The following is a 97,875-nucleotide window of genomic DNA, read 5'->3' on the forward strand; positions in this document are numbered from 1 at the left end:
CGATCCCTGTGAGCGACCACAATTGTTCCGACATCTCCCGCACGAACTCGTTCCAATAAGGCAAGGAACTTTGGTCTTTTGAAGTCGAGACCGCCTCCAATCTCTCCGACCACTTCGGCTCCAGGGTAGAGGTCAACCAGCCTTGCAATCTGCCTCTCCAAGTCTGGTTTCTGTCCTCGGCTGCTGACTCGGGCGTACAAGACGACCCGCTTGTCTTTCTTTGGCACTTTGATGTAGCTGTCGAGGTCATACCTTCTTGCTCTACCAGATGGCGTACGTATTGCATTGATCCAGCCTTTCTGTTCCCATCGCCTCAAGGTGTGGAGACACACCCCAAAATAATCCGCCGCTTCTCTCGGTTTTACATATCTGGCCATACCAAGCAGCCATACTGAACATACTGTACATTATTTTCAGTATAGTCCAGCGTATCATTGACTAGAGTCATGCTCCGCCAACCCAGCGCACCGCGGAAACGGACTGCTTGGCGGGATCCACTGGGATCCCACGGGCAGCGTAATCTTTGCGCTTGTCTTGATAATCGTGTTTTTCATTGTCTACTCCGGGGGAAACGACTTCCACCACCAACAGCGGCAGGGGCATGTGCAGGCAAGGATTCCGCAACCGTTTCCCAGCAAGCTCACATAGCGGGATGCAAAGCCATCACCTCTGGATTGCGCAACCGAGCCTTGGCTGCGGGCACTTCGACCTCAACTTGGCCCAAGCTCAGGCGTTGGATGGGCAAAAACTTGGGCAATTCCGCAACCAGAAACAGCTCAATGAGGGTGTTCATACGCTCCTCGGCTTCCCGAATGGACCCGTCTTCAGGTTCAACCCGTCCTTCATAAAGCCCGTCCGTGAGGCGTAGGTACTCCCCCACCGTCAAAGGCTGTACGGGAACTTGAACCATCGACGGATCCCTCTGCTTCAGTTTTTGGCTGTTGCCAACTTCGGCAAGACTTTGGAACTGGTCAGCACCTGATCGATGAGGCCGTAGGCTTTGGCTTCCTCTGGTGTCATGAAAAATAGCCGCTCCGTGTCCTTCTTGATGCGCTCCATAGGCTGGCCCGTGCTGCGGGACAGTTGCTCCAGCATCATGTTGCGCAAAGTCAGAATCTCGCGGGTGCGAATTTCGATGTCGCTGGCCTGTCCACGGGTGCCCCCATAGGGCTGGTGGAGCACGATCGTGGCATTGGGCAGACTGGCCCGAAATCCTTTGGCTCCTGCTGCCAATAACATGGCCGCCATCCCAATGGCATTGCCGATGCAGATAGTATGCACAGGCGGCTTGATGTAGTTCATGGTGTCCAGAATGGCAAAGGCCGCTGTGTCGTAGTTATAGGTGCCCGTCGAGTTGATGTACATCTTGATCGGCTTTTCCCGATCCTCGTACTGCAGATACAGCAGTTGCTCGATGATCAGCTTGGTGACGTTGGCATTCGACTCCTCTGCAAGGGGCAAGCCCAGGTAGACAATGCGCTCCTGCAGCAGCAGCGAAGCCAAATCTGGGGGTGGGGTACGAACCGGAGCGCCGCCATAGTAGTAGTAGGTCGATTGCACCATGCCAGAGATCTCCTACGCCTGGGTCTGTTCAACTGAAAAACAACACTTGAGGACCACAAGGGATCCGCAGCATCCCAACGGATCCCTTGCAGTCTGAGGACCTCTCAAAGCCAGCTTTACTCCGCCCCTTGAGGCAAGAGAACCCGCTCCGGCTCCGTGACCAGCACCTTGGGCTTGCGCTCCTCATCCACATCGATGAGCACCTCCGATCCCTCCCGGACATGCCCAGTCAGGATCTCTTCCGCCAGGATGTCTTCCAGCAGGCGTTGGATGGCGCGGCGCAGCGGGCGTGCCCCGTAGCTGGGGTTATACCCCTCCTCCACCACCAAGTCTTTGAAGCGGTCGCTGACCGTAAGGCGGATTTTCTTCTCCGTCATGCGGTCAAACACTTCCTTGAGCAGGATGTCGGCAATCTGCTTCACCTCATCCTTGGTCAGTTGCCGGAAGACGATGATCTCGTCCACGCGGTTGAGGAACTCCGGACGGAAGTACTGCTTCAGCTCCTCATTCACCAGGTTGCGGATGCGGTTGTAGTTGGCATCCTCGTCGTTGGTGTTGAACTCGAAGCCGAGGCTGCCGCCGCCCTTCTCGATGACCTTCGAGCCGATGTTAGAGGTCATCACGATCAGGGTGTTCTTGAAGTCCACCGTGCGGCCTTTGGCATCGGTCAGGCGGCCATCCTCCAGGATTTGCAGCAATAGGTTAAACACATCCGGGTGCGCCTTCTCGATCTCATCGAAAAGCACCACCGTGTAGGGGCGACGCCGCACCGCTTCTGTGAGCTGACCCCCCTCGTTGTAGCCCACATAGCCCGGCGGGGATCCGATCAGCTTGCTGACCGTGTGCCGCTCCATGTATTCCGACATGTCGAGGCGGATCATGGCTGACTCGGAGCCGAAGAAGTAGGCTGCCAAAGCCTTGGTCAGCTCGGTTTTGCCCACCCCTGTTGGGCCGGAGAAGATGAAGCTGGCGATGGGGCGGTTGGGATTTTTCAGCCCCACCCGAGCGCGGCGGATGGCCCGGGAGATGGCCCGCACCGCTTCGTCTTGGCCGATGATGCGCTGGTGCAGGGTTTCTTCCATGTTCAGCAGCTTCACTGACTCGCTCTCGGTCAGCTTGGCCACCGGCACCCCCGTCCAGGCGCTGACCACTTGGGCCACGTCCTCTTCGGTTACTTCGGGCATCTCGCTGCGGCTGCTTTCTTCCGCCTTCTTAGCAGCGGCAATGGCGCGGATCTGCTGCTTGATCTCCATCTCCCGATCCCGCAGCTCACCGGCTTTGTCGAAGTTCTGGGCCCGCACCGCAGCGTCTTTCTCCTTGAGCACTCGCCGCAGCTCTTGATCCAGCTCCCGGGCCGCCGGGGGCAGTTGAGAGTTGATCAGGCGCACCCGCGAAGCAGCCTCGTCGATCAAATCGATGGCCTTATCCGGCAGGAAGCGGTCGGAGATGTACTGGTCGGCCAGCTTGGCGGCTGCATCCAAGGCGGCATCGGAGATCTTCAGCTTGTGGTGCTGCTCGTAGCGCTCCCGCAAGCCAAACAGGATCTCGATGGTCTCGGAGACCGTCGGCTCGCCCACCATAATGGGCTGGAAGCGACGCTCCAGAGCAGCATCCCGCTCGATGTGCTTGCGGTACTCATCCAGGGTGGTGGCGCCGATGCACTGCAGCTCGCCACGGGCCAAGGCAGGCTTGAGGATGTTGGCGGCATCAATCGCCCCTTCCGCAGCCCCGGCCCCGATCAGGGTATGTACCTCGTCGATGACCAGGATGATGTTGCCGGCATTGCGGATCTCATCCATGATTTTCTTGAGGCGCTCTTCAAACTCGCCGCGGTACTTGGTGCCGGCCACCAGCAAGCCAATATCCAGGCTGATCACCCGCTTGTCGGCCAAAATATCGGGCACATCCCCCTGCACAATGCGCTGGGCCAAACCCTCGGCGATGGCGGTTTTGCCTACCCCCGGCTCGCCAATGAGGACGGGGTTGTTCTTGGTGCGGCGGCCCAGGATCTGGATCACCCGCTCGATCTCCCGCGTCCGACCGACCACCGGATCCAGCTTGCCCTCCTGGGCCAGTTGGGTGAGGTTGGAGCCGAATTCGTCCAGGGTGGGCGTTTTGGTGCGACTGGAGGATCCCCCCCCTGCCGTCACTTCGGCAGTCTCGCCCAACATGCGGATCACCTGGGTGCGCACCTTGGACAGATCCACCCCCAGGTTTTCCAAGACGCGGGCCGCTACTCCCTCCCCTTCTCGGATCAGGCCCAGGAGCAGGTGCTCAGTGCCAATGTAGTTGTGGCCGAGCTGGCGGGCCTCTTCTAGGGAGAGTTCCAGCACTCGCTTGGCGCGGGGAGTGAAAGGGATCTCGACGGCCACAAAACCGGATCCCCGACCGATAATTTTCTCGACTTCAATGCGGGCGTCCTTCAAGTTCACTCCCATGGACTTGAGAACTTTGGCGGCGACCCCAGTGCCCTCGCCGATTAACCCCAACAAAATTTGCTCGGTGCCAACGAAATTGTGACCTAACCGTCTGGCTTCTTCTTGGGCCAGCATGATCACCTTGATGGCTTTTTCTGTAAAGCGTTCAAACATGATCCTCGGGCTCCCTACGCCTGCATCAAGGCGGACTTGATAGGGGTAATCCTAGCACAAGTTCAGGCGAAACCAAGGGACGGTAAATACCCCAGACGGAAGCTGTCTGGGGCCAAAACGCGCCTGGAGAGATTTGAACTCCCGACACCGTGGTCCGTAGCCACGTGCTCTAGTCCACTGAGCTACAGGCGCAAGAGGGGCGGGCCAACCACGGTTGAATGTCTGTCCATACTATCTGTCCATAGTTACTCAGATACTATCCAGAGACAGAGATGGACATCTATCAATGTGGCTTAGGCATTCTAGCACAAGAGCGTTCTTTGGAAAGTCCAGCGGGGGTGTAGATATCCGCCAGCGTTAACATTGCCCTTGCCAAGGTTGCCGGACTTCTCCCCCCACTTCCAGGCCGGCTTGGGAGCTGGTGGCCGTGAGCACCGGCGTCCAGACTTGGCCGTTGCGCTTCCAAAGCTGTAGGTGCAGATGTCCTGCCAGGGTATCCCGACAGTTGCGCTGCATCCCTTCTGGGCCAGGGGCGAATACAGTTTGGCCAGGCCGCCGCGTGTGCCCTTCCAGCTGAATACACCAGAGGGCACTTTCTCCCCAGATTCGCCAGGATCCCCAGGGATCCACTTGCCAAGTCAGATGAGCTTGCCCAGGCCGCCATTCCAAAAAGGGCTGGGATCCCCATCCATGCAGGCTGATCAGGGCCACTTCTTCGGGGCGGGTGAGCACCTGCCGCTCAGCTCCGGCACAGGTGAGGCTGAGACCGGGATGCTGGGGAAAGGCGTTGCACTGGATCCAAAACCAGCGGCGAGGAAAGCTTTGGCCCCAATTTTTTTCGGCATAGGCAGGAGCCTGCTGAAATTCATAGCGCCTGCCTCTCCACTCCACCCAGCCGGTGGCCAAGCCGTGGCTCATGAGAATCTGCCAGCCCGGCTCAAAGATGGGCAGATAAGACCAGGCTCCCATGGTGGTTCGGGGTGGGATCCCATAGGCAAAACGAGGTTGAATGCGGTAAAGCCAGCGAATAGGCTCAGAGACCAAGGGATCCGGCAAAATCCCCTGGTTGAGGTGGGCGGTGTATTGGTAGCCACTGGCGGTGCGCTGGAAGAAGGTGAAGGGATCCTGAAGGCCGCGACAGCCAGGGCCTGGGATCCCTGAGTGCCCCAAGGCCAGATGGGTTGAGCTGGCCCAAAAGCGGCGGGGATTGGGGAAGGTGCGCCAATGCAACTCCTCCTCCGGCCCCAACACCTGAGCCATGCCCCCACGCTTGGGATCGATGGCGTACATGAAGGCAAAGCTAATGGGCGGATCCCCGGGCAACGTTACCCGGCTATACCAACCCTCAAAAAACCGCTCTGTGCAGCCATCCCAGTGGTAGCCGGCATGGGGCAGGGATCCCCAATCTGTTGAGTTGTTTTGCCCAGAGCAAGCCGCCGTTGGAGGAAACGCCATTGAGACCTAAGCCATCGCAACAATGATAAACGGAAGTCTATGCTTACCAAAATAATAATTGTATTGTTTCTATATTTATTTGCCCTTAGGATATCAACCAAGCTGAGATTTAAGGATTTCTTGAGATTTCACGAAGGAAATCCGTGGGTCAGGCGACTTGAACTGGAAAGCTTCCTTCTTGCCTTCACATATCCTTTCGATGAGGTGAGCATGACGTCACGTCGTAACTTTTTGCTGTCTGCGGGTGCGGCCACCGTGGGTGGACTCGTGAGTGGCAGCTTAGCACGGGCCAGCACAGGCTACTGGGTTGCCCAGGCCAGCGGCCCAGAAACCCCCAATCTCAGGTTAGGCTTTATACCGATTGTGGAGTCTGCCCCCCTGATCATCGCCAAGGAAAAGGGCTTTTTCGACAAGCATGGCATGACCGGTGTAGAGGTGTTAAAGCAGGCCAGTTGGCCGGCAGCCCGTGACAACGTGGTCATCGGCTCAGCGGGTGGGGGAATCGACGGTGGCCAGTGGCAGATGCCGATGCCTCACATGATCCACATTGGCGCCATCACCAACAATCAGCCGGTGCGCATGGCAGTTCTGTGTCAGTTGATCACCCAAGGCAACGGAATTGCCATTGCCGGAATGCATGTTGGCAAGGGTTTGGGGCTGGATATCTCGGGAGCCGCGGATTACATCAAAAATTTCAGCGCCAGCAACGGGCGCAAGTTCAAAGCTGCCTACACGTTTCCCAATGCCAATCAAGATTTTTGGATCCGCTACTGGCTTGCCGCCGGGGGGGTGGATCCGGATCAAGACATTGACCTCCTGACGGTGCCCTCTGCCGAAACGGTGCAGGGAATGCGCAATGGCACCATGGATGCTTTTAGCACCGGGGATCCCTGGCCCTACCGAATTGTGGCCGATGGGATCGGGTTTATAGCGGCCCTTACCCAACAGATTTGGCCCTTTCACCCCGAAGAATACTTGGCCATTCGCGCCGATTGGGTAGAGCAAAACCCCAGGGCCACACAAGCCACTTTGATGGCGGTGATGGAAGCGCAGCAATGGTGCGACGATCCGGCCAACCGAGAAGAACTGACACGCATTCTCTCAGGGCGTGCCTACCTGAATGTGCCGGTTGAAGTTCTCACCCCTCCCTTTCAAGGCAACTACGAATTGGGAGACGGCAAGCCAGCTGTTCAAGATTTCAATGCCGGGCCCTTGTACTGGGAAGATGGCCGGGGCAGCGTCTCTTACCCCTATAAGAGCCATGACCTTTGGTTCCTGACGGAATCCCTGCGTTGGGGCTTTCACGCTCGCTTCCTTCCCGATCTGGATACTGCCCGTCGTCTGGTGGATGAAGTGAACCGTGAAGATCTCTGGCGTGAGGCCGCCCAGGCTCTGGGGGTGAAGAACATCCCCAACAACACCTCGCGGGGAACAGAGCGTTTCTTTGACGGTGTGGTGTTTGACCTACAGGATCCGCAGGCTTACCTGAACAGCCTGAAAATCAAAAGGGTCTAGCTGAATAGCTTGATTGGGCCAAGTTCCTCACCTTCTTTCGCAGGAAGTCCATGGCTTACCGTTTCCTTGTTCGAATCTCTCGCGCGACAGGGATCCTGCCTACCTGTGGGATCCCACGAGGTCGAAAAAAGCGGTGCCGAGCTTTCTGCCCAAACGATGGAAAGTTGATGGATGCTATGAGCCTCGCACTTTTTGAATAACTTTAAATGCCATGTTGAGGATCGGCTATGTTGGCTCTACTTCACGTTCCGCGCGAACTCTTCAGGGATCCTCCTTTTGAGAGGCCGGCCCGGCCTCGCTGGGACAAGCTCATCCTTTCAATAGCCGTAGGAATCCTGAGTTTTCTGATTGTCGTGAGAGTTTTGTTGAGTTTGCAATCCCTGTGTTTGCCCATCCAAAGAAAAGGCAAGGCCAATCCCAGTTCATGCTCTGTTTCCAACACGTTGTAGAACCCTGCGGTTGGAATGTTCTGAGAGCGCGACAACAGAGAACCTTGTAAAACCCTATCCTCTCCAGGAGCTATGACGACGACACTTTCTTCTGCGGCAAAGTCTTCGGCAGCGAAGCTCGATTTGGCGAAGTACCGAGATCAGATTCTCCCCCCTGTGGTGGGTATTGTTGGATTCCTGCTCATCTGGCAGATCTTGGCCAGTGCCAACCTTATTCGGCTGCCGGGGCCCTGGGATGTGTGGATGGATGAGCGCAGCCGATATCTGATCCTGCATCCTTTGTATCGCAACAGCGACCTCGACCAAGGGCTGCTGCGCCAAACCTTGGCCAGCTTACAAAGGGTGGCCATCGGCTATTGCAGTGCCGCTTTGGTGGGCATCACGTTGGGCATTTTGGTGGGAAGCAGTGTGTGGATCAACCGAGCTTTGGATCCCATTTTCCAATTTTTGCGCATGGTAGCTCCCTTGGCTTGGGTGCCCATATCTTTGGCTGCTTTGCAACGCAATGAGCCGGCTGCCCTGTTCGTTATTTTTATTACCTCAATTTGGCCCATTCTCATCAACACGGCTGTGGGGGTGAGACAGATCCCGGAAGACTACATCAACGTCTCCAAAGTGCTCAAGCTCTCCAAAGTGGACTTCTTTTTTAAGGTGTTGCTGCCCTCAGCCCTGCCCTACATGTTCACAGGTCTGCGCATCGGCATCGGCCTGTCTTGGCTGGCCATTATTGCCGCAGAGATTGTGATGTCGGGTGTGCCGGGGATCGGCTTTTTCATCTGGGATGCCTACCAGCAGAACTACGTTACGGAGATCATCGTTGCCGTCATCTACATCGGAGCGGTGGGATTGCTTTTGGATCGCCTGATGTCTGTTTTGCAAAACAAGATAGCCAACCAATGATGTGTTGGATGTGTTGTCAGTATGTGGTTGGTTTGAGGCTAGACGGGTGATAGGTTGGGAGGTTTTCTGTGTCTGTATTGGTCAGTGTGGAGCAGGTGGAAAAATCTTTTGCTCTGCCCGGAGGGCAGGAATACCTTGCTCTGAAAGGGATCGATCTGCAAATCCATCGAGGGGAGTTTGTCTCCTTAATCGGCCACTCCGGCTGTGGCAAATCCACCCTATTGAACATGGTGGCGGGGCTGTCTTTGCCTACGGGGGGGATCGTAGCTTTGGATGGACATACCATTACGGCTCCCGGCCCCGATCGCATGGTGGTGTTTCAGCATTACTCGCTTTTGCCTTGGCTAACGGTTCGGCAAAACATTGCGCTGGCGGTGAATGCCGTTCTTAAAAACCATTCTCCGGCGGAGCGTCAGCAGATCGTGGAAGAGCACATTGATCTGGTGGGTTTGCGCCATGCCGCAGATAAGCCCCCAGCCCAATTGTCCGGGGGGATGAAGCAGCGGGTGGCCATTGCCCGTGCCCTGGCTTTGCGGCCCAAAGTGTTGTTGTTGGATGAGCCGTTTGGCGCTTTGGATGCGCTCACGCGCGGGAACTTGCAAGAGCAGTTAATGCGCATCTGTGAAGAACATCAGATGACCACCCTCATGGTCACCCACGATGTGGACGAAGCGGTTCTTCTGTCAGATCGTGTGGTCATGCTCACCAATGGGCCGGGATCCCGAATTGGGAACATTTTAACCATTGATATTCCTCGGCCCCGCCGTCGGCTGGAGGTGGTCAACCATCCCAGCTACTACAGCTACCGCAGCGAGATCATCTACTTTTTGAACCAACAAAAACGGATTAAGCAATGGCGTGCTCGCCGCAGCACTGTGGTGGCCAGGCATGGCTTGGAAAAGATCAACTTGGAGATCGGCTTTGTGCCCCTCACTGCCTGTGCTCCCTTGGCTGTGGCCAAAGAAAAAGGGTTTTTTGCCAAACACGGCTTGGAAGAAGTGAATTTGGTGCGGGAAACCAGTTGGCGAGGGATCCAAGACGGCATTCAGGGAGGTTATCTGGATGCGGCCCAAATGCCCGCCGGTATGCCGGTGTGGATGTCTTTGGGCGGAGGGGATAACCCGCCTCAGCCGGTGGTTACGGCCCTCACCTTGACCCGCAACGGCAATGCCATCACCTTGCATAAGCGGTTCTACGAGCAAGGGATCCACACCCTCAGCCAGTTGAAGGCTTACATTCTGGATAGTCCCAGCCGTCGGCTTACCTTTGGGGTGGTGCATCCCAGCTCTATGCACAATTTGCTGTTGCGCTACTGGCTGGCAGCCGGCGGGATCCACCCGGATCACGATGTGGTACTGAAAACGCTGCCTCCGGCCCAGATGGTGGCCAACCTGACAGCCGGCAACATCGATGGGTACTGTGTGGGAGAGCCCTGGAATTTGCGGGCAGCCTTAGAGGGCAGTGGCTTTACGGTGGCTACAGACCTGGAGATTTGGCTGGGCCATCCCGGCAAAGTGTTGGGGGTGCGAGAAGATTGGGCCAGAGCCTACCCCAACACCCACATTGCCTTGGTCAAAGCGCTGTTGGAAGCCTGCCGCTACTGTGAAGACCCGGCCCATCACGACGAGATTCGCGAGCTGCTCAGCCGCCGCGCCTACCTGAGCACCGACCCCTCCTACATTCATCTGGGGGATCCCCAGCGCCTAATCTGTGACTTGGACAGGCCGATGCGGGAATATGCCCACCACCGCTTCTTTCTGGGAGCCGGCAACCGTCCCAGCCGCACCGAGCATCTGTGGATGATGACCCAAATGGCCCGCTGGGGGGAGCTGCCCTTTCCCCGCAACTGGGTGGAGATCGTGGAGCGGGTATGTCAGGTGGGGGTGTTCAGCACGGCAGCCCGCGAGCTGGGACTGGATGTCTCCTACCAAAGGCAGCCCATTCAGTTGTTCGACGGGATCCCCTTTAATGGTGAGGATCCCCTGGCCTACCTCAACAGTTTGGCGATTAAGCACGATATTTATGTAGCCGAGGTTGCCTTAGATCGTCGTCCTGTGTTGCTCTAGATACCCACTTGGGCGCCCTTGCAAAAGCACATTCCCCGTTGTGAGAAAATCATGAGTTGGAGCACCCTACGATGACTGCCCTCTTGACAACCTCTACCCCAGCGAACGTAGCCGCAGAACCCTACCTAAGCCTTGAGAATGTCAGCAAGACCTACTCAACTCCCAAGGGGGATTATCCCGTCTTGCGAGATATCAACCTCAGTGTGAACGAGGGAGAGTTTGTCTGCTTGGTTGGGCATTCCGGCTGTGGCAAAACCACCCTGCTGAATATGGTTTCCGGATTTGCCCAGCCCACCAGTGGCTCGGTGAAGCTGAAAGGGCAGCCGATTACAGCTCCTGGCCCGGAGCGCATGGTGGTGTTTCAAGGGTATGCCCTGTTGCCCTGGCTCACAGTTTATGAAAACGTCTATTTGGCCGTTCGGTCGGTATTTCCCCACAAGAGCCAGTCGGAAAAGCATCGAATTGTGGAAGAACATTTGGATTTGGTGGGGCTGGGGGAAGCTGCTCAGAAATATCCCTCGCAAATTTCGGGAGGGATGAAACAGCGGGTAGCCATTGCTCGTGCGTTGGCCATCCGTCCAGAAGTGCTGATTTTGGATGAACCCTTCGGGGCCTTGGATGCCATTACCAAAGAGGAGCTTCAAGAGGAGCTGTTGCGCATTTGGGATGAACATCGCTGCACGGTTTTGATGATTACCCACGACATTGATGAGGCGCTGTTTTTGGCCGACCGCTTGGTACTGATGACCAATGGCCCTGCAGCCACCATCGGGCAGATCGTGACCATCCCCTTCCCGCGCCCTCGGGATCGCGAGCGGATTCTTGAAGATCCGCAGTACTACCGCCTGCGCAACTCGGTTCTCAGCTATCTCTACGGCCATGAAGCCAACCCAGAGGCGGCTTACCGGTAAATCCAACCTGGAGCAGTTGACGGAGCGAGAGGGCGACAAGGCAACCCAAAACCCAAAAACCACACACCTTGGCCATCAGGTGCAGCCCCTGGTCAGGCGATCCGCAAACCTCTCTTGGAACTCGCACACAACGCCGTGCAACCGCTCGTCCAAAACGGCCAGCGTCTGGGATGCGATCTCGTCCGGCACGCCGCCGAAAAACGCCTCCGCAATGCCCCCGGCAATGCAGGCCATGGTGTCTGCGTCTCCACCAAGGGAGATGGCGTTGCGCACCGCGTCTTCAAAACCGTCTGCCTCTAGGAACGCGATGATCGACTGGGGCACCGAGCCCTGACAGGAGACATCGAAGCAGTAGTGCTCCCGGATATCGTCCAGCCGCTCGGATAGGCAGTATCCGAACTCTTGCTCGATGTACGTCTTGATGTCGGCCTTGGTGTACCCTGACCGGGCGAGAAACACGGCGGCTGCCGTAGCCTGAGCGCCGCGGATGCCCTCCGGGTGGTTGTGGGTTACCTCGGCACTGGCCCGCGCCTGGGCCAGCACTTCTTCCAGCGTGTTGCAGGCGATGCCAATGGGGCTAACCCGCATGGCGGCTCCGTTGCCCCAACTGTAGTACGGCTCACGGCAGCGATGCTCGGCCCAGTGGATGAAGCTGCTCCCGTACCCAGCCTCTGGGTAGGCGTGGAAGTACTCATGGTACCAATCGACGTAGCTACCGCCCCGCAGCAGCCGCTCGGCCACAGCGACCGTCAGAACCGTGTCATCGGTAAATTGGCTGGCCTCGACGAACAGCGGAAAGTTCTTCGTTTTGGTGCCCGAGTGCTCATGGACAGAGCCGATAACATCCCCGGCAATGGCTCCCAGCATCAGTACCCTCTCCTTTTTCTTTTCCCAGTTCTCAATCTCCCGGTTCTCAATCTCGCCGTTTCCGAAAAGGCTCGCCCGCCCATCCAATTCTGAATCCGCACCCCTAGGCAATCAAGCGGCGCACCGCCCGCAGCAGCTCCGCGGGGGGAGGAGAGTTGGGATCCCAGCGAATTTCCAACTCAGGTGAGTCTTTGAGCACTTGAGGAGGGCCGGGCGAGGTGTGCAGGATGGCCACACAGCGCAAATTGCCCCGGTCTCGACAAAACTCGTGCCAGAGAGGGATAGCCTCGGGATCCCGGCTGACCACCAGGTAGTGGGAGCAGGCTTCCAGGATCGGCTGCTTTTGCGGATCCACCTTGCCGCCCACATCCACAATCACCAAACTCTTTTGCCGGCGCAAAGCCAGAATGGCCTGGGCATGGAAGCCAAAAAACTCAGGGGTTGAACGGCCCCGGTACCGCTGCTTGAGGGCTTCGGCCTGTTCTAGGGGTAAGTCCAGAGTCCAATTGCCTTCCCCATCCCAATGGGCCCGTTGCAGATAAATATCAGGATGCTCCGGCAGCAGAGCTTCGAAGAGGGCGCGGGCAAGACGGCTTTTGCCACTGTCGGGGGGGCCCACCACCATCACCGCCGCTGCCAATTCTGAACCCGGCCTTCCCTGCACCCAGGGGATGACCTGGCCCACCCGCACTTCCGGGGTATGGCTGGAGACCACCACTGCGCCCAAGCGTGGGTCATAGCAGGCCACCCAGCGGGTGAAGTGGCACTCGTGCACCAGCCAGCCATACAGCCAAATGGGGGCCCGCCCCGTCAGAACCACACCCAGCCGGGCATCGATCCCTGCAGGCAGCCGAAGCTGAGCCAGATCCTCTGGAAAAACCAGGCGATCCGGTCGGGTCAGCTCGATTTCAAGGATTTGAAAAGACAGTTCTGCAGAGTGGGGTTTCTGCGGGTCTTCGGCCAGATAGCCGGAAAGCAAATGCAGTGCCACAGCAGCCATGGGCAGATTTGACGAGACAGGTTGACTTCAGTATGGAAGAGATTGGAAGTGGAAGGTTCCAACTCATGTCAGAGTGGTCAGGCTCTCACTTGCGCCTTGCTCCAAGAAAACCCCTGGCCTGGAGTGCCATCAACTGGTTGACCTAAGAACCGAGGGAACTGTCGGATGAGCGGATTTGAGCTGCCTTTGACGGTGGAAGTGTTGCGTTGGTTAGCGGGCGGTCAGTTGGCCGAGCGCCTGGAGCGGGCCGTGCGCCTGTGGGTGCTGCTCCACTGCCTCTATGGCAAAAACCGCTGGCCAGACCTGCCGGAAACCTTTGGCTACACCCACATCCGGGATCGCTTGCTCTCACCACGGCACCCCAAGCAGGATCTGGCACAAGGGATCCCTTCACCCTGTCCTGATGTTGACTGCATTTGCTGGAAACCCTTGAGGTTTTGGCTGAAGGATCCCAACCTATTGGCCGCCTTAAAAGCAGAAGTTCCGGATCTGGAAGCGCTGCTATCTGCTCAACCCTTTCACAAGACCCATCGCACACTGCGCAAAGAGCTGGATTACCTGGCTGCCCGGGGTTGGCTGCAACAAATTCAGGCCAACTCTAGGCGGAGAGATAATTTTCGCTGCCGTGCGCCGGGGGATCGTCCCCAACTGCCCGTATCTTCATCGGCTTTGACCTTATCGGGCCATCAACTGGAACAGATCTATCACATCCTCAGCGATGTGGCCTTTGTACATCCAGATGTGCAGGTTTTGCTGGATGAAATCTGGGAAAATCAAAGGACTCCGTCCCGCTGGCGCGAAAGGACTCCGTCCCGCTGGCGCGATCAGCACTCGCAGCGGCGGCTGTTTGTGTGGTTTGAGTACATCCTCTCAGACGAACAGCAAGAACGGGTGGATGAATATCAAAGCCAGCTAGAAGCCCTTTGGGCCAACCCAGAAGCAGGGGTGATCGGTTTTGACTACGCCACCCGCCAACATGGGATCCGACACGTTCTCACTTACCCAGTCTGTTTGTTCTATGCCCGCCGCGCCAAGTATTTGGCAGCCTTTGGCCAGCTTCCCACCCCCGAAGGATCCCTGGGCTGGCACAATTTTCGGCTGGATCGGATCCAGTCTGAGCGCCTGGCGGTGATTCCCTGGGACGCTCCTTCCATTCCGCCAGAGCTGGCAACCCGCAAACGGCAGAGGAAGCTGCCCAGCCCAGAGGAAGTCCAAGCAGCATGGGAAGAAGCCTGGGGATCCGATTTTTACCTGCCCAAGGCATTGTTGATCCTTCGATTTTCCCCGGAGTTTGCCCGTCGCTATGTGGAAAGCACAGTGCGACATCCCACCTTCCAGCCCATTGCCTACGAGCGGATCCCGGCTTTGGTGCAGCAGGCAGTGGCGGATGTGCGGGAACGCCAACAGATTTTGAACATTCTCCGGCAAAGGCCGGCCAGCGACCGCTATTTTCGGGCCTGGGTACGGGTGGGAGATACCAATTTCACCATGCGCCTGCGGGATTGGCGGCCCAACGGCGAGGTCATCGCTCCCCCGGCCTACCGGGAACAGATGGCTCGGGAAGCCCAGGCAGAGCTGCAGTTTTATCGCCCCGACCTGAAGCTTTCTTGACCTTCCTGCCCATGACCACCCTCTACCTAACCGAGCCGGGGACTGTGGTTCACTGCCAAAACCAAACCCTGCTCATTCGCCGCCGTGGTCAAGAGCAGCTTTGCCGCCTGGCAGAGGTGAAGCTGGTGGTGGTGTTGCCCGGGATCCAATTGACCAGCGCAGCTTTGGCCCAACTGCTGGATCGAGGCATCGAAACCATTTTTTTGCGTGCGGATGGCGGTTTTCGCGGTCGCCTGCAGGGATCCTTCTCCACCAACTCTGAGATCCGTCTGGCCCAGTATCAGCGGGCCTACTCCCCCTGGGGGCTGAGGTGGGCCAAGGTGATTGTGCGCGGCAAGATTCGCAACCAACGGGCAATTCTACAACTGCACAACCGGGCTACCCGCGGCCAAATTGCCCCCTTACAGGAGGGTATTGATGTTATCGCCGCCTACCTGCAACAGTTGGATCGCTCCACCACTCCTCCGGATCGAGAAGCGCTGATGGGCCTGGAGGGCATTTGCGCCCGCACCTACTACCAATCCCTGCAACATTGCTTTCCGCCTGAGTGGAACTTCACTGGCCGCAACCGACAGCCGCCGCTCGACCCGATTAACGCGCTCCTCAGTTGGGGCTACGGGGTGCTGCTGGCAAGAGTGTTCTCGGCGGCCGTGATGGCCGGCTTGGATCCCTACCTGGGCTTTTTCCACGCCAATTTGCCCTATCGCCCCAACCTGGTGCTGGATTTGATGGAAGAGTTTCGGCCCTTGGTGGTGGATTGGGCCGTGCTCCAACTCATCAAGGCCGGCTTGCTCACCCCGGAAGACTTTGAGCCGTCGCCGGATGGAACAGGCGTATGGCTGGGATCCCTGGCCAAAAAGTTGTTTTTGGGTGAGCTGGAGCGCCGCTTCCGCGAGCCGTTGCTCTATCCTCCCCAGTCGCGTCGCCTGGCTCTGAGCCAAATCGTGCTGGAGCAAGCCCGCTGGCTGGGCCGTTGCCTGGTGAGCGGCAACCTGGAGTACGAAGCAATGGAGCTGCGCTGATGCTGTGGTTGGTTTGCTACGACGTGGTGGACGATAAGCGCCGACACCAGTTGGCCAAACGCCTGGAGCAGTGCTGCCAGCGAGTGCAATACTCCGTTTTTGAATGCCCACTGGACACTGCAGAGTTGGAAAACAAGCTGGAACAGTCGTGGTTGCCCCTGCTGAATCTCAAGGAAGACAGTCTGCGGGCCTACCCTTTGGATGCCGCGGCCAAGAAGCAGGCCAAAGTCTTCGGGGGGCCTCCCCCCTATGAGCCGCCGGACTACCTGATCTTCTGAGGCTCTCCACCGGGCCGAAATTGTAAAGTTTTGTGCGCGATCTGTCGGGGCGAGCCATCACCAGCCTGACTCTGCCGGCACAAGATTTTAAGGGAAACTTTAGATCTTTTGCCCCGATTGGCCCAAAAACGTGACATAATGGCCGTAGCAAGCTCAATTTCCCCGCTTGCGCTTGGCCGCGAGGACAATGTTAATATCTGTGTCGAGGAATCTCCGTACTCCCTCGCGAACGCACCTTGAAAACCTCATGAATTCAGGCTTTTCCGAGGGTAGGGTTGATCCCTACCTTTTCCCCGCAAGGGGACGGAAACTGCGTCTAACACGACGCTGCCCGTACTTGACCTAATGTTGATCCCTACCTTTTCCCCGCAAGGGGACGGAAACCCTAGCGGAAGCCAACCTTGAGCCAACTGGATTTGTTGTTGATCCCTACCTTTTCCCCGCAAGGGGACGGAAACATACAGCCCTTTGTCAGGGTTGTAGTACAAGGGAGTGTGGGTGTTGATCCCTACCTTTTCCCCGCAAGGGGACGGAAACGACGGGACTACCATTACTCTAGAGGAGGTAGAACTACCGTTGATCCCTACCTTTTCCCCGCAAGGGGACGGAAACAGGCCTCAGCTGCAGGCCAGTACTCCTCAGGCAGGAGCCTGATGAGTTGATCCCTACCTTTTCCCCGCAAGGGGACGGAAACACTCAACCCCTCCACAGTAGATTCACCCCCAACCCTACTCGTTGATCCCTACCTTTTCCCCGCAAGGGGACGGAAACGAAGATCGGAGCTTTTCGCACTGCAAAGCTGCTCTTACGGTTGATCCCTACCTTTTCCCCGCAAGGGGACGGAAACGTGAACAACTATCCTACCTAAAATAAAAAGGCTGCCACTGTTGATCCCTACCTTTTCCCCGCAAGGGGACGGAAACTCAATTAGCTCTACAATGACCTCAGGATGCTCTTTAAGCTCGACGTTGATCCCTACCTTTTCCCCGCAAGGGGACGGAAACATTGAATAAAATTCATTCGATCTACTAATACCGGATCGTTGTTGATCCCTACCTTTTCCCCGCAAGGGGACGGAAACCGTTCGATGTCGGCTACGGCGTCTCCGGCCACAACCCCGGCCGTTGATCCCTACCTTTTCCCCGCAAGGGGACGGAAACCTCGATATACTGCCGGCCACGAGTTGTGATCATGATAGCCACAGTGTTGATCCCTACCTTTTCCCCGCAAGGGGACGGAAACAAAGCCTCATTGGGGCCAAAGCGAAAGCGCGTAATGCTGAGGTTGATCCCTACCTTTTCCCCGCAAGGGGACGGAAACGTAGCCACCCCCGGCTCTCCAGGCCCTTCTAGGCCAATTTGTTGATCCCTACCTTTTCCCCGCAAGGGGACGGAAACATGCGTAATAGTGAACGATAGACATTGTAACCTCCAACTGGGTTGATCCCTACCTTTTCCCCGCAAGGGGACGGAAACATCATACTCTAACCCCTCAACAAAGGCTGCCTTAATGGCGTTGATCCCTACCTTTTCCCCGCAAGGGGACGGAAACCCTGGGTGTTCTTTTATCCCTGAAAAGGGAGGAGTACATATGAGTTGATCCCTACCTTTTCCCCGCAAGGGGACGGAAACTAGGGCGTACTTGAATCCGCCCTTACAGGTTACCTCCACTATGTTGATCCCTACCTTTTCCCCGCAAGGGGACGGAAACTCCTTTCGGAGCGGAGGGTGCCATTAGCGTACTGGCTCCACGTTGATCCCTACCTTTTCCCCGCAAGGGGACGGAAACCCGTGCAGTCTTTGATGTACGCGTTGAAGTCCGTGTATATGAAGTTGATCCCTACCTTTTCCCCGCAAGGGGACGGAAACAAGATCTTCGTTGGAGATATCAGGATTGGCTGCCTTTATCTCCCGTTGATCCCTACCTTTTCCCCGCAAGGGGACGGAAACCCTCTGGGGTTGAATAAAGCTTTTCCCAGCCGGTTTCGGTGGTCGTTGATCCCTACCTTTTCCCCGCAAGGGGACGGAAACGATGACTTAATCTTGGTCGAGAGGTAACCGAGTTTGAGTGTTGATCCCTACCTTTTCCCCGCAAGGGGACGGAAACACATTTATGGTAGTAAGCGCCTGTACCTGCGCCACTGCTTCATAAGTTGATCCCTACCTTTTCCCCGCAAGGGGACGGAAACTGAGAGCTGAGTACTCACTAATACAGCAAATAGTGAGCGTTGATCCCTACCTTTTCCCCGCAAGGGGACGGAAACGGGAGTTCTTCGCTACCTTGCTGTTGAGCTCGATCTAGGTTGATCCCTACCTTTTCCCCGCAAGGGGACGGAAACTTTGTGACGAGCCTTGCCCTGACAAACCGTATGTTGATCCCTACCTTTTCCCCGCAAGGGGACGGAAACACCTCAACCCTGAAGACGTACGTCAGATGGGTGGTGACTATGTTGATCCCTACCTTTTCCCCGCAAGGGGACGGAAACAGGCCACTTTTGGCCTCTAGGTATAGCCTTAACTAAGGCTGTTGATCCCTACCTTTTCCCCGCAAGGGGACGGAAACCCTTCTTCACCTTACGGTTGAATTTTTGCCGCTTGCGCGTTGATCCCTACCTTTTCCCCGCAAGGGGACGGAAACCATTCTTAACTGGTCCTAGAGCAGTGTCTTGCCAGAGTTGATCCCTACCTTTTCCCCGCAAGGGGACGGAAACCCAATCTGGCAGCCTTTAGTGGGTTAGTTAGAGGTTAGGCCGTTGATCCCTACCTTTTCCCCGCAAGGGGACGGAAACCTCTTGTCCTTATTTACATAATTCAACTTGTGTATTACTGTTGATCCCTACCTTTTCCCCGCAAGGGGACGGAAACAAAAGAGTTGGACATAACAACCTCCCTTACATGGGAAGAAACAGTTGATCCCTACCTTTTCCCCGCAAGGGGACGGAAACAATTTCAGAGCGATTTGAAGCTCGTTTGGCCAAGACGACGTTGATCATAGTTAACCTCCTATCGGCAGGGAATACTAAACCTGCCGCGATTTGAAGCTCGTTTGGCCAAGACGACGTTGATCCCTACCTTTTCCCCGCAAGGGGACGGAAACGGAGTCGACTCTCCCAACATACCTTGGGTACATTAATGAGTTGATCCCTACCTTTTCCCCGCAAGGGGACGGAAACATTCGACTCAGCACCACAGTTGCAGTGGACAAGGTTTTGGACGTTGATCCCTACCTTTTCCCCGCAAGGGGACGGAAACGCTTTGGGCGCACTTCTCAGGAGCCTCCATGCCTCCATTGCGTTGATCCCTACCTTTTCCCCGCAAGGGGACGGAAACAAGGCCATTAGGGCCAGAGGCCCATCAGTGACTAGGCGGAGTTGATCCCTACCTTTTCCCCGCAAGGGGACGGAAACGTGGATGGATACTCGGTCACCGTCATAGTCGCCACCCATTTGTTGATCCCTACCTTTTCCCCGCAAGGGGACGGAAACAGCCACAGGACCGCTTACGATTAGGCGTAACAGGGCTGGTTGATCCCTACCTTTTCCCCGCAAGGGGACGGAAACTGAATGTGTACATAATGTTGTGCTACAGAGCTACTTTGTTGATCCCTACCTTTTCCCCGCAAGGGGACGGAAACAGTTCCTTTGGCTGTTATTAACCCAGCCTCAGAAACGTTGATCCCTACCTTTTCCCCGCAAGGGGACGGAAACAGTGAGGAGACTAGTTAGTAGATTCCGACTACCTCCATGTTGATCCCTACCTTTTCCCCGCAAGGGGACGGAAACTCGTGAATTAGTTCGCGAAAGTCGGTTAGAAGCACTCGTTGATCCCTACCTTTTCCCCGCAAGGGGACGGAAACTACGCTAACCAGGGTTCCGGTAGTCCATCCCGAGTAGCGTTGATCCCTACAGTTTCAATCTTCTGAACCGTTCCAGACATGAGGTAATAAGGTTCCGGTAGTCCATCCCGAGTAGCGTTGATCCCTACCTTTTCCCCGCAAGGGGACGGAAACACACCCAGGTTGTTTATACACCTGGGTGTTCTTTATGTTGATCCCTACCTTTTCCCCGCAAGGGGACGGAAACCTAATAGGATTGGCTCAGGTTTACTATTGAGCAGACGTTGATCCCTACCTTTTCCCCGCAAGGGGACGGAAACCTCCCTCCCAACAAACACACCCAGGATTTCTCCGTTGATCCCTACCTTTTCCCCGCAAGGGGACGGAAACAGGAGCAAATCCTGAGGTCCTCTCGTTGCGAATTTATTCGTTGATCCCTACCTTTTCCCCGCAAGGGGACGGAAATGCAAGCCACCGCCCACGAAAGGGTTCTTAAACCCCGTTAAAAGTTGATCCCTACCTTTTCCCCGCAAGGGGACGGAAACCCGACTCGCCCACCTCTCGCGGCTGGAAAGTGCGCAGTTGATCCCTACCTTTTCCCCGCAAGGGGACGGAAACAGGCCACGGATTTGGCCAAACAGAGGGCAGCTAGCCCGTTGATCCCTACCTTTTCCCCGCAAGGGGACGGAAACCCCAGAATTTCTTCTGGGACCTCCCGCTCAGAATCTACGTTGATCCCTACCTTTTCCCCGCAAGGGGACGGAAACTAGAGAGAAGCGAGTAATGAGCAAAGAGAAGTGAGGTTGATCTCTACCTTCTCCCTGCAAGAGCATGCCTCTAACCCCCAAAACCCTGAACTTTGCTGAATTTACTGAGCTTTAGGCGGTTTGGCAAAAGTCATTGAGAGGGATATAGTAGACCAAGTTTCCCCCTGATCCTTGAGTCCACCGCAACGGTTGCCGGGAAGTGAAGGGGGAAAGCGCTCGGGGGGTATTCCTCAGGGCTTTGCGGGATACCGCCTTCCTGCTTGGACTCCGTCCCGCTGACGCGAACAGAGATAGGCAGGATGCGATCGCTTCTTTCCTGAACCATGTTCAGGAGAGTTCAGCGTGAATGTATCAGGCTCAACAAAGTACCTCAAGTCATCTAGGGAAGACTGCTCGACGAGTAGTCCTGGGATCCAGACTGGAGAGAGCGGCGGGCCAGCTTGGCATAGGTCTTCACCGTCTCGTAGGGCATCTCCAAATCAGCGGCGATCTGTTGTAAGCTCTCTCCACCTTCGCGGCGGGCCAGGATCGTCGCCCACAGTTGGGCAGTTTTTTCGGCGCGGGATCCCCCTTGTCGTTGCCGCTGGCTGAGAAAGAGGGCGCTCAGCTCCTCGATCCGCTGGGCCACCTGCTCTTCCCGGGAAGGGACAGGGGAGGCGGGTAGCTCTTCGGCCAACCAACCCAGGCGGGTTTGCCCTAGCCCAAAGGGGGTTTTGTGGCCGGTGCCGCAGTAGGGGGCAAGGTGGATCAGGGCTTGGAGCTGCTGCTGCAACAGCTCAGGCGCACGGGAGGAGACAGCCAACTGCACACAGCCGATGAATCCCGTCACGGATCCCTGGCGACCTGCGGTGGTTTTGACCGATTCCAGACGGTGCCGCTGGATGATCACTTCCCCATCCACCCAATCCAGAAAAGGCTCCGCCTCGATGGGCAGACCGGAAAAATCGTTCCAACGGCGCAGATAGCTGTGGAACAGGTTGCGAGGGATCGGCAGCGGCAGATGGTGGCCCCGGTGGCGAAAGCTGGTGGGCGAGACGAAGGAAAGGCTCCAGGAGCGGGGGGAAAGAGGCTGCTCCAACAGTTGACGATAGGTGCGCGGGGGGATCGAGATCTGCCATCCCAGGATCTGCAGCGGGGATCCCCGCAATTCCAGCCAGGTGGGCAGCCGTTGGCACCACCCTCGCAGCCACTCCACCACCGGCGGGTTGAGGCCGGTGATCCACCAGCGGAAGGGGAGATGAGGCGCGATCAGCGGTCGCCCCCCCTGCTCGCGGAACGGCCCCATCAGCCGGGAGAGGGTAAAAGGTTTCTCCGATTCTCCATCGTGCAAATAGGCCGATAGCTGCGGGTCTGTCTCTTGCACCTGGCTCAAGAACCAGGCGTGCAGCCCTTTGGCATAGTGGGGATCCAGCAGGTAAGACCGAGGAGCCTGAACTTCCAAGGTGATCCCCACCAACTCGGATCCCGTCGGCCACTTGCCGTTCGCTTCTCTATCAGCAGATGGCTCTGAGAAACTCAGCATAGGCACAGCCCATTCCCAGTCCACAGCAACAATCAACACAAAACCCAACTTTCCATTGAGAAAATTTTAGAAGGGATCCCTTCTTATTGGGTTTACTCTCGAATTGCCCGTTGTACAGGCAGAAAAAATCTCACAATCTGAAGAAAGCCTTGCAATCGTCTGCAACCCATCGCACTCGATCTATACTGCTAGCAAGCTAGAGGACTGAAAACCATGAGGCGAGAGCGTTTATCGGATATGGCTGAAACAATCGGTAACCTCAATGGCATCTCTCGGCTTGATTCGATTGGTTACCCACCCAACCGGCAAACCCTTTTTTGAAGGGCTTTGGTCTTCCGCGAAGGATTAAAAATCGAGGCCAATTGCCCCCAGCCTTTAGGGATCTGTCCGTCGCAGCCGATGGAAGCCCTGTCCAAGACTTGTCTTCCTTTTTCGCATTTCGCAGGTGCTGCTCATGACCCCTACTTCTGCTCCCTCTCCCGTTCCTGTTGCCTTGGCCTGGTGCCTGGCGTGGGGAGAACAGCGGGATCCCCAGTTTGCCCTGGAGACCTTGCAGCAGATGCGGGCCGCCGTTCGCGCCGACAACGAGGCCGGGATCCCAGAAGAGCTACGGCCCATTTTGGCTCAGGTGCGCCAATTTCAGGAGAGCATGGCGGCGAAGACCTTTCCCAGAACCCCGGCGGAGCTGCAATCCCGCTACCCGGAGCTGTGGCAGCAGACAACCCGCATCGGCTTGGTTTACGGGGGGGCCACCAAGATCAAGAGCTATGTCTTCGAGTCGGCCAAGCTGTCGGAAATCCGCGGGGCCTCCGCTTTGTTGGATCGCATTAACCTGGTGGATCTGCCCGCCTTTTTCGGGGATCCCGAGCAAACCTACCTGGGATGGGAAGGTTTGGGGAAAGAGTCTCAAGCAGAGCTGAGGGCCTATGTGGCCGAGCAGATCCGGCCTTGGCTGCAGCAGCACTACCCGGCTTTGGCGCAAGCCCTGATCCCGGAGCTCATCATCTACTCCACCGGGGGCAATCTCCTGGCCTTTTGCCCGGCGGCCCATGTGGACGATCTCTGTGAGGCCATCGAGCGGCGCTACACCGAAGAAACCCTCACCGCTAACGCCTGCGCCGTGGGATCCGCCTTTCGGCTGCTGGAACTGCGCTACGGCCTGTTGCGGGATCCCATCGAACGCACCCCCTGGCTGGATTGGCTGGCGCAACACAAAACCCATCCCCTGGTGAGAGCCTATTTTGGGGATGGCAGCGAAGCCAGATTTCAAGACCGCAAAAGTTTCAACGAGTTGGTGGGTTACCTGGCCGCCCGCTTCAACCACCGCCGCAACGGCAATCCGGATCCCGGTCGCCCCAGCCGCGCCCATCCCGCCTTTTTTGAAACCCATCCCTACCTGCGCCGCGACAGCACCGACCGTCGCCCTGCCATCGCCAAAGCCGACCTGGTCGATCAGCCCTGGCTCTCGGAAGCCACCGCTCGCAAAGCCCTGGTGGGTCGCCAGGCCAAGCGCATTGAAACAGGCAAGCAAGGGTGGTTCCGCAAGTTCCCCACCTGGGATCCCGGCTTTGTGGAAAGCTGGGTAACGCGATTTGCCCGCTTTCTCAACTCTCCCGTCGGCGAGCCCTACCGGGAGCGCTATTTGCAGCCCCATCAGGGATCTGTCCAGGGGATCGGCGAGGCCCAATCTCTACGGGAAGTGGCCAACGCCAGCCTGGGCAGCCAGGGCTTTGTGGCTTACCTTTACGCCGATGGCAACGACATGGGGGGCTATGTGCAGCAGATCCAAACCCCAGAAGCCTACCGACAATTTAGCCGGGATGTTTCCGAGGCAACGGAAAAAGCCGTTTACCACGCCCTCGCCCAGCACCTGCAGGCCCATCGGCTGCACGGCCTATCCCCAGATCCGGAAACCGGCAGAGACCGCAACGGCGAGTGGATCCACCCCTTCGAGATCCTGACCATCGGCGGAGACGATGTGTTGGTGGTGGTGCCTGCCCACAAAGCCCTGGAAATTGCCGCCACCTTCTGTGAGCAGTTTGAGCAGCTCCTGCTGGACACCTCGGCAACCTATGCAGCTCAATCTTCCGGCAAGGTGCCTCACCGCTACCCGGCGGCAGATCGGAAGCTCTGTCGGCTCTCCGCCTCGGTGGGGGTGCTGATCGCCTCGGAAGACACCCCCATTTACTACGCCGAAAAGCTCACCGAACAACTGTTGAAATCCGCCAAGAGCTACGCGAAAAAGCTGAAGCCCAAAGACAAGGACTGCTCTGTGGCCACCATCGACTTTCTCTCGTTGAAGTCGGTCGCCCTGGTTGTCTCCAGCATCCAGGATTTTCGTCGGGAAGCTCTGGAGATCCGCCAGAACAGCCACACCCTCAAGCTCTACGCCAGCCCCTATACCGTCCCGGAAATCCACGGGTTGCTGAGAACGGTACAAGCCCTGCAGGAGGCCAATTTTCCTCGCTCCCAGCTTTATCAGATTCGCAGCTTCTTGGAAAAAGGCAAACGCACCGCCACCCTCAACTATCTCTATTTCCGCAGCCGCCTGGGCAAAAAGGGGCAGCCGCTGATGGAGGCTTTTGAGCGCACCTGGTGCAAGGCCAAAACCAACGACGGCCACCTTCCCCCCTGGATGTATGTTGAGCCACAGGTATCCTCGTCAACGCCAACCTATGAAACCATCTGGCGGGATCTGGTGGATTTGTACGCCTTTGTGCAAAAACAGCCCCAGGCCGAGGGTCGGCCCGTTCTGGCGGAGGTGGAGTGATGGTGAGACTGGCAGAGCTGCCCCAAGCGGGGCGAACGATCACCTCTATCCCTTTGAGGGCCACCCTCGCCTCTGCCCTGGCGGTGGGAGCCGGCGGCTCCAGCGGCTCCCTGGCGGATAAGCCCCTGCTCAAAGATGCCTTTGGCAGGCTGATCATTCCCGGCTCCCAACTGAAGGGGCGGCTGCGCCACGAGTGCGAGAAACTGGCCCGTGGCCTGGGCTGGGCCATTTGCCGCTCTCCCGACCCAGAGCGCATGTGTCCGCAGCGGGAGGGCAGCGCAGGAAATTTCCACCGCCCCGAATACCAGGTGGAGGGCTACGCCGGATCCCATTGTCTGGTCTGCCAGATATTCGGCAATCCGGCCCTGCCTGCCCGCCTGTGGGTGGAGGATCTCGTCTGCGAGGTGCCGCCAGCAGCTCTGGAACCAACCCTTCGCCCTGGGGTCACCCTCAACCGCCGCCGCCGCACCGCCGAGGATCAGCGGCTCTACCTCATTGAGACCTCTCCCGCGGCTGAGCTGACTTTTTCCGGATCCCTGCAGCTTTTGCCCGATTGCCCTTCCTGGGGCAAAACTCTCCTGTTGGCGGCCCTGCACCACCTGATCGCGCTGGGGGGCAGCAAATCCGCAGGTTTGGGCTGGCTGCACTGGGATCCTGGATCCCTGCAGGCTCTCCAGCCCACCGCAGCCGATTGGGCTTTCTTGGCCCAGGGAGAGAGCTGATGGAAGCCATTCAACTCACCCTAACGGCTCAGTCTCCCTTGGCCATCGGTCGGCAAAAGCCGGGCGGCTCCATCAGCGAGGCCCAGGATTACATTCCCGGCAGCGTGATTCGCGGTGCTCTGGCCGACCTCATGCTCAGCCAAACCCAACATCGCCCTGCCGAGGCGCTGGAAGGAGATTTGGCCGCCCTGTTTACGGCAGCTCGGCCTGCTGTGTTTACCCACGCCTATCCGGGATCCGGCAGCAAGGTCTTGCCGGCCACGGCCTTCAGCTCGAAAAACAATCCCGGCTTCCGCTCAGAGGCGGGCAAAACGGGGGTGTTCGACACGCTCCTGGATCGCTTCTGCTCACAGCGGCTGGGGATCCCGTTCGATCCCACAGAGCCGGACGGTTCCGGGGGAAGAGTGGAGCCCTTCGGGGGGTTCTACAGCCAGCAGGAGTCTGACCTGGGGCCCCGCTACGAACGAGCTGCTGTGTCCAAACGCCTGCTCACGCGGGTGGGGATCAACCGTCGCCGCGCCACTGCTGCCGACCAAATCCTCTACAGCCTAGAGGTGATGAACGAGGGCAAAGCCCGCCCCAATGGGCATCTGGAGCGCTCCCTTTTCAGCGGCTACATCTACCTGCGGGATCCCAAGCTGGCCGAGACCCTCACCCGCTACCTCAACGCCCACGCCCACCTGCTGCGCTTGGGAGGAGGGGTGTCGCGGGGATTGGGCCGGGTCAACGTCACGGCTCGGTGTCTGGCTGCTCCCCGGCCTTCCCTGGCCCAGCGGGTGGAAGCCTTCAACCAAAAGCTGCGGCAGCGCTGGCAACAATGGCAGGTGTTCGGGGATCCCTGGCAGCCCTTGCCGCCGGAGCGGCAGTATTTCTCCATTGGGCTGCAGTCGGGGGCCATTCTCAAAGAGCGCTGGCAACGCACCACCGTGCTCACCCCCCAGATGCTCCAGGAAGAGGCCAACTGCGAAGATGGATCCCTGGCTTTGGAGCTGGCCTTCAGCAGCTACGCCTATGTCTCCGGCTGGAACGCTGCCTGGGGTCTGTTCAAAGATGTAGAATTGGTAACCACGCAGGGCAGCCTCTTTCTGCTGAGCACCACGCAACTGGAGCGTTGGATCCCGATTTTGGCGGAGATGGAATACTGGGGGATTGGCGAACGCACTGCTGAAGGATTCGGCCAAATCGAAGTTTGCAGTCCGTTCCATCATCATTTCTGGGAGAACCCGCTATGACCTTCGCCACCGGCGAGATCACATCGGAACAAGAGCTCAAGATCCAACGGCAAATCCGGCTGGCCGAAGATGAGCTGGTTGCCAGAATCCAAACCGCCTTGGATAACTTTAAAGGTCTGAGCAAATTGGAAGAGGCCCAGTACCGCAACTTGTTGCATGTGGCAGCTTCCACCGAAAGCTCAGAGGTAATCAAGAACTTCTTGCGCTACCAGATGGGGCGAGATGAAAAGTGGGGTCGGGGCAAGAACTCCTTGGCAGAAGCCATCATCCAAGACATCGACAACTGGATCCATCAAAAGGCCCTCGCCATTGCCCAAAAGGCCGGCGTTGAAGAAAGATCCCCCAAAGTCAACGAGATCAAAATTGACTTGATCCGGCGTTACCTGGGCTATGGGGCGCGCTATCTCAAGTACAAGCGAGAGGGAGGAGGATCCTAGACCGTGACCTACAGCAGTTTTACCCTTGAGAGAGCCATTTCGACCTTTCAGCTCAGGTCAAGAATCATCCATGGCCTGTTTGCAGAGGTTCCACCGACTGAGTGCTCCGATTACTTGAAAATAACCCTAGATCGCTATCTCGGCTTGGCCACCTCGGTCAACAGCGAAAAAGCCCGCTCCGAGTTTATCATCGCCCCTGTGCTGGGAGAGGTGAAGTACCTATGTCGGGATCAAATCTCGCTGTTTTCCGGCAAGGAATTCAACGTGGATCCCGAGAGGGGGTTGGTGGGCCTATGCGACTACATCATTTGCCTATCCCCTCTCCAACTCTACATTCAAGATCCGGTGGTGATTATCGTTGAGGCTAAAAAAGAAGACTTGATCGGGGGTCTGGGCCAGTGCGTTGCCGGTATGGTGGGGGCACAGGTCTTTAACAAGAACTCCAATTCTCAAGTAGACAGTGTCTATGGAGCAGTAACCTCAGGAACCAACTGGCGATTTGCAAAACTCGAGGGTGACCAACTCTTTATCGATGACAGGGAGTACTTTATCTCAGAAATTGCTCAGATCCTAGGGATCCTCTTGAGTTTTATTAAGGGCTCCGTCTCGCTTCGGGAATGGCAAACCTCTGCAGTACAAGCCTTAACTTGAGCAGCCATTTGAGGGAACAATGTTCGACGTTTTCAAAAACCGCTTGGAAATCACCGGCACCCTCACCACCGTGACCGCTCTGCACATCGGGGTGGGCCGCTCCACCGAACCCATCGGCTCGGATTTGCCGGTTCTCAAGGATGCGCTGGGCCGTCCGCTCATTCCCGGCTCCAGTTTGAAGGGGGCGATGCGCTCTCGCCTGGAAAGTTTCTTGCGGGGCATCAACCCAGAGCTGGCCAGGGATCCCGGCGAATTGACCAGCAGCGAGCAATTTCAGATCATCAACCAAATTAAAAATGACTACAAAGGGGACGATGCGGCTCTGACTCAAAAGCTCATTGAGGCCACCGACTGGGTCTCGCAGGTGTTTGGATCCCCTTGGTTGGCCGGCAAGGTGCAGATCCGAGATTTGCCCGTGGTGCCGGAAGCCTGGTTTGGCCAGTACCAAGAGCGGGATGGCGTGGCCATCGATCGGGATACGGAAACGGCGGCAGATGGCAAGCTGTACGACTTGCAAGTGGTGCCTGCCAGCACCCCCTTCCGGTTTCATGCCGTCGTCGAAAATGCCGAGGAATGGGAACTGGGCCTCTTGGCCATTGGCCTGCACCAATTGGAAACGGAACAGATCCCCCTGGGAGGGGGGCGCTCCCGTGGCTTGGGGGTTGTCCGCCTGCAGATCTCGGCAATCTATTGGTTCGACTCGGAAGGGGATCCAAGACGGCTGCTGGCCTACCTTCAAGAGCTGGTGGCCGGATCCCGACAGCCGCTCAGCCCGGAGCAGGCTGCCGCTTTGCGCCAAGACTGGGTGGAAGCCCTGGTTGCCAAATTAACAACGGCCTCTCAACGGCAATCGGTCGGCCCCCGCCGCTAGCCCTATTTCATGTCAGGAGGGATCCCGATGGTCTTCATGGACTCTACAACGGTTGGCGATACGGTCAGCGTTTTCCACCCCTATCGGTTGACAAACTGGACAGACTGCTTGCCGCCCCAAGCCCCTCAACCAAAAGCTCCTGTTCTGGTGTGAAGGATCCCAGGCTATGCACAAACGCTACGTTAACCATTGCACCCTCTGCCTCACCCTCAAGCCCGATGGCCCTGTTCTCATCAAGGCGGGCAAAGGAGGGGCTGACCCGACGAAGCCGGATATGGAGTTCGTCGAAACCTATCACGGCGGCGGGCGAACGGTCTATTTTCCCGGCAGCTCCCTCAAAGGGGCAATTCGCGCCCATGCGGAGCGCATCGTCCGAACGGTGGGCAGCGACAGACGTCCTGAGGGGGGAGGCTTCAAACTCTGGGCCAGCGATCCCCTCGACCAAAAGGCCAATCAATGGCTGGAAAAAATTGAAGAGCCCCACCAGGTTTACGCCCTTTCTTCCTTTACGGATCAGATGTTCGGCAACACAGCCATCGCCAGCCGGGTCCGCATCGAAGATGCCTATCCCAAGCCGGGAACCCCTCTGCGCCTGGAGGAACGTAATGGGGTGGCCATCGACCGCGTCTTCGGCTCAGTGGAGGTGGGGCCGTTCAGCTATCAAGTGTGCGTAGAGGGATCCTTTCAAACCAAGATCCACCTGAAAAACTTTACCCTGGCCCAACTGGGTCTGCTGGGACTGGCGTTGCGGGATCTGGATGAAGGCTGGTTTGGCATCGGCTTTGCCAAGTCCCGCGGCATGGGCACCGTTCGGGTTGAGTACGAGTGGGCAGTGGTGGACTATCCGGGCTGCCTAGTGGATGAGGCAAACAAGCAGATTCGACTGCTGGGATCCCCCCTGACCTGGCCACAGGGATCCCTGTTGGGGGCGGGCGAATTTTTAACCCCCGAAGAGGCAGGCAAATACGGCTTCCCCAAACCCGATTGCCAAGCGGTGCCGGTGGGAGCGGAGCCAATGCCTTTGGGATTTGGGGCGCGGCTGACCTGGGATCAGACGTCTGAGGCCAAGGTGGAACATCTGCTCGCCACCGCCGTAAACAGTTGGGCCAAACTCCTGCAAGCGGAGGCCAAAGCCGTATGAAACCAGCCTACGTCGCCTCCCTCAAGATTCAAGATGGGGCAGAGTCCTCGCTTTCCCAAGTGCTCTCGGCTTGTTTTTCCACTTCTGAAAAAACCTACTCCTTTCTGCGCTGGCCCCATCGAGTCAGCGGCATTCAGGTGGGGATCCCGGCGGATCCCGTCTGTCCAGAGGGGCAAGTTTTCTCCCAACAAGGGGAACTGCGCTGGAAAAGCACCCCCCACGGCTGGGATCTGCTGTATCTGGGGATCCAAGCTCCCCCGGACTCCTTTATCCCTCTGCCGGGAGAGTGGCGGTGGGAGGATCACGCAGCCGACCTGTACGGATCCCAAAATCGAGAAACCCGCTTTCCCAAGCCCCTCAGCCATCCCAAAGATCTCAGGGTGGGCCAGCGCTACTTCCGAGATGAGCGAACTGCCCGCGTTCACTTTATTGCCCTGATTCCGAGGTGACCATGACCCCCCAAGGCCCTCGCCCATTGCCCAACCAGGCTGCCTCTGCAAGATCCTCTGCCGGCAACAGCAGTCGAGGTGGAGGTAACCCAACCGTGTCTCCCAAACCCTATGAGCTGATCCCGTTTCCCACCCAGCCCCCCAAGCTGGAGCGGCCCGCCGGCCACGCCAAGTTCCATCCCGACAAGTTGCACGGCACCCTCTTTCTCACCCTGACGGTGCAGACTGCCGTCCACATCTCCACCGGCCACCTGGCCTTGGGCAGCGATGTTGGAGTCAAAGGGATCCCGGTGCTCAAAACCATGACCACCACCCCCAATGGAAGGCTCAAAATCCAGGGCAGCTCCCTCAAGGGGGCCATCCGGGCCATGTATGAGGCGATCACCAACAGCACCCTGGCGGTGATGATGAGCCAGTACCGAAATCGGATCCCCCCAGAGCGGCACCCCTGCCGCAACAAGGAGCAGCTTTGTCCGGCCAGCCGCGTTTTCGGTGCCCTGAACTGGCAGGGATTGGTGGAGTTCAGGGATGCCATTGCCACCGGCACCGGATCGGGTGTCGGATCCCTGCCCCCGCTGTACCGTCCTCGCCCGGATCAGTGCAAAGCTTACTTTAAAAAGGAAAACGGCAAAGTCATTGGACGCAAGTTCTACTACACCCACAAAAAAGCTTTGCAGGGCAGTTCAAGGGGAACACCCACCCAGCAAGCGATGCAAAACACGGTTTTCAAAACCCAAATCCACTTCAAAAACCTCACCCCTGCCGAGCTGGGCACCTTGCTCACGGTTTTGGGGCAGGATCCCAACCATCCCATGCTGCTGAAGGTGGGGGGCGGTAAGCCCGTGGGCCTGGGATCCCTGCAGGTCACCCTCGACAAGATCGAGCGGCCCGGCAACCTAAAAGATCGCTACAGCCGCTACGATCCCCCAGAAGCCGATACCCTGGAAGGAGGACGCCTCCAAGCTTTTGTGCAAGAGCAAATTCGAGCTGCCCAGGGCTACATCTTGCCCGAACAGCTCAAGCGATTGGCCGCCATCCTGAGTCCCACTGCTCTGCGCGAGCCGCCCACCGGAGTGTACTGAGGGTTCCCCCATGCTGTCAGACACTGTCGATCTCAGCCCCCAATCTTGGGATCTCGCCCACGGCATCGCCATGACCTTGGCCAAAGAAAGGGTGGATGTCGACGAGTTGAGCAAGTGCATCGCCTATCTGCGCTCGGTCGCCCACCACCCCGACGCGGGATCCCGCTTTTTCCGATTCACCGGCGAGCTGGTGCGGGAAACTGGCCTATGCCGTACCCAACAAACCAGAAGATACTATCAGCTTATTGACGAAACCTGCAAAAGGTACTTGCAACCTCTGCAGGACAGGCCGGCAGAGATGCTGCAGATCCTGGGCTGGGCAGCCCGGCTGGCCTGCTACTACAAAGATGGGGGAATGCCCATTGGCGAGATTCCACCACCTCAGGGATCCCGACCCAACGACAACTCCGGTAGCAAGGACTCCGTTCCCCAAGGGGCGGGAAACAAATCCCAGGACGACAGACAACAACAAAACCATCAACACCAACAAGACCCAGCTCAACCTCAAGCCCGCAAAACCCATTGCCAGATCGGGCAAAAACTGAAGGCCACCATCACCAGCATCAAGGGCAACAAAGTCACCTTCCAGATTCTGGACACAGACACCAAGCTCACCCAGAAGGAGCCCAGCCGGGCGGGATCCCTCTCGGTGGGGCAAGAGGTGCAGGTGGAAGTTCTGGATCTAAAGGAAGATGGCAGAATCCGCAAGGCCAAGCTGCTCTGAGCACAAAGCGGAACAGAGCCCTCGAAAAGTTTGAGTTAACCAGCCATCCATGCAGACCATCATCATGACGGTGGGCACCTCCCTGCTCACCAACCCTGACAAAGATCTCCAACCGCAGCGTCCCTGGGTAGGACAAAAAAACATCGGGGATCCCCAGCGTGCTCTGGCTTGGATGAAAAAAGTAGACCTGGAATTGATCAGTGCCGAAACCAACACCTACTTGCGACTGGATCCCACCTCGAATGATGCTTTGATTTTGCTGCACTCAGAAACCCCCGACGGATTGGAGTGCGCCCAGATTTTGAAGCTCTTTTTCGAGCAAGAGCTGGGTCAGCAGCAGGTCTCTTTGGTTCCCCTTCCCGGCATCAACTACGAGCTAGAGGGATCCTCACTGGAGCGGATGGCCGAGCTGTTGAAACAGTTGGCAGAGAGCGCCAAGGGGCTCGTCACCTTTGCCGCTACCGGCGGGTTTAAAGCCCAAGCCATGATCATGGCTGTGGTGGGCAGCCAATTGGGGATCCCAGTTTGCTACATCCATGAGCAATACAAATCCCTGGTCTACTTGCCCTACCTACAGCCGCAAGTTCAGCCCCGGATCCCACGGGCAGATCTCCCCGATTCAGGCCGAGATCGCTCCCAGATCATCCAAATCCGAAGCGATGCCAGCCATCACCGACCCCGCAGTTGGGCCAAAGTGGAAAGACTCCTGCGAGACATTCCCTGGGTGGATCTGGTTCGATACGATCCACACGCCTACGCTGCCCCCAAAAACAGCGTCAAAGCCTCAAACCGCAAAACCGAAGATGGCCGCCACATTCTGTGGATCCACCTCCACGAGAGCCAGGACACCCACCTCGCTGTCAGAGTAGAAACCACCGGCTACACCCCCGAGCACCTAGAGCTGGCTGCCACCGAATTGCGGCAACGCTTGGGCCGTCTGCTTTGAGTGTTTCCATTAATTCCACTTCCCCGAAGGGAAGCGACTGCCAGAGCTCAGCCCAGCGGGCCTGCTTGACGTAGTTTCCATTAATTCCACTTCCCCGAAGGGAAGCGACAGCTAGGGAGGAAATAATCGAGGAATTCGCCAAGAAAGTTTCCATTAATTCCACTTCCCCGAAGGGAAGCGACTCCCCCCCATTATAACCCTTACCCAGAGCGGGATCCAGGGGCCTAGATCGACAGGGTCTCGTTTAAGGACTCCGTCCCGCTGGCGCGAAAGGACTCCGTCCCGCTGGCGCGAACGGCTGCAATTTCCCCTTGTTTTTCCCCGCCGAGGGGCCTGAAACCCTTGCCCAGAGCGGGATCGACCGGGTCAACGGAAGAATCAGGGTTTGAGGCTTGTCGCCGACCCTGTCGCTGAGACTGTTAATGTAGGGCCTCATAGGGATCCTTTCGCCTCCGCCTGAACAGGTAGGGATCCGCCGGGGGCTCTGGGTCTGACCTAAACCACTGGTAGCAGATGAGCTGCACATCCTCTTGGGTGAAAAATGTCGGGCTCCGGTGGCGGGAAGAGGACCCCTTATACAATCCCTCATCGATGAACAACTCATCCAACGAGTGAATTAGATTGGCAACATCCCGATTCTTCTGATAGTTTTTCCAGAATTCCTTACAGTCTCTCTCGTAAGTGCGAATGCTTTTAGTATGTATAACCAAATCAAGAACCCGTTGTCGGGCCTCTTCAGTCACCGCATCAAGTTCAATAGCATCCTCTACCTCAGTGAGGACGAGATAGATTCGTCTCAACCATTGAGGCAAACTAGGTTGCAATAAAGAGCTACCCTGGCTTCGATTCAGCAGATTCAACAGATTTTGGATCGCAGGTTGTAACACCTCGAAGATCTCACCATCAAAAGGCGCAGGCGGTAGATCATCGGGCTTTGGAAAATCCTCTGGCCGGCAATAGAGAAGCTGAAAGATCGATCCCCAATCGCTTTGGAGATGATTGACATCTACAGAAATTCGGCCTCCTATTCGAGGGTAGAAATGCCAGAAGTGCCGATCTTTGACTTGAAAAGCTAAAAATAGTCCATCCTGCGGAGCTTGGTAGCGTGTGCTGTGGATCCCAAGTGGGATCTCCTCGACCGCTTGCAACCCCGATTGCTGGATAAACTCCAACAACGGAAACCGCATTTCATCCATAGAGACTAAGTCAACTTTCTTCTCCAGAGCCTGCAGTATCTCACTCTGAGCACTGGGAGTTTGAGCTTCCTTCAGGAGTCGGATCTCCTCTAATGAACGCTCCGAGATTACCTCTCCCAGCACACTGGCATCCAGACCCACCTGCTGATCGATCAGGGCAATCCGCTGTTGCAACTTGCGCACCAATCCCAACAGCAGTTCCAGTCCTTGCTCGGGAAAGCCATTAACGATCGTCAACTCCTCGAATGGGGATCCCAGTCGATCGATGCGGCCTGCCCGTTGGATCATTCGCACCGGATTCCAATGCAGATCGTAATTCACAAGGACTGCTGCTTCTTGAAGATTTTGTCCTTCAGACAACACATCGGTGCAGATAAGCAGATCGATTTGCTCTTCAGGCGAACACCCGACTTCCTGATAATCCTCTCCACAACCCGAAGGATTACTAAATGGCCGATTGACCCGTGGCGCGAATCTTCTCACCAGCATTTCCCGTTCCCGGCTTGGGGTTTTTCCGGTTAATAACCCCACCCGCAAACCTGAGGAGAAATTGCGATATCTGCTCCGCTTCTCAGCCATTGCCTCAAGCCATTGTTTATCTTCCAGCAACTGCTGGTATAAGTATTCGGCTGTGTCTTTAAAGTAGGTGAAGACAAGCACCTTGTCCTGTTCCAAGCTGAGCATCATTCGTTTAAAAGCCATCAGCTTAAGATCAGAGTCTTCTCCTGACTGCACCCTTGCCTGGATACGGGTGAGATCTTGAATAATCTGAGCCAGTGTTTTTTGATCGGCCTGGATTGCCTGGGTCAGCTTGTCCAAATCATAGTCTTCAGGGTTGACCTCAGGCAGAGATACCAGCACCTGCTCCACTGAATCCTCTTGCTCCTCAGCTTCCAGAGCCATCAGGCGTCGATAGCTGGATCCATCTAACAAGTGACCCTGCTGCAGCAAGTCCAAAAATCGTCCCTGGAAGTCAGATTGCCAGCAGATGCTGACCTCAAAAGCCTTGATTGAACTCTCTAGCCGCTTGAGATAGAGGGTTTTCATCAAGCTGCCGATCACTTCATTGCGTAACTGACGGTCGGTTAGCTTATCATTCTTCTGGCGCACATAGTTTTCCAGGTTATAGGGAGCCAGGTTCGGATTCTCAATGTAGGCAACCCAACGGCTATAGAGACCTTGGAAGCTACTCTCGAAGTTATAGGTAAATTGCTTCAAAATCCTGCGCGGAAAGCGGATCTCTTGGCCACCGATGATAATCTTCTCTCCTGCCTGTTGACGTTTCAGCACATCCAGGCGGGATCGACGCACCATGGTCTGAAACAACAACTCGGTGATCTGCCCCTCACCTTTGTCCAGCTTCTTAAACAGCGCGGATAGATTAGGGATCCCCCAGCTACTGTAGTAGTGATCATCGTTGCGGGTGAGCAGCAGCACCTGATGATAGAGGTCAAAAATTGTGTTGTTGATGGGAGTAGCCGTGAGCAGCACCACCCATTTGTTGCGGCGTCCCCCACAGATCAGGCGTTGCAAGTTGGCATATCGAGCGGTTAAGTTATTCCGGAAATTGTGGGATTCGTCCACAAGGACAATGTCGCAGTGGCTGTAGCGTCGGCTGTTGAAGTCAGTGTCCTGGGTGTCTCATCCCATTCGCTCTGTCTTGTCTGCGTCGAGTTCCCTCTGGGCCGCCTCTTGCTGGTTGCTTCTGTATCGCTGCAACTGTTCCTCGGCCAGTTTGGCGTGCTGCTCAGCCAATTCTGGGGGAGTCAGGATCTGAACGTTGCCCATGAACCGGTTGACCCAGCGCATGAATTCCCCATGAGAACGGGGGGGAAGCCGGACTTGGTAGTCCAAGTACTGACCCTGTCTAGAGGGGGTCAAGATCTTCTGGCTGGGGTGACGGTAGCCTCCCTCGCGGATGAACGGAATGGTGTCGCCGTAGAAGCGGACGGTAATCTCCGTGAAGGGAAGTTGACCAGATAGCTCCTGGCGTTGTTCTTCTGGTTCGCCCAGGAAAAGACCCCAGCCCTGATTCAGGAGCTCATGGACTTGTTTAAGTCGTTTCAGTTGTTGAGAGCGGCTGCGGGGCGGGTGAGAGAGAACCTGGCACTGATCATCGAAGCGATCCAAGCGGCCGATCACCAAATGCTGGGTATCAGATTGCTCGTAGGCTAGATACCAGGCAATGTCGTAGTGAATCAATTGCAGAGGCCAGATGGATTTGGATCCCTGTTGACCCTGCTGGTAAGGATCTGAGGAACGGCAAATCTGAATCGCCTGCCCCTGGAGAATGGCAGCTTCTAGGGTGTCGAGGGCGCTGTAGAGGGTGCGGACAGCCGATCCCTTGCGGCTGACTCGGGTGGGATCTGTGGGGATGATGGAGCGGTTGAGCTGGGCTCTGACCGGGTAAAAACTCTCTGAACTGTGGCTTTTGCCCCAGCGGCGGCGGACAATAGCCTGAAAGGCCTCTTGGGCTTTGGGATCCCGTTGGTAGGTGGCCTGGGAGTGGAGGGCGCTAAGGGCGGTGTTGAACTCCAGTTCGGTCATGGCGCTGGAGCCGAGATAGTAGCCCCAACGATACGTCTGATCTCCGAGAATGCCGTAGTATCTCAGGGTTTGCAGATCTTTGTGCAGAGTGTGGGGAGAACAAGGAGGAAGAGCGATCTGTTGCTGGGCAGCGACAGCGTGCAGGTACGAGAGAAGTTCTTGCAGGCGGGGGGGAGCCTGCTCATCGCGACCTGGAAGATTTGACGCGTTGAGATGGCCGACGCCGGGATATTGAGCCAGGGTGGCGATCAGGCAGAGCAGACGATCAAAGCTTTGGGGATGGGCGTAGGCTTGCGAGGGGTGGAAAGTCATGGGGAGGGATCCTTTCGTCAGGAGCACACCGTCACGAACGGATCCCGTACCAGAAGCCTTGCTCTGCTTTTTCGCCATTCGCATCTTTCCTTACAGCATTCTTGGGCCTGACTTTTAACTTGAAGAAGGCTCCATCCTGCTTCCACTTCAGCTTCAATTTTAGGCTTCTGGGAGTGGCCTTATGGGCAGAACACTTTATGTGTCCCAACAAGATTGCTACCTCAGCCTCGACCAGGAACGACTGGTTGTCAAACGAGCTGGAGTTGTTCTTCAACAGGCTCAATTGCCCCACCTGGATCAGATCTTGAATCTTGGGCCACGCCCAAGTCACAACCCAACTGATCCAGAGTTGCCTAGAGCGCAACATCCCCATCGCCTATCTTTCCCAGATGGGGTACTGTTATGGTCGCCTGCAGCCCGTTCAGCGGGGGAGTCGTTTTCTTCAGGAAAAACAGATTCTGCTGACCCCTTTTCAAAAATTGGAGGCCGCCAGACAGATCCTCAAAGCCAAGCTGCACAACTGCCGCGTACTTCTTCTGCGGCAACGCCGCCGCAAATCTCAGGTCAGCAGCGAGAAAATTGCTCAGCTCCAGCAACTCATTCAGGCTATGGATGAAGCTACAACTCCAGAGCAGCTCATGGGCCTTGAAGGAGCTGCCGCTGCCGTCTACTACCCAGCGCTGGGGGAGTGCCTCACCTCTCCTGGCTTTGAACTGGTGACGCGCACTCGTCGTCCCCCCCGGGATCCTGTCAATGCCATGCTCAGCTTTGGCTACCAGCTCTTGTGGAACCACATTCTGCTCCTGATTGAGCTGCAGGGCTTGGATCCCTACCAGGGATGTCTGCACACCGGTCACCACAATCACCCCTGCCTGGCCTCGGATTTGGTGGAAGAGTTTCGTGCCCCAGTGATTGATTCTCTCGTGCTGTGGCTGATCAACAGCGGCGTCATGGATCCGATTGAAGACTTCACAGATGAAATCGAGGGGTGCATGCTCACCCAAGAGGGCCGAACCAAAGTTCTGCGGGCCTTTATCCAGCGGATGGAGGACACGGTGCAGCCGGAAGATCCCGTCAAGGGTGCGCGGGAAGAAGAGATCCCTCGCTGGGCCGTCATCAACCGGCAGGTGCAGACCTACAAGCAGTTTGTAAATGATCAGATCCCTGTTTACTTGCCGTTCCTCATCCGCTGAAGAGATCTCACATGCAGCTCTACGTCATCACCTACGACATCCCCGACAACAAACGACGCAAGAAAGTCTCTGACTTGCTTGAAGGCTATGGCCGGCGGGTTCAGTACAGCGTCTTTGAATGCCGGCTGGAGCAGCATCAGTACCAAGACTTGAAACGCCGACTTCAACCTCGTCTCTATTTGCCGGAAGACCATATTCGTTTCTATCCCCTCACCGACCACACCCTGGCCAAGGCGGAAAGTTGGGGTGGGCCAGAGGTGCTCTCCCCGCCAGGATCCCTTGTTGTTTAGCAATATGAACTATTTTGCCGTTCGCGTTACCGGTGGCAGCAGGATATAGGTACCCATTTATGCTGTTGTTCAAGTGTTCAGGAGGAAGTGGAACTAATGGAAAAATCGGTGGAAACAACAGCCTATTTTCGTCGAAAACTGTTTGCTCTGCTACATGATCCCCAGCTCAAGTCTTTGTATCAGTACAAAAACGGCAAAGGCCCTTGGCAGCAGGTGGCGGAGTTGTATCATCACGGGGCGGAGTTGGAGGAGTGGTGGCAGTCTCATCAGGGGGTGATTTCGGATCATATTGCTGCTGCCTCAGATCGATTGACCATCAGAAACGTCTATAAAGATGCGGAGCAACTGGGCGGGCTTACCCAAGTGGAAGTGCGTCACCCTCTGTCTGGAGAAAAGCAGGATATCCAGATTTGGAATCAGCTAACCGAAGCACAACTGGAAGAGATTCAAAATCGGATCATCCCCTATGAGCAGGTGCGCCATGCAGATCCGGAAAAAGCCTTCTGGTGGTTCTGGCGGTTTTATCCCCAGTTGGTGGTTCAAGAAACTGGGATCAGCACTCCTGCTGCTCTTTTGTTGCCTGCCGACACCCGCATTCCAGACTGTCCCATCCACGATCACAACAGTATTGTCTCGGCGCTGGCCGGAGCCCTATTCCCGCGCGGGTGGAAACCCTCAAATTCGGTTTCTCATGCCGATCTCTTGTTGTTCACCTTCTCGCCGGTGCAGGAGTTTATCAAATCCTCTAGGAAGCTGTTGGATTTTTGGTCGGGATCCTATCTGCTGCACTACCTGAGTGCCCGCCTCTGCTGGTTCATTGCTGAGCGCTACGGGCCGGATGCCGTGATTACCCCTTCTCTGTGGGGTCAAGAGATCATCGATGCCTGGATCCTGAAGAAGTTCCCGGAGTTTGAGTGCTATTTCCGAGAGATTGACCGGCTTGATAACTGCCATGGAGATGCCCAGGGATCCACTCCTATAAGTCGATTCAACGATCACGTGTCCACCAGCCTGAGCACTGCCGGGTTTCCCAATGTGATCACAGCTCTGCTGCCCAGAAAAGAATCCAAAGCCTTTGCAGAGGAACTGGCCCAGGAGATGCGCAAGATCTGGAAAGAGATCGGAACTAAAGTCCGGGATCATATCCGCGAGAGATGTATCCAAACCCTCAATGATAGAGGCTCGGAGATCTGGAAAAAGATTGCCCCAACGATGGGTACGACTGAAGGCTCCCACATCAACTACCAGAGAGAATTCGAGAAGTGGAAGCACCCATCCAATTGGGAATGGAACAAGCTCTGGAATGCTCAACTGGATCACACTTGGGAAAGCTACTGGACTTCGGTCCCCCTAGGGGATCCCGACAAGCCGTTGCAGGCAAATACCAAAGATCCCGGCTACACGTTATGGAAAGAATCTCAGCAAACCCTAGCTCAAAGCCGATTTGAATTGCCGACCAACCCTGAAGGTCTCACTCTGGCAAACGAGCAAAGCTGACCCCTCGGTAGTAGTAGGCCAAAATTTGGCGGTAAGTCCAGCCTCGGCGGGCCAATTCTTGGGCGCCCCACTGGCTCATGCCAATGCCATGCCCAAACTTGGGATAGGGGCTGACATCCGGTAAGCTCATCAAATAAGGGATCCCACTCACCCCGACGGTTTGGCCGCCGCTGCTGGCGCTGTACATGGCATTGACAAACTGACCCCCATACACCATGACCACACCACGGGTGGCTTGTGTTGCTTCCAGGGCGGCTGCCGACCGCTGGGAAAGCCCTCGATACACCTGGGAGCGAGTATCGCTAAACACATCAAACCAACCGCGGGAGTTGCGATGGTAGAGAACGTAGCTGCGGGCCGCCACCGCCTGGGCCTTTAGGGCCTCTGGGAGAAAACGGGATCCCATTTCTGCATCCACCACACTGGCCACATAGTCTTCCAGATCCACGTAGTTGATGGCCATCACCAGGTTGTACCCGGTCAAGAGCACCTTGCCGGAATACCAGCGGCCATTCACCGCTACCAGGCCACCCTCCTGAGGTTCGATGAACAACGCCGGGTCAACCACCCCATGCAGACGCACCCCTTGAGGGCTGGGCTGAGCCAAAAACCCTTGCATAGGGGGCAGATCTGCCAGCACCTCTCCCCGACCGTTGATCAGTTGGGCAGGGAGAGAAACTCCCACCACCAGAGGGGCAGTAGTATGGGCCAATTGCACTCGCACCGTCACCCCCCAGACGGCTTCCACCCATCCCCAGAAGGCACTGACCACCAGGGATCCCATCAGGGCCAGCCAATGCCGCGCTTCCATAATCCGTATCCAGAGTTGCCTTTTGTACACCAACTCCAGCTTAGGATAAGGCAAGTTTCCAGAAATGGGCCGGTTGGTTGGCAGCAACTGCAGAGGGCTTGAGCCTCAGTTCTTGACGGGGTGTGGGGGATCTGAGTATGGAACTATCTATGAACGGGATCCCGTTTCCAGCGGAGCGGGCCGATCCGGCGGCTCCAGAGGGTCGGGTTCTTGCGACCCAAGCCGATTGCGGCCGCCCTCTAGATGGACCGAAGAGCTATCCGGCCCCAGGCCCAAGGCAAAGCGCAGCGAGTCCCCCGGTCGCCCATTGGAGAAGAAGAGAAAAGAACCCAAGGAAGCCAAGGAAAGAAGAGCCGCATAGCCAAACATGGCTCGATAGCCGGATCCCGCCGCCAAGGTGCCCAAGAGGGGCCCCGCCAGGCCGATGCCCAAATCGAACCCACACATCACCAAGCTAAACAGGCGACCCCGCTCCGCCGGCTCCGAGCGATCGGCCACGAGGGCAGAGATGAGAGGGATCAAAGTACCAAAACCGCAACCCACCACGATCCCAGCAGCCAGAAAAGCGCCGGTGCTGTTGGCAACAATCAGGATCCCCATTGCCAAGGCATAGGTGGCCAAGCTGAGGGAGATAAATGGCCCCCGCCCATAGCGATCGGAAGCGCGACCGGTGAGCAGGCGCACCCCAAAGCTGGCAAAGGCCACTGACGTATAGAAAAGACCCGGATTCAGGGGAACTCCGGCTTCTTGGATCAGCAGGGCCACAAAGGTGGTCTGGGTGCCGAAGGCCAACCCCACCAAAAACATCACCCAAGTGAGGGAGCGCACCTTCGGGCTGCCCAGAAGGCTCCAAAAGGCTCCGTCCATCGGCAGGGATCCCCAATGCCCACGTCGTTGTTCTCGAACCGATTGGGTGCAGAGAAAGCCCACCAACCCCAGCAGAGCGGAGAAGAAAAACGAAGGGCCATAGCCGGCAAACTCCTGCAAAAGGCCGCCCAAAGCAGGGCCAATAGCCGCACCAATCGGATTGACCAAGCTCATGTAGCCCAGGATCTCGCCCCGTTTTTCTTCTGGGGCAAAATCCACCACTAAAGTCACGTAGGCGGTGGCAAAAGCGGCGATGCTGATCCCGTGAAAGGCTCGCACCAGCGCTACCCACAGGATCCCATCGGAGAGCCAGTATCCTATGGGGGCGATTCCCACCACCCCCATGCCGATGAGCAGCACGATCTGCCGGCTGTGGCCATCCGCCAGGCGCCCCAACCAAGGGCGAAAGGCCAGCAACCCGATCGAGAAGGCCCCCATCACCAAGCCCACCTGCTGGCTGGTGCCACCGGCATCCCTGACGTAGAGCGGTAACGTGGGCAGCAGCGAGGATAGACTGGCCCAAAAGAGCAGCCCAGCCACAAACAAAATGCCCAAGTTGCGCCGCTGTGCCGGCTGTAGCTGCTCGAATACCCTCACGCCAACTCCTTGTGCAAAATGGGACTCAAAGCGTGCTCCCAGAACCGCGCCCTGGGATAGAGCCACCTTCGCTGGATCCCTCAGTCCAAAATATTTAGGTGCTAACCTTTCTGATTGTAACCGTATGGCCTGAGGCTGTGAACCGGCCCTGCTCAGCTTTGAAGGTGCTTCCGGTTTGGGACAACAGCGAACCCAATTGACATTCTCCCCACAGCTATAGCTTGCTTCTGCGAAGCAGTAGCCGGGGGATTCTTTCTCAGCCAGCAGAACAACCCCCACTGACTGAGCTACATCGGGCGTGAGGTTGGTACCGCAACCCAATGGGAGATGCCAAAGCGCTCCGCACCGCCGCAGGCGTTCGCGAAAGCGTCGCGTAGCGATAAAGCAAAAGCCGCCCTTGAGGGCGGGGCTTGCAACCCAGTTTTCTTGGTCACTGCAAATTGGTTTGAAACAGCCCAAGTTTCAGCACCGCCCCAGCCCCTCTCCCAGGGGAAAAGGGGAGTTCGCAACCTAGGTTGAGAGGTTTACCCCCATTGACAACAACCCTGCTGTGTCGCTGGGGTCTGGTTGATACTTGAGGGGCGGTCAACCATGCCCAATCAGCCTCCGCTCGGAACCGGGAAAGAGCCCGTTACCGCCCGGATCTTCTGTCGTCGCCCGGCCCGCTCGATCTCCAGCTCCAAGGTGCTGCCCACCTCGGTGCGCTCCACCTCCTGTTGCACCTGATCGGCTGTGGTTACGGCGCGACCATTGATGGAGAGAATGACATCCCCGGATCGCAGCCCCGCTCGTTCCGCCGGGGATCCCTGGATGACTTCGCCGATCAGCACGCCCTGATCCACCGTTATCAAAATGCGACTATTGGGATCCTGGTTGAGACGCTCCTTCAACTCTGGAGTCAGCGTCAGCATGCGGATGCCCAGATAGGGGTGATCCACCCTGCCGCGGGCGATCAGTTGGTTGGCCACCCGCTGGGCCGTCTCGATGGGGATGGCGAAGCCCAACCCTTGCGCCCCCTGGATGATGGCGGTGTTCACCCCGATCACCTCCCCTTGGGCGTTGAGCAGCGGCCCGCCGGAATTGCCGGGGTTGATGGCCGCATCCGTTTGGATGAAAGACACCCGCTTGTCGGGCACCCGAATCTCCCCGCTGGAGCGGCCCAAAGCGCTGATGATGCCAGCCGTAACGGTGTTATCCAAACCCAGGGGGTTGCCGATGGCAATGGCCCACTGGCCCGGCTCCAGGGTTTCCGAGCGCCCCAGCTTCACCGTCGGCAGGTTTTGCGCTTGAATCTTCACCACCGCAATATCCGTAACTGGATCCGAGCCGATGACCTGCCCATCAAAGCTGCGGGTATCCTTGAGCGTCACCGTCACCTTGTCGGATCCCTCGACCACATGGGCATTGGTGATGATCTGGCCATCCGGGCTGATGATAAACCCAGAGCCGGTTCCCTGCTGCCGCCGCTGCCGAGGGATAGAAGGGATCGCTTGGCCGAAGAAATCTCGGAAAAAGGGATCGCTGAAAAACTCCTCAGGAAAAGGCGCAGGGGCGCGCACCGTCCGCTCCGAATCAATGCGAACCACCGCCGGCCCCACCTTTTGGGCCACATCGGCGATGAAATTCAGGTTCAGTTGGGCCGGGGTTGTCGTCGTTTGGGCAGATACCCCCTTGCCCCCCATCAGAGCTGCTCCCAGCCCAATGCCCAGCAGCACCAGCAGCACCGACGAGAGAAGAGACTTCCAAGTGGAAACGGCAGAAGGCTTGAACAAGGATTGGGCAGGTTGGGCAGAAGCTTCTGACCTGGGAGAGGGCTGGCCCGGCATGGATGTGCTGCGCTTCATAGCTACAAGAAGAGGGTTGGGATGCTGCAAGACTTCGGCCCCACGCAGGGGAAGAAACCTAGAGCCTAATCTAACATGGACAGCAGGGATCCCAGAGTGGGCAACCCTGGCGCTTTGCCGTACTTCCATCTGGAGCGAAGAGCAGCCGAATCTGCTCACCCAAGGTAGCCCATCTCCCATTCAGTTGGCTTTGATCACGATAGTGAGGCCAGGAAAGCTTTTGTTCCCGACTTTGGCCGATTTGCAGCTAACGTAGGAATAATGAATGGGGGTAAGACCATGACCAACCCAGCCAGCCGCCTGTTGGCTCCTCTGCTTGGCGGATTGCTCTCAGCGCAGATGGCCGCCCCAGTTTTGGCGCAAATGGGGCCCTTGCCACCACCGCCTCCTGGAGAAGGATGGCGTCCTGTGAATCCTCGCCCCCTTCCCCCTGGCCCTCAACCCCTGCAGCCGAGCCAACCCTTTCAATTGCAAACCACTCTGCTGCTGCGCTCCGGGGATCTAATCCAAGCGGTGCATCGCTCTCCAGAAACCCTCTTGATTGCCCCTGGGGAAACCCGTGCCGTCAGCCTCAGCCTGGATACTCCTCTGCGGGACATCTACGGCAACACGGTCGTCCCGGCGGGGGCCGTTTTGGAAGGCCAATTTCAGCCGGTGAGCGGCGGCACCCAGTTTGTCTCGCGGGCCCTGATTTTCAACGGCCAATCCTACCCCCTCTATGCCCAGAGCCACGTTATCCCGCTGCGTAAGGATCCCCGCCACACTTCCGGGGAAGCGATTGTGCAGGATGCCTTGATCGGGGCAGCCGCAGGAGCGATTTTGGGGGGCCTCTTCGGCGACCGGGTGATCTCGACGGAGAAAGTGCTGGGCGGAGCGGCGGCAGGGGCTGTCATCGGCAATGTGACGGCACCGGAAGTGGCGGTGATCGACGCCAATGCCAACTTGACGCTGACGGTCACCCAAGATTTTCAGCCCTACCTGCCCTAGCGAGCTTCTGAAAACAGCTCTGGCCAGGGATCCCTTTCTAGGGACTGGCCGTGAGCCGATCCAAAATCTCGTCGTGGGAGAGGCCCTTGCGCACCCATTCCTCGCAGTGGTGCAGCCGCTGAGCCGTGCCGATGAGGAAGCGGTTGAGATCGGCCCCCAGGGATTCGCAGGTGGTCTGTACGCAGATGAGATCCCGCCCCGAAAGCAAGGAGAAGAGGCTGGCCAGCATTCCCGCCTCTAGGTATCCGGCAGGCTCTCGCCGTGCAGAAGGTTCCTCCGGGTTGAAGCTGGCGCGAGCGGCAAGGGCAAACCCGGAATTGCGGATCCCGGCCTGAACCAAGCCGTGGTCGGCGGCGGAAAAATCCAGCTCCAGGCGTCCCCAGCCGTGGGTAGCCCAGAGATCGCTGAGGGCATCCAGGAAGATCCCCATCGGCAATTCCTGCAGCGGCTGCTGGTAGTAGCCGGAAAGCTCGTCTTCAATACGGCGGAAAAACGCCTCTCCCCAATCGCGGCCACAGTTGTAGAGAATGACGCGGGTGGCTTGGCCGGTTTCGTAGCGCAGGCCGGAGTAGAGAGCTTCCAGCAGGGGCATGGGAAAGGCCGCCAAGCGGTATCCTCCGCGGCTGTACAGCAGTCCGGTGTGGATGTCGGGGCGGATGTAGTGGGCGGGGCTGAAGCAGTGTCCGGGCAAGATCTGGTCTTGCAGAATCTCTTGCAGGGAGATCATGGCTATTCTCGCAGTCAGGTGGACAAGAGGGCGGGGATGGATAGATTGGGGAGCGGCTGGAATTTTTGGCGTGAGGGAATGAATGATTAAGGAGTGAGCTGTATAAGCTGTATACAGTAAATCGGGAGAAGGAGGTCGCTATCGGAGGGCGCAGGGAACTTTGGTGAATAGATTGAGGGCGAATGGACCTAGTTAACCAGCATGGATTTGGCCAAAAGCAGATAAGGACGGATCATCTCGCTCTCTTCTGCTCCAAAGATGTGGGTCAGGGAGTCGAGCATCAACTTGTAGGCGGGCTGGCAGTGGTCGCGCATCTTGAAGGATTTCAGGATCGTCTCCAGCCAGTAGAGCAATTTATCCCGCAGATAGTCTTCGTCGTTGAGCAGCATAGCCATGCAGCAGTAGCGCCACACCATGCTCAGATCCCGGCGGCAGCGCTCCCAGGCCAGGTGACCATGCTGGCGGATTAAATTCGGCATCATCGGCTGAAACTTCTCCATCACCCGATCCAGCAACTCTTGTTCTTTGGCCTGCAGAACCTGGTAAAGGCGTACCCGCCTCGGGATCCCTTCCACGTAGGCGTGTAGAGTTTTCAACTCATCTGGGCGCAGATAGCGGCCCTCACTTTGGTGCATCAGCTCGGCAACCCTTGAATTCATGGACAGATCCTCCGTTAGTTGGCTTCACACAAACATTTCCGCCAAGGTGAGAGCCCGCTCCGGCGGAACTGTGGGCAGGTCAACCTCCATCTCAGAAGAAGAAGGGGAAGGAGATTGGGCCTGAGAAGTTGCGCAGACAGTCTGCAGCTCTTGCCAGTAGGGGGCAAGCAACCCCTGCTGATCCGCTGGCAGGGATCCCTGAACCACTGCCCGTAGCTGAGCGAGCGCTTGCGGCAACCCTAGGTACTGTTCCATCGCACCAAGAGTTACCTGCTGCACAGGGGTGGGATCCCCCAGCAACAGACTCAGGCCCAGGGAGCGCAAACAAAAGGCCAATTGACGAGCCAAGAGGCGCTGAGATGGTGTCAGAGGGGACTCTGTTCCACCGCTGTGCCCCTGCTGTTGCAAGACCCTTTGGATCCAGGTCAGCTCTTGCTGTTGTAAGACTTGGTAGAGCTCCAGCCGTTCTTCAAAAGAGAGCGAGTAACGAATCAGGTCTTGCAGATCGTCGGGTGTTAAGTAATCCCCTTCTCGCTCGGCAATGCGTTCTGGCCAAGAGTGAAGGTCATCCATGGGTGAAGTCTCCTTAGAGCACGGATCGAGAGAGCACAACTGAGAGCCCTGAACAAACCAGAGCTAGAGCAAAGCTCCGCCAAACAAGGCGGCAAAATCCTCAAGGGTAAAGGGATCCTCTGCCGGCAATTCCGGCAGCGGCTCTGAGCGTGGGCAGATGCCCGACCAATTGAAGCCGGCAAAAAACTGTCCCACCGATTGGGCAAAGAGCATGGGGGACTGCGGCGGCGGCTCTTGAGCAAAGGGAGCCTTGGCCGGGGGTCGGTTATCCCAGTTCAACCCCTGCAAAAAGACCGCCAGCGGCTGGGTTAAGTCCAGATCGGTGTCTAAGTTGAAGGTGACCATGGGCGTTTCTCCAAAGTGTCGAGGGATCCCAGAGAGCCTTCAAAAGCCACAAGCAAGCCTCACAACTGGTGCAAACGCTGCTCGATCTCGCGGGCGCTGGCCCCTTCGGTGATCCAAAAATTGGCGGCATCAATGCGTTCTTGCCCGCCCAACAGGAACTTGCAGTAGGTTTCCCCCATGGCGTAGCACTGGATCTCGATGCAGGCCAGCTCGCGGGAAGTCATAGCGGTGAAAAACCCGGCAAATAGCCCGGCATAGAGATGACAAACCGGCTTGCCCACATCCCCAAGGGTGCGAGCCACCATCGAGTCAAACAAGTTGATAAACAGGAAGCCTTTTTGTTTGGATTCGGTTTCCACCTCCCACTTGCCCCAGCCCTGAGCCGTAAAAGGCCACCACCAAGTCTCCAGCAAGAAAAGAAGGTTGGACTGCTTGACCCCAACCCCGTACTCCCGCTCGTACCACTCGGAGAAGTGCTTGGCATCGCGGGCGCCCCAATCCATTCCAATCGTGTACATCACCGCCGCCGAAGCATCTCCCACTTCCCGTTCCAGGCCTGTTTGCAAGCCCACAATAAAGTCTTCGCTGAGCAGGAGATTTTGCGTGTTGTTCCAGTCGATGATCGTGCCCTGATCTCGGTTGAAGCGGAAGAAATCGCGGTAACTGTAGTGGGCATGCTTGTCGCGGCCCACAGGCATGGTGACTGCAGGACGGGGATCCGGTCGAGATGTGGTGGCCATGGCGCTCTCCTGACAAAAAACAGATGAGTCTAGATCGCGATGCAACAGGATTCGGTGGGATTTAAGGGATCGATAATCGAGTCAGACGATGCAAATGGGCCAATGAGCCAATGAAATGAATAGCTAAACATTTGATAAACTTAGTCGGCTATTCGAGGGATCCAACATTGTTCAATCCTTGGTTGATTGTCTATAAGACAATGCCCGCTGAGCCCAAGGGATCCCTGAATATCGACAATCCATCAAACTTCCCGAGTTTGGGCCAGCGTATTGCCAATGATGCGGAAGTCCTCATTTTCTAGCTGCTTAACAGTAGAGCGAGTGATGATCTTGCCCTGCTCCACCAAAACCTTCCCCGTCCGTGGGTGCAGCAGGTCTTGTTCGGCCCGCCGACCGATGAGCACTTCGATATCCCTCAGCGAGTTCACGTACATCCCCGGCGGCAGCTCCACCACCACGCCATCGGAAACCACCCGCGCCTGACAGGCCAGCCGGGAATTGCTGCGGGCGCTGGTAATGGTCTCCAGAGTCTTGGCCTCGCGGGGGGTGATGGGAGTGAGGCTTTCCATTCCCTCTTTGACGTAAACATGACAGGTGGCGCAGAGGCCGCGACCGTTACATTCCCGCGAAACCTGCAGCTCCTCCGACAAAATGGCCGACAGAAGATTGCTGTAGGTATCGACCTCTGAGACACGAGATAAAGGCTCTAGCCGGATTTGTTTAACCATAGATGGGATCCAAACGCTAAGGGCAGACAAAAAACCCCGGCGGGCAGGATCTACTGCATAAGCAACGCAAACCAATCACAAAAATTGATTGATCCCTTCCCCTGCAGCCCCCTTGCAGGTCTACAGCAACACCTGAGTCCCCAGTCAATCAAACCAGAGCACTTCACCAGAGCACTTCAAATGATGAGCCCTGCACCTGTGACCCTGGGAGAGGCTGCATTCTTTACTTAACTTATATTCTGGATCTGGAGCAGGTTATTCTGGATGGAAGTGTCATAATACTTAACTACGAATAAACACGGAATTTTTTTATCGGCTAGAAAGTTACAAAGTGAAATTACGTAAATTGGAGAAAATGACAATCCTTTCGTAAATATTTATCGCAGATCTCCCCCGGTCGTTCTGTCGGCAAGGTAAATCTTAAGTAGAACCTTCACGGTCTTTTATTGGCAATTTTGTTACAGAAGGATGTGCTGAAGTTTGCCGTAAAAGCGTATTGAGCCATTCGCTACTCTCTTGGCCATTTCTTTAAAGTAGCCCCTCGTTTTGTCTGTTTTTGTCAGTTCTGTCGATTGGGAGCTATTGCCATGGAACCACGCCAGCGGGATCCGCAAACGTTGCAAAACCTGTTGCGGGCTGCCTACCAACAGCTTTTGGAACGCCAGCCCTACCAGCACGAGAAAACAGGAGAGCTGGAGAAAATCGAGCAGGACTTCTTGCGGGGGCGGATCGGGATTAAGCGCTTGGTTCGCCAGATTGGGGGATCCCGGCTCTACCGGCAACTCTTTTTCAGTGCCGGCTGCAACACCCGCTGTGTAGAGCAGGGCTTCAAGCACTTTTTGGGACGGGCCCCGGCCAGCAAGGAGGAGGTGGCCGCCTACCACGACATTTTGGTGCACCAGGGCTTGCAGGCCATGGTCAATGCCTTTATCGACTCGGAGGAGTACCGCCACCAGTTCGGCAACGACCATCTGCCCCACCCCCGCCAACGGCTGAGCGGCCACCCACCTTTGGCCTACTTGCTGACAAACCAAATGCACCGGCGCCATGAGCTGGGGATGCAGGGATCCCCGCTTTTGCACAGTTTGGCGGCGATGGAAGTGGGGATCCCTTAGGCAGTGGGGCCGGGGAGGAAGTCGAGGGTATAGGCTTGGCGAACCTCCAGACCCGCTGCGCCGATCCCCAGGGCCACCATCTCCTGAAAGTAGGTTTGCCAGCGCTGGTGGGTCATGGCGCCGATCCCCAGCGTGGCGGCATCTCCACTGGTGAGAAGGCCGTAGTCTTTTAGGGCTTGGTGGGCGTAGGCCAGGAGGGCCTCGCTCATGTTGGGGTTGTCTTGGCGGATGAGGCGATTGCCGGGGCGGGGATCCTCTAGGTAGCTCTGCCAGCCCTGGATGGAGGCAGCTACAAATTTTCGCACCTGCTCCGGGTGCTGTTCGGCAAAGGGGCGGGTGGTCTCCAGGGTGGTGGCGTAGGGGGAATAGCCGTAGTCGGCCAGCAGAAAAACGACGGGATCAAAGCCCCCCTCCTGGCGCACGCGGAAGGGCTCGGAGGTCACATAGCCCTGCTGGGCAGAAGACTTGTCCAGCAAGAAGGGCGTGAGGCTGAGGTTGTAGGGGCGCTTCTGCTCGTCGGTAAAGCCAAATTTGGCCCGCAAAAAAGGCCAGTAGGTGAGGTTGGCCCCCGGTGACACCCAGATGGGCTTGCCCCGCAGGTCTTCCAGGCGCTCGATGCCCACCCCTGGATGGGCCAAGAGACACTGGGGATCCTTCTGGAAAAAGGCGGCCACGGTGAGAACAGGGATCCCAGCTTGCAGAGCCGCCAGAGCGTCGGGGCTGCCGCCGAGCACAAAATCTGCCGCTCCCCCGGCTAGCAGTTGCAGCACGTTAACCGCCGTTCCCCCCATGCGGATTTCCACCTGCAGACCGTAGTCGGCGTAGATGCCGGTGGCCAGGGCTTGGTAAAAGCCGCCGTGTTCGGCCTGGGCGTACCAGTTGGTGACCAGTCGCAAGGGCCGGGATCTGGCCGAAGAGGGGCGGGAGCCCGCTCCTACTGCTAGCAGAGCAGCTCCACTGGCCAAAAAACGCCGCCGCGGCCAAGGCTCTAGAGTTACACCGGACATAGGCAGGGATCCTCAGGCGGCCACGCTTTCAGTATCTCGCAAGTAGACCAGTTTTTCCTCAGGCTGGCCACCCCTTGGAAGAGGAGCTGTTGGGAGGCGTCTTCGATTTATATTTGCAAAGCAAGCGGGATCCCCTTCTTACAAGGGGCAAGATCGACATTCCAAGGGGTAGGGCATGGGCAAGGTGTATCTAGTGGGGGCAGGGCTGGGCGGGCGGGCGGGCCTGACGCAGGGAGCACTGAAGATCCTACGGCAGGCTGAGGCTATCTGGATCGACGAGCTGGTGGATGAGCGCTTGTTGGCAGAGTTGCCGCCGCAGGCGCAGGTGTGGCGACGCTCTGGGCCAGGAAGCCTCCAGGAGGGCATCCACTGGCTCATCCAGCGCTGCCGAGAAGGCAAACAGGTGGTTCACCTCAAGTCAGGGGATCCCTTGATCTTTGGCCGCGCTCGCGAGGAGATCCAAGCCCTTAGGGAGGCGGGCTGTCCGTTTGAGATTTGGCCGGGGCTGTCTTCGGCGCTGGCTGGCCCCTTTTGGGCAGGGATCCCGTTAACGGATAAACACTTGAGCCGCGCTTTTGCCGTTCTCACCGCCCACGAGCTGGAAGCTCTGCCCTGGGGCGCTTTGGCCCAGTTGGATACTTTGGTGATTTTGATGGGATCCCGGCAGCGACAGCACATTGGCGCACGGCTGGTGGAGTCTGGGATCCCGGCAGACCGACCGGTGGCCTTGATCTGGGGGGCGGGGCAAGCAGAGCAGCAGGTGTGGGTGGGCACCTTGGCCGAGCTGCAGCAGGGGGAGAGTCAGGCAAAGTTGCCGGGCCTACTGGTGGTTGGGGAGGTGGTGCGGCTGCGGCAGGACTTTTTGCCGGGGATCCCTCCTTTGCCTCCGCCGGCTCCCCTGGCAGGCAAGACGGTTCTCGTCACCCGTTCCGAGGGGCAATCACCAGCTTTTCGGGAGCTGCTACAGGCCCAGGGAGCGCGGGTGCTGGAGATGCCGACCCTGGTGATCCAGCCGCCCACGAGCTGGGATCCCTTGGATGCCGCCATTGCCCGCCTGGGCCAATTCAACTGGCTGTTGCTGACTTCGGCCAACGGGGTGCAGGCTTTCTTTGAGCGGTTGCACCGGCAAGGTCGGGACAGTCGGGCTCTCCACCCCGTACAAGTGGCGGTGGTGGGATCCAAGACCGCTTCCGTGCTCGCCCAGTACGGCATCCATCCCGATCTCATGCCCCAAGAGTTTGTGGCCGAGGCCCTGCTTCAAGTTTGGCCGGAGCCGATCTCAGGGCAGCGGATTCTCTTTCCCAGAGTGGAGTCGGGAGGCCGGGAGGAGGTGGTACAGGGTTTGCGGCAGCGAGGGGCAGAGGTGGTGGAGGTGGCCGCCTATCAGTCTGCCTGTCCGGCGACAGCGGATCCCCAGGTGGTGGAGGCTCTGAAGGCCCGTCAGGTGGACATCCTCACCTTTGCCAGCTCCAAGACGGTGCAGCATTTTGCCCACTTGATCCGGCAGGCAGGGCTGGGCCCAGAGGTGTGGGATCCACCGGTGCAGATTGCCGCCATCGGCCCCAAAACCGCCGAAACCTGCAAAGCCGCATTCGGTCGGGTGGATATCGAAGCGCAGGAGTATACTCTGGAAGGATTGGTGGAAGCCCTCATCCAAGCGACCAACCGTTTCACCCAGCCTTTTCAGGCCGTTCGCGGTAGCAGTTCACAGCACCCAAGGGCTCCTCTATAATGAACCCGCCCATGCCGCCCGCGTCAGCCAGCCGGGCATCCCAAGCAGATACACCCAGACACCATGTGGCAGACGGCCAAGCTCTACGAAGACATCCTTTACGAAAAAACGGATGGCATTGCCAAGATCACCATCAACCGTCCCCACAAGCGCAACGCCTTTCGCCCCAAAACTGTTGCCGAGCTGATCGATGCGTTTGCCGATGTGCGAGAGGATCCCCGTATCGGGGTGGTGTTGTTGACCGGGGCAGGGCCCCACAGCGACGGCAAGTATGCCTTTTGTGCCGGTGGGGATCAAAGCGTGCGGGGCGAGGCTGGCTATCTGGATGAGGCCGGGATCCCTCGTCTCAATGTGCTGGATCTGCAGCGCATCATCCGCTCTTTGCCCAAGGTGGTGATTGCCCTGGTGGCAGGCTACGCCATCGGGGGTGGCCATGTTTTGCACCTCATCTGCGACCTGACCATTGCCGCCGACAACGCCATCTTTGGGCAAACCGGCCCTAGGGTGGGCAGCTTCGATGGGGGCTTTGGGGCCGCCTACCTGGCGCGAGTGGTGGGGCAAAAAAAAGCCCGCGAGATTTGGTTCCTCTGCCGCCAATACACCGCAGCCCAAGCCCTAGAGATGGGTCTGGTCAATGCCGTGGTGCCAGTGGAAGAGCTAGAAGCTGAAGGGATCCGCTGGGCGCAAGAGATTCTCCAGCACAGCCCCTTGGCCATCCGCTGCCTCAAAGCCGCCTTCAACGCCGACTGCGATGGGCAGGTGGGGCTGCAGGAGCTGGCCGGAGATGCGACGTTGCTGTTCTACATGACCGAAGAAGCTGCTGAGGGCAAACGCGCCTTTTTGGAAAAGCGCCCCCCCAACTTTCGCCAGTTTCCCTGGCTGCCATAGTTTGTTTGTTTTCATTAATTCCACTTCCCCGAAGGGAAGCGACCGGGGCTGAAGGGATCCGTGTTGGCTAATCCGTTCAAGTTTCCATTAATTCCACTTCCCCGAAGGGAAGCGACTGCCTATCTACTCTTTTTACTCCTGCTCTTAGCCTTCCCGTTTCTCTGGTTGGTGGTTACCCTAGATGCGGTTCAAGTTGCTGTTGCAAAGCTCGGATTTTCTCCTAACCTATCTCTTGTGCTGCTGACCCTAGTAATTATTGGGAGTACGATTAATATCCCCCTTTATGAGAGAGTTTCCAAAGTAGCTATGGTACCTGATTTGGATCGATTGTGGACGATGCGCTTCTTTTGGGGTATTCCCTTAAGGCGAATTGAACAGAAAACGATTGTGGCGTTGAATGTCGGGGGTGGTCTGATTCCAACCCTATTGGCCATTTATCAGTTTACCTGTGTTTCGCCAATTTTGATTGTGCTTGTCACGGCTGTGGTGACAATAGTTAGTTATTATTCTGCCCAGGTGGTGCCGGGGATTGGGATTCAAATGAATGCCTTGATTGCTCCCCTAACGGCGGCGATGACTTCTGTGCTATTAACGGCGGGGTCTGATGTTGTGGCAGCACCGATTGCCTTTGCTGGCGGTGTATTGGGAACACTAATTGGGGCTGACCTGTTACACCTGCCCCAAATTGAGCGGATGACTCCAGGCATTCTTAGTATTGGTGGGGCTGGGGTTTTTGATGGTATTGCGCTGTGCGGTTTATTCGCCGTTTTGCTGACTTAGAAATTACTCAGAAATTCCAACAATTCACTTAATTGGTACATTCGGTTGGCTCGTAATTTATTCTGAAAAACGTTCTGAACAACACGACTTATCCCTAAAATTGATCCCCCATTAAGATGGTTTTTCTACCCACTCGTACAGTTCTAAATCCGTTGAGGCGCAGGAGTGACAGCCCCCACACTTCCGCTGGTGTACGGGGCGCACCCGCCCTTTGCGAATTAATACATCCAGGATCGGACGCAGGGCATCCGCATCCATTTGCCAGTGTTGACATAATTTGGTCAACGAAACTTGCCGGTGCGTTTGCAGATAACGTTGTAGGTCTTGCAAGAGCATCCCTTACCTCCCGGAGGGTACCCGCCGCAAACGGGGGCTACTGACGGCACGCAATCCCCACAAAACCCCCAACTGTACCAGCATGAGTCCCAATACCCACAACAGGGAACGTGCGGGGTGTTCATTAAAAGTCATGAACTGGTAATAAAAGGTGGCAACCCAATAGGCTAGCCCGGTTGTCCAACAAGCGATAAACACCGTCCAGCCCAGATTGGTTTCCCGATAAACCGCCGCCGTTGCCGACACACAGGGGAAATACAGCAGGACAAACAGCAGAAACGCAATCGCCGCCGTGGTACTGCCAAAGCGGGAAGCCATTTGCCCAAAGGTAGTCGTCTGCACCCCCAACTCCTCCGCCACTGCCTCCTCATCCCCACTCCTGCGGACTACCCCCATCCCCAGCGGGTCCAGCAACTGCTCCCCTAGGGCGGCAAAATTTTGGGGAATGCTGGCAACTGCTTCCTGGAGACCACCCCACAGGTCAAATGCCGCCGGTGGTTCCCCACTATCTGCCGCTTCCGCCTGCGCCAACTGCCCATAGAGGGAATTCATGGTTCCCACCATCACCTCCTTGGCAAACGTCCCGGTAAATATCCCCACCGTTGCCGGCCAATTCTCCGGTTGCACGCCCATCGGTGCAAATACCGGCGTAATCTGCCGCCCAACCGCACTGAGCAGGGAATCGGTACTGTCCTGTTTCCCAAAGGAACCATCCGTTCCCACCGAATTTAAAAAGCCCAAAATCACCACCATCACGATAATCATCCGCCCCGCTTTGGTAATAAACGCTTGCAACCGTCCCCAGGCGTGGATGGCTACCCCCTTGAGCGTGGGCAAATGGTAGGGCGGCAATTCCATAATGAAGGGAGCCGCTATCCCCTGTAGCAGGGTGCTTTTCATCACCAAACCCGTAAACACCGCCGCCCCAATGCCAATCAGGTAGAGCAGAAACACCACATTTTGGGCATTTTTCGGAAAAAACGCCGCCCCAAACAGGGCATACACGGACAGCCGCGCCCCGCAGGACATAAACGGGTTCATCAGAATCGTCATCAACCGATCCCGCCGATTTTCCAGGGTACGGGTCGCCATAATGGCGGGGATATTGCACCCAAACCCCACCAGCATCGGCACAAAGGACTTCCCCGGCAAGCCAATCCACCGCATCAGCCGGTCCATCACAAACGCCGCCCGCGCCAAATACCCGGAATCCTCCAACACTGATAAAAAGACAAACAATAAGCCAATTTGGGGAATGAAGGTCGCCGTCGTTTGAATGCCACCCCCCACCCCGTCCGCCAACAGCCCAATCAACCAGCCGGGTGCATGGAGTTGGGTCAACAGATGCGCCGTGCCCTTCACCGCAATCGTGCCCACCCCTATATCAAAAAAATCCACAAAGGCTCCCCCCACATTCATCGCCACGAAGAACATGAGGTACATCACCCCGAGGAAGATGGGAATCCCCAGCCACCGGTGCAACACCCAGCGGTCAATCCGATCCGAAAGCGTTTGGCTAACCTGCCCAGCGAAAGTGACCGTCGCCCCCATCACCTCCCGAATCCAGGTGTAACGGACATCGGCAACCAAGAGGTCAATGTCTTCCCCCAAGGTTTGAAAAATCTCCTGCCGATGGGTTTCTAACACCGGTGCAACGTTCGCCCCATCCACCGCTTGCAACCCGTACAGCACCGCCCAAGGGGAACCCAGACCTGCTGTATAGGAAAGTTCGGTAAAGGCTTGCTCGATCACCGGGGGATAAACAGGGCGCACCCCCGCCCCCTGCGGCTGGGTCAATGCCTGCCGGATGACTGCCTTAAGTTCTGCCACCCCCCGCCCCCGATGGGCACACAAAGGCACGACCGGACAGCCCAACCGCTGTTGCAAACCAGCCACGTCAATCCGTATCCCCCGCCCTTCCGCTTGATCCATCATGTTCAGGGCAATTACCAGCGGCACCCCCATTTCCAAAAGCTGGGTCGTCAGGTAAAGATTCCGCTCCAGATTGCTGGCATCCAGGATATTCACCACCAGGTTGGCTTCACCGCTGAGCAGGTAATCCCGTGCCACCTGTTCATCCAGCCCCGTGCCCCCCGCTGCCACATCCAGGGAATAAATCCCCGGCAAATCCACCACCGTCACCGTTTGCCCCTGATCCCGGTAGGTGCCCTCCTTGCGTTCCACCGTCACCCCGGGCCAATTCCCCACCCGTTGGCGCGCCCCCGTCAAGGCATTGAATAGGGTCGTTTTCCCACAGTTGGGATTTCCCAGTAAGGCAATCGTCCGCTTGCTCATTGCCCATCGCTCCCTAAATTTGCTTCTCCCTCCACCGGCACTACCTGTAATGCCGCTGCTTCCCCTTTGCGCAGACTCAGGGCAAACCCCCGCACCTCAATTTCCGTCGGGTCTCCCAAGGGCGCATGGCGTTTCACCTGCAGGATCGTCCCCGGCGTTAAGCCCATCCCCAGCAATTTCCGCTTGTAATCCCCCGCTCCCGGCGCATAGCCCACCACCCGCACCCGACTGCCAATAGTCGCCTCCCCCAAGGTCATCCTGGGCATTGCCGCCTCCCATCGCTCAACACCAATCCGTTCCGCCATACCCGCCCCCAACCCCCACCGCTGACCTTGACATTCCACCAGCACCGACCCGGAATCCAGATGGCTCAGCACCGTCAGCACCGCCCCCTGGGTAATGCCCATGCCCACCAACCGGGGATTGGCATCATCACAATCCACCCGCACCACCCGCACCCGTTCCCCTGCCCGCATTTGAGATAGGGGCATTATTTGCAAATTACCTTCACTAGCAATTCCCGGCTTAGCCCGGCTCACTGCCGCCTCGTTGACATAGGTAAAACCCAGTTTTTGACCGTTATTTCCCGGCTGACTCCCTGAATGTGGCACCAGAACCTCCTTGATTATTAGTGGCGTTTGTAATAACTTTAGACCTGAACATAATAAATATTATTCTCAATTCAATTCAATTAACACAAAGGCAACCCGACGGCGCCCCTGCCTTAAGCAAGTTTTAATGCTCAGGACGCCAAATTGTTATCAAATATTACGGATGGGATGGATTATAACTGGGAGGATTCTTGGGAGCGATTGTTTTGCAATGTACTGCCAATACCCTGCAAAATCCCCCGCCCAATCAAGCCCAAGCCCCGCCCAATGATCCGGGTGAGCAGGTAGGCACTGGTACGGCCAATGTAATTTGCCACCGCCCGCAGTATGGGTGCCACCGCATCTTGAAACTCCAACCAGAGGGTGACCAGCCAGGGAATGCCCCGGAGTTGGGCCAGTTCCGCCGTGCGCCCCGCATACACCGGGTACAGGACAATCGCCTGGTCTTGGATACGCAAAAGTTGATAACAACTCTCAAAAATCGCCCGGGGTTCGTCCCAGTAGCGTTGCCAGCGGTAGCGTTGGGAAAGTTGGTTGCGGAGCCGTTCGGTTTCCCGGGTAGAGAGCAGGTTGCGGCGATAAAACCGTTGCTTCACCGATTCATGGTGGGGAAAGCAGTTGAGCAGGGGTTGCACCACCCCGTTGGCGACCTGGATCACCAGATTTTCCAGGAGGATGGCGGCAAAGTTACTGCAGGAGCTGGGATCCCAATTTGGGAAGCTTGCGAACCCTAAATGCCTGGGGACTTGCTGGGTGGGCTTTCTTCGGCTACTGCTTGCCTGCGTCGATCCCCGATGCCGCAATCACCACAGCATTCCGGTCGCTTGAAGTCGTCCCAATGGATGCAAGCCCGGCAGCCTTTCAGCATTTCCGGCCAGCGCTCCCGAATCAACAGTTGCCGCAGTTTGACTTCCCGTGACTCCTGAAAGGGGTGTTGGAATTGATCCATAGCTATTGGGTTTCCCAGCTCTCTTATCTGGTATAAAAGCAGATTTGAGTTTGGGATCGAGAAATATCAGTATAGCTTAAGGTTTGGGTGACCCAATCTTTTCTGCTGGTTCTAAGACAGCCGAGATAAATCAATCCACTTTTATCCATCACCTTAGGAAAAGATTTACCAAAAAATGTAAACAGTTTACACAAAACTTAGCCCATTTTTTCTCCGCTCAAAACAAAGGTGGGATCCAGTGCCAGCAGCATTTGAGTCCGACCGCGGTGTTCCAGGCGGTTCACCGCCGATTGAATCACCTCCACATGATGAGCCCGCACAGCGGCCAGGCCGGCAGAAAGGCCGTAGAGCCCATCCAAAGAGTTGGTCGTCGCCACGACCCGCCCGTTGGGGCTGAGATGGCTCCAGCAGGCTTCCAAGATCTCGCGTAGGGGGTGGCCTCCCTCAATGCAGATGCGATCCGGTGCCGGAGAAAGGTGTTGCAGACAATCGGGGGCAGTACCTTGAATCACCTGCACGTTGGCGAGGCCAAATTTCCGGCAATTGCTCTCGATCAGGCTGACCACCTCTGCATCTCGCTCGATGGCGATCACGCGAGCTTTGGGGCACAGAATGGCTGCTTCAATGGCAATGGTGCCGGTTCCGGCGCCGATATCCCATAGGCAGTGGTTCTCTCCCAGGCGCAACTGGCTTAGCACCAACACGCGCACCTCACGAGGGCTCATCGGGATCCCTGGGATGCGTTCAAAGGCAGAGTCTGGGATCCCTGGGGTGCGGTAGGGCCAAGAGAAGGCGGCTGACATGGGTAAAGTACCGTTGCAGAGGAAGTTTGTCTATACATATCCCTCAGGATAGAGCGAATGCTCAACAGGCCATCTCCAACCTGATAGGGGTGCCGCTTCTCCCGCCCAATCATTGCCCAGATGGGCACCACAAACGCCCTCTGAGCTCAACGGAGTGGTTGGAGCAATTCCCAACCGGCAAAGCTGCAGTCCAAAACCAAAATGATCCTGCCCCCTTGAGGAATCGAGTTGGACACTAGGGAAGTTCTGGAGATAAGCGGGATCCCTTTTACCCAAGAGCTCATTTTGCACCGGATGTAGCTGGTGCTGCCGGAAAAAGTTGTAGTTGGGGCAATGTTCAGTACAAGAGGATCTTAAGAACGTTTCCTTGAACTGGAGCCTATCAAACCATCCATCCAAAGAATAAGCTTTGCTCGCAGATACAGCCAAATCTCATCATTTGCCCGCAACAGGAATAGAACATATAGGCTCAATACGACGAAAACACACAGGTTCCCTAAAAAAGTGTAGGTTTGGATAATTCGATCGGTGCTCCAGCCAAAGTCGTAGTTTAGGCGGTTCATATCCCCCCTGGCATCTCCTTGGCCGCCCAACAAAGTTCCCCAGGGAACCTCGGCCAATCCCAGTCTGATGCTGTGCCATTCCCAAAAGCTTCTCCACAGGCTGCTGCTCGCGATCCCCAGCACGACAAATCGCAAAGAGTCCCATCGCCAACGATCTGGCAAGGGAAAATAAAAGCTGGCCATCAGAAAGGTGCTGAGATAAAATTCTCCTCCAACGCCGCTAAAGACAAACAACATCTCCCAGGTGCGATTGGGCATCAGCCAGGTCATGTAAAACTGCAATAGAGCAAGAAAGATGGCCAGCACCTGCAGCCACCCAATCCGCTCCTTGCGGGCTGACCAGAAGAGTAGAATCAGTAAAAAGAGGATTCCAAAATACACAAAGGGATCCCTCTGCGAGCTAACGCTTGTCCAGCCGATGGGCAGAGGCAAAGCCCGATACCCGCTCCACCAGGCGACGGTGGCATGGCCAAGTTCGTGGATCCAAATGTGAAGAGGCAAATGCAACAACTGCAACAAGCCTATGTTGTTCACCATCAGGGCCACCGCAAACGCAGCCGGGTAAGCCCAAGCGTTCACCGACCAGTTGCCAAAAGAAAACCGATCCCAACGCCGCCGGGATCCCAGCTTTAGGCTCTGCCGCCAGAGCAAACGTGAGCCGCGGAAAGCGCAAATTTCCACTTGCTCCAGCCGTGGGATCCGCAGTTGCTTCAAGATCAGAAACAGTTGGGCAGCGGCAACTTGGGGGGAGAGCGCAGGCTGGTACAGGGATCCCAGCAGGTGGACGTGCAGGGTCTCGTCGGCAAAGTCTACTCGAGCACACCAGCGACGCCGCAGCAGCTCCATCCGCACAACCTGCACAATCGACTGGGCGTGTCCAGCTCGGGCCAGGGTTAGGAGATCCGGTGGTTTGGGCATCCCAAGATACCTCGCCGGAGAACAAGCAGGAAGAAGAAGGGGCGAGCCTCTACCCATCATCCCCCAGCCCTGCAGGCAAGAGCGGAATTGCGCTCCTTCCCAGGCTGCTCCGAGGGCAGGTTGGTATAGTTGAGGGCAGCAGGTGTGGGGAGTGGATGGAAGGTCATGCCTGAATTCGGCAAGCCGAGGTCAAGGCGGATATGGGGGGCGATGCTGCTGTTGAGCTTGGCGGGAGCAGGACTGTTTCCCCCTCCCTCTGTCCAGGCCCAGACGACCACAATCCCAGGGTTATCTCGCATCGACCGCTGGCACTACGACCCTCAGCAGGGGCGGCTGGAAGTCAATACACAGGGAGAGGTGCGGCCTTTCCTGTTTGTTCTGCAAAACCCCCCCAGAGTGGTGCTGGATTTTCCCAACACCCGCTTCGGACGGGAGCCCCAGACCCAGACCTTTGCAGGCCGTGTCGCCTCTGTGCAGATTAGCCAGCTTACGGATACCATCACCCGTTTTGTGCTCTATCTGCAGCCGGATCAGCCCCTCAGCCTTAACCACCTGCAACTGCTCACCGCCGGCCCCTCCCGCTGGGCCGTTCAATTCACCCAGGCCGCTCCCCCTTCGCCGCTGTTTCCCCCCTCATCTGCCGGCTCATCAGCTCCCATCCCACTGCCCCAGAGCCAAGCTGTCGGATCCCCCCCACCCCTGCCTGTCTCCCGCTCCGGCCATCAAATTTTAGAGGTATCCCCGCAAGCAGAAGGCTTTTTTATCCGTACCCAAGGCAGCCCCTCCACTACGGTGCGGCGCATCCTCGATCCGGATCGGGTAGTGGTGGATTTTCTCAACACCACCCTCAGCCCTGCCCTCACCCAGCGAGCTTATGTCATCAACCGTCTGGGGGTTTCGCGGCTGCGTATCGGGCAGTTTGAGCCCACCGTTGCTCGGGTAGTGCTGGATGTGGATTCCTCCGGTGGCGACTGGGAAGCCCGCTACGACCCACAGCGAGGTGGGATCTGGATCCAGCCTGCCGGCGGTGCTGCCCAGGCCAGCCTTTTGCCCGAGGTCAGCTCTGTCAACAGCAGTGGGCCGCTGGCCACGTTGCAATCGGTTCAGCTCCAGGGCAACCGGTTGATCATCAGCGCCGATGGATTCATGTTCTACCGGGCCGGCTGGGATCCCGAGAGTGGTGGCTACCGCATCAACGTGGCGCCCGCTCGCCTGCCCCAGTCTATGCCGGATCCCGGCTTGCCGGTTGGAGGGCCGGTGGAGCGGATCCGCTTTGTCCAGGAAGATGCCCGCACGGTCAGCATTCTGGTGCAGCCCGCCGAGGAGTTCAATGTCTTCGAGCCCAACCCCGGCCAGGGATCCCGCCGCATTACCTTGGAGCTGCGACCTCTGAATGCTCCTCCACCAATACCTCAGCCGCAGACGCCCGGCCCTGCCTCCCCTTCCACCCCCCAATCTCTGAACCGGACGGTCATTGCCATCGACCCCGGCCACGGGGGACGGGATCCCGGTGCCATCGGGGTGGATGGGATCCAGGAGAAGGACATCGTGCTCTCTATTTCCCACCAGGTACGACGACTGTTGCAGGAGCGGGGGTACGGGGTGGTGATGACCCGCACCGATGACCGGGAAGTGCTGCTGCAACCGCGGGTGGATATGGCCGTTCAGGCCAACGCTGCCCTCCTGGTGAGCATTCATGCCAACGCCCTGGATCGCTCCGGCATTCACGGCATCGAGACCTATTACCTGCGACCCGATAGCGCCGAGCTGGCCGCCATCTTACACCGCAGCTTGGTCAGGGCTACCGGCGCTGCTGACCGGGGGGTGAGACGGGCCCGCTTTTTTATGGTGCGGGAAACACCTGTGGGTATGCCCTCCGTGCTGCTGGAGTTGGGATATGTAACCAACCCAACCGAAGGGCGAAAATTGGCTACTGCCGAATATCAGGCTATTTTGGCGCGGGCTATTGCCGATGGTATTGAGACCTTCTTGCGCAGCCGCTAGCCGTTGGCTGAGCTTGTTCATGTCTATCGGATCTCTCAATTGATCCTTAACTGATCGAATTGACGATCCAGTTGGCCCAGTTGATCTCAGAGGGAAGGCAGGAAATCTGTCGCCGAGATTCTCGAAAGCAGGGTAGGATACAGCAGCTTAGGCCAAGGTGTTGAGGAGAATGGAGCATGCAGTGGGAGTGGAAATCAGAGCCAGATCCCAGTTGGCCAATTGGGGTGTTTGACAGCGGCTTGGGCGGGCTGACGGTTTGGCGAGCTTTGCGCCGTCGGCTCCCCCACGAACGGCTCATCTACTTCGGCGACACGGCACGGGTACCCTATGGGGAACGCTCGCCAGAGGAGATCCTGGCCTTTGTGCGGCAAATTCTGACATGGATGCAGGCGCAGCCGGTGAAGCTGGTGGTGATGGCCTGCAATACCAGCTCGGCCTTGGCCCTAGAACAGGTGCGGCAGGAGTTTGCCCTGCCCGTTCTGGGGTTGATCCTGCCCGGCGCCCAGGCAGCACTGGCCCAAGGATCCCGCATTGGGGTGCTCGCCACGGTGGCCACGGTCAAGAGTCGCGCTTACTCAAGAGCCATTCAAGAGTACAGCGCTCTGGATCCCAAACGTTTTCCGTACCCCGTTTACTGTTGGGAGCAGGCCTGCCCTGAGTTCGTCCCTCTCATTGAAGCCGGATGGCTGGATAGCCCTGCTCTGCGACAGGCGGCTGAACGCTACCTGCAACCGCTGTTGCAACAGGGGATCGATACTCTTGTCTATGGCTGTACTCACTACCCCCTGCTGGATCCAATCCTGAAGCCTTTGCTGCCGTCCTCGGTCAAACGGGTAGATCCAGGGATGGCGCTGGTGGGATCCCTGGCCCGCGAATTGAGCTTGTGGGGCTTGCGCCGCCCCTCGACCGCTGCCCAGGAGGAACCCCACCGTTTCTGTGTGAGCGGGGATCCAGAGCGGTTTGCCCAGTTGGCCGCCCCTTGGTTGGGCTTTCGGCCCCAGGTGGAGCGGGTGGAATTGCCGGCTTTGGATGTCAGCAACTCCCTCCGCCCCTGAGCGCCCTTCTCCTCGGGGATAAAGATTGGGGGCCCCTCAACGGGTCATCACCTGCAAGGGGAAACGTTCCGCCAACTCCCCTTCCACCTTGGGTAGCCATTCCTCTTGGAACACCCACACCTGCCCCTGCTGTACACGGCCATCGGGGTTTTGCGTCAGCTCCAGCCAGTACACAAATTGGTTTCCCCGCAGCACCACCCCTTGGATGGCAAGGGCCAAGGTATAGCCCGGACTGCCTGCCAGAGCTTCTGGGGATGGGTAGCGAATCACCTCCACTGCCTGATCCAGATCGGCGGCGATCTCCGGCCCATAGACATCGCGAATGGCTTGAAAGAGATCCTCTGCTGTCAGTCCTTGGGGGCGAAAGAACGTCATCCGTTCCGAGCGAATCGTCTCCCGATCCAGCGGGTTGATGATCCGTCCCGGCGGAGCCACCGAAGCCAAGAACGTAAAGCGGGATCCATCTGGCTCCACTCGGTTGATGTTCAGGGTTTCGCCCGGACGGGGCCGCAGCACAGGATTGTCCCTCACCCAGGCTGCCGCTTGATCCGGAGATTGCCCAGGGATCCCCCAAGCTGCCGACCGAAGGCCCGCCACTGCCCAGCAGGCCATTGCCAAACCGGTTCCTCGCACCCAGCGCAGCCTTTTGCCCCAGCAGGACAGAGCCCTTGTTGGCTTTGCACCCAAGACCGGCCAGCGATCGCAACGCACGTTCCCATTCCTCCGGGCGAACAACACAAAACTGAAAGAGATCAATTGAGGTAAGAGATCAATTAGGCGGGCATGGGCAGAACCATCCTCGATGCAAGCGCCCAACAGTCTTGCCCCTCCCCACTGTATCTGAAGATGTCGGTGCGCCTGTTGCGCCTGAGCGCGAGCATCACGGCCAATAGCTGCAAGGATCCCTCGGCAAGATGCGCAGATCCCCGGCGGCTTATCCGCCAAAACGTAAAAAGTATCTTAAGATCAACGGTAAGCAAATCTCATACGCACTAGGTCAGCACCTCAGGAGGTAACCGATGGCTCTCGTTGCAATGCGGACGCTGCTGGATCATGCCGCCGAACATGGCTACGGCATTCCTGCCTTCAACGTCAACAACATGGAGCAGATCCAAGCAATCATGCAGGCAGCCCATGAAACCAACAGCCCCGTTATCCTGCAAGCCTCTCGAGGGGCACGCAAGTATGCGGGCGAGAACTTTCTGCGGCACCTGATCCTGGCGGCAGTGGAGACCTACCCCCACATCCCCGTCGCCATGCACCAAGACCACGGCAACAGCCCGGCTACCTGCTATTCCGCCATCCGCAATGGCTTCACCAGCGTCATGATGGATGGATCCCTCAAAGAAGATGCCAAAACCCCGGCCAGCTACGAGTACAACGTGGCCGTGACCTCCGAGGTGGTGAAAGTGGCTCATGCAATCGGGGTAAGCGTGGAAGGAGAACTGGGCTGCCTGGGATCCCTGGAAACGGGCCGTGGGGAAGCGGAAGATGGCCACGGCGCGGAAGAGGCGCTCAGCCATGACCAACTCCTCACCGACCCCGACCAAGCGGTGGACTTTGTGGAGCGAACTCAGGTGGATGCGCTGGCCGTAGCCATTGGTACCAGCCACGGCGCCTACAAGTTCTCCCGTAAGCCCACCGGCGACATTCTGGACATGGAGCGTATCGCCGAGATCCACCGCCGCCTGCCCAACACTCACCTGGTGATGCACGGTTCCTCCTCGGTGCCCAAGGAGCTGATCGACATCATCAACGAATACGGCGGCTCCATTCCCGAGACTTACGGTGTGCCGCTGGAAGAAATTCAGCGGGGCATCCAAAATGGAGTGCGCAAAGTAAACATCGACACCGACAACCGCCTGGCCATCACGGCTGCCGTGCGCCGCGCCCTGGCCGAGAATCCGAAAGAGTTTGATCCCCGCCACTTCCTCAAGCCTTCCATCAAGGAAATGCAAAAAGTCTGTGCTGAGCGCTACATTGCCTTCGGCTGTGCTGGCCATGGCACCAAAGTTCCGGTGGTTACCTTGGATGAGATGGCAGCCAAGTATGCTTCTGGAGCTTTGGCGGCTCAGGTGAAGAAGACCGTTGCGGTCTAGTCCCCACATCCTGCAAGAACTCTGGAATGCTTGCCGGGGCGCTTCCAGGGTTTTCCTTGGAGATCAGCTAGGTCACTGGACTCAGATTCGACAAATAAGGGGATCCAGCTGGGATCCCCTTTTGCTTTGGAGGAACTTGATGCGTTTTGGGGGTCAGGCAGCTTTTGCCGCAGAACGTTTTTCCGTCTCAATTTGATGGTTCAGCAACGCCAAGCTTAGGCAGTCCAACAGTTCCAGGTCAGCCTCAGAGTAGCGCCGCTGAAAGAGCAGCTCATTGATGCGGTTCTCTTGGCCCAAGCTGAGGAAGCTGCTGCGGAACACCTGCTCCACGATTTCTTGGATGCTGGAGGGCAGAGTAACAGAGTCAAGACTTGTATTCATGGCTGGTTCTGTTTGAGAGATGGTTTTTGAAGGGAGAAGACTATCTTTGCCAAGAGGTGAGGTAGCGCTGCTCGATGTCCTGCAGGGAAAGATGGGAAGCCCTGGGCCGCGGCTCATTCACGGAGGAGACATCGTTCTGCCACTTGAGGGATACTCCCAGCAGTGCTCCCAAAGAGAAGCTCTCGCTCAATAGGGCTGCTATGCGGTAAGTACGGTAGTCCAGGGTTAGATCTTCACTGACTTGCATCTGTGTTTCCTCCGTATTTCTAACGTTCATGCCCCTATCATAGCCTCGAGATCAGTGGAAGTACGGAGAAACATCGAGGATTTGCGTAGGCAATTTGTACGTTTCTTCTACGCGATTTGGCGGATATCGGTGGGATCCCAGGGGTCTTTGGGGCAGGTTCAGGGTTGAGTCAGGGATCCCAGCCCAGCAGAGCACAGATGTCCGCAGCCAGGGTGGCCGCGTTGAAGGGTTTGCCGATGAGGCCATTGGCTCCAAGCTGAGCAAGAGAGGCATCCTGGGGATCCCGGACTTTGGCGGTTAGAAGGATCACGGGGATCCTTTGGGTTTCCGGCAAAGCTCGTAAATGGGCCAAGGTGGTGGGGCCATCCATCCCCGGCATCGTCACATCCAGCAGGATGGCCTCGGGTTGCTCTCGGATAGCGATTTGGATCCCTTCTGGGCCGGATCCCGCCGTTAAGATCTGCCAGCCGACCAAGTTTTCCAGGATCAGTTGGGTCATTTCCCAAATATCGGGTTCGTCGTCGATGATCAGCAGACGATGGGTCATGTTGTTTCAGCCAAGAGTTGGTGTACCCGTTCTTGGAGTTCTGTCGGACTGATGCGCCCTTTGACGTAGATTTCGGTAACTTGAGATTGCCAGCGGATACGCTCTGGGTGCTCCACATCGCGGGCCGTGTAGATCAAGACGGGAATGGGCTTGGCGGGAGGATTCCTGTTCAGCCAATCCAGCAGGGCAAACCCCTCGTCGCCAACCAGTTCCAAATCCAGAATGATGAGATCCGGTCGTGAGGCTTGGCAGTGACTGATGGCACCGGGAACCGAAGCAACCACCACAAACTCTGTATTCTCTCGCTCCAGCAACAGGCTGAGAACATAAGCAAGACTGGGATCATCCTCAACGATCAACACCTGCTGCGACATCGTTTGCTCCTGGGCAGAGCTGGGAAACCAACAATCTGCGCAAGCCTTGAAAGGCTTTTGCCCAGGGTAGCGAGGGAGAAGGGTAAAACTGGGGAAAGTTAGTCGGTGTTTTCGTTGCTCACAAAAGCCGACCCATCAGCCTGGGGTTCGGGGGATTCCAGCGCGTATTTGAGTGCATGCCAGGCCAGGTTGGCGCATTTGATGCGTACCGGGAATTGGGCTACCCCTTTCATGGCGTTCAAAGCCCGTTGCTCCCGCGGGAACTCTTCGCCACCGCGCATCATGGCTTGGAAACGCTCCACCAACTGCAGAGCTTCGGGGATGGTGCGCCCCCGCACCGCATCCGCCATGAGATCGGCAGAGGCCAGGGCAATGGCACAGCCTGCCCCCTCGAATTTGATATCGACAATCCGCTCCTGGCTGGGATCCAGTTGCAAGGTGAGGTCGATGGTGTCGCCGCAGGAGGGGTTGTGGCCGCGCTGGTGGCGGTGGACGGGATCCACTCTGCCGAAGTTGTGGGGCTTTTTGTACCGCTCCAGAATGACTTGCTGATAGAGTCCGCGCAGGTTATCTAGAGGCATTGTTGCTCCTGGTTGGTCGCTGCTCTGGCCGGTCGGCAAAGGTCGGTAAAACGAATCAAGAGTTTTGGGCGGGCTGAAGGGTAGTGCAGTCACTCCAAAAATTAAGTTTGAAACATGCTCTCTGGCGCTCTGCGTCAACCCTCGCTACTGCTTGCCCTACAAGGAGAGAGGGGAGTTAGAGCACTGCTTCGCTGCGATTTGGAATGTTGTGCCCCCTTGCTGCTGGGAACAGCCATAACCTAGACATTCAGAATTTCTGGGAAGCAAGCCCAACTCGACCCATCCGGTCTTGATCTTAACCCCGTTCTTGGCAGGGTTGGGTCAGTAGAAAAACTCCTGCCAGCGCAGGGGCTTAAGTTTGCGCATGTACAGCCAATCAAAAAAGTTCTTCAGCACCGTGGCTGCATAGCCGCGCCAGACCAGCCTGCCTTTCTCGGCAACGGCAACGCGGTTCCCCACCGTTACACAAACAAAAACCGTGGCCTGTGGTCGGTAGGGGATCAGAGGTTGGCCGCGGATGAGCCGCAGCAGGTTTTGGGCTGCAATTGGCCCCTGGCGCACCGCGTACACGCCGATCTTGGGCAAGAGGCGGGATCCCCAAACAAAGTCAGCGCAGTCCCCCACCGCCAAGATGTGCTCTGAGCCTTGCACCCGCAGGTATTGATCCACAAGCAGGGATCCCGTCGGCCCTGTCGGCAAGCCGCAGGTGCTCAACCAGGCCGGCGCCTGGAAGCCACCTGCCCACAGGCGGGTCTGAGCTATCAACTCGGTGCCATCCGAGAGCCACACCTGCTCCGGCCCAAAGGCTTTCACCTGACATCCGGCCCAGATTTCCACCCCCAGACGGCGGATTTCCCTTTCCACGGCCCGGCGGAAGGGTTCCGAGAAGCCCTCGACCAGATGGGCCTGGCGATGGATCAGGATCAGCCGGGCTTGAGCTAAGGGGATCCCTGTTTCTGCGCTCATTTCCCGGCAAAGATCGTAGAGTTCCCCCATCAGCTCTGTGCCGGTACAGCCTCCCCCTGCCACCACAAAGGTCAACAGACCCGGCGTCGGATCCCCCTGGGCAGCCCGTTGCCAGCACTGCCGGATCCAAGTTCGGGCGGCCACCAATTGTTCTGCCGGTCGAATGGTAAAGGCATGTTGGATCCCATCAATGGTGCGCAACTCCCGGCCCACATTCACCAACAGATAGTCGTAGGCAAGAGTTTGGATCCCGGCTTCGCTCTCCAGGGTCAGGGTTCGGGCTTCGGGTTGGATGTGGGTGACTCGCCCCGGCAAAAACTGGGCGCCGTTGGCTTGAATATGCTCCAGCAAAGGGATCCGCACCAGCTCTAGAGAAAACCGACCGCTCAGCAGCCGTGTGGACATGCCCGAATTAACACTGTAGGGATAGGGGTTGATGGCGATCACCCGTGCCTGCCCTTTGAGCGCCCGCAAGGCGTCGATGGCTCCATAGCCACATCCGGCCAAGATCACAGTGGGCAGGGATCCCCTCATGGCTGGAGCGGGAACTCCTGGGGATCCCCGGCTGCCCATTCCAGGATGGAACCGGAATAGCTTTTGGCCTGCCGGCCCAAGTGGGTCAAAACCACCGTGACCCAAGCGGCGCGAACCCCGGCTGTGCAGTAGGCAACGATCTCGGCTTCTGGAGAGATCCCGGCTTTTTGCAGGCGGGCGTGAATTGCAGCGGGCGGCAACAGGGATCCCGCCATGTCCATCAGCTCTTTGTAGTAGAGATGCACAGCACCGGGGATGTGCCCACCGCGCGCCTCACCATAGGGGGTGGCTCCCTCGTATTCTTGGGCTTCGCGACTGTCGAGGATGGCCACACGGTCGGAGCCAAGGCTGGCCCGCAGAGTGTCCCGGTCGATCTCCCACCGGTCGGTTCGCTGCACCACAAAATCGCCCCGTTGCAGTTCGTCGGCGCTTTGTCGGGCTGTGGTCGGCACTCCCTCATTCACCAGGGCCGGATAGCCCCCATCCACCATAACCGCCTGGGGATGACCCAAGCTGCGCAACATCCAAACCATTCGTCCATCTTCTCCCCAGCCCCGCAGCGGATCGGCCACCACCACCACCGGACGCTCCCGAAACACGCCAATGCCTTGCAGCTTTTCGGTGAGAAGGGCATCATCTGCCAACAGCTTGCCGCTGTTTGCAGCCTCTGGTTGAGCAAACTCTGTCCAATTCACCGGAATTGAACCCTTGAGGATCCCGTCGGCTTGCAATTCCGCACCGCGTGCATCCAGAAGCGTTGCCCCTTGTTGGATGAGCTGGATGGCGGTTGCAGGGCTGACCACCCAACCTGGCGTTGGTGTCATGGGTTGAGAGAACCTTAACTGGAAGATCCTATCCCACCTTACGGGACGAGTAGGCCGGTATGGGCCTCTTCCATCTGTTTGGAGAGAAGCCGTTGCAGGCTCACTCTGGCTTCGGAGAAGTTGGGAGCGATTTCCAAAGCCGAGCGAAAGTGTTCAATGGCCTGATCCAGCTTGCCTTGGCGGGCAAAGACGGATCCCAGGCGATAGTGAGCTGCTCCATAGCTGCCATTGCTGCGAATGGCCCGTCGATAGCTGATCTCCGCTGAGGTCAAATCCCCCTTAATGCGCGACGCCTCTCCCAGGCCAAAGTGAGCTTCGGGCAGATCTGGGTCTCCTTTCAAAGCCTGTTCAAACTGCTGCATAGCCTGCTGCAACTGTTGAGGCTGGATGAACTTGCGCCCAGAGGCATCCCGTTGTTTGGGGCCCAGGTAGGCTAGGCCAATGGCGGCCATCGCTGCGTGCAGATCGGGGGCCAGCTCCAAAGCCCGCCGGTAGTTCTTCACAGCTTCGCTGTATTGCTCTTGGCTTGCCAACACCAGGCCCAAGCCGTAGTAGGCGCGAGCCTGCTGTCTTTTGAACTGGCCATTGAAGACCACCTGGCTGAACTCCTGGCTGGCTTGAGCCAGATGGCCTGCATGTACCATTGCCAAACCCAGATCCACCCGCACAGCGGCTGCCAACTCAGGACTGAGATCCAGGCTGAGGGCAGTTCGGAAGGCTGCGATTGCCGCTTTTAGCTGACCTTTGCGCATCAGCGCTTGTCCCATCACAGCGTGGGCCAGGCCCAGGCGATCATTCAACTCCAAAGCAGCCCAACAGGAATCGATGGCCTCGTCCCATTGCCCCAGCTTGAGGCGAATTTGAGCAACGCAAAGATGGGCCTCGCTGAAGTGGGGATCCAGCCCCAGGGCCTTTTGTTGCTGAGCTAACGCTTCTGCCCAGTTGCCCTTCTCTGCCCAGGCTTGGCCGAGCAGGCTATAGATCTCAGCTTGGGCGGATCCCTGGGTGAGGGGCAGCGCTTCGGGCAAATGGATCAAGACTTCATCCGGCTGATGCTGGGCCAACCACTGCCGCGCCAGGGCCTTCAGGGTTTCCACCAGGTGGGTGTTGATGCCGCTCAAGTTCGGGTTCAGGCGTTTGGCCTGTTGGTAGTGGCTCAATGCCTCCTGCAGTCGGTTGGTTTTCGCCAACAGATGGGCCAGCTCAACGTGGGCCTCTACGTGATCTGGCTGTCGCCGCACAGCCTCCTGAAACCGCTCCACTGCCTCAGGAATTGGATTGGCCTGTAAAAAGGACAGCCCTTCTGTAAAGGGATCCTGGGATCCCTCTTCTCGCTCAAGGGTGTCATCGACACGCCGGCCTTGCCAACCCAGCCAGCCCCCCCCTGCAGCCAAGATCAACAGCGGGATCCCCAACCCCAGCGATCTGGCTCGGGCAGGAACATCGGGCTGCCGGAAGGAATGCATCACCAACCCGGCCCCCACCAGGAGAGACAAAGCCAGGGCTCCCCCCAGGAAGGGCCGTAGGGTGGGTCTGTGTAACCATTGGCCAAGTGTCCGAACGTTGACCGGAACAGTGATAGGAAAACCGGAGCGAGCAGGTGTGGGCAGAGGGGTCGGGATCCCGTCTTGGGAAGGGGCATGGCCAACCGAGGCCTGGCTTGGAGCCGCTTCTGGCCAGCGCTCTTTCTGAATTTTGGGAACCGGTGCCCCCAGAGTTTTAACTTTGCGAAAATCGGAGTTGTGGTCGGGATCCACAACAGGTTTTTGGGCCTCCAGCACCTTGATCTCAGAAATCTTGGTGCCCGGTAATACAATCTGCGTGGCATCGGCACTGCTTTCCCCAGAGGACAAGTAGAAGACTTTTTTCCACTGCGGCTGTGTTTCCCCCTGAAGCCGACCGTACACCACCAGTTGGCTAACTCCCTGCACAGGCAAGCCCCCCAATTGGCTGGCAACTCGATGCAACACCATAGAGCGGCTAAACATCCCCTGCCGTGGGAGATCCACCATGAGGTAAAGGACATCTTGCTTCAGGGCCGAACGGGTTGGCAGGGGGGCCAGGGCCTTCTGCAGAGCCTTGATCAGGGTTTCCACGCTGCGAGCAGCAGATGAGCCAGCCATAAAGTTAGAGTTCGCAAAGTTAAGTTAGAGAGTGAAAAAATGGTCTTGTAACAACTCCAATCCAAGAGGGCTCCACTTCTCTCGGCAAAAACGAGTACCCCCTCGCCAGAAGTCCAGGCCTCTGACTTCATCTCGCTGCCTCATTGTGCTCAATCTGCCGGAGTCCGTCAATATACTGAAAGAGCCTGTTACAAACGGGGCTGCCGGCCCATTCTGGGACGGAAGAGGTGGGTGTGGTCAGGGCTGTAGAGCCGCGAGCGGGCAGATCTGGAGCTTGACAAGCCTTTCAAGGCAGGGCTGACGAGATAGAGCACTGTGCGTTCTAAGCCGGCTTGCCGGGTGAGGGCGGCCATCTCGGCCAGGGATCCCAGCCAGATCTGTTCGTCCGGCCAACCCAAGCGATAACAAACGGCAACCGGGGTATCGGCGGGGTAGTGAGCCAGCAGATCTGCCTGCGCTTGTTCTACGTGGCGGGCGCTCAGATATAGACACAAAGAGGCGCGGTGGGCTGCCAGACTGGCCAGGGCTTCTGCTTCCGGTACCTGGGTGCGACCGCTGGCGCGGGTGAGGATAATCGTCTGTACCAACTTGGGTATGGTCAACTCCACCTGCAAACGGGCGGCTGCCAATTGAAAGGCGCTTACTCCCGGCACGATCTCAAAAGGGATTCCTGCCTCCGCCAGCCGGATCAGCAGCTCGTGTAAAGCGCCGTAAAGGCAGGGATCCCCATCCTGCAGCCGCACCACCCGCAGCCCCTCTTCCACCCGTTGGATCATTTGTGCCACCAGCGTTTCCAGTGTGAAGGAGCGCGTGTCGATGGCCTCAACCCCAGGGCGACAGTGCTGGAGCAGTCCCTTCGGCACCAGAGATCCCGCATAAAACACCACATCGGCTTCCGCCAGCAGTCTTTGCCCCCGCAGGGTAATCAGCTCGGGATCCCCAGGGCCGGCGCCGACAATGTGGACGGGCCAATAGGGCACAGTCTGTTCGCTCATTCGGTCTCTTCCTACCCCAGCAGCGTGCATCCTAGCAGCAGGGAACCACTTCAGAGAGGATAGAGCTAATCACTCCGTCCATGAGGGGATTCGAAGGTCTCTTTTTTTGAAGATCCCTTTTCTAAAGTCTTTACAAACAAGTCTTGACAAATAAGAAGAGTATCAATCAGCTTAGAGTACAGACTTTGGAACTGCGCTTCAATGGCGATGCCGACATCTGGGTTTGGAGACCACAGCCCGCTGACGCGAGCAAAGCGGTTAATCACTCTGAACCTCTGGCAAAGCCCTAGGGTAGCCTTGAAAGCTGTCAGGGTCAAGAAAATGACTTTAGACCTAAATCTCTCGGTAAAGCGCAACGAAGTGCAATGCGAGACTTCTAGAAAGCTCACCTGAAAGCTCAAGCTAAGAACACGGAAGTCCAAGGTAGGCATTTGTATTCGATCTTAAGGTACGTTCGGAAAGACTATTATCCCTACGTTGTTTTACCCCAGCCGATTGCCCTCCTCCTGAGGGGGCCAGATCTCCCACCTCGCCCGCCGGAGCCTGAGCCGCCGCAGATGCCTGCCCGTCCGCTGGAGCCGGAGCCGCCACAGATGCCGGAGCGCCCAACGGAACCTGAACTACCTCGAATGCAGGAACGCCCTGTTAGGCCAAATCTACCCGAGCTACCCCAGCCTTTGATGGGCAAGCTGCAATCGGCATGGGCAACTGGTGCTGGTGCATAGAGCAGTCTAGTGTCCGGTGCTATACCCCTGATATCGCAATGCAGGTATCTAGAGATGGAAAAAGATCACTCGTTTTACTCATTGACATTGAAATTGATGAGCCATGGTTTCTTGAAGGTAATCTGTGTAGGCCAGCCCATACTGTGAATGATCCTAAGCAAAGTAAGCGTGATGCTTATCTAGCGGATAGAGGCTGGGTTGTAGTTCGGTTCTCAGAACGGCAAGTTTATGAAGAAAGTGAAAAGTGCATTAATCTCATCTTTTGCTTGGTCTCAGGTGTCTTGGGTGCATTAGATTCTAAACAGCCAGACTTATCATTTTCATTTCCAACGGACCACAAGAGATGGGGTGATCAAAGTGCTCTTAGTGAACCTAGATTTCCTCCTTCCTACTTTTAATTCCCAAGGTTGAGACTGGCCCTACCGGGATTGAATTGAGCTAACGCGCTGGTCCGAGACGCTGCTGCAGGATTTGTGCGGCCAGCAACACATCCAGGGGGGTGGTTAGCTTCAGATTGGATTCCTCCCCTTCGACGATGTAGACTGGCCAACCCAGCTTCTCGAATAGGGCTGCATCATCGGTTACCTGCCAACCCTGGTCCAGAGCCTCCCGATGGGCTTGCCATAGCATCGACAGGCGAAACCCCTGCGGCGTTTGCGCTGCCCACAGCCGGCTGCGTTCTGGGGTTGACTGAATTTGGATCCCTTTTGGGCCTGCCTCAGCGACTTTAATCGTGTCCTTGACAGGGATCCCCGCGATGAGACCATCCACCTGCTGCAGAGCGGCACTGCAGCGATCGAACAACTCAGGGGTAGCCAGGCAGCGGGCCCCATCGTGAATCAGCACCCGTTCCACCGTCCCCCACCCATAGAGATACTCAACCCCCTTGCAAACCGACTCCTGCCGCGTCGCCCCCCCTTGTAAAAGCTGCACCGGAGTGGACAGATCCATTGCCGCCAGGATCTGCTCGATGGCTGGCCAATCGCCGGGTTGGGAGAGAATGCCGATCCACTCGATGGAGCTGGCTCGATCCGCAGCCTGCAACGTCCAAGCCAAAATCGGCTGACCTAAGAGCGGCAGCAACAGCTTATTGACCGCAGCTCCCATTCGCTTGCCGCTGCCAGCCGCCGGGATCAGAAGGTGCATGGGATCCAAAAGTGCATCCAACCGGATCCCAGTGTACTGCTCAACTCAACCTTCCAACTCTCCCGAAGCAGTGACAAAGTCAGGGTAGGCAATGTTGCCGTGCTCGCCAATATCCAAGCCGGCCAACTCTTCTTCTGCCGAGACGCGCAGACCGATGGTGCCCTTCAAAATCAAAAACAAAGCCAGACAACAGATAAAAGACCATCCTCCCAGGGCAATAACCCCCAGAATCTGTACCGGCAACACCGCCCAAGTCACCCCCGCTTCCGCATGGGCAAACCACGGGATCCCTGCAGCAATGACCCCCCAAGCGCCGCACACCCCATGTACCGACACCGCCCCCACCGGGTCATCCACCTTCAAGGTGCCCTCGATAAACAGCACCGACAACACCACCAACACCCCGGCCACCGAGCCGATAAGGATTGCCCCCAAAGGATGAACAGTGTTGCAAGGAGCAGTAATGCCCACCAGCCCCGCCAGTGTCCCATTGGCTGCAAACGTCATGTCCGGCTTGGTAAAAATGGCCCAGGAAGTACAGAGAGCGCCGATGGCTCCTGCCGCCCCGGCCAAATAGGTATTGAAAGCAATCCAGCCAATATCAGGAATCGCTGCCGTTGTAGAGCCGGCATTAAAGCCAATCCAGCCCAGCCACAGGATCAACGCCCCCAACATGCCCAAGGGTAAGCTATGCCCGGGAATAGCCCGCGGCTCCCCATTGGGACCATACTTGCCCAAGCGCGGCCCCAACACCAAAGTTCCCGCAAAAGCTGCAGCCCCACCCACCAAGTGCACCACCCCCGACCCGGCAAAGTCAATGTAGCCCAGGTTTTCCAGCCAGCCGGCTGTACCACCGTTGTAGTCGGCAAACAGGCCATTCCAGGCCCAGCCCCCGGAAATCGGGTAGATCGCCCCAGAGATGACGATGGAGTAAATCAAATAAGCCAAAAAGCGGGTGCGTTCCGCCATTGCCCCGGAGACAATGGTGGCAGCGGTGGCGGCAAACACCAGTTGGAAACAGAAGAACGTGAAAGGCCAAGCATCGTTTTGACTGCCGGCTTCAGCTCCCTGTTGCCAGTTGAAAAAAAACCAGTTGGTGCCCAAAAAACCGGCCATATGGGATCCGAACATCAGCCCAAACCCCAAAAACCAAAAAGCGCAGGCCCCGAAGCAGAAGTCCATCAGGTTCTTCAGGACAATGTTGGTAGCATTTTTAGCCCGCGTGAAGCCCGCCTCCACCATGGCAAAGCCCGCCTGCATGAAAAACACCAGCGCCCCGGCCACCGTTGTCCAGACGATGTCGGCATGGTATTGCTGAGTTTTCAGTAAGGTTTGTAGCTCAGCCCAAGCCTCGGGTGGGAGAGCCTGTTCCAGAGCCGTGAGATCCATCTGGGCCAGAGCAGGCGGGGCAACCAAACTTCCCAACCCCAGCAAAGCTCCAACCCCCAGCAGGACTTTCCCCCCTGTCCTCAAACCCAAAAGGATCCCCTGCCGAAGACGAGAGAAAACAGTCTCACCTATCTGACTTTTCATCTCGATTCCAAGTCCCACACCTCGATTTTGAGCTATTTCTCCCCTCCTACCCGTAACCACCTACACCAATGCCACCAAATACATCAACAAGCCATAAAAGAGAGGGCCAGCCCTGACCCTCCCTTTTGATGCTCATTTGATGCTCAGTTCAGCAATGCTCCGATCCGGCAACCCCAAGTCAGACCGAGCACAACGGCTCAAGATTGCTCCGAATCGGTGGCAGCAGTAACGAAGTCGGGGTAGGCCACGTTGCCATGCTCGCCCACATCCAAACCGGCGATCTCTTCCTCGGCGCTGGTGCGCAGGCCGGTTACAGCCTTGAGGATATAGAACAGGATCAAGCAGGTAATAAAGGGCCAGAGGAAGTAGGCCAGAGCGCCCACCACTTGTACCCCAAATTGGGCCCAGGTGACCTCTTCAGCATAGTTGGCATTGGCAAAGAAGGGGATCCCTGCTGCCAACACCCCCCAGATACCACAGGTGCCGTGTACCGAAATCGCGCCCACCGGGTCATCAATTTTCAGCACCGTATCCAGGATCACCACCGAAATCACCACCAGAATCCCGGCCACCGAGCCGATGATCAGAGCACCCAAAGGATGGACGCTATCGCAAGGGGCAGTGATCCCCACCAAGCCGGCCAGGACACCGTTGGCGGCAAAGGTCATATCCGGCTTGCCAAAATGAACCCAAGAGGTGAACATCGCCCCAATTGCTCCAGCCGAAGCTGCCAGCAGCGTATTCATGGCAATCCAGCCAATATCGACAGAGGCTGCAGTGGTGGAACCGGCATTAAACCCGATCCAGCCCAAGGCGAGGATAAACACCCCCAACATCCCCAGCGGCAGGTTGTGGCCAGGGATCGCCCGCGGCTCTCCATTAGGGCCGTACTTGCCAATGCGAGGGCCGAGCACAATGGCGCCTGCCAAGGCCGCAGCGCCGCCTACCAAATGCACCACCCCCGATCCAGCGAAATCAATGTAGCCCAGATTTTCCAGCCAGCCGGCTGTGCCGCCGTTGTAGTCGCCGAACAGCCCGTTCCAGGCCCAACCCCCAGAGATGGGGTAGATTAGCCCAGAAATAACGATGGAGTAGATCAAGTAGGCCAAGAACTTGGTGCGCTCTGCCATCGCTCCGGAAACAATGGTGGCGGCGGTAGCGGCAAACACCATCTGGAAGACAAAGAAAGTAAAGGGCCAGCCATCTGCCTCGTAAGCCTGCTGCCAGCCAAAAGCAAACCAGTCAGTGCCGAAGAAGCCAGTACTTTTGCCGAACATGAGGCCAAACCCGATGAACCAGAAGGCGCAACAGCCCATGCAGAAGTCCATCAAGTTCTTCATCATGATGTTGGCGGCATTCTTGGCGCGGGTAAAGCCCGTCTCTACCATGGCGAACCCCGCCTGCATGAAGAACACCAAGGCTGCTGCCACGATCGTCCAAACAACGTCAGCGTGTTTCTGAACTGCCTCGGCCTCTTGAGCAAAGGCAGTTCCCTGGCCGAATAGAAAGACCAGCGCAGCCATTAGAGCAGCAGTCAGACTCCACCTGGCCGGTCGCCAGAGCCACTGGGGCACCTGGCTCTTGAGCTTTTGGATCATTGTCGTACTCATGCTTTTCGACTCACCTAAAGTGACAGTACTTCTCGCAACACATTACCCGAAAAGTAGGGCAAGAACACCTCATCAGATATACAGCAAAAGAGACATGAAGCAAACTCACACGAGGCTCAGGCCGGGCAACCCAAACCCTGAACGTGATCCCTTCTCATAGGGCATCTTGGTTGAGCTCGCCAGTTCGAATGCGGATGGTTTTTTCGACGGGGCTGATGAAAATCTTGCCATCCCCGATTTCACCGGTGCGAGCCGCTGCAATCAGCTTCTCCACCACCGTATCCACCAGGTCATCTTCAACCACGATCTCCACTTTCAGCTTTTGTAGGAACTCTACCGTGTACTCGGATCCCCGATAACGCTCGGTTTGTCCCTTTTGCCGGCCAAAACCCCGTACTTCACTTACAGTCATGCCGACAATTCCGGCATTGACCAAAGCAATTTTGACCTCATCCAACTTGAATGGCCGGATTACGGCCTCGATTTTTTTCATTTGCCTCCTGCACCCCGGACAATTCCGCTAATTTCTAACACTACTGACACCTGCAAATTGTAAAAACAGATACATTTTTATCTCCTACTGAAGATGCTTACCACTCTGGATTTGCTCCCGTCAAGACCGGAAGGCCAAGCTTAAGCTACCTTAACGGGAGGAAGTCCCCACTGGCGTCTCACCAGCATCTGTAAGCGGCTGAGGGCTGAGAGAGGCCAAGCTGGCTGTAATAAGCGCTACCGCAAGCCACCACAGCATTTGTACCTGGGGACGATACCAGATGGTATCCACCAAGCCGTGGGCCATCATGCCGGTGCAAGCGGCCAAGCCTGCTGCCACCCATAGACCCTGCGGATCCCGCAAGTTGAGCAAAGTTTTCCAGCATCTCCAGCCGTGATCCCAGAGCACCAAGAGGAACCAGGCGAAAGTTAAGGAGCCGATGAAGCCAGTCTCTACGGTGAGCTGCAGAGGCACCGAATAGGCTCCAAGGGCGCTGAAGTTGCCTCGTTGGTAAAGGGGGTAGACGCGGTTAAAGGCGACATTGCCGGGGCCGATCCCCAAGATGGGAAAGTCGCGGATCATGTCCAAGACCGCCGCCCAGACGTTGATCCGAAAGTTGTTGCTGGTGTCTAGCCGCCCCCAAAAAAGGCTCTGCACCCGCAGCCGCAGAGGGCGTACCGTCAGGATTCCGAGCAACAAAGCGGCCCCCCCTCCACTCAACAGAACCGGCAAGGCCCAACGCCGCCAACGAGCCGGCAAATCGACAGAATGCCACTGTGCCAACAGCACGGCCATCAGGGTGAGCGTGGCCAGCCCCCCAATCCAGGCGCCACGACTGTAGGTGAGCAACAGGCAAATCAGGTTCACCGCCGTCGTAAACCCGGCCAGGAGTTTCGCCCCCCAACTGGGCCAAATCCAAGTGGCGGCCAGCCCCAGGGGAATGACCGGGATCAAGTAGCCCCCGTACAGATTTGGGTTGCGCAGATAGCTGTACACCCGCGTCAGACCTGCCAAGCCCGACTCCGGATCCACCCAGGTGGCCAGTTCCGCTGCCCCATATAAGTATTGCCGCAGGCCATGGATCCCCATCACCAAGCTGACCAAAAGCAGGGATCCCACAATCCCATCTCGGAATTGGGGTTTGCGCAGCAGACGATGCAACAACAGATAGCCGGCTAGATAAAGAGTCAGCTTCAGCCAGCCATCCCGCGCTGCGTAGGGAACCGGAGAGAGAATCGTTGCCAAGGTGGCAATTCCCCAGAAAAGGCCCAGGGGCAGATGCAGCGGCAGCCCAATCGGCGTTTCCACCAAAGTGCCCAGGCCCACCAGAGCGGCCATAGCCAGCAAAATCAGGCCCAGGATGCCGGTGGAGCTTTGCGCAGAGAAAATCCAGTAGAGCAGCACTAGCCCCAGGCCAATCCGGTCGGAAGTTTGAACCAATATGCTGCTCTTCCCCCAACTTTGCAGGGATCCCAACAGGCGGCCCAAAAGGCTCCCCTGCTGCCAAGCCTTGATGGGAAAGTCGCGCAGCAGAAAACCCTGCCACAGTTGCGTTGCTCGTTCCATAATCCTCTGGGGCGTGTTGGGCCCAAATCCCCACACCTCAAGTCATCCTACTGGTTTCACCAGCGGGACAAAGCTTTAGTCTATATCCCCAGAGGCAAAGAGACAACGAAGAAGAGCGCAACTTCTTATCGCGCCAGCCGGACAAAGTACCCCTCAACAAAAACAAAGAACCGGCTGACTCACAAGACTCTACAAGACAAAAGGCATCGAGGAGTTATCAAAGTTAGGTTTTCAATCTTAAGAACAAGTCTCTGTAAAAAGCAAAGAAGAACAGCAGGAAAAACTACAAAAAGCTCTATCTCAATCTTCAATCAAATGTTGGATTGCCGCAATCGAAGATCTCCTGACCTACCACAGACCGATTCTCAAAAGATTCTTCAGGCAACACAGGCTAACACTTGACCTTGAGATCCTCTTTCGCCTTCGGCATTAGGAGAAGGGATTTGATCGCCTAAGCGGGATCCAGACCAACCTTCCTTGGCTCTAACTGCGTTCTGGGAATTGGAGTTGGAATAGTGAATCTGAATACGAGTAGGACGGCCCAGACCCAGGGCGGATCCCATGCAACGGGCTAAGATTTGCATCTTATACTCAAACTCGCCAATGCCATCCATAATCTTTAACCCTGCAGTCTCTGCTCCTAATTCAACTGTAGGAGAAGGTCTACGAAACCTCTTCAGTGGGAATACAGAACTTTTTGAGTCAAGCTGGGCTCGGTATCTTCACTTGGACTGACTCCCTCCACCAAGTTGAGCAGGGATCCCGGCCAAACCGCTTAGACAAGGGGAACTGACCTACGCAAAATGGAGGAAGTAGGGGAAAAGCATCTCGTAAATCACTCGGTCGAAGCGTGCCCGTTTACCTGTACTGGGGAGATGACACCTATCGCCTGATGCAGGCGGTGCAGCAGTTGCGGGATCAAGTGCTGGATCCCCACTGGGCTGCTTTTAACTACGATCGCCTGCCGCCGGAATCCACGGTTGCCGGGCTCAACCAAGCCATGACCCCGCCGCTGGGATCCAACGCCCGCTTGGTTTGGCTAGAAGAGACGACGCTCACCCAACATTGCCCGGAAGATCTGTGGGAAGAAGTGGAGCGCACACTGGCCCAGTTACCCCCTACCACCCATCTGCTCTTGACCACCAGCAATAAACCCGATGGGCGCCTGAAATCCACCAAAATCCTCAAGAAAACGGCCATTGTCCGCGAGTTTTCCCAACTGGCCCCTTGGGATGAGGAGGGCATTCTCCAGCAGGTGCAGCGGGAAGCTGAACAACGGGATCTGGCCCTCAGCCCGGCAGCCGCCCAGAAATTGGCCGAGGCGGTGGGCAATGACTCCCGTCGCTTGGCGATGGAATTGGAAAAGCTGGCCCTGTTTACGGCAGGTCAACAGGATCCCATTTCTCCTGAACAAGTCGAGGCGTTAGTTCCCGCCAGCGCCTACAACAGCTTTCAGTTGGCGGGATCCCTGCGCAAAGGGAATCTGGAACAAGCCCTACGCATCTTGACCCATCTGCTGGATCACAACGAGCCGGCCCTGAGGATTCTGGCGGTGTTGGTAGGCCAATTTCGCACCTGGCTATGGGTGCGGCTGCTGCTGGATCAGGGAGAACGGGATCCCAAAGTCATCGCCCAGAAAGCAGAAATCGGGAATCCCAATCGGGTTTACTTTCTGCAAAAAGAGGTGGGATCCCTGAAGACCACAGCTTTACTGAAAGCAATGCAGCAGCTTTTGCAATTGGAATACAACCTCAAGCAAGGACAGCCGGAACGAGATGCCTTTCAAGAAGCGCTGATCCAAATCGTGGCTATATTGGGTGAAGGCCGAGCTCAGAGCAAGTAGAGCAGAATAAACAGCACAACCCAAACCCCATCCACAAAGTGCCAGTAGATCTCAGCAGCTTCGACGCCAAAATGATGTTGAGCGCTGTAGTGGCCGGGCTTAAAGGAGCGCCAGAGCACCGCCAAAATGAACAGCAACCCTGCCATCACGTGGAGACCATGAAACCCCGTTAAAACATAGAAGGTGCTGGCAAACAGGTTGGTGGTGAGGCCAAACTCCAGGTTGCTGTACTCATAGAGTTGACCCGCCAGGAAAACCGCCCCCATCAGGGCTGTGAGGGCAAACCACAGTCGCAGGCCCTTGACATCATTGGCCTTGATGGCCGACCCGGCTTTGTGAACGACAAAGCTGCTGGAGAGCAAAATCACCGTGTTGATCCCGGGCAAGAGCAATTCCCGCTCTGGGGTTCCCTCCGGGGGCCAGACAGGAGCGGTGAGGCTGTAGGCCAGGTAGGCCATGAAAAGCCCCAAAAATAGGCAGCCTTCTGCCACCAAAAACATCAAGATGCCGAAGACGCGATGATCCGGGTGCTCAGCGTGGGCCTGTGGGTGGCCAACCATCAGCGTTTCAGAGGCGAGGGATCCTTGCATATTCCTGTCCAAATCAAATCATCTCTCGCATTCCTGAGACTTCTTGGGATCGTCCAAGCGCTGGGGTTAGCCTGACCCAGATCCCAAGACTAAGACGGGAGTACCCGGTGAGCAGAGGATTAACTACCCACCGGGCAACCGACCTGCTAGGAAGAGGTAGGCTCCGCTTCTGCCAGCGCCAGCTCCCGCAAGGTTTGCAACTGAGCAGCAAAGTAGTCCAGCGTCTCCTTGCTGTGCAAGCCGTAGTCGTAGGGGCCAGTTAGCAGAATGGGATCCCCATAGAAGTTGTGGGCAGGCGGCGGCGAAGCAGTCGTCCACTCCAGGGTGAGAGCCTGCCAGGGGTTGTCTCCCGCCTTGGGCCCGGCCACCCAGGAGTAGATGGCGTTAACCAAAAAGGGCAGGGTGGAAATGGCCAGAACAAAGGCCCCCACCGAGCTGATCCAGTTGAGGTCGGCAAATTGGGGATCGTACTGGGCCACCCGGCGGGGCATCCCCATCAGGCCCAGCTTGTGCATCGGCAAGAAGCACATGTTAAGGCCGACAAAGGTCAACACAAAGTGCACCCGCCCCCAAAACTCGTTCAGCAGCCGCCCCGTCATCTTGGGGAACCAGTGGTAGATGCCGGCATAGATCCCAAAGACGCTGCCGCCAAACAACACGTAGTGTAGGTGGGCCACCACAAAGTAGGTGTCGTGAACGTGGATATCCAGAGGCACCGAGGCGAGGATAATCCCGCTCAAGCCGCCGATCACGAACATCGAGACAAAACCCATGCCAAACAGCATGGCCGAGCGGAAGTGGATCTTGCCGCCCCACAAAGTGGCCAGCCAGCTAAACACCTTGATCCCAGTGGGAACGGCAATGGCCATGGTGGCGATCATGAAGAACACCCGCATCCAGTCAGGGGTGCCGCTGGTGAACATGTGGTGAGCCCAGACGATCAACCCCAAAAAGCAGATGGCCAAGCTGGAGTAGGCGATGGCCTTGTAGGCAAAGATGGGCTTGCGGGCATGCACCGGCAAAATCTCCGAGATCATGCCAAAGACCGGCAAGATCATGATGTAAACCGCCGGGTGGGAGTAGAACCAGAACATGTGCTGGTAGACCACCGGATCCCCGCCGCCGCTGGGGTTAAAAAAGGCCGTGCCTGCCAAGAGGTCAAAGCTAAGCAAAATCAATGCACCGGCCAAAACCGGTGTTGCAATGAGGGTAAGAATAGATGCTGCCAGCATGGCCCAACAAAACAGGGGCATGTCTTCCATCTTCATGCCGGGCATGCGCATCTTCAGAATGGTGGTGATGAAGTTCACGGCTGCCAGGATGGAAGAGGTTCCTGCCAACAAAATGCTCAGGATCCAGAGTTCTTCCCCCACTTTGCCGCTGATCAAGCTGAGGGGGGGGTAGGAAGTCCAGCCGGCAGCCGGAGCCTCTATGAACAGGCTGGCCAAAAGCAGGATCCCTGTGGGCGGAACCAGCCAAAAGGCCACTGCATTCAGCTTGGGGAAGGCCATATCCCGCGCCCCGATCATCAGCGGTACTAGGTAGTTGCCAAAGCCCCCTGTCAGCGCCGGCACGATCCACAAGAAGATCATGATCGTGGCGTGCAGGGTAAAGGCGCCGTTGTACCGCTCAAAGCCGAGAAAGTCCGCCTCCGGGGTAGCCAGCTCTGCCCTTACTGCCGTCGCCAGCGCCCCTCCCACTAAGTAGAAGAAAAAGGTGGTCACCAAGTACTGGATCCCGATGACCTTGTGATCGGTGGAAAAAGTAAAGAAGCGCCACCAAGGCTCAGCAGGAAGTTCCAGTTCAACCTTCGGTGCAGTAACAAGTCTCGGATTGTCTTGTAGCTGGGTCATTGCCAAAAAGCTCCCGTGTCGCGTCGGCGGAATGGTGTTCTCAAAAGCGCAGGCCAAAGGGATGTTGGGGATCCCAGCTAGCCTGCAGAAGGAAGGGATCCAGAATGGGACTGGAGAGACTTCAAATCTGAGGGGGAGACGCCCAAACGCTGGTGGTGGACATGGGCAAAGGCAGACTCGGCCTCAGGGGAGCCTGGCCGAGGAGAGGGATGGACTGGCGAGAAATCTGAAACGAGGGCCAAGGTGCTGCCCTCGCCACGGGCGGCCAAAACTTGCTCCTGCTGCCAGCGCTCGAAGTCTTCCGGCGTATCCACAAACAATTGCCCTGCCATCACCCCATGATAGGGGCCGCACAGCTCTGCGCAGATGATGGGGTACTGCCCCAGTTGGGTAGGCACAAACTCCAGGTGGGTCTCTCGGCCCGGGATGACATCCTGCTTGAGGCGAAACTGCGGCACCCAGAAGGCATGGTTCACATCCAGAGACGTCATATCCAAGCGCACCCGCTTGTTTAGAGGAAGGTGCAGCTCGCTGGCCACCAGGCCGGAATCCGGGTAGGTGAACATCCAAGCATATTGCATGCCCTGCACTTGGACGACCAGATCCGGCTGGCCCATTTCCTTCCCGGGTAGCACTACAGGGGTATAAGCGTAGCCGGGATCTCCCGCCTCAGCTTCGTGGGAAGACTCCATCGCCATGGCTGCGTGGATGTGCCCGCCGACATCAGCACCCCCGTAGATGGCCTGGTAAACATCCAAGCTGGCCAAGCCTAACCAAAGAATGATCACCGCCGGCACCGCCGTCCACACGATCTCCAGCAGCACATTGCCGTGGCTGGGATCCCCGTCGCCTTTGTCGCCTCGCCGCTTGCGGTAGCGGACAATACAGTAGAGAAGTACACCCTGTACCACCAAAAAGATCCCTGTGGCAATGGTTATGGTGCTGTTAAAGAGGCTGTCGAACAAGGGGGCTGATTCGGCAGCAGATTCGGGAAGCAGATGGTGGTTTTGCCCGTACCAAAGGCTGGCAAGGGTCAGGAGGATCCCCATACCCACCAAGATGATGTTGCTAATCGCACTCACGACTGCTTTTCCCCAATACAGAGAGCATCTACCCTAGCAGACAATCCGCCCACAGCGTTTGCAGACTACGTTTTCTACTGTTGCCGTTTTTTGTTTTTGCTTACATTGCTTACAGGGCTTACAAAATTTTTGCCTATGGAGCCCGATCCGCTGTGCACGGACTTCCCACGGCTATCAAATACTAGTTCGCGGGGGAAAGAAAGTTGTGTAGACTTATGGATCTCTTCAGGATCTTTCAGGGTGAGCAGTGACGAGGCGGAGCTTTGGTTCCGAGATTTTCGGCAGACCTGTGTAAGGGCGGTACCACATTGAAGGCTGGCTCTGGTTGAGGGCCATCTCTCCAAACAGAGGTTCTTGTTGCCCGCAGACTGAGGTAGGGTGGGATAACCCTGGAAATTGGGGTGGTTTGGACAGGTTTTCTCTCTTTAATCTCTGCTTCTGTTTAATCTCTGCTTCGCTTTCCCCAATGTCTTCTCCCCATTCACTGGCGACCTTGCTATCTGATCCAGGGGATCCCTTGCCGATCCAGACTCCATCAACGGTCTCGGAATTGGCCGGAATCTTAAAGGAGTGCCAAGGGCGGAAAGTGCTGCCGCTGGGGCAGGGGAGCAAGTGGGGCTGGGCCCACTCTGTGGAGCCGGTGGATTTGGTTCTCAGCACGCGCGGCTTACGCCGGCTCATCGACCATGCGGCTGCTGATCTCACCGTCACGGTGGAAGCTGGCATGACTTTGGCGGAACTGCAACACATCTTGGCCGAGCGGGGGCAATGGTGGCCGGTGGATCCCCTCTATCCGGAGCGGGCTACCCTGGGGGGCATTATCGCCACTGCCGATACGGGTTCTCTGCGCTGGCGTTACGGCGGGATCCGCGACTTGCTGCTGGGCATAGCCTGGGTGCGGGCGGATGGGGAGGTGGCCAAAGCGGGCGGGCGGGTTGTCAAGAATGTTGCTGGCTATGACCTGATGAAGCTGTTCACCGGATCCTTGGGCAGCCTAGGAATTTTGACCCAGGTGAGCCTACGGCTTTACCCCTTGCCGGCAGCTCAGTCTACTTTGCTGGCCATAGGATCTTTGCCGGAGCTGGAGGTCCTGTGTCAGCAGGTGCTGACCGGCCCGGTTAACCCTGTGGGGGTGGATCTCTGGCTAAGGGCAGAGGGATCCCAAGTTTGGCTCAGCTTTCATGGATCGGAGCGAGCAATCGCCCAACAGATGGCCCAAACGCGGCGGCTGGCCCCTGCAGGGCTGACTTTGCAGGAAGTGAATCCCGACTCTCTGCCCCTGCCTCAACCCGGCTCAGGGGCGGTGCTGGCCAAGTTCGGGTGCCTGCCCAATCAGAGCCTGGCAACATTGGAGCAGTTTCAAACCCTATTCCCTGGGGCTCAGGTGCAACTGCACCGAGGCTGTGGGCTAGGGCGGGCTTGGCTGGTTCAGCCAGAAGTGGGATCCCTGATGCAACTGCAACGCTACCTCAAGTCCGCAGGCGGATTTCTCCTGCTTCTGGAGGCGCCGCCGGCTCTGAAGAGGGCTCTTGCCCATGACTTTGGCCCGGTTGCCAGCCTAATGCGCAAGCTGAAGCAGCAATTTGACCCTGCCGGCACCTTCAGCCCCAGCTTGATATAGGCACTGCCCCTGTCACCGCTCCTTCCCCGGGATCCCTCTGGCCAAACGTCTTGTTCCGGTGCATGATAGATCTATAAGAAATTGAAACATTTCTTAACATCATTTCTCAGTATCTCAGCGTCAAAGCTAGGAGAGGGATCAGCATGAGCATCGAGTGGCAGCGGATACTCCGCGTTGGGGTGGGCTTTTGCCTTGGGCTGTTGATTGCGGTGGGTGGGGGATCCCTGACCTGGGCGCAACCTGCCCTGCCGGTGGTGCCGATGGAGTTGCCCCAGCCGCCTGTGCCGGTCTTGGACTTAGCGGATCAGTTGACCAGCAATCAGGAAGCTCAACTGGCCCAGCATCTGAACAAGTTAGAGCAAGACACCGGCTGGAAGCTGCGGGTGCTGACTCAGTTCGACCAAACACCGGGTCGTCAGGTGAAGGAATACTGGGGCTTGAATGAGCGCAGCGTTCTGATGGTGGCGGATCCCAGGGGGGGCAACTTACTGGCGTTTAATGTGGGGGATGCTGTGCGCGAGATCTTGCCACGTACCTTTTGGATTGAGCTGCAATCTCGCTTTGGCAACCAATTCTATGTGCGGGAGCACGGCACCCACCGCGCCATCTTAGAGACCGTTGATGTCTTGGATCGCTGCTTTCATCAGGGGGGCTGCCGTGTGGTGCCCGGCCTGCCTCAAGAGCAGTGGATCCTGACGCTGGTGACCTCGATTTTGGGGGGGATTGTCCTTGGGTTTGCCGGCAAGCCCCGCCATGCGGAGGAGCTGTTTAACTGGCGTTGGGCCTTGCTCATTTCTCCCCTGTGGTTCATTTTGTTCGGGGCTTTCGGTATCGGCCCGGTGGTCACACGTACTCAGGATTGGATCCCGGTCTTGCGCAACGTCTTGGGGTTTCTGGCAGGGGCTTTGGTGATCTACCTAGCTCCCATTGCTCGCCCGGCAGTGGATCAGCAGTAGCTGACTCGTGAAGTCGGCTGGGCGTCCTTCCCTGCGAGCCCCAGTTCGCAGGGGACAAATGCTAGAATCGGTGAGCAGAAATTGCTGGTGTAGCTCAGTTGGTAGAGCACTCGACTTGTAATCGAGCGGTCGTCAGTTCGAATCTGACCATCAGCTTCTGGTGCCATGGAACTTGGCTCTGCTGTCTCCTCTCGCTGAAGCCGAACTCAGCTTCTACACTGGTGGTTAGATTGGCATTAGCGGGATCCCTGGGTCTTGTTGACAGGAGGCCAAGGCCGATCCCTGCTCAGTTTGGCATACCTACTCAGCCGATTGGGTTGTTCTCCTGATTCTCCTTGGATGTCTATGTCCGGTCTCCCAGCCGCTACGGTTCGTCGATTGCAAAAGCTGCCCCAGGTGCCCTCCGTGTGGGAAGGGGATCGTCACAAGCTCTCAGGATCGCCACCCGTGGGATCCCAAACGGAAGGGGAGTGCATTCTTTGGGTAGATGGCGTTCAGGGCGTGGTACGGGCCATGGAAGTGGTGCCCGCCGATTCTGGCTTTGAGCCGATGGTGCGAACCTTGATTGTGGCCATGGAGCGGCCCCATGCTGCCTCACCTGCTCGCCCCCAGAAGATCATCGTGCGGGATCGAGAGGTGCAATTTTTCTTGCGCGGCATTCTGCACCAGCTGGACATTAAGGTGGAATGCCAGCCGGAATTGCCTCTAATCGATGAGATCCTGCAGAGCTTTGAAGAGGCCAACGAACGGATCCCTCCCCCTCTGCCGGAACACTATGTTGAGTTGCTGGCCGGCAAAGCCCTTACCCTCTGGCGAGATGCTCCCTGGGATTACCTAGAGGATCACCAAATCCTGGCGATCGACCTAAATCACTGGGATATCCAAACCCTTTATGTCTCGGTGATGGGGCGGTTGGGCATGGAGTATGGGGTACTTTTCTATCGCTCGCTGCCCTCCCTCAAACAGTTTCGCCAGGATGCGGGCCAGCCGGATACTCCCGAAGAGATGGAGGAAGCCTTCCTCAGACAAGATTGTCTCTATCTCACATTCCAAGCTCGCAATCCTGAACTTAACGAACTGCCGGATCTGGACTTGGCAGATTTGGATCCTGAGGAAGTTGAGCCGAACTTTGGCACCATTCACCCCCTGGAAGGCTTGCGCGTGACTTTGCAGGAGGACGAGGCAGCGGTCTTATCGGTGGCCCTGGAAGCCTTGCATCGCTTCTTCAAGCAGTACCACCGCAAGCTGGAAGATGACTTTCGCTCCTATCAAGGTCGGTACCGCATTCCCAACCCCCAAGAGAAGGGAGCAACCCTTTCGGTGCAGGTGCGCACTCTGCCGGACGTGGCTGAAGAGCTGCTGGAGCTGGAAGGGGAGGAGGAAGAACCTGCCCAAACCCTGCTGCGGGATGATTTGGTGCCGGAAGGGGCGCAGATAGGTCTGGGGGTCTTGCCGTGGACAACGGTGGAAATGCTGCGGCGCACGGGGCAATGGCATCCCCTCCCCCAAAGCAAGCTGGTGAAAAATGGAGAAGGGCTGCCGGTGGTGATTGTGCGCACCTCTCGATCAAAAGCAAAGCAGCTCATCGAGAATTTGCGTGGGGAAGGTGGGCCGCAAGGCGTTTGTTTCAACACAGGGGTGGATCCCTTCGATGGCGATCGCTACGACCTGGAAATTGTGCAAACGGGCAATCGTGACCTGCACCTGTTTGGGGAGTTTCCCGAAGATGATCCCGTCCACTCCATGGCTCGCAAGCGCTGGGAGCGGCGTTGCCGCGATACGGGTGGCTATTGCGGCTTGGTGGTGGCGATGGGGGTGAATTCTACGCGCCCAGAGCTGCAAGTGCGCCACATTCTGGCCTTGTTTGAGATGCAGGCTTTGAACCCAACGGGACTGGGACTGGGGCCGATGGTGCGGATTAGCCGACAATTGCACTTGCCTTGACCGTCCAGATGGAGGCAGGTTAGGTGCTGCTGGTAACCTGAGCAACTTTCTCCCAGCCGGGATCCCTTCTTTCTATCTCTGGCAGGTTTACCGGGCGGTGATTCGGTTTTTCCAGGGATCCACGCTATCTTGGCTCTGGTTCTCTCCTGGGTGCTGACCGGCAAAATAGCTCGACAAAGCATCTCGACAAAGCATCTCGACAAAGCATACAGTGGCCCTATCATCTGGGGGCTCTGGTATTGACCCTCAGTTTGTGGCAAGTGCTTGGAGTTTAGGGCAAGGGATCCCAAGTATCCTGCCGCCGCAGGGTAGCTTGTCGCAGCCGAGCCAAGTTGGCCGATCCAGTGCAAAAGGCAACAATGCGCAGCTCCTCGATCACGGCGCGAAAGGTGTCCACCACTGCCTGCATCTGTCCTTGGGAGACGGCGTGTAAAGCGGGGGCGGCCATACCCACCACATCGGCTCCCAGACGGATAGCTTTGGCCGCGTCGATGCCATTGCGGATGCCGCCGCTGGCCACCAGGGGTAAGTCCGGCAGCAGGCGACGAATTTCCAGCAGGGACAAAGCCGTTGGGATCCCCCAGTCCCTGAAGCTGTGGGCAATGCGTTTTTTGAGAGCATCTGTTTGGCGATGGGCCTCCACCTCGCTCCAACTGGTGCCGCCCGCCCCCGCCACATCCAGGGCTGCCACGCCGCATTCGGCCAGCTGCTGGGCTACTTTGGCACTGAGGCCATTGCCCACTTCCTTCACCACCACCGGCACCGGTAACTGCGCCACCAACCGTTCGATGCGGCCATACAATCCACGCCAGTCGGGATCCCCTTGGGGCTGAACCGCCTCCTGGAGAGGATTGAGGTGCAGAATCAGCGCATCCGCCTCGATCATCTCCACCGCCCGTCGCGCCTGCTCCAACCCATAGCCGTAGTTGAGCTGAACGGCACCCAGGTTGGCCAGCAGCAGAATATTCGGGGCCACTTGGCGCACCTGGTAAGTCCGGGCTAGCTCTGGATGTTCCAAGGCTGCCCGCTGGGATCCCACCCCCATGGCAATACCCAACTGTTGGGCAGCGGCGGCCAGTTGTCGGTTTAGCTCATGGGCAGCCTCTGTTCCCCCCGTCATGCTGCTGATGAGCAGGGGTGCCTGTAGGCGTTTTCCCAAGAATTCGCAGCTTAGGTCGATCTCCGGCAACAGCAGCTCCGGCAGCGCCACATGCTCAAAGAAAAACCGCTCAAAGCCGGTGCGGATCCCTTTGGCAGCCACATCCTGCTGCAGAACAATGTCCAGGTGATCCTGTTTGCGCTCGGAAATGGGGGGGAGAGAATCGGCCATCGCGTCAGCAGTGCAGAGCCCTTTGGTCTTGGTAGAGATTGTCAGTCTACAACGCCGTGCGCTGCCAATCGCGTTAGCGGGACGGAGTCCTTAGGCGAACAGCATTGCCCGTTCGCGCTAGCGGGACGGAGTCCAAGGTGACTCGCTATCTACAACGACAGCGGTGCGGTTCCCGGTAGGGTGCCGGAGGCATAGCACTGTCGCGGTAGCGGTGCGGAGCACTATGATGTGGGCGGGATCCCAACCGAACAGCCATGCAACCCTTGCACATCTTGCTGGCAGAAGGCAACCCTCATCTGCGCAGCTTGCTGTGTTGGCATTTGCAACAGGCCGGACACCAAGTTTGGGCAGCAGAGACCCTTCGCCAGGCAAAGACCCTGCTGCAACAGCAGCCCATTCACCTGCTGATTTTGGATGCGGAGCTGTCCAACCGCGGCGGGCTGCAATTGTGCCGGTGGGCCCATCGCCAGTACGATCTGCTGATTTTGCTACTCTCCCACCGGGGATCCGAAGCGGACATTATTGCCGGCCTAGAAGCAGGAGCGGACGATTACCTCACCAAGCCCTTTAGTATGCAACTGCTGGATGCCCACCTTCTAGCCTTGGCTCGGCGACGACAGCGGCATATTCCTCCCACCTTTCTGCAGTACGGGGATCTCAAAATTGACCTGGTGCAACGGCGCGTCGCCTTGGCTGGGGAAGGGATCGACCTCACGCCCCAGGAGTTTAGCCTGCTGATGGTGCTGGTGCAGGCGGACGGGGATCCCGTCTCTCGTCTAGAGCTACTAGAGCGAGCATGGCCGGATTCCACCGATAACCCTCGCACCGTCGATACCCATATCCTCTCGTTGCGCAAAAAGCTGGAACGGGATCCGCGCCAGCCCAGCTTGATCCACACAGTGCGCAATGTCGGCTACTGCTTTGGCCTCAGCCCCCCGCTGCTTCAGGAACAGAAAACTCTGTCAGCCGCTGCAGGCGATTCAGGATCTGGGCCTCAGCAGCAGCGTCGTGGAGTCGCAGCGTCAGGCAAAGCACCTACTAAGGAATAGCTAGTTAACGTCAATTCCGCTAGGCAGAATCGGGATCGCTCAGTTGCAGCAGAGACCGGCGTACCCGCTGCTCCAAGGCCAGGTTGTGATGTTGGCGGCTGACCTGCAGAGCTGCTTGCAAATCCGAAAAAGCTGTTGCTTTATCTCCCATATTCCAGTAGGCCAGCCCTCGTCCGTACAACCCATACTCGTCGGAGAGGTCAATCTGGTTCATATCCGCTTCCAGGCGAAAGGCCCGCTCGTAGTCGTCCAAAGCAGCTTTGATCTCCCCCAGCGCATAGAGAAGGTTGCCCCTGATGTAGAGGACGTTGGGCTGTTGGGGTTCTCTTTCTAAGCTGCGGCTGAGGTCGGCAATGGCCTCGTCAAAGTAATCACCACAGGCGTAGGTCACCCCCCGCTGGTAGTAGTGGGCTGGGCTGGGATCCCAGTCAATAGCCTGCGACCAATCGGCCAAAGCCGCCTCCCAGGTGCCCAGGTAGCTGTGCAAACGGGCTCGCTGGGAATAGGCAAGTGCTGAGGTGGGATCCAAGCGAATGGCTTCATCCAGATGAGCTAGGGCCAAAGGCAGGGATCCCTGTTGCATGAGCAGGTTGGCCAAGCTGAGGTGGTGGGGGACGTTGGGGTGTAGGCGCACCAGCTCAGCAAACTCCGCCGTTGCTCCCTGGAGATCCCCCTGAGATTGACGAATCAGCCCGCGATAAAAATAGGGTTCTGGTCGCCGCGGGGCCAACCGGATCGCCTGGCCGAAATCCTCCAGGGCCTGGGGAACTTGGCCGAGGGCAAAGTAGGCTTCTCCCCGCAAAATGTAGGCGTTGGCCAGGCAGGGATCCCGTTGCAGAGCCAAGCTGAGCTGTTCAATAGCCCCCGGCAAATCCCGGTTCAGCCACCGTTCTCGACCACGGTTGTAGGCCAAGATGGCCGGACGGGTGAAGGCAGAAATGGCCGCTGCACCTGCCAGACCCATCACTGCCAAAAGGCGATCCTGCCGCCAACTCGCCATGCTCCCCAGCAACAGGGCAACTGCAATCAAAACGCGCAAGCCGGCAGAGTCGTGGGCTCTGAACATACTGCTCTGCACCGCTGTTACGAGCGTATCCTGTTTTTTTAATCTGCTCGCGAGCTTCTCTCTGATTCTGCCCGATTTGGCAGCGAAAAACGCCGAACAGCTCAAGCCCAAAAAGCTCCCGTAGCTCACTTGGATCAAGAGTAGAAAGGGGATCCCCGTGCTCCTCCCAACCCTTTAGCTTGTGGGGGTGTGGGGGTAGCTAAGCCCCGCACTGTACCCGTAGCGTCAGTGTCGGGATACAGATACCCCCACATGGTGTATGATGAGAGTAGTTGCACAAAACGGCTTTGCCGGAATCTGGTGCAGCTACGCGGTGGGACATCCCGTGTCTGCTCGCAGAGGGTTCTTGCGTAGGCTCCCCGATGAAGCGAGAAGCCCACACTGTACCCGTAGGGTCAGTGATGGGAGTATGTCACGCCCAGAGCATCAACCGCAGCTCATAGGGATCGTGCATATCGGGGTGAAAGGGCAGCAAGCGGATGGCTAACCCTTGCAAGCCGCTGGCCTCATAGCAAATCTGGCCGGAAAAGATGGCCCGATCCTCCAGCGTCTCCACATAGCGCAGGGAGATTGCCTGTCCTTTCTGAATCTGGCCATCATCCTTGACCGGCCCCTGATAAGCTTGCACAATCACATCCTGAGGTTGCAGGGATCCCAGCCGCACTTCCACCGTCACGGTGAGGGGATCCCTGGCCATCACCACCTGGTCATCTTGTGCCAAGGCAAGGCCAGCAGCGGGAGCTTTCTTCGGGGTTTCAATTTGGACGTTGAGAACTTGGATGTTGTACCAGTGCTCCTGCAAGTGGCTCTGCCAACGAACGAACTGGCGGGCCGACTCAAAGTGGTCACGGCGCATGCGGTCGAAGTAGTTGCTCAGGGGAATGTAGGCTCGCTGGACGTACTCCAGCACCATGCGCTGCGTGCTGAACTGGGGGCAATTGAGGCGAATCGCCTGCTTCATGCGCTGGATCCACTGGTGGGGTAGGCCATCGCTGCCGCGCTGATAAAAGAGAGGGGCAACCTCCTGTTCCAGCAAGTCGTAGAGGGCATTCGACTCCACCTCATCTTGATAGGCGCGATCCTCATACTCCTCACCGCGGCCAATGGGCCAGCCGGTCTGGTAATAGTCAGCCTCGTCCCACCAGCCGTCCAAAATACTGAGGTTCTGTCCACCGTTGGCTGCCGCCTTCATGCCACTGGTGCCGCTGGCCTCCCGGGGGCGCAAGGGGTTGTTCAGCCACACATCCACCCCGGCCACCATCAAGCTGGTGACATACATGTCGTAGTCCTCAATGAAAACCAAGCGCTGGCGAAACTCCGGCTGCCGCGACACCTGCACGATCTGGCGGATCAGCTCTTTGCCGGGTATGTCGCGGGGGTGGGCCTTGCCGGCAAAGATAAACTGCATCGGGTACTGAGGATGGTTGAGCAAAGCCTTGAGCCGTTCCAGGTTGTGGAACAAAAGGGTGGCCCGCTTGTAGGTGGCAAAGCGGCGGGCAAACCCAATGGTGAGCACCTCGGGGTTGAGGGCCTCAGAGGCCCGTTGGATCTCAGCCGCTGAGGCAGCCCGTTTCTGGAGCTGTTCCATCAAGCGCTCGCGGGTAAAGTTAATCAGGCGGGAGCGGCTGCGCTCGTGGGCCCGCCACAGTTCCCCATCCGGGATCCGATCCACCTTCTGCCAGAGGGGATCCGAAGGGGGAGCCTCTGCCCAATCCGGCCCCAGGTAGCGGTCGTAGAGGGCTTGGTTCTCTTCCCCCACCCAGGTGCGGACATGTACCCCGTTGGTGATGGAAGTAATCGGCACTTCTTCCAGCGGGATCCCAGGCCACAGCCGGCTGAACATCTTGCGGGAAACCGCCCCATGCAGCTTGCTCACACCGTTGACAAAAGAGGCCATGTTGATGGCCAGCACTGCCATGCTGAAGGGAGATTGGAAGTCGCCAGTATTTTCCCGTCCCAAAGCCAAAAAGCGCTCCCGGCTCAGGCCCATCTGGCTGTAGTAGAAGCCGAGGTAGTAATCGATTTTGTCGGGCGGGAATAGGTCGATCCCGGCAGGTACCGGCGTGTGGGTGGTAAACATCTGGCTGGACTTGGCCACCTGCCAGGCCTCTTCAAAGCTCAGCCCCTGCTCCACCATCAACAGGCGAATCCGCTCTACTGCCAAAAAGGCCGAGTGCCCTTCGTTCATGTGGTAGACGGTGGGATGGATGCCAAGGGCGCGCAAAGCCCGCACGCCGCCGATCCCCAGCATGATCTCCTGGTGGATGCGCAGATCTTGGTCGCCACCGTACAGCTCATCGGTGATGTCTTGGTCGTACTGGCTGTTGGGCTCGATGTTGGTGTCCAGAAGATAGAGGGGCACCCTCCCCACCGTCACCTTCCAAATGCGGGCGAACACCTTGCGGTTGGGATAATCCACCTCAATCCGAATTTCTTGACCCTCCGCATCCTTTTGCAGCTCCAGGGGCATGTTAAAGAAATCGTTAATTGGGTAGCGTTCCTGCTGCCAACCGTCGGGGTTGAGGTACTGGCGAAAATAGCCCTTTTGGTAGAGCAAGCCCACGCCCACCAAGGGCAAGCCCAGATCGCTGGCCGCCTTGAGGTGATCCCCGGCCAAAACCCCCAAGCCGCCTGAGTAGAGGGGTAGACAATCCGCCAAACCAAACTCTGCCGAAAAATAGGCGTAGCACTCCCCTTCCACCGCTTGGGCCGAACGATACTTGCGATACCAAGTGTCCTCCTGCAGGTAGCTCTGCAGTTGTTGGCTGGCCCGTTCCAAATGGGCCAAAAAGCCGGGATCCTCCGCCAACTCATCCAGCCGTTCCTGCCGAATCCGACCTAGAAAAGCCACCGGGTTGTGGCTGCAGGCATCCCACAGATCCGGATCCATGCGCCGGAATAGGCTGCGGGTTTCTACGTTCCAACTAAAATGCAGGTTGTAAGCCAGCAAGCGCAGACTTTCCAGCGGAGTAGGCAGGTAGGGAGTGACCTTGAACGTCCGTAGCGGCTTCATAGAGAATCCGGGAAAAGGGTTGGTTCCACTGTCAGGCTACCTTGGCCTCAGCCGGAGGGCGTGGCTTTTTAGCTTGAGTGCTGATTTTTGACATACTCCCCTGCCTTTAGGCAGGGGATTCTGGTTCCTGGTTCTGCGACAGCACTTACCATATCAGGTCTCGCCTCCACGGCAGCGGTGCTCACCTCCCCAGGCGTTCCCTCTTTCGTTCGCGTCAGCGGGACGGAGTTCTTTGGGGAGAGTGGACAGCGTCTTCTTCACCCGGTAGCCACAATGAGAACAGTCCTGCGAGGTGTATTCCGGAGGAGAACTGAGCAGGGCAGAGGTGAGCAAATAGCCGATGGGTGACATCCTCCCGACGCTGACCCTACGGGTACAGCGCGGGCTTCCTAACCTCACGGTTAGGCATTCCTGCCCCACGCCACTTATCTAGGTCATA

General features: G+C 57.4%; 84 protein-coding genes, 2 tRNA genes and 3 CRISPR repeat arrays. Of the genes, 36 read left to right on the top strand and 50 right to left on the bottom strand.

Annotation, left to right across the window (positions count from 1 at the left end; genetic code table 11):
* The 7 genes from ACVWZ1_RS04205 to ACVWZ1_RS04235 form a co-directional block, all read right to left on the bottom strand.
* Positions 1-377, bottom strand: a 377-nt coding sequence (locus ACVWZ1_RS04205; protein ID WP_457502605.1) for an IS607 family transposase, incomplete at its 3' end; no start/stop codon positions are given.
* Between the two features lie 67 nt (positions 378-444).
* Positions 445-603, bottom strand: coding sequence for a Uma2 family endonuclease (locus tag ACVWZ1_RS04210; protein ID WP_414349571.1), 159 nt, complete (start codon positions 601-603; stop codon positions 445-447).
* A 37-nt stretch (positions 604-640) separates the two neighbouring features.
* Positions 641-910 carry a hypothetical protein gene (locus ACVWZ1_RS04215; protein ID WP_414349572.1) on the bottom strand — a complete coding sequence of 90 codons (270 nt, stop codon included), beginning with the start codon at positions 908-910 and terminating at the stop codon, positions 641-643.
* Positions 911-927: 17 nt separating this feature from the next.
* A complete protein-coding gene (locus tag ACVWZ1_RS04220; protein WP_457502606.1) occupies positions 928-1,563 on the bottom strand; it encodes an ATP-dependent Clp protease proteolytic subunit in 636 nt (211 codons plus the stop codon).
* A 116-nt stretch (positions 1,564-1,679) separates the two neighbouring features.
* Positions 1,680-4,154 (bottom strand): ATP-dependent Clp protease ATP-binding subunit, encoded by a 2,475-nt coding sequence (locus ACVWZ1_RS04225; RefSeq protein ID WP_011432255.1) that lies wholly within the window; start codon positions 4,152-4,154, stop codon positions 1,680-1,682.
* A 118-nt stretch (positions 4,155-4,272) separates the two neighbouring features.
* Positions 4,273-4,346: transfer RNA gene (locus ACVWZ1_RS04230), tRNA-Arg, on the bottom strand.
* 165 nt (positions 4,347-4,511) lie between these two features.
* Positions 4,512-5,609, bottom strand: coding sequence for a tocopherol cyclase family protein (locus ACVWZ1_RS04235; RefSeq protein ID WP_457502607.1), 1,098 nt, complete (start codon positions 5,607-5,609; stop codon positions 4,512-4,514).
* Positions 5,610-5,813: 204 nt separating this feature from the next.
* Here ACVWZ1_RS04235 and ACVWZ1_RS04240 point away from each other — a divergent pair, with 204 nt between their 5' ends.
* The 4 genes from ACVWZ1_RS04240 (at position 5,814) to ACVWZ1_RS04255 (ending at position 11,450) form a co-directional block, all read left to right on the top strand.
* Positions 5,814-7,124 carry a CmpA/NrtA family ABC transporter substrate-binding protein gene (locus ACVWZ1_RS04240; RefSeq protein WP_457502609.1) on the top strand — a complete coding sequence of 437 codons (1,311 nt, stop codon included), beginning with the start codon at positions 5,814-5,816 and terminating at the stop codon, positions 7,122-7,124.
* 521 nt (positions 7,125-7,645) lie between these two features.
* On the top strand, positions 7,646-8,473 hold the full coding sequence (gene ntrB / locus ACVWZ1_RS04245) for a nitrate ABC transporter permease (RefSeq protein WP_457502610.1): 828 nt from the start codon (positions 7,646-7,648) through the stop codon (positions 8,471-8,473).
* 68 nt (positions 8,474-8,541) lie between these two features.
* Positions 8,542-10,539: an ABC transporter ATP-binding/substrate-binding protein gene (locus tag ACVWZ1_RS04250; RefSeq protein WP_414349581.1), complete on the top strand. Its 1,998-nt coding sequence runs from the start codon at positions 8,542-8,544 to the stop codon at positions 10,537-10,539.
* Between the two features lie 71 nt (positions 10,540-10,610).
* The gene (locus tag ACVWZ1_RS04255) at positions 10,611-11,450 is read left to right on the top strand and encodes an ABC transporter ATP-binding protein (protein WP_457439603.1); all 840 of its coding nucleotides are present in this window, start codon (positions 10,611-10,613) and stop codon (positions 11,448-11,450) included.
* A 75-nt stretch (positions 11,451-11,525) separates the two neighbouring features.
* On the opposite strand, the gene ACVWZ1_RS04260 is transcribed toward ACVWZ1_RS04255, so the two are convergent.
* Both ACVWZ1_RS04260 and crn3 read right to left on the bottom strand, forming a co-directional pair.
* Positions 11,526-12,317 (bottom strand): ADP-ribosylglycohydrolase family protein, encoded by a 792-nt coding sequence (locus ACVWZ1_RS04260; protein WP_414357645.1) that lies wholly within the window; start codon positions 12,315-12,317, stop codon positions 11,526-11,528.
* A gap of 103 nt (positions 12,318-12,420) precedes the next feature.
* Positions 12,421-13,317: a CRISPR-associated ring nuclease Crn3/Csx3 gene (crn3, locus tag ACVWZ1_RS04265; RefSeq protein ID WP_457502612.1), complete on the bottom strand. Its 897-nt coding sequence runs from the start codon at positions 13,315-13,317 to the stop codon at positions 12,421-12,423.
* Between the two features lie 165 nt (positions 13,318-13,482).
* Between crn3 and ACVWZ1_RS04270 the strand changes: the two genes are divergently transcribed.
* From ACVWZ1_RS04270 to cas2 (ACVWZ1_RS04280), 3 genes are read left to right on the top strand one after another with little or no spacing between them, the layout of a single operon-like run.
* The gene (locus tag ACVWZ1_RS04270) at positions 13,483-14,928 is read left to right on the top strand and encodes a TIGR03985 family CRISPR-associated protein (protein WP_457502614.1); all 1,446 of its coding nucleotides are present in this window, start codon (positions 13,483-13,485) and stop codon (positions 14,926-14,928) included.
* Positions 14,929-14,939: 11 nt separating this feature from the next.
* Complete coding sequence (cas1, locus tag ACVWZ1_RS04275) at positions 14,940-15,950, top strand: CRISPR-associated endonuclease Cas1 (RefSeq protein ID WP_457502656.1); 1,011 nt, start codon at positions 14,940-14,942, stop codon at positions 15,948-15,950.
* Positions 15,950-16,228, top strand: a complete 279-nt coding sequence (cas2, locus tag ACVWZ1_RS04280; RefSeq protein ID WP_457502615.1) for a CRISPR-associated endonuclease Cas2 — start codon at positions 15,950-15,952, stop codon at positions 16,226-16,228. Before cas1 (ACVWZ1_RS04275) ends, cas2 (ACVWZ1_RS04280) begins: the two co-directional genes overlap by 1 nt.
* Positions 16,229-16,502: 274 nt before the next feature.
* Positions 16,503-19,173: a CRISPR direct-repeat array (repeat unit 37 nt; unit sequence GTTGATCCCTACCTTTTCCCCGCAAGGGGACGGAAAC).
* Positions 19,174-19,287: 114 nt separating this feature from the next.
* Positions 19,288-20,084: a CRISPR direct-repeat array (repeat unit 37 nt; unit sequence GTTGATCCCTACCTTTTCCCCGCAAGGGGACGGAAAC).
* A 115-nt stretch (positions 20,085-20,199) separates the two neighbouring features.
* Positions 20,200-20,829: direct repeats of the CRISPR family, unit length 37 nt; unit sequence GTTGATCCCTACCTTTTCCCCGCAAGGGGACGGAAAC.
* Positions 20,830-21,208: 379 nt separating this feature from the next.
* Here the strand turns inward: cas2 (ACVWZ1_RS04280) and cas6 are convergent.
* Positions 21,209-22,351: a CRISPR-associated endoribonuclease Cas6 gene (gene cas6 / locus ACVWZ1_RS04285; RefSeq protein WP_457502657.1), complete on the bottom strand. Its 1,143-nt coding sequence runs from the start codon at positions 22,349-22,351 to the stop codon at positions 21,209-21,211.
* A 559-nt stretch (positions 22,352-22,910) separates the two neighbouring features.
* Here cas6 and cas10 (ACVWZ1_RS04290) point away from each other — a divergent pair.
* From cas10 (ACVWZ1_RS04290) to ACVWZ1_RS04340, 11 genes are all read left to right on the top strand, one after another.
* The gene (gene cas10, locus ACVWZ1_RS04290; protein WP_457502658.1) at positions 22,911-25,121 is read left to right on the top strand and encodes a type III-B CRISPR-associated protein Cas10/Cmr2; all 2,211 of its coding nucleotides are present in this window, start codon (positions 22,911-22,913) and stop codon (positions 25,119-25,121) included.
* Entirely contained in the window at positions 25,121-25,843 is a 723-nt protein-coding gene (locus tag ACVWZ1_RS04295) for an RAMP superfamily CRISPR-associated protein (protein WP_457502617.1), read from the top strand. Before cas10 (ACVWZ1_RS04290) ends, ACVWZ1_RS04295 begins: the two co-directional genes overlap by 1 nt.
* Positions 25,843-27,075 carry a type III-D CRISPR-associated RAMP protein Csx10 gene (gene csx10 / locus ACVWZ1_RS04300; protein WP_457502618.1) on the top strand — a complete coding sequence of 411 codons (1,233 nt, stop codon included), beginning with the start codon at positions 25,843-25,845 and terminating at the stop codon, positions 27,073-27,075. Before ACVWZ1_RS04295 ends, csx10 begins: the two co-directional genes overlap by 1 nt.
* Positions 27,072-27,512 (top strand): hypothetical protein, encoded by a 441-nt coding sequence (locus ACVWZ1_RS04305; protein WP_457502619.1) that lies wholly within the window; start codon positions 27,072-27,074, stop codon positions 27,510-27,512. The genes csx10 and ACVWZ1_RS04305 overlap by 4 nt, the downstream gene beginning before the upstream one ends.
* 3 nt (positions 27,513-27,515) lie before the next feature.
* Positions 27,516-28,163 (top strand): hypothetical protein, encoded by a 648-nt coding sequence (locus ACVWZ1_RS04310; RefSeq protein ID WP_414329367.1) that lies wholly within the window; start codon positions 27,516-27,518, stop codon positions 28,161-28,163.
* Positions 28,164-28,182: 19 nt separating this feature from the next.
* On the top strand, positions 28,183-29,034 hold the full coding sequence (gene csx7 / locus ACVWZ1_RS04315; RefSeq protein ID WP_011432239.1) for a type III CRISPR-associated RAMP protein Csx7: 852 nt from the start codon (positions 28,183-28,185) through the stop codon (positions 29,032-29,034).
* Between the two features lie 166 nt (positions 29,035-29,200).
* Positions 29,201-30,175, top strand: coding sequence for an RAMP superfamily CRISPR-associated protein (locus tag ACVWZ1_RS04320; RefSeq protein WP_457502620.1), 975 nt, complete (start codon positions 29,201-29,203; stop codon positions 30,173-30,175).
* Positions 30,172-30,624: a hypothetical protein gene (locus ACVWZ1_RS04325; RefSeq protein WP_457502621.1), complete on the top strand. Its 453-nt coding sequence runs from the start codon at positions 30,172-30,174 to the stop codon at positions 30,622-30,624. The genes ACVWZ1_RS04320 and ACVWZ1_RS04325 overlap by 4 nt, the downstream gene beginning before the upstream one ends.
* A 2-nt stretch (positions 30,625-30,626) precedes the next feature.
* Positions 30,627-31,706 (top strand): RAMP superfamily CRISPR-associated protein, encoded by a 1,080-nt coding sequence (locus tag ACVWZ1_RS04330; protein WP_457502622.1) that lies wholly within the window; start codon positions 30,627-30,629, stop codon positions 31,704-31,706.
* A 10-nt stretch (positions 31,707-31,716) separates the two neighbouring features.
* The gene (locus ACVWZ1_RS04335; protein ID WP_457502624.1) at positions 31,717-32,430 is read left to right on the top strand and encodes a hypothetical protein; all 714 of its coding nucleotides are present in this window, start codon (positions 31,717-31,719) and stop codon (positions 32,428-32,430) included.
* A gap of 49 nt (positions 32,431-32,479) precedes the next feature.
* The gene (locus ACVWZ1_RS04340; protein ID WP_457502625.1) at positions 32,480-33,376 is read left to right on the top strand and encodes a putative CRISPR-associated protein; all 897 of its coding nucleotides are present in this window, start codon (positions 32,480-32,482) and stop codon (positions 33,374-33,376) included.
* A 419-nt stretch (positions 33,377-33,795) separates the two neighbouring features.
* Here ACVWZ1_RS04340 and ACVWZ1_RS04345 read toward each other — a convergent pair whose 3' ends face one another.
* Entirely contained in the window at positions 33,796-36,066 is a 2,271-nt protein-coding gene (locus ACVWZ1_RS04345) for a C-terminal helicase domain-containing protein (RefSeq protein WP_457502626.1), read from the bottom strand.
* A gap of 147 nt (positions 36,067-36,213) precedes the next feature.
* A complete protein-coding gene (locus ACVWZ1_RS04350) occupies positions 36,214-37,431 on the bottom strand; it encodes a helix-turn-helix transcriptional regulator (RefSeq protein WP_414398453.1) in 1,218 nt (405 codons plus the stop codon).
* A gap of 311 nt (positions 37,432-37,742) precedes the next feature.
* Between ACVWZ1_RS04350 and cas1 (ACVWZ1_RS04355) the strand changes: the two genes are divergently transcribed.
* The 3 genes from cas1 (ACVWZ1_RS04355) (at position 37,743) to cas10 (ACVWZ1_RS04365) (ending at position 40,411) form a co-directional block, all read left to right on the top strand.
* Entirely contained in the window at positions 37,743-38,624 is an 882-nt protein-coding gene (gene cas1, locus ACVWZ1_RS04355) for a CRISPR-associated endonuclease Cas1 (protein ID WP_457466726.1), read from the top strand.
* Between the two features lie 11 nt (positions 38,625-38,635).
* Positions 38,636-38,914 (top strand): CRISPR-associated endonuclease Cas2, encoded by a 279-nt coding sequence (cas2, locus tag ACVWZ1_RS04360; protein ID WP_414356002.1) that lies wholly within the window; start codon positions 38,636-38,638, stop codon positions 38,912-38,914.
* A gap of 96 nt (positions 38,915-39,010) precedes the next feature.
* A complete protein-coding gene (cas10, locus tag ACVWZ1_RS04365; RefSeq protein WP_457502628.1) occupies positions 39,011-40,411 on the top strand; it encodes a type III-B CRISPR-associated protein Cas10/Cmr2 in 1,401 nt (466 codons plus the stop codon).
* On the opposite strand, the gene ACVWZ1_RS04370 is transcribed toward cas10 (ACVWZ1_RS04365), so the two are convergent.
* From ACVWZ1_RS04370 to ACVWZ1_RS04380, 3 genes are all read right to left on the bottom strand, one after another.
* Positions 40,386-41,222, bottom strand: coding sequence for a SpoIID/LytB domain-containing protein (locus tag ACVWZ1_RS04370; RefSeq protein ID WP_457502629.1), 837 nt, complete (start codon positions 41,220-41,222; stop codon positions 40,386-40,388). The genes cas10 (ACVWZ1_RS04365) and ACVWZ1_RS04370 overlap by 26 nt on opposite strands.
* Positions 41,223-41,369: 147 nt before the next feature.
* Positions 41,370-42,686: an MFS transporter gene (locus ACVWZ1_RS04375; protein ID WP_457502630.1), complete on the bottom strand. Its 1,317-nt coding sequence runs from the start codon at positions 42,684-42,686 to the stop codon at positions 41,370-41,372.
* A 599-nt stretch (positions 42,687-43,285) separates the two neighbouring features.
* The gene (locus tag ACVWZ1_RS04380; RefSeq protein WP_457466729.1) at positions 43,286-44,530 is read right to left on the bottom strand and encodes an HhoA/HhoB/HtrA family serine endopeptidase; all 1,245 of its coding nucleotides are present in this window, start codon (positions 44,528-44,530) and stop codon (positions 43,286-43,288) included.
* A 279-nt stretch (positions 44,531-44,809) separates the two neighbouring features.
* Here ACVWZ1_RS04380 and ACVWZ1_RS04385 point away from each other — a divergent pair, with 279 nt between their 5' ends.
* Positions 44,810-45,517: a hypothetical protein gene (locus tag ACVWZ1_RS04385; protein ID WP_457502631.1), complete on the top strand. Its 708-nt coding sequence runs from the start codon at positions 44,810-44,812 to the stop codon at positions 45,515-45,517.
* Positions 45,518-45,554: 37 nt separating this feature from the next.
* On the opposite strand, the gene ACVWZ1_RS04390 is transcribed toward ACVWZ1_RS04385, so the two are convergent.
* The 6 genes from ACVWZ1_RS04390 to ACVWZ1_RS04415 form a co-directional block, all read right to left on the bottom strand.
* Positions 45,555-46,244, bottom strand: coding sequence for a V4R domain-containing protein (locus tag ACVWZ1_RS04390; RefSeq protein WP_457502633.1), 690 nt, complete (start codon positions 46,242-46,244; stop codon positions 45,555-45,557).
* Between the two features lie 188 nt (positions 46,245-46,432).
* A complete protein-coding gene (locus ACVWZ1_RS04395; protein ID WP_457502634.1) occupies positions 46,433-46,903 on the bottom strand; it encodes a phycobilisome protein in 471 nt (156 codons plus the stop codon).
* A gap of 24 nt (positions 46,904-46,927) precedes the next feature.
* On the bottom strand, positions 46,928-47,476 hold the full coding sequence (locus ACVWZ1_RS04400) for a hypothetical protein (RefSeq protein ID WP_457466733.1): 549 nt from the start codon (positions 47,474-47,476) through the stop codon (positions 46,928-46,930).
* Positions 47,477-47,539: 63 nt separating this feature from the next.
* Entirely contained in the window at positions 47,540-47,821 is a 282-nt protein-coding gene (locus ACVWZ1_RS04405) for a hypothetical protein (RefSeq protein ID WP_414331880.1), read from the bottom strand.
* A gap of 59 nt (positions 47,822-47,880) precedes the next feature.
* Positions 47,881-48,561: a V4R domain-containing protein gene (locus ACVWZ1_RS04410; protein ID WP_457502635.1), complete on the bottom strand. Its 681-nt coding sequence runs from the start codon at positions 48,559-48,561 to the stop codon at positions 47,881-47,883.
* 242 nt (positions 48,562-48,803) lie between these two features.
* Positions 48,804-49,289, bottom strand: coding sequence for a 2Fe-2S iron-sulfur cluster-binding protein (locus tag ACVWZ1_RS04415; RefSeq protein WP_414331883.1), 486 nt, complete (start codon positions 49,287-49,289; stop codon positions 48,804-48,806).
* A gap of 587 nt (positions 49,290-49,876) precedes the next feature.
* Here ACVWZ1_RS04415 and ACVWZ1_RS04420 point away from each other — a divergent pair.
* Positions 49,877-50,404: a phycobilisome rod-core linker polypeptide gene (locus tag ACVWZ1_RS04420; RefSeq protein WP_414331885.1), complete on the top strand. Its 528-nt coding sequence runs from the start codon at positions 49,877-49,879 to the stop codon at positions 50,402-50,404.
* On the opposite strand, the gene ACVWZ1_RS04425 is transcribed toward ACVWZ1_RS04420, so the two are convergent.
* Complete coding sequence (locus tag ACVWZ1_RS04425; protein WP_457502636.1) at positions 50,401-51,411, bottom strand: ABC transporter substrate-binding protein; 1,011 nt, start codon at positions 51,409-51,411, stop codon at positions 50,401-50,403. The two genes, ACVWZ1_RS04420 and ACVWZ1_RS04425, sit on opposite strands and share 4 nt — an antisense overlap.
* Positions 51,412-51,586: 175 nt before the next feature.
* On the opposite strand from ACVWZ1_RS04425, the gene cobA reads away from it, so the two are divergent.
* From cobA to ACVWZ1_RS04440, 3 genes are all read left to right on the top strand, one after another.
* Positions 51,587-53,143 (top strand): uroporphyrinogen-III C-methyltransferase, encoded by a 1,557-nt coding sequence (cobA, locus tag ACVWZ1_RS04430; RefSeq protein WP_457502637.1) that lies wholly within the window; start codon positions 51,587-51,589, stop codon positions 53,141-53,143.
* A 63-nt stretch (positions 53,144-53,206) separates the two neighbouring features.
* Entirely contained in the window at positions 53,207-54,031 is an 825-nt protein-coding gene (gene menB / locus ACVWZ1_RS04435) for a 1,4-dihydroxy-2-naphthoyl-CoA synthase (RefSeq protein ID WP_414400718.1), read from the top strand.
* Positions 54,032-54,094: 63 nt separating this feature from the next.
* Positions 54,095-54,811, top strand: coding sequence for a DUF1614 domain-containing protein (locus ACVWZ1_RS04440; protein WP_457502638.1), 717 nt, complete (start codon positions 54,095-54,097; stop codon positions 54,809-54,811).
* A 111-nt stretch (positions 54,812-54,922) separates the two neighbouring features.
* On the opposite strand, the gene ACVWZ1_RS04445 is transcribed toward ACVWZ1_RS04440, so the two are convergent.
* From ACVWZ1_RS04445 to ACVWZ1_RS04475, 7 genes are all read right to left on the bottom strand, one after another.
* A complete protein-coding gene (locus ACVWZ1_RS04445) occupies positions 54,923-55,147 on the bottom strand; it encodes a FeoC-like transcriptional regulator (RefSeq protein WP_099812439.1) in 225 nt (74 codons plus the stop codon).
* 3 nt (positions 55,148-55,150) lie between these two features.
* A complete protein-coding gene (gene feoB, locus ACVWZ1_RS04450) occupies positions 55,151-57,442 on the bottom strand; it encodes a Fe(2+) transporter permease subunit FeoB (protein ID WP_457474701.1) in 2,292 nt (763 codons plus the stop codon).
* Complete coding sequence (locus ACVWZ1_RS04455) at positions 57,439-57,933, bottom strand: ferrous iron transport protein A (protein ID WP_099812437.1); 495 nt, start codon at positions 57,931-57,933, stop codon at positions 57,439-57,441. The genes feoB and ACVWZ1_RS04455 overlap by 4 nt, the downstream gene beginning before the upstream one ends.
* 293 nt (positions 57,934-58,226) lie before the next feature.
* A complete protein-coding gene (locus ACVWZ1_RS04460) occupies positions 58,227-58,856 on the bottom strand; it encodes a DUF3685 domain-containing protein (RefSeq protein WP_457502639.1) in 630 nt (209 codons plus the stop codon).
* Positions 58,784-59,002, bottom strand: coding sequence for a hypothetical protein (locus ACVWZ1_RS04465; RefSeq protein WP_011432028.1), 219 nt, complete (start codon positions 59,000-59,002; stop codon positions 58,784-58,786). Before ACVWZ1_RS04465 ends, ACVWZ1_RS04460 begins: the two co-directional genes overlap by 73 nt.
* A gap of 197 nt (positions 59,003-59,199) precedes the next feature.
* A complete protein-coding gene (gene cbiT, locus ACVWZ1_RS04470) occupies positions 59,200-59,805 on the bottom strand; it encodes a precorrin-6Y C5,15-methyltransferase subunit CbiT (protein WP_457466740.1) in 606 nt (201 codons plus the stop codon).
* A gap of 353 nt (positions 59,806-60,158) precedes the next feature.
* The gene (locus ACVWZ1_RS04475; protein ID WP_457466741.1) at positions 60,159-61,286 is read right to left on the bottom strand and encodes a hypothetical protein; all 1,128 of its coding nucleotides are present in this window, start codon (positions 61,284-61,286) and stop codon (positions 60,159-60,161) included.
* Positions 61,287-61,496: 210 nt separating this feature from the next.
* Here ACVWZ1_RS04475 and ACVWZ1_RS04480 point away from each other — a divergent pair, with 210 nt between their 5' ends.
* Both ACVWZ1_RS04480 and murI read left to right on the top strand, forming a co-directional pair.
* A complete protein-coding gene (locus tag ACVWZ1_RS04480) occupies positions 61,497-63,290 on the top strand; it encodes an N-acetylmuramoyl-L-alanine amidase (protein ID WP_457466742.1) in 1,794 nt (597 codons plus the stop codon).
* Between the two features lie 176 nt (positions 63,291-63,466).
* Positions 63,467-64,345 carry a glutamate racemase gene (gene murI, locus ACVWZ1_RS04485; RefSeq protein ID WP_457502640.1) on the top strand — a complete coding sequence of 293 codons (879 nt, stop codon included), beginning with the start codon at positions 63,467-63,469 and terminating at the stop codon, positions 64,343-64,345.
* 36 nt (positions 64,346-64,381) lie between these two features.
* Here murI and ACVWZ1_RS04490 read toward each other — a convergent pair whose 3' ends face one another.
* Positions 64,382-64,978, bottom strand: coding sequence for a hypothetical protein (locus ACVWZ1_RS04490; RefSeq protein ID WP_457502641.1), 597 nt, complete (start codon positions 64,976-64,978; stop codon positions 64,382-64,384).
* 386 nt (positions 64,979-65,364) lie between these two features.
* Here ACVWZ1_RS04490 and fba point away from each other — a divergent pair, with 386 nt between their 5' ends.
* Positions 65,365-66,444, top strand: a complete 1,080-nt coding sequence (gene fba, locus ACVWZ1_RS04495; protein ID WP_011432022.1) for a class II fructose-bisphosphate aldolase — start codon at positions 65,365-65,367, stop codon at positions 66,442-66,444.
* Positions 66,445-66,597: 153 nt separating this feature from the next.
* On the opposite strand, the gene ACVWZ1_RS04500 is transcribed toward fba, so the two are convergent.
* From ACVWZ1_RS04500 to cobM, 9 genes are all read right to left on the bottom strand, one after another.
* Positions 66,598-66,825 (bottom strand): hypothetical protein, encoded by a 228-nt coding sequence (locus ACVWZ1_RS04500; protein ID WP_011432021.1) that lies wholly within the window; start codon positions 66,823-66,825, stop codon positions 66,598-66,600.
* A 40-nt stretch (positions 66,826-66,865) separates the two neighbouring features.
* The gene (locus ACVWZ1_RS04505) at positions 66,866-67,072 is read right to left on the bottom strand and encodes a hypothetical protein (RefSeq protein WP_011432020.1); all 207 of its coding nucleotides are present in this window, start codon (positions 67,070-67,072) and stop codon (positions 66,866-66,868) included.
* 169 nt (positions 67,073-67,241) lie between these two features.
* A complete protein-coding gene (locus ACVWZ1_RS04510; RefSeq protein WP_457466744.1) occupies positions 67,242-67,619 on the bottom strand; it encodes a response regulator in 378 nt (125 codons plus the stop codon).
* The gene (locus ACVWZ1_RS04515) at positions 67,616-67,993 is read right to left on the bottom strand and encodes a response regulator (protein WP_414357168.1); all 378 of its coding nucleotides are present in this window, start codon (positions 67,991-67,993) and stop codon (positions 67,616-67,618) included. Before ACVWZ1_RS04515 ends, ACVWZ1_RS04510 begins: the two co-directional genes overlap by 4 nt.
* Before the next feature lie 98 nt (positions 67,994-68,091).
* Positions 68,092-68,574 (bottom strand): Fe-S cluster assembly sulfur transfer protein SufU, encoded by a 483-nt coding sequence (gene sufU / locus ACVWZ1_RS04520; protein ID WP_414399405.1) that lies wholly within the window; start codon positions 68,572-68,574, stop codon positions 68,092-68,094.
* Positions 68,575-68,895: 321 nt separating this feature from the next.
* Positions 68,896-70,074 carry an NAD(P)/FAD-dependent oxidoreductase gene (locus ACVWZ1_RS04525; protein ID WP_457502643.1) on the bottom strand — a complete coding sequence of 393 codons (1,179 nt, stop codon included), beginning with the start codon at positions 70,072-70,074 and terminating at the stop codon, positions 68,896-68,898.
* Entirely contained in the window at positions 70,071-70,898 is an 828-nt protein-coding gene (locus ACVWZ1_RS04530; protein ID WP_457502644.1) for a sulfurtransferase, read from the bottom strand. Before ACVWZ1_RS04530 ends, ACVWZ1_RS04525 begins: the two co-directional genes overlap by 4 nt.
* Positions 70,899-70,936: 38 nt before the next feature.
* Complete coding sequence (locus tag ACVWZ1_RS04535) at positions 70,937-73,021, bottom strand: tetratricopeptide repeat protein (RefSeq protein WP_457502645.1); 2,085 nt, start codon at positions 73,019-73,021, stop codon at positions 70,937-70,939.
* A 188-nt stretch (positions 73,022-73,209) separates the two neighbouring features.
* Complete coding sequence (gene cobM, locus ACVWZ1_RS04540) at positions 73,210-74,016, bottom strand: precorrin-4 C(11)-methyltransferase (RefSeq protein ID WP_457466748.1); 807 nt, start codon at positions 74,014-74,016, stop codon at positions 73,210-73,212.
* 763 nt (positions 74,017-74,779) lie between these two features.
* Here cobM and ACVWZ1_RS04545 point away from each other — a divergent pair.
* Positions 74,780-75,139, top strand: coding sequence for a DUF559 domain-containing protein (locus tag ACVWZ1_RS04545; RefSeq protein WP_148202775.1), 360 nt, complete (start codon positions 74,780-74,782; stop codon positions 75,137-75,139).
* Positions 75,140-75,179: 40 nt separating this feature from the next.
* Here ACVWZ1_RS04545 and ispD read toward each other — a convergent pair whose 3' ends face one another.
* The 5 genes from ispD to ACVWZ1_RS04570 form a co-directional block, all read right to left on the bottom strand.
* Positions 75,180-75,887 (bottom strand): 2-C-methyl-D-erythritol 4-phosphate cytidylyltransferase, encoded by a 708-nt coding sequence (gene ispD / locus ACVWZ1_RS04550; RefSeq protein WP_457466758.1) that lies wholly within the window; start codon positions 75,885-75,887, stop codon positions 75,180-75,182.
* A 45-nt stretch (positions 75,888-75,932) separates the two neighbouring features.
* Positions 75,933-77,276: an ammonium transporter gene (locus ACVWZ1_RS04555; protein ID WP_457502659.1), complete on the bottom strand. Its 1,344-nt coding sequence runs from the start codon at positions 77,274-77,276 to the stop codon at positions 75,933-75,935.
* 341 nt (positions 77,277-77,617) lie between these two features.
* Positions 77,618-79,030, bottom strand: coding sequence for an ammonium transporter (locus ACVWZ1_RS04560; RefSeq protein ID WP_457466750.1), 1,413 nt, complete (start codon positions 79,028-79,030; stop codon positions 77,618-77,620).
* Between the two features lie 154 nt (positions 79,031-79,184).
* Entirely contained in the window at positions 79,185-79,523 is a 339-nt protein-coding gene (locus ACVWZ1_RS04565) for a P-II family nitrogen regulator (RefSeq protein ID WP_011430352.1), read from the bottom strand.
* A gap of 150 nt (positions 79,524-79,673) precedes the next feature.
* Entirely contained in the window at positions 79,674-81,089 is a 1,416-nt protein-coding gene (locus ACVWZ1_RS04570) for an IctB family putative bicarbonate transporter (RefSeq protein WP_457502646.1), read from the bottom strand.
* A gap of 850 nt (positions 81,090-81,939) precedes the next feature.
* Between ACVWZ1_RS04570 and holA the strand changes: the two genes are divergently transcribed.
* Positions 81,940-82,932 (top strand): DNA polymerase III subunit delta, encoded by a 993-nt coding sequence (gene holA, locus ACVWZ1_RS04575; protein WP_457395271.1) that lies wholly within the window; start codon positions 81,940-81,942, stop codon positions 82,930-82,932.
* Here holA and ACVWZ1_RS04580 read toward each other — a convergent pair.
* The 3 genes from ACVWZ1_RS04580 to ACVWZ1_RS04590 all read right to left on the bottom strand — a co-directional run bounded on the left by ACVWZ1_RS04580 (position 82,920) and on the right by ACVWZ1_RS04590 (position 86,457).
* Entirely contained in the window at positions 82,920-83,522 is a 603-nt protein-coding gene (locus ACVWZ1_RS04580) for a cytochrome c oxidase subunit 3 (RefSeq protein WP_457502647.1), read from the bottom strand. The genes holA and ACVWZ1_RS04580 overlap by 13 nt on opposite strands.
* A gap of 146 nt (positions 83,523-83,668) precedes the next feature.
* A complete protein-coding gene (ctaD, locus tag ACVWZ1_RS04585) occupies positions 83,669-85,375 on the bottom strand; it encodes a cytochrome c oxidase subunit I (RefSeq protein WP_457502648.1) in 1,707 nt (568 codons plus the stop codon).
* Positions 85,376-85,452: 77 nt separating this feature from the next.
* Positions 85,453-86,457, bottom strand: a complete 1,005-nt coding sequence (locus ACVWZ1_RS04590) for a cytochrome c oxidase subunit II (protein ID WP_457502649.1) — start codon at positions 86,455-86,457, stop codon at positions 85,453-85,455.
* Positions 86,458-86,974: 517 nt separating this feature from the next.
* Between ACVWZ1_RS04590 and ACVWZ1_RS04595 the strand changes: the two genes are divergently transcribed.
* The 4 genes from ACVWZ1_RS04595 to ACVWZ1_RS04610 all read left to right on the top strand — a co-directional run bounded on the left by ACVWZ1_RS04595 (position 86,975) and on the right by ACVWZ1_RS04610 (position 90,978).
* Positions 86,975-88,078: an FAD-binding oxidoreductase gene (locus tag ACVWZ1_RS04595; RefSeq protein WP_457502651.1), complete on the top strand. Its 1,104-nt coding sequence runs from the start codon at positions 86,975-86,977 to the stop codon at positions 88,076-88,078.
* A gap of 143 nt (positions 88,079-88,221) precedes the next feature.
* On the top strand, positions 88,222-89,034 hold the full coding sequence (locus ACVWZ1_RS04600; RefSeq protein WP_457395259.1) for a TPM domain-containing protein: 813 nt from the start codon (positions 88,222-88,224) through the stop codon (positions 89,032-89,034).
* 83 nt (positions 89,035-89,117) lie between these two features.
* Positions 89,118-89,190 (top strand) — tRNA-Thr (locus ACVWZ1_RS04605).
* 189 nt (positions 89,191-89,379) lie between these two features.
* Positions 89,380-90,978: a DUF6930 domain-containing protein gene (locus ACVWZ1_RS04610; protein ID WP_414409180.1), complete on the top strand. Its 1,599-nt coding sequence runs from the start codon at positions 89,380-89,382 to the stop codon at positions 90,976-90,978.
* Positions 90,979-91,249: 271 nt separating this feature from the next.
* Here ACVWZ1_RS04610 and fni read toward each other — a convergent pair whose 3' ends face one another.
* Positions 91,250-92,308, bottom strand: coding sequence for a type 2 isopentenyl-diphosphate Delta-isomerase (gene fni / locus ACVWZ1_RS04615; protein ID WP_414390743.1), 1,059 nt, complete (start codon positions 92,306-92,308; stop codon positions 91,250-91,252).
* 254 nt (positions 92,309-92,562) lie between these two features.
* Between fni and ACVWZ1_RS04620 the strand changes: the two genes are divergently transcribed.
* Positions 92,563-93,357 carry a response regulator transcription factor gene (locus ACVWZ1_RS04620; protein ID WP_457502652.1) on the top strand — a complete coding sequence of 265 codons (795 nt, stop codon included), beginning with the start codon at positions 92,563-92,565 and terminating at the stop codon, positions 93,355-93,357.
* A 19-nt stretch (positions 93,358-93,376) separates the two neighbouring features.
* Here the strand turns inward: ACVWZ1_RS04620 and ACVWZ1_RS04625 are convergent, their stop codons facing one another.
* Both ACVWZ1_RS04625 and glgP read right to left on the bottom strand, forming a co-directional pair.
* Complete coding sequence (locus tag ACVWZ1_RS04625) at positions 93,377-94,423, bottom strand: tetratricopeptide repeat protein (RefSeq protein WP_457502654.1); 1,047 nt, start codon at positions 94,421-94,423, stop codon at positions 93,377-93,379.
* A 412-nt stretch (positions 94,424-94,835) separates the two neighbouring features.
* A complete protein-coding gene (glgP, locus tag ACVWZ1_RS04630; protein ID WP_457502655.1) occupies positions 94,836-97,436 on the bottom strand; it encodes an alpha-glucan family phosphorylase in 2,601 nt (866 codons plus the stop codon).
* Positions 97,437-97,875: the final 439 nt, after the last annotated feature.

The organism is Thermostichus sp. MS-CIW-25 (genome assembly GCF_054060015.1).

Coding starts and splice junctions, on each gene's coding strand:
- ACVWZ1_RS04210 (WP_414349571.1), bottom strand. CDS start 603: ATGCCCCTGCCGCTGTTGGTGGTGGAAGTCGTTTCCCCCGGAGTAGAC.
- ACVWZ1_RS04215 (WP_414349572.1), bottom strand. CDS start 910: ATGGTTCAAGTTCCCGTACAGCCTTTGACGGTGGGGGAGTACCTACGC.
- ACVWZ1_RS04220 (WP_457502606.1), bottom strand. CDS start 1,563: ATGGTGCAATCGACCTACTACTACTATGGCGGCGCTCCGGTTCGTACC.
- ACVWZ1_RS04225 (WP_011432255.1), bottom strand. CDS start 4,154: ATGTTTGAACGCTTTACAGAAAAAGCCATCAAGGTGATCATGCTGGCC.
- ACVWZ1_RS04235 (WP_457502607.1), bottom strand. CDS start 5,609: ATGGCGTTTCCTCCAACGGCGGCTTGCTCTGGGCAAAACAACTCAACA.
- ntrB (WP_457502610.1), top strand. CDS start 7,646: ATGACGACGACACTTTCTTCTGCGGCAAAGTCTTCGGCAGCGAAGCTC.
- ACVWZ1_RS04255 (WP_457439603.1), top strand. CDS start 10,611: ATGACTGCCCTCTTGACAACCTCTACCCCAGCGAACGTAGCCGCAGAA.
- ACVWZ1_RS04260 (WP_414357645.1), bottom strand. CDS start 12,317: ATGCTGGGAGCCATTGCCGGGGATGTTATCGGCTCTGTCCATGAGCAC.
- crn3 (WP_457502612.1), bottom strand. CDS start 13,317: ATGGCTGCTGTGGCACTGCATTTGCTTTCCGGCTATCTGGCCGAAGAC.
- ACVWZ1_RS04270 (WP_457502614.1), top strand. CDS start 13,483: ATGAGCGGATTTGAGCTGCCTTTGACGGTGGAAGTGTTGCGTTGGTTA.
- cas1 (WP_457502656.1), top strand. CDS start 14,940: ATGACCACCCTCTACCTAACCGAGCCGGGGACTGTGGTTCACTGCCAA.
- cas2 (WP_457502615.1), top strand. CDS start 15,950: ATGCTGTGGTTGGTTTGCTACGACGTGGTGGACGATAAGCGCCGACAC.
- cas6 (WP_457502657.1), bottom strand. CDS start 22,351: ATGCTGAGTTTCTCAGAGCCATCTGCTGATAGAGAAGCGAACGGCAAG.
- cas10 (WP_457502658.1), top strand. CDS start 22,911: ATGCGGGCCGCCGTTCGCGCCGACAACGAGGCCGGGATCCCAGAAGAG.
- ACVWZ1_RS04295 (WP_457502617.1), top strand. CDS start 25,121: ATGGTGAGACTGGCAGAGCTGCCCCAAGCGGGGCGAACGATCACCTCT.
- csx10 (WP_457502618.1), top strand. CDS start 25,843: ATGGAAGCCATTCAACTCACCCTAACGGCTCAGTCTCCCTTGGCCATC.
- ACVWZ1_RS04305 (WP_457502619.1), top strand. CDS start 27,072: ATGACCTTCGCCACCGGCGAGATCACATCGGAACAAGAGCTCAAGATC.
- csx7 (WP_011432239.1), top strand. CDS start 28,183: ATGTTCGACGTTTTCAAAAACCGCTTGGAAATCACCGGCACCCTCACC.
- ACVWZ1_RS04320 (WP_457502620.1), top strand. CDS start 29,201: ATGCACAAACGCTACGTTAACCATTGCACCCTCTGCCTCACCCTCAAG.
- ACVWZ1_RS04325 (WP_457502621.1), top strand. CDS start 30,172: ATGAAACCAGCCTACGTCGCCTCCCTCAAGATTCAAGATGGGGCAGAG.
- ACVWZ1_RS04330 (WP_457502622.1), top strand. CDS start 30,627: ATGACCCCCCAAGGCCCTCGCCCATTGCCCAACCAGGCTGCCTCTGCA.
- ACVWZ1_RS04335 (WP_457502624.1), top strand. CDS start 31,717: ATGCTGTCAGACACTGTCGATCTCAGCCCCCAATCTTGGGATCTCGCC.
- ACVWZ1_RS04340 (WP_457502625.1), top strand. CDS start 32,480: ATGCAGACCATCATCATGACGGTGGGCACCTCCCTGCTCACCAACCCT.
- ACVWZ1_RS04350 (WP_414398453.1), bottom strand. CDS start 37,431: ATGACTTTCCACCCCTCGCAAGCCTACGCCCATCCCCAAAGCTTTGAT.
- cas2 (WP_414356002.1), top strand. CDS start 38,636: ATGCAGCTCTACGTCATCACCTACGACATCCCCGACAACAAACGACGC.
- cas10 (WP_457502628.1), top strand. CDS start 39,011: ATGGAAAAATCGGTGGAAACAACAGCCTATTTTCGTCGAAAACTGTTT.
- ACVWZ1_RS04370 (WP_457502629.1), bottom strand. CDS start 41,222: ATGGAAGCGCGGCATTGGCTGGCCCTGATGGGATCCCTGGTGGTCAGT.
- ACVWZ1_RS04380 (WP_457466729.1), bottom strand. CDS start 44,530: ATGAAGCGCAGCACATCCATGCCGGGCCAGCCCTCTCCCAGGTCAGAA.
- ACVWZ1_RS04385 (WP_457502631.1), top strand. CDS start 44,810: ATGACCAACCCAGCCAGCCGCCTGTTGGCTCCTCTGCTTGGCGGATTG.
- ACVWZ1_RS04390 (WP_457502633.1), bottom strand. CDS start 46,244: ATGATCTCCCTGCAAGAGATTCTGCAAGACCAGATCTTGCCCGGACAC.
- ACVWZ1_RS04395 (WP_457502634.1), bottom strand. CDS start 46,903: ATGAATTCAAGGGTTGCCGAGCTGATGCACCAAAGTGAGGGCCGCTAT.
- ACVWZ1_RS04400 (WP_457466733.1), bottom strand. CDS start 47,476: ATGGATGACCTTCACTCTTGGCCAGAACGCATTGCCGAGCGAGAAGGG.
- ACVWZ1_RS04405 (WP_414331880.1), bottom strand. CDS start 47,821: ATGGTCACCTTCAACTTAGACACCGATCTGGACTTAACCCAGCCGCTG.
- ACVWZ1_RS04410 (WP_457502635.1), bottom strand. CDS start 48,561: ATGGCCACCACATCTCGACCGGATCCCCGTCCTGCAGTCACCATGCCT.
- ACVWZ1_RS04415 (WP_414331883.1), bottom strand. CDS start 49,289: ATGGTTAAACAAATCCGGCTAGAGCCTTTATCTCGTGTCTCAGAGGTC.
- ACVWZ1_RS04420 (WP_414331885.1), top strand. CDS start 49,877: ATGGAACCACGCCAGCGGGATCCGCAAACGTTGCAAAACCTGTTGCGG.
- ACVWZ1_RS04425 (WP_457502636.1), bottom strand. CDS start 51,411: ATGTCCGGTGTAACTCTAGAGCCTTGGCCGCGGCGGCGTTTTTTGGCC.
- cobA (WP_457502637.1), top strand. CDS start 51,587: ATGGGCAAGGTGTATCTAGTGGGGGCAGGGCTGGGCGGGCGGGCGGGC.
- menB (WP_414400718.1), top strand. CDS start 53,207: ATGTGGCAGACGGCCAAGCTCTACGAAGACATCCTTTACGAAAAAACG.
- ACVWZ1_RS04445 (WP_099812439.1), bottom strand. CDS start 55,147: ATGCTCTTGCAAGACCTACAACGTTATCTGCAAACGCACCGGCAAGTT.
- feoB (WP_457474701.1), bottom strand. CDS start 57,442: ATGAGCAAGCGGACGATTGCCTTACTGGGAAATCCCAACTGTGGGAAA.
- ACVWZ1_RS04455 (WP_099812437.1), bottom strand. CDS start 57,933: ATGCCCCTATCTCAAATGCGGGCAGGGGAACGGGTGCGGGTGGTGCGG.
- ACVWZ1_RS04465 (WP_011432028.1), bottom strand. CDS start 59,002: ATGGATCAATTCCAACACCCCTTTCAGGAGTCACGGGAAGTCAAACTG.
- cbiT (WP_457466740.1), bottom strand. CDS start 59,805: ATGTCAGCCGCCTTCTCTTGGCCCTACCGCACCCCAGGGATCCCAGAC.
- ACVWZ1_RS04475 (WP_457466741.1), bottom strand. CDS start 61,286: ATGCCCAAACCACCGGATCTCCTAACCCTGGCCCGAGCTGGACACGCC.
- ACVWZ1_RS04480 (WP_457466742.1), top strand. CDS start 61,497: ATGCTGCTGTTGAGCTTGGCGGGAGCAGGACTGTTTCCCCCTCCCTCT.
- murI (WP_457502640.1), top strand. CDS start 63,467: ATGCAGTGGGAGTGGAAATCAGAGCCAGATCCCAGTTGGCCAATTGGG.
- fba (WP_011432022.1), top strand. CDS start 65,365: ATGGCTCTCGTTGCAATGCGGACGCTGCTGGATCATGCCGCCGAACAT.
- ACVWZ1_RS04500 (WP_011432021.1), bottom strand. CDS start 66,825: ATGAATACAAGTCTTGACTCTGTTACTCTGCCCTCCAGCATCCAAGAA.
- ACVWZ1_RS04505 (WP_011432020.1), bottom strand. CDS start 67,072: ATGCAAGTCAGTGAAGATCTAACCCTGGACTACCGTACTTACCGCATA.
- ACVWZ1_RS04510 (WP_457466744.1), bottom strand. CDS start 67,619: ATGACCCATCGTCTGCTGATCATCGACGACGAACCCGATATTTGGGAA.
- ACVWZ1_RS04515 (WP_414357168.1), bottom strand. CDS start 67,993: ATGTCGCAGCAGGTGTTGATCGTTGAGGATGATCCCAGTCTTGCTTAT.
- sufU (WP_414399405.1), bottom strand. CDS start 68,574: ATGCCTCTAGATAACCTGCGCGGACTCTATCAGCAAGTCATTCTGGAG.
- ACVWZ1_RS04525 (WP_457502643.1), bottom strand. CDS start 70,074: ATGAGGGGATCCCTGCCCACTGTGATCTTGGCCGGATGTGGCTATGGA.
- ACVWZ1_RS04530 (WP_457502644.1), bottom strand. CDS start 70,898: ATGACACCAACGCCAGGTTGGGTGGTCAGCCCTGCAACCGCCATCCAG.
- ACVWZ1_RS04535 (WP_457502645.1), bottom strand. CDS start 73,021: ATGGCTGGCTCATCTGCTGCTCGCAGCGTGGAAACCCTGATCAAGGCT.
- cobM (WP_457466748.1), bottom strand. CDS start 74,016: ATGAGCGAACAGACTGTGCCCTATTGGCCCGTCCACATTGTCGGCGCC.
- ACVWZ1_RS04545 (WP_148202775.1), top strand. CDS start 74,780: ATGCAGGTATCTAGAGATGGAAAAAGATCACTCGTTTTACTCATTGAC.
- ispD (WP_457466758.1), bottom strand. CDS start 75,887: ATGCACCTTCTGATCCCGGCGGCTGGCAGCGGCAAGCGAATGGGAGCT.
- ACVWZ1_RS04555 (WP_457502659.1), bottom strand. CDS start 77,276: ATGGATCTCACGGCTCTGGAACAGGCTCTCCCACCCGAGGCTTGGGCT.
- ACVWZ1_RS04560 (WP_457466750.1), bottom strand. CDS start 79,030: ATGAGTACGACAATGATCCAAAAGCTCAAGAGCCAGGTGCCCCAGTGG.
- ACVWZ1_RS04565 (WP_011430352.1), bottom strand. CDS start 79,523: ATGAAAAAAATCGAGGCCGTAATCCGGCCATTCAAGTTGGATGAGGTC.
- ACVWZ1_RS04570 (WP_457502646.1), bottom strand. CDS start 81,089: ATGGAACGAGCAACGCAACTGTGGCAGGGTTTTCTGCTGCGCGACTTT.
- ACVWZ1_RS04580 (WP_457502647.1), bottom strand. CDS start 83,522: ATGCAAGGATCCCTCGCCTCTGAAACGCTGATGGTTGGCCACCCACAG.
- ctaD (WP_457502648.1), bottom strand. CDS start 85,375: ATGACCCAGCTACAAGACAATCCGAGACTTGTTACTGCACCGAAGGTT.
- ACVWZ1_RS04600 (WP_457395259.1), top strand. CDS start 88,222: ATGAGCATCGAGTGGCAGCGGATACTCCGCGTTGGGGTGGGCTTTTGC.
- ACVWZ1_RS04610 (WP_414409180.1), top strand. CDS start 89,380: ATGTCCGGTCTCCCAGCCGCTACGGTTCGTCGATTGCAAAAGCTGCCC.
- fni (WP_414390743.1), bottom strand. CDS start 92,308: ATGGCCGATTCTCTCCCCCCCATTTCCGAGCGCAAACAGGATCACCTG.
- ACVWZ1_RS04620 (WP_457502652.1), top strand. CDS start 92,563: ATGCAACCCTTGCACATCTTGCTGGCAGAAGGCAACCCTCATCTGCGC.
- ACVWZ1_RS04625 (WP_457502654.1), bottom strand. CDS start 94,423: ATGTTCAGAGCCCACGACTCTGCCGGCTTGCGCGTTTTGATTGCAGTT.
- glgP (WP_457502655.1), bottom strand. CDS start 97,436: ATGAAGCCGCTACGGACGTTCAAGGTCACTCCCTACCTGCCTACTCCG.